A 114,816-nucleotide genomic window follows, 5' to 3' on the forward strand; every position below is an offset into this window, starting at 1 on the left:
GGTGAACCGCAGAGCGTCGATGACTGACCCAACGAGTGGGAGTGTCTGCAATTCCGACGCGCCTAGCGGCTCCCTTCCTACCTGCACAGAAGGATTGGGCGCCACGGCGACAGCCACTATCGAATTGTCTGGCTGCTGCCTTTTCGCCCCGTCGCAAGCGGCCAGCAACAGCGTGCTGATGGCGACCATGGCCGCGCAGCAAGCGGACGACCGCTCAACGCTCACTTTCCATACCAAACGCAACTGCGCCTCTAATCCGAAGGCGACGGACACTCGCCGTTTTTGTCATGCAGAGATTCGATATTTATTTTGACATCGTCCAATGAAGCGTGCGGGCCACAAAATCCTGCCACGGGATCGGAGAGATTAAAATCCTTGGTTTGGAAGACAAACTGCTTACGATCGATCGATAGTTCAATCTCCCCGCCAGACTCGTCCAGATAGACAAGACGGTCTCCGACCCCTGACATTTCTATGGAAAACGAGCACAGATGCTGATTCGCTTGCACCGATGTCAGATTTACTCGATATTTATTGGCCGACACCTCATGAAGAGATAAGCAGTCTTCTACTTGCCTAGCGCAGTTTCCATCACCATCTGAAGTAGTACAAAGTTCGCTCGGCTGTCGATAGGAGCCAATCAAGGAACCATAAGGATCCCTAGTTGACGATGAATGCTCGGAGCTTGAGTCGTGCGCCACGGATCGTGTTGATATAGCAACTTCCTTGGCGCATGCCCCCGTCATAATCACCGACAATCCAAGGATTATTAATGCGTGCATTTTCATATATTATTGGCTCCGGAGATAAGCAGCGCGCCGCCTGCCTTTTTCGTATTGAGAGAGTTCACTTGTAGTTTCAATATAAACTGCAAGGGACTCGCGGTCATTAGCCTTTATGTACCGCATCTGTCGGTTCCATACACTGCCTTGCTGGTAAGTAAGATCCACTGCAATATCGCGAATCTTTTGATCCAGACTATCCCAGGGTTGCGCGCCATCGTTATCCTTCACCGCCATTTCATATTTCTTCTTGGCGGCCTGCACATAAGATGGGTACACAATGTCTTCAAAGAGAATTTTTTGCGCCTCGCAGGAAATCTCACCGAGAGTAATCTTGTTGTCGGCGACAAATCGCTTTGCGTCAACTCCAGACAACCCGGCCCCTTTCGAAAATTTCCCGGCAACTTCACGAGCAACCCCTGCGCTCGTCAAGTGCTGGCGGACTGCACTCTCGGAGCGTTCCTTCATGTCATATCCGCGCCCGATCGTAACGCCCGACGCTCCGCCAGGCCAATGCAGCACCCTACTATAGTAGGCGTTACCAGGCGTGTTATTTCCTTCTGCATCAAAGGTGACTTGCCCCTGCGCGACAGTTAGACAGTCTCTCCCAGTCGTACTCAAAAAGTTGGCTACAAATCCAACTGGGTGAAGATGGATGATTGATGAGTTTTTCCGCAACTCATGAGTCCCTTTCAACTCATCCCACCAAAACAGCGACTCAATCCGCTTCTTCTCCTGCGTCCAGTCTGCCTTGCGCGCTTCCGGGATCAGCTCGTCGAGTGCATCCCACTTATCCATCGGGCCGGCCCATTCGCTGTCGTGACGGACAATCAGGCGGGAAAGGGCCTCGGCCAGCCAGGGCTGGCTGAGGGCTCTGCGGATTTCGGTAGCGACGAGCTTCTTGTCGCCGTCCCGATCGATCAGCTCATACAGCCTGGTGAACAGTTGAGAGCTTTCGGCGCTGGCACCTTGTGCGGCGAATTTTGATTGTTCGTCTTTCCGCGTTCGGGGATGTTTGGCCACGTGATTGGCGTAGAGAGCCGCCGGTGTAATGTCATCGGCTGTGACCAGCTCAAATCCCGGCCAATCCCACGGCGTGCACAGCCGCACCCGGGCTTGGCCCTTCTCCCTTGCCCATCCGCTGCGGCCTTTTCCATCGGCGCTACCAACCATTACCCGCCACCAGCGCGTGCCGTCGGGGTCCGTGGCGATCTCCTGCAGGGATTTGACCGCGAACACCCGCGGAACGGCAGCTTCCGGACCTTCGCTGTCACTCGTGCTCAGCGGAAACGCGCTCCAGGCCTCCAACGAGCGGCCGGTCATCAACGGACCTTCGCCAAGCATCCCCCGCTCTACCCAGACGGCATCCCCGCTGGGCACAAGGACTTCGCGCTGGGTATAGGCGGCCTTGCCTGCCGCCGGGAGCGCGTTGTAGGCGTCCACTTCAATCGCATTGCCCCTCGCATCGACCATACGCGAAAGCACATCGCCATTGCTGTAGGTGCGGGTTGCGGTGGTGTAGCCCGTCAAGCCGGCCTTGCCGACCACTTGCACGGAGCCTTTCCGGACCTTGGCCCACTGACCGGTTTTCGGCGAAGTCGCGTCCAAAACAACGCCGTCGCTTTCGGCAATCCGCTGATCGGCTTTGGTCGGAAGCGCAAGCTTCGCCCCGGCCTCAACAAGCAGCAGGATCTTGTGTCTCTCGTCCAGCTCGCCGGCGCGCTCGCGGCTCTGGGCGATGAACGCTTCTACATCGTCGCAGGTAAATACGTCCAGCTGCACCAGCGGTCGTTCGCTGCAACTCGACCCCAGCGGATTGGCATCGACATATCGCTGGTATTGGCCAAGGTGGCCCATCACGTCGCCGGCCTTGACCCCGATCGGTTTGTCGAGCACGACCACCCTGTCGGTAGCAGGGTCTGCGGGGGTCTCAGTCAGTTCCTTCTTGTACGCATACGCGCCGGTCAGCCCGGCAGGCAGCACTTCACCGCTCACGACCCCGGTAACCGCGTAGTAGCCCCTCTTCTTGCCCTCCTCGCCGAGCGTGAGCTTGACGCCGCGCGGGGCGTACCCGGCGATCTGGCCGTCGGCGTCGCGCAGGTTCAGCCCGATGCCATCTTCGGGGATATGCGGGTTCTTGCCGCGGTCGGCATCGTTGGCGAATTCGGCTACCGCGTATACCGCGTCACCCCAATAGGCCGGCCGCGCCTTCTTCGTACCGGCCCGGTAGTCCTCCCAGTGCTGAAGGTGCATGTACAGGCTGTGCAGAAGCAGCGACGGCTCCTCTTCTTTTTGGGTGTTATCGGTGCCGTTGACCGCAGCAGTTCCACTCTTCTCTGGCGCCGGCGGCAGCTGCAACCGGTGCCGGACCAGCACGAAGCCGGTCGAGTAGGTCGCCGGGCCATAGGAGTCATAAGCGACCGTGGGATAGTTGCTGTCGACCCGATAGGCGATCACCTCGCCATCGGCAATGCAGCGGATACCCGCATCCTGCGCCAGCGTTGCGCCGGTTTGGCTGCCGAAGTGGATCCCACCGTGCCATTGCCCGTTGGCGCCGATCGGGTAGAACCCGTCCTCGGCCTTGGCCAAGGCGCTGTAGTAGGTCTGCGGGTCGACGACGTCGACGTATTTACGAATTCCGTCTTCGGTCGTTTCCAGCTTTTGGAATGGATATACAAAAGCGGAAGATGCCGGCACCGGCATTGAGGACGGGCGGTTGTCCCACCATTGCTGCGGACTGACACGTTTTCCGGCTGCATCCTTCATCTGGTAATGGACGTGCTGTGCATATTGGCTGGCACCATTCGGTCCCCGTCCGCCCATGGTGCCTATTGGATCGCCTGCACTTACATCTGCACCAACACTGACGCTCTGGGTATTGGTATGCAGTATTTCGTGGCTGTATCCCTCGCTATCGAGAATTTTGATCGTGCCGTATTGTCCTCCAACAAACGTGACTTCACCGGCGATGGGGGCATGTACGGGTGGGTGGGTCAGATTGACCCCGGACTGGCCTCCCACATAATTGAAGTCAACGCCACCATGTAGACCACTGGCGCGAGCTTCACCGTACTCTCCAGTGATATGTGCGTCGACACCATTGTGCGCAGGTAGGACGCGAGCCATTGCTTCCGAAAAAGGCATATTCACTAATCCTTGTGAAACGGGAATACATCCGCCTACAGAGACCAGTCCTGTATCTCGGTCAGCTGCCAGCAGGCAGTTCGTTCGAAGATGTAGATGACCTGGTAGTCGGTATCAGGCTTGTACAACAGCACTTTTGCATCAGTTGCTTGCACACTTTCAGTCTCAAGCATCAACCCGTCGGCGTCGCGCTTTTTTTTGTCAGGCATCACGGGAAATACAACTTCCTCCTGTGACTGCCTTGTGGTATGAGGCCTCGGCTCTGGCTCTGCATCGATGACCTGCATCTTTACCAGCGGGTACACAACTGCTTGCCGCTGAAAGGAAACGTCTGTGGAGAAATGACTGAGGAACTCCGGGAAGCTCTGGCGTGAGCAATCAGGCGCCCCCCTTTTTGCTGGCGAAGTACAGCCCGCGAAAAGCAGCAGCAGGACGAGACTCGATATTTTCGGAATGTTCAAACCGACACCCTCTTATTTGTCTACGGCAATTCACTGTCGACTGTCAGCCGGAGAAGTCCGGCATCCGATCGGGCTTGAGTTCCAGCAGTCCATCCGGCAGGGACAGGCGGATATCACCACTCACCCCACCCTCGAACGGCACCTGTCCCGCCTTGACCCGGAACTCGCCCGGGCAGGCGAACGTGATATCGCCACCTTCCAGGGTGATCCGGGTCTGCCCGGCCTGCAGGACGATGCTGTCCTTGGCCAGCACGTCGATGCGCTCGTCACTGGCGGTGATCGTGACACTCTGGTCGGCCAGCACTTCCAGTTTCCCGGTGTGGGCCTGCAGGCTCACCGGACCGTCGGCGGCGATGGCCTTGATGGGGCCGCGCTGGGCGAACAGGGCGACCTGGCCACCCGCCACGCCGGCCACGGTCTGCCCGGCGCTCATCTGGGTGTCCTGCTGGCTGGTCAGGTGGAGGTTGCCGCCGGCGTGGGCGAGCGCGCTTTTGGGCGTGGCCAGGGCGATCGCGTCGGGGCTTTCGATAAACAGCAGGGGGGTGGCCAGGCGCTCAACCGGGACCGCTGCTGCGCTTCCAGCGCCCGCGGCGCCCGCACGTCCATGCGCGTCGTCATCGCGGCCGCCGCCGGACGGTTTGGTCGCGGATTGGCCGTTGACGGCGCCGTTGTAACGGCCGTCCTGCTCGGGGTCCACGTGGGCCAGCATCTCGGTTTGGCGCTCATTGGCCGACAGCGGGGCGACCTGCGCACTGGCTACCGCGTCATCCAGCGCTTGCGCGGTGCGCTGCGCACCCTTGAGCTGGGCGACCGCCTCGGCGACATCCATCTGGGTCGAGGCGCCTTCCTGGCGCGCGGTGGTCGACAGCAGCACGCCCTGGCCGGCGCGCACGTTGGCCCAGCCCAGCGTCGCCAGATCGAAGCCCGATCCACGCACCCCGCTGCGGCGGGCGTTGTCGTGGTCGATCAGGTACCCCAGCTCCAGCCGGCTGTCGGCCAGGCTGGTGTGCAGGCGCTGGCGCAGCTGGCCGGGAGCGTCATCCATCACCCATTGCTGGGTATCACTGCCGTCCAGGCTCTGCGTGTGCAGGCCGCTGAGGGTGCCGGGGTGGTTGCTGGCATCGGCCAGGGCGAAGGGCGGGGCGACGTTGCCGTTGTAGAGCTGGCCGGTGATGACCGGCTGGTCGATGTCGCCGTGCAGGAACTCGACCAGAACCTCGCTGCCGACGCGAGGCAGGGCGTGGCTGCCCCAGTTGGGTCCGGCCATCCACTCGGCCACGCGCACCCAGGTGCCGCTGGTGTCATCGCCGGGGGCGTGACCGTCGGGATTGGCGTGGGAACCTGTGTCGGTCAGGCCGCCGGTGTTGGGCGCGGTGCCGCGTTGCCAGGGGAACTGGATCCGCACCTGATGGTCTCGGGTGGAGGTAACCGCCGATTCGGGAAGGCCGACCACCATCGCGGTCTGCAGCCCCGGAGCCGACGGTTTGTAGCGGGCGACCGGCACCACCGGGGTTCCCGAGGTAACGGCGAGAAACCGGTTGCGGTAGTTGCCGCGCTCGATATCGCCGGCGTGGCCCAGCAGTTCAACGACACCGCTGTCCAGGTTGTTGGCGGCGCGATGCTCGATCACCAGCGGCAGGAACGTCTGCCCGGACAGGCCGGGGTGCTGGGTCAGGGTGAAGGCGAATCCTGCCGCCATGCTGCGCGCGCTGCCGGCGCCGGCATGCAGGCGCTGCGGCAGGCGCAGCGCGTCCAGTTGCAGGGCCGCGTGTTGATCGGCATCGCTGCGAGAGGCAAATCGACCGCTGCGCGGAGCCGAGAACGACTCCAGTGACGGGGCGTTCGGTCCGGCCGGTGCTCCGGTGGTGACGGCCGCCACTGCCTCAACCTGTGCGGGCTGCCAACTGGCGGTGCCAACGATGCTGGCGGTCGTCTGGCGCTGCTCGTTGAACCGTTGGATCGCATCACTGGCCTCGGTCGCGTCGCTGCGGTGGAAGCGCAGGGTGGGTTCCATCGCCTCGGGCACCGCCGCGTCGCGGTCGAACACCACCAGGGTGACCCCGCCCTCGCTGTCCTGGGCATGCTCGAAGCGCCACGCCAGTCCGGCATCGGCGAGCAGGCGGAACACAAAGGCGTGGTCGCTCTCGCGGTACTGGGTGGTGATCGGGTAGGTCGGCAGCGCCTGGGTGGCGTCCACGCGCAACGCGGCTTGCGGGTAGTCGTCCAGCACGCGCTCCAGCACGCCCAGTGCGTCCAGGTCCTGGAACACCAGCGCGTTGCGGCGCAGCTTCAAAAACGCGGTCCATGGCTCCATCACCAACCGGTAGCGGGCCAGTCCGCCGTCGCTGCCCAAGGGCAACATCCGTGTGCAGTGGCCGTGCCAGTGGCGCAGACGGCCGGCCGCTCCCGCGGTACTCGCGCGTGCTTGCGCGTCGTCGACCAGGCGCAACCGCAACGACATCGGCTGGCCGAGCAGGGCTCGCGCATCAAGAAAGGCGTCGGTGGACAGGCAGTCCACGGTGAAACGGAAATCGTCGCAGACCGCCTCGCGGCCTTCGAAGCGCTCGACCACCAGCGCGTCGGGCAGCGCGGTGGAGAGTTCGATCAGGCGCTCGTCCTGCGAGACCCTCGACAGCGCACGGGCGACAGACTGGATATCCATATCCATAGGTTTCTTCCACTTCCTGATGTGGGGCGCCCCGCTGATCCTGCGGGTGGTGTTGCGGGCGCTTCGAGGTCCATCCGGATCAGGGGCTCAGATTAGCACCACCGCCCGGGGATGGGATCGCGGCGGACCGCGCTCCCTCACAGTTCCGCCGCGCCGACTCAACTACGGTTTTCCCACCCATCCAGTGTTTCGAGGATTTCATGCAGCGGACTTCAGACATCCGCGCCTACGTCGCGCGCGTGGTGATAGCGCTGGCGCTCGTCGGTGTGGCAGTGGTGCTCTGGCGACTGTCGAGCCTGGTCATGGTCGTGTTTGGCGCGGTGGTGGTGGCAGTGATGTTGCACGCACTGGTCGCCAAGACCGTTCGCCACACGCCCTTGTCGCAAGGAGCGGCGCTGACGGTGGTGCTGCTGTTGCTGGTGATTATCTTCTCGCTGCTGATGTGGTTGTTCGGCGCCCAGTTGGCAGGCGAGATGGAGTCGCTGAAGGCATCGCTGCCGCAGGCATGGGAGCAGTTCCAGTCGTGGCTCGCTGCCAGTCCGCTGGGGCCAACGGTGCAACAGTTCAGCGAGCAGACGCAGTCGGATGCCGGCAACCTCGCCTCCAGGCTGGGCGCACTGGCGATGTCGGCCTCGGGTAACCTGACCCAACTGGTATTGATGGTGGCCGGCGGGATCTATCTGGCGGCCCAGCCCGACCTGTATCGCGTAGGGCTGCTGAAACTGTTCCCGGCCGACCGCCGGGCGCTGGTGGGTGATGCGTTGGATGCCAGCGGGCATGCGCTGAAGTCCTGGCTGATGGGCCAGGTGTTGGCGATGGTGGTGGTGGGGGTGTTGACCGGCCTGGGGCTGTGGATGTTGGGCGTGCCCGTCGCACTGGGACTGGGCATCATCACCGCGTTGCTGGATTTCGTCCCGATCGCGGGGCCGGTGCTGGCGGCCATCCCTGCGGTCCTGCTGGGTTTCACGGTCAGCCCCCAGGTCGGATTCGGTGCGCTGGCGCTGTTCATCGTCATCCAGCAACTGGAAAGCCACGTGCTGCAGCCCTTGATCCAGCAGCGGGTGGTGGATCTGCCGCCGGCGCTGCTGTTGATTTCGCTGTTTGCGATCGGCGCGCTTTTCGGCCTGCCCGGCGTGGTGCTGGCCGCGCCGTTGACGGTTGTGATCTTTGTGCTGGTCAAGCGCCTCTATGTGCGCGAAGCGCTGGAGACGGACACCCATATCCCCGGTGAGGGATAGTCATCCCGGATGGGTTCGGCACCGCCGGATGCGTGGAGGAAAAACGCCCGCCGGGAGAGAGGCCGGCGGGCGTTCGCCCTTGCTGCAGCGCTTTAGTTCTTTATCTGCACGTCATCGATGTAGACATTGACGTCGTACGCGGTATTGGCGTGGTACAGCCAGATCGCATCCATCGTGACCGTGCTGGCGCTGATCGCCCCGTTGCCGCCGACCCAGGCGTTCCAGTTCGACGAGGTGGGCAGCGACCACGACACGTAGGTCCACTGGTTGGCCGGAACCGACTTGCTCGTCGAGCGCTCGGTGCCGTCGCTGTCATCGATGCCCACGCCGACGCTGGTGCCGGTGCCGCCGGACCAGACCCAGAACCCGACGGTGCCGTTGGCGCGCGTCAGCGCCGTGTTGCTGCCTGGATTGCCGCTGCCCGAAAGCAGGCGTACCGCCCAGTTGGCCGAACTCGACTTGTTGTCCTTGAGCAGGACACGCAGCGAGCAGGAGCCGTTCTTGCGCGTGCTGCAGTCACGTGTCGCCGTGGAGGCGCTGGAGATGCCGGTGGTGCTGCCGGAGTAGGCAGGGCTGGTGTTGAAGTGGCCGACACTGCTCTCGAAGCGGTCCAGGTACTTGACCGTGCCGCCGCCACCGCTGCCTGGATTCAACAGGCCGTAGTACTTGCTCCAGTTCCAGTTGATGCCCGGATCGGTGTGGGTCTGGCCGCTGTAGTGCTGGTGGCCCTTGATCTTGACGCTGGTGGGCAACACGTTGATGCCGCTGCTGGGGGCGCCCTTGTAGGCACTGCTGCACGGGATGCTGCTGTATTTGGCGCAGAAGCTGCGAACCACGCCGGCGGAGGCGTTGTACATCGCGTTGGTATACCAGGAGCTGTTGTTGACGTAACCCTCGTGCTCGATACCCAGGGCGAAGCTGTTCTGGTTGCGCAGGTGCCAGGCGGTATGTGCGTTGCGGACCATCTGGGTGACCTGGCCGTCGGAGCTGCGGATAACGTAGTGCGCACTGACGTTCGAGCTGGAGTTCTTGAACCAGGAAATGGTGCCCGCGTAGCTGCCCTGTGCCGTATGGATCGCCACCGCGCTGACCGCCGCGGAGCGCGAGGCGTTGTAATTGGAGGAATGCGCGGCATTCCAGATCGCCGGGCCGTAGTCGGTGCTCTGGATGCCCGCATCCGGGCCCGCGCCAGACGTGCCCTTGACGGTGGGCCGGCCGTCAGCCGACTTGGCACGAAGGGTCTCGCTGATCGGGTCGATCTCGAAGTCGGCGGTCTCGATGCGGTCATTGGCCACGTCCAGGCGCACCATCGGCGCGCGCTGCGTGATCAACTGGTCCATGTCGAATGCGCGCTCCCATTCGATCGGGCGCTCCGGCACCACGATGCCGCGATCGTTGACGCCCCGGTCCTGCGCCAACAGCACGTCGTAGGCAAAGCTGGTTCGCGCGTAATCACCTACCGCGCTGGCGCGCGCCGCTTCCACCGGGGATGCCGAGAAGCCGGCGTAGCGCATCAGGGCCGGGCGGATCTCTTCAGGCGACGGCGTGTTGCCACCGCGCTTGAGCCGCGAACGCGAGTCGGCCGCGGAGTGGTCCTTGCGGATCTCCGCGTCCAGCAGCGCCGCGGCCGCGAGTACGTTGGTGCGGGCGTCGGTACGCACCAGCGCAGGCGAGACGCCGAGCAGCTGGGCGCCAGCGGTCACCTGGTCGGCGAAGCCCTGGCCGGCAAACAGGCCCATCACGCCGTAGGCGGCGGGCATGTGATGGTGCGCTTCGGTCTGCGATTCGTTCGCGTCGGGCTGGATGTTCAGCCAACGGCTCTGCACGTACGCGATCGACTCCAGGGTGCCTACCGGCACCGCCGGGTAGCGGGCGTAGGCTTCCTTGAAGTAGCGCTGGAACGCCAGCCGCTGTGGTCGCAGCGCGGCTTCCTCGACGTTCAGCTGTTCGACCAGCGCGGCCTCCTCCGGCAACGCGGTGGACTCCCCGGCGAAAGCGGTCGAGGCAAGAAGGCCGCTGATCGCGACCGACAGCAAAATCCGTGAATATCCCCTCATGATTCCCTGAACTCCGTGTGGTGTGCGTCCCCTGCCACCGCGTTATCGCGCGAGTCACTAAGCCAGGGTTCAGCAATTTTCGGATTCGGGCAGTGTGTCGCGTTCAGGTGGTCGGAATCCGCTGCAACGTTAGGGGAAACCCTTTGCTTGCTGCCCTGCTTTTGCCGCACCGCAACCATACCCTGCGGGAATAAACCGTATGGGTTGAGCCTTTGCCGGGATCGGGCCGAGCTACCCGGGGTGCTGCATCGCTTCAGGACGCAGCGCGCGCAACCGGCGTGTGCGCAGTTGCAACGGACTGGCCAGCCCGATCCCGCCCGGATCGTGAGCCGTGTAGAGCGTCACGTGAGGGGGCGGCACTGGCAGCTGGCGCCCCAGCAGGGCGCCCAACGTCTGGTGGAACCCGCGCATGGCGGGCAGGTCGATCAACTCGATGACCGACCGGCGAGAGGGCGCCTGGCAGTTCGTGATGCCTGCGGTGCAAGACGGGTACGCGAGTTCGACAAGCCGCCCCGTGCGCTCGCACCGCCACTCCCGCGCTGCCATCGCCCGGGTTATCTCCTCATGCAGGAAGGCCGTCGCGAATGTCGCATTGAGCTCGGATCCCAGGCGCGAGCCGATGAGGGTGACATGCAGCTCGCGCTTTGGCGCATAGACGGTGTCATCCACGCGGACCGGACCCGACGGCGGCGGCCACAGTCCCGGATCGATGGGCAGCAGCAGCGTGTGTGGAGGAATGGCCAGGTCCATCCGGGGATCATGCCCGAGTCGCGCGCCAGGCTCTGCCGCGCGCTGGACGCTGCGCAGCGAGCGGCGTCGCAGCCGACCGCGGTCATGACTGTGGCAGCGCGGAAGATGGTCCGTTTGGGTGCGGTCAAGCCTGACGCGGTCGCCGAGGCGGACAATGCAGGGTTGTTTCAAATGGATGCTCGCCGTGGCCCTTCGTATTTCGGCCGTTCCACAACGCCCCGCAGGTGAGAGCCGCTACGCCGTGATCGTGTTCGCACTGGCGCTGGGCGGCTTTGCCATAGGCACCAGTGAGTTCGCGATGATGGGTCTGATGCCCAACCTGGTGCAGGCCTTTGGCGTCAGCGAGCCACAGGTCGGCCACATGATCAGCGCCTATGCGCTCGGCGTGGTGGTGGGGGCGCCAGTGCTTGCCATCCTCGGTGCGCGGCTGCCGCGGCGCACCCTGTTGCTGGCGTTCATGGCGTTCTACGCGCTGGGCAACCTGGCCACCGCGCTTGCACCCACCTACGCCACGATGCTGGCGTTCCGCTTCATCGCCGGCCTGCCGCATGGGGCGTATTTCGGGGTCGCGATGCTGGTGGCGGCCGATATCGCCGGTCCGGCGCGACGTGGAGCCGCGGTGAGCCAGGTAATGCTGGGACTGTCGATCGCAATCCTGCTCGGCAATCCGCTCGCTACCTGGATGGGCCAGGTGCTGAGCTGGCGTTACACATTCGCGCTGGTAGCCCTGGTCGCGGTGATCACGGTGGCGATGATCGCCCGGCACCTGCGCAGCGTTCCAGTCGATCCCAACCAGTCCCCGCTGCGCGAGCTGCGCGCTTTCAACACCTCGCAGGTATGGCTGACCCTGCTGATCGGCGCCATCGGGTTTGCGGGTATGTTCTGCGTTTTCAGTTACCTCACCGCCACCTTGACCCATGTCACCGGCGTCAGCGACGGCTGGATACCGGTCGCCCTGGCGGTGTTCGGCGTGGGTTCGGTGATCGGCAACCTGGCCGGCGGTTGGCTGGTGGACCGCATGCAGTTCCGCGCCACTGCGGTGATCCTGATCTGGTCGGCGCTGGTGCTGGTGGTGTTCCCGCTCGCCGCCCACTCGCTGTGGACCATCCTCCCGGCGGTGCTGGCGATCGGGACCATGGGCGCACTGGGCCCGGCCCTGCAGACACGGTTGATGGACGTCGCCGGCGAGGCCCAGACCCTCGCCGCGGCGTCCAACCATGCCGCCTTCAACGCCGCCAACGCACTCGGTCCGTGGCTGGGCGGGCTGGCGATTACTGCCGGACTGGGTTGGACCTCCACCGGTTACGTCGGTGCCGCGACAGCCGTGGCCGGCCTGTTGATCTATCTCTGGGCGCGCCGGGACGACAACCGCAGCGGGAGCGTGTTGCTGGCGGACCAGGCCCAGCGCTGAGCAGTGGCGGCTCGCGGGATCGTCCATCATGGGGCGCTCCCCACCGATGCCAGTCCGCAGCCATGTCCGACAAGTCATTGCCCGAAAAGCCGTTCTCACCCGCCTCCGAGCGCAACCGCGGCCCGATTCTGGAAGTGCTGCGCAAGGCGTTCGCCAACCGGCAACGCGTGCTGGAGATTGGCAGCGGCACCGGCCAGCACGCCGTGCATTTCGCCGCCGCGATGCCCTGGTTGACGTGGCAATGCACCGACCGCGGCGAATACCTCCCGGGCATCCGCCAGTGGCTGGACGATGCCGGGCTGGCCAACACGCCGCAACCGCGTGCGCTCGACGTCGACGACGCCCCCTGGGACGTGGGTAGCGACGTGGGCAGCGATGTGGGCAGCGACGCGGCCGGCTTTGACGCGGCCTTCAGCGCCAACACCCTGCACATCATGGGCTGGCCGCAGGTGCAGCAGTTTTTCAGCGGACTGGACGGCGCGCTGACGCCGAAGGCGACGTTGGTCGTATATGGACCCTTCAACTACGCCGGCGAGTACACCAGCGACAGCAACCGTGAGTTCGACGGATGGCTGAAGGCGCGTGACCCGGCCTCTGGCATCCGCGATTTCGAGGCAGTCGATTCACTGGCCCGGTCCATCGGCATGCACCTTGTGGATGACGCGGCGATGCCGGCCAACAACCGCTGCATCATCTGGGAGCGCGGATAATGGTGCGATCTCCGAACGCTTGCAGGCACCCGTCGTGAAACCAGTCTTCCCGCCCGGCCCGGCCCCGATCTCCGGCCGCGGCCTGAGGCAAACCGGCTGGGGCCGCGTGCCCCTGCAAGCGGCCGCGCTCGCACTGGGCCTGGCCATCGCCGGCGGCGCGATGGCCCAGGAAGCGGTGTCTGCTGGCGCTGAGGTCGACGCCGAAGACGTTCCTGCGCTGCCTACCTCGACAGTTCGCCTGGAGGCTGGTGAATACCTCTGGATGCCGGAAATGGCGCCGTCGGGCCCGGTCGTGCTGGTGATCAGCCTTCCCGAGCAATTGCTGCACGTCTACCGCAACGGCGTTCGTATCGGCGTGTCCACCGTGAGCACCGGCAAGGCGGGCCACGAGACCCCGACCGGGGTCTTCTCGATCCTGCAGAAGCGCAAGGAGCATTACTCCAACCTCTACAACAACGCGCCGATGCCCTACATGCAGCGGCTGACCTGGGATGGGATTGCCCTGCACGCGGGCAGCCTGCCCGGCTATCCGGCGTCCCATGGCTGTGTGCGACTGCCGTTCGACTTCTCGCAGAAACTCTACGGCGTCACTGCCAACGGCATGACGGTGGTGGTGGCCAACGAGTCCTCGCACTCGCCCGCGGTCTCGTCACCTGGTTGGTTCGCACCGGTGGACGCCGGCACCGGCGAGGTCCGCGGCCAGCGCATCGAGTTCGGCGATATCGGGCCGGGCGAGTACAGCTGGAATCCCGAGCGCGCACCCGACGGTGCACTCACGCTCGTACTGAGCGTGGCCGACCAGCAACTGGTGGCGATGCGCAACGGGGTCGAGATCGGCCGCGCGAGCGTGACGACCCGGGATACGCAGATTCCCGGCACCCACGTGTACGTGATGCTGGACGGCGAGGAGCCGACGGCCAGCACCGTGGTCGCGGACCGGTCGGCGCTGCGCTGGCTGGAAGTGGCCAGCATCGGCGGCGATGAAACGCCCGATGCGCCCGGTGTGGCGACGCGCCTGGGCGATGGCGGCCTGCAGGTTCCCCCCGCGTTTGCCGCCAACATCTACAACGCCCTGGAACCGGGAGCCACGGTCGTGGTGACCGGCGAGTCCATCCGCGGTACCACCCCTGCCGACCTCACCGTGATCCGCGCCGACGAAGACCCGACTGCGCCACCGCCCAAGGGAAAGTGAACAAACCCCAACCGGGATCATCACCCGCTATTCAGGCGCGATCGGCTCCCGCCCCGTATCCTGCCAGCCATGCCTCGCCTCCCTGCCTCTTTCCTGCTGGCCTGCGCCGCAGCCGTCGCCGTGTGTTCAGCCGGCTCGCGTCCCGTGGTCGCCAGCCCCGCGCTTGCCGCGCACGCGCCTGCCTCCGCCTCGCATCCTTCGGCCTCGCCCCGGCTTGAGGCGTTGATGGCCAAGCCGGAAGCAGCAGCCGGGCCGGCGTCGGCATCGCGGCTGCTGGAAAGCCTGCACGCAGCCGCTCCGGAGATGGATCCTGGCGTGTTGGCACTCGCGCTGGAAGCGCGCTCGTGCGCGCTGGACAGCGGTACCGCCGCCGGCAACCGGCTGGCGGTGATCGACTACTCGCTGCCCTCCACCCAGAAGCGCATGTGGGTGTTCGACGTCGAGCAACCGGGACTGCTGTATGCCGAGCACGTGGCCCACGGGCAGGGCAGCGGCGAAAACATGTCCAACCGATTCAGCAACGTGGATGGCAGCCACCAGACCAGCCTTGGCCTGTTCCGGACCGCCGAGACCTACGTGGGGGGCAACGGCTACTCCCTGCGCATGGACGGTCTGGAGCCAGGCGTGAACGACAACGCCCGTGACCGTCTGATCGTCATTCATGGCGCACCGTACGTGAATCCCGAACAGGCCCAGCGGCAGGGCCGCCTGGGACGCAGTTACGGGTGCCCCGCGCTGCGCCCGCAGGTCGCGCGCGAAGTCATCGATACCATCAAGAACGATCAGCTCGTATTTGCCTACTACCCCGACGATCCGTGGTTGAAAGGCTCGCGCTACTTCGGCTGCGGTGGCCGCACTGCCCGCCAGATCCTGGCGGACGCGCGCAACGAGGCCTCGAGCGGCGATGCGGTGGCCAGCGCGGCCGCCGGCAGCCAGACGGCCTCGGCAACCCTCTGATCCGGGGTTCACCGCCCTTCGACCGGACGACAGCCACGATGGACGCATTGACGTTCATGGAGTGGCAGGATGAAAACCGACGGCCCGGTATTTGGTGAGAAGTCGCTGAGCAAGCTGGCAGCGGTGTTCGACTCCCGCGAGCAAGCCGAGGACGTCGCGGCGCGACTGCGTCAGCAATTCAACCTCGATGGCGCGCAACTGCAGGTCATCTCGCCGGAGGATCCCCACCCGGGGCGCAAGATCGAGCCGGAAAGCCGCGGCATCCGCCAGACCGCCATCAAGGCGCACATCACCTTTGCGATCCTCGGGATCGTCGCCGGGCTTGTCATCTTCGCCATCCTCCGCGGCATGCACATCACCGCGGTGACGTCGTCGCCGTTGGCAGTCGCCGGGGTGCTGGTGTTTTTCGGCGCGGTGTTCGGCCTGTTTGTCGGCGGCCTGATCACCCTGCGACCGGATCAGGACCATGTGGTGATGAAGGTACGCGAGGCGCTGGACAGCGGCCGCTTCGTGATTGTCGCCAGTCCGACCGATCACTCCCAGCGCGGACAGCTCTCGGACGCGCTGCGCACCGAATCCGGCGACGTGGCTGGCAGCCTGTGACACAGTCCCGACGTCCTCGGGAGTCCTGCTGATGGTGTTTCGTATCTCGGTGGCATTGCTGGCCCTGCTGGCGCTGGGAGGTGTGTTCGCGCCTGAGGCATTTGGCGAGTTCAGCTCACGCGCACAGGCGTTTACGCTCTCCGGCGCCGGCTGGTTCTATCTGGTGGTCGTGTTCGTTGCGCTGGTGTTCCTGCTCTACCTGGCCGTGAGTCCGATGGGCGCGCTGCGGATCGGTGGGGTGGATGCGGAGCCTGAATTCAGCCGCCGCTCCTGGTTTGCGATGCTGTTTTCCGCCGGCATGGGCATCGGGCTGGTGTTCTTCGGTGCCGCCGAACCGCTCTCGCATTTCCAGCGTCCGCCGGAAGGTATCGAGCCGCAGAGTCTCGAAGCCGCGCGCGCGTCGCTGCGCTACGTCTTCTTCCACTGGGGACTGCATCCGTGGGCGATCTATGCCCTGATGGGCCTGGCGATGGCGTGGTTCCAGTTCAACCGCAAGTCGCGCGGCCTGATCAGTGACCTGCTGGAACCCCTGATCGGCGAGCGCCACTCCCAGGGGGCGGTGGGCAAGGCGATCGACGTGCTGGCGGTGGTGGCCACCGCGATCGGCGTGGCGACCACGCTGGACTTCGGCGCCATGCAGATCAGCGCCGGCCTCAGCCACGTGACGACGGTGCCGGCCGGTTTCGCCACCCAGGCGGTGATCATCGCAGTGGCGTTCGTGCTGTACATGGCCTCCAGTGCCACCGGCCTGTCTCGCGGCATCAAGTGGTTGTCCAACTTCAACATGGCGGTGGCGGCGTTGTTGCTGGCCCTGGTGATCGTGCTCGGCCCCACCGCATTTATTTTCGAATCGCTCACCACCACTCTCGGCGCCTACCTCAACCAGCTGCCGGCGATGAGCCTGCACATGACGCCGTTCTCCCAGCGCGCCTGGGTCGGTGACTGGACCATCTTCTACTGGGCCTGGTGGATCGCCTGGGCGCCGTTCGTTGGGGCGTTCTTTGCGAAGATCTCCTACGGCCGCACGGTGCGCGAGTTCGTGTTCGGCGTGGTCTGCGGGCCGGCGCTGGTGAGCTTCCTCTGGTTCGCCGCGTTCGGTGCGACCGTGCTCTACCAGCAGATGTTCCAGGGCGCGGACCAGCTGGCCGCGCTCAGCCTGGGCATCGAGCACGTGCTGTTTGCGATGGCCGACCTGCTGCCGCTGTCGTCGGTCATCTCGTGGGTGGCGATCGTGCTGCTGCTGAGCTTCTTCGTTACCTCCGCCGACTCCGCCACGCTGGTGCTGGCGAGCATGTCCAGTGAGTCCGCCGGCGATCCGCCGCTGGCAAGGAAGGTGGTCTGGGGCGTGCTGCAGTCGGTAATCGCGGTGGCCCTGCTGGCGGCGGGCGGACTGGAAGCGCTGCAGGCCGTCATCATCGTCGCCGCGCTGCCCTTCGCGGTGCTGCTGGCGGCGATCATGGTCTCCTTGAACCGGACGCTGAGCGAGGAGAAGCGCATGCATGAGCGCCACGATCGGGAGGTCCGCCGCGCGGAAGTACGCTGGCTGAAGCAAGAGCGTGAGCGGTTGGAGAAGGCCCGGCAGGTGACCGGCGAGCCGTAGCGCGGCAGGAGCGACGGAAAACGCGGGCGCGCGGAATAATGCCCTCAGGAGCAGATGGGATGTAGCGGGAGGACCATGTGGGCGCGAGTGCAGGCCGCGCGGATCAGTAGTCCGGGTCGACGTTGGCTTCCAGCGGCACCTGGTGCGCTTTCAGCCAGGCCACGACCTCGCGGCGCTCAGCCAGCGCGCGCTCGTTGAGAGCGTTGCGCGGCGGGTAGGAGAAGTAATACGCCTGGAAGCTGGCGCCGCCCGAGTTGGTGGCCAGCGGGTCTGCACCCGCCTCCAGCAGCATCAGGATCGCCGCGCCGGCGTTGGTGCGGGCGGCGACGTGCAGGGGACGATCGCCATTGTTGTCACCCAGTTGCGGGTCGGCGCCGGCATCCAGCAGGATGCGGACGTTGTCCAGGTGGAGTCCGCGCAGGGCACGTGATAGCGGGGTGGACGCGGTGGCGGGATTGCGGACGTTGGGGTCCCCACCGTGGGCGAGCACGGCATTCAGGAAAGCCGGATCGCCGACAAACGCTGCGGCGTGCACCGGGGTTTCACCACCCCCGCCGGGCTGGTTGGGATCCGCGCCGCCGTCCAGCAGCGCCTGGGTCGCGGCGAGTTTCTGCGCACCAATGGCTGCCACCAGCAGCGTGGCACCGTCTGCACCCGGCGTGTTGGGGTCGACACTGGCGAGCTGGCGCTTGATCTCTGCGCTGTCGCCGCTGGCGACCGCCTGGGCAAGCGGCTCAAGGCTGGAGTTGGCGAAGGCTTCATTGCTCATGGACTGTGGATCGCACCCGATGGCGGAGAAGAGGAACGCGGCGAAAAGGGCGCCGCTGAGGCGCCCTGTGAGAAGCGAGTCTATCCGCGATCCTGCACGCATTTACCAGTTCCAGGGCATAACCCGCGAGTTGGATACGGCCTCGCCGATCGCGCGGCCGGTGTTGGTCACACCATCCCTGATCGCGGTGGCGCCTTCAACCACTTTATTGCCCGTCCACTTGGCGACATCGACGGCCTTCTCGCCGGTCCACCTGGCGGCATCGACCGTCTTGCCAGCCACCCACGTGGTGCTCTGGATCGCTTTTTCACCGGTCCACTGGATGCCTTCAATCGCCTTGTTACCGGCCCAGACGGCGCCGTCGAACGTGTTCTGCAGGATGGCGCCCTGGGCCCCGGCCATCTGCTCAATGCCGTCGCCCACCTTGTCGGCGGTGAACTGGGCCGCCTTGCCGCCGATCGAAATGGCACCTGCGAGCAAGTCACCGACCGGTCCTGCGACGCGCTCATCCACGCGGGCCGCAACGCCTTCGGCGGTGTGGTGGATCGTATTGCCGACCGAGTCGACGACGCCGTCAACCACATGCCCGGCGATCTTCACCGATCCCTGCAGGTAGTTGCCGTCCGCCATGTCGGACTTGAGCACGCCGTTGACTTCATCGGCCACCTCGTGGGTGTTGCGCGCAAAGTCGTCGCGCAGGGCCTCGGGAACCATGTCGTGGAGGGTTTTTCCGAAGTCGGACGGGTTCTGGTATCCGGCCTGCCACGGCTCGCGCGCGATCATGGTGTCGGTGAGCAGTTGGGGGCTGTGGCTGAGCGCGTTGTAGGCCAGCTGACCCACGTCGCTGATGACCGGGATGCCACTGTTGCGCATCGCTTCCACCAGACCATTGGCGCCTGCCTGCCCGAGCAGCGGCAGGTCGAATTCGTGTTTTGCCGCGCGCCCGGTCAAGGTGTGCTGGTCGATGCCCTTGGGCTCCACCACGATCTTGGTACCCAGCGCGTCGGGTGCCGCCAGCGACAGCGGACCGGATTCCTGCACCCGCGTCAGCAGGTCGGTCTTCATCGAGTAGGCACGGATCTGGCCGCCTTCGGCGATGTCACGCGCCTGCTGCGGGCTGGCCATTCCCAGCCGATCCAGGGTGTTGGGATGGATGCCCGAGGCGTCGAAGGTGACCGCCGGAATACCAGTGGCCAGGGATGCGACCGAGGCCAGGCCACCGCCCTGGGAGTGGCCGGTGATGGCCAGGTTGGTCGCGGCCCCGGAGTCTCCGTCGCCGAAGACCCGCGCAAACTCGATGGCGCTGTCGGCAGCTAGCCCGGTGAACTTGTCGACCGAACCCGTCTCGAAGCCCAGGCCCTGCTGGAAGTTGTCGCCCCAATCCGCGGCGCCTTCGGCGGTGCCGCGATAGGCGAGGACGAAGTTGCCCTCACCGTCGGTGTAGACCTCGGCCTTGAACTGGTTGGCGGTGGTCTGCTCGACCCCGCCAAGGAATTCCTGGCGCCAGGTGGCCGGGTTCTCGATACCGCGAGACTCCAGCATCGCGTCGCTGACCGCGCTCCAGCCATCGGGTGGCGCGCCGCGGGTCCCGTACACCGAGGTCGCCAACTGCGACATCGTCACGTCAAAGGGTTGCGCCCGGGTGCCGCTGGTGGCGTCCTTCAGCGTGCTGCCGGCGGGCAGGGCATACGGGCCGGGTGCGGACGGCGGCGCTTGCGGTGCCAGTCTCGCCGGGGCCAACGAACCCAGCTGCGGGTGGTAGCTGGGCTCGCGCAGACCGCTGACGCCAAGCGGCGATGGCGACAACGGCGAGAACGGCATTGGCCGCTGCAGGTTCTGCAACGGTGCCAACATCTGCAGGCGGTTGGTGAGTCCGCTGAGTCCACCCTGACCGATCAACATGTCCCGCCTCCTTTTCGGCGCCTGTACCGACCATAGGGCCGATGCAAGGCGCCGCGGTAGCTGGGGCGGACCCTAGTGCGGTCGATGCCGGCGCGCACCGCGGATCCTTCGCGGGGGTGCACTGTGCCGGGCGTGGCGGGCCGGGTCCGGACAGCCGTCAGGCGATCAGGCGCAGCTCCAGCCCCGACGCTGCTTCGCCGGACCACTGCTGCAACAGCTTCGCCTCGCGCGCCTTGGCCTTTTCCAGATGCGCTTCCTTGACGTGGCCGTAGCCGCGGATGTGCTCGGGAATGGAGGCGATCTCGGCCGCCAGGGCGACGTTGCCACGGTCCAGCCGGGGCAGCAAGGCGTCGATGGTCTGGAAGTAGTCGACGATCAGCTGGCGTTCGCCGCGGCGCTCGGCGGTGTAGCCGAAGATGTCCAGCCTGCCGCCGCGCAGCGTTCGCAGCTTGGCCAGCCATTTGAAGGCGGTGAACATCCACGGCCCGAACTCGCGCTTGATCAGCTGGCCGTTGTCGTCGCGCTTGGCGAACAGCGGCGGTGCCAGGTGGAACTTGATTTTGTAGTCGCCGTCGAACTGCTGTTCCACCTGGCGCAGGAACTCGCCGCTGGTGTAAAGCCGCGCCACCTCGTATTCGTCCTTGTAGGCCATCAGCTTGAACGCATAGCGTGCAACCGCCTCGGTCAGGTCGGTGCTGCCGGACACCTTGCCGGCCTCCGCGTCGCGTACCCGGTTGACCAGGCTGGCGTAGTGGCGCGCGTAGTCCGCGTCCTGGTACTCGGTGAGGAACTGCACCCGGCGGCCGATCAGCTCGTCCAGCGACCGCGACAGGCGCGAGTCGTCCATCGGCAGGAACGCGACCCTGTCACCCGGGTGGCTCTGCGGCACGTGGCGCAGTTCGTCCTCGTTGCGACCGCCCAGCGGCGCGGACGGACTGGCGAATTCGCTGCCTTCCCAATCGCCGGCGCCCAGCATCGGCAGGTCGTGCGGAGTGGCTTCCGCCGCGGTCGGCTGGTTGCGCACCAGTCCGGCGGCATCGGCCACCGCGTTGGGGTCGATTACCGCCAGCCGGCCCCAGGCGAAGGCGGTCTTGTTCATCTCGATCGCCGCGCCGTTGAGCTCGACCGCGCGCATGATCGCGTCCAGCGAGATCGGCACCAGCCCGCGCTGCCACGCATAGCCCAGCAGGAACAGGTTGCTGCCGATCGCGTTGCCCAGCAGGGCGGTGGCGATCTGGGTCGCGTCGACCACGAACGGCTTCTCGCCGCCGAGCGCGGTCTGCACCGCGCTGATGATGTCGGCGGCGGGGAACTGGATGTCCGGGCGGGTGGTGAAGCTCCCGGGCATCGCCTCGTAGCTGTTGAGCACGACCTGGCTGCGGCCGCCGCGGATCTTCGACAGCGCCCAGTAGTCGTTGACCACGACCATGTCGCAGCCCAGCACCAGGTCGGCCTCACCGGCAGCGATGCGCACCGCGTGGATCTCGGCCGGGCTGTTGGCGATGCGGATGTGGGTGGTGACCGCGCCGCCCTTCTGCGCGAGCCCGGTCTGGTCGAGCACGCTGGAACCCTTGCCCTCCAGATGCCCGGCCATGCCCAGCAACGCACCGATGGTAACCACGCCGGTGCCACCGACGCCGGTGATCAGGATGTTCCACGGCCGCTCCAGGGTCGGCAGCACCGGCATCGGCAGGTTCGCCAGGCGGTCACGCGCGTTGCTGGCGGACTTCTTCTTCAGCCCGCCGCCTTCGATGGTGACAAAGCTGGGGCAGAAGCCGGTGGTGCAGCTGTAATCCTTGTTGCAGTTGGACTGGTCGATCTCGCGCTTGCGGCCGAACTCGGTCTCCTTGGGCAACACCGACACGCAGAACGATTTCTTGCCGCAGTCGCCGCAGCCCTCGCAGACCAGCGAGTTGACCATGACGCGTTTGGCCGGATCGACGATCTTGCCGCGCTTGCGGCGCCGGCGCTTCTCGGTCGCGCAGGTCTGGTCGTAGATCAGGACCGAGGTGCCCTTCACGCCGCGCATGCGCTTCTGCACCGCGTCCAGTTCGGCGCGGTCGAAGAACTCGACGTCGCCCGGGAACAGGTCGCGGCGGCGCCACTTGCCGATGTCATCGGACACCACGACGATCGCGTGCACGCCCTCGCTGCGGACCTGGTGGGCAATCTGCGGCACGCTGAGCTGGCCGTCCACCGGCTGGCCGCCGGTCATCGCCACCGCATCGTTGTAGAGGATCTTGTAGGTGATGTTGACGCCGGCGGCGACTGCCTGGCGGATCGCCAGCGTGCCGGAGTGAAAATAGGTGCCGTCGCCGAGGTTCTGGAACACGTGCTCGGTGTCGGTGAACGCCGCCTGCCCGGCCCAGGTGACGCCTTCGCCGCCCATGTGGGTGTAGGTGTCGGTGCTGCGGTTCATCCAGGTCACCATGTAATGGCAACCGATGCCGCCCAGCGCGCGCGAGCCTTCCGGCACCGCGGTGGAGAGGTTGTGCGGGCAGCCGGAGCAGTAGTGCGGCACGCGTGGGAACTGCGCCCGCGGCAGCGCCAGCTCGGCTTCCTTCTCGGCCATCCAGCGCATGACGTCGCGCATGCGCTCGTTGTCATGGAACTTTTGTATGCGTCTTCCGATCACGCCGGCAATCGTCGCCGGGGTCAATTCGCCGGTGCTGGGCAGGATCCAGTGGCCCTGCTCGTCATACTTGCCGACGATGGAGGGACGCGTGGCGCCGCCCCAGTTGTACATCGCCTCCTTCATCTGGCTCTCGATGAAGGCGTGCTTCTCCTCGACCACCACGATGTCGGCCAGGCCATCGGCGAAGCGTTTCAGGCCGACCGGCTCCAGCGGCCAGGTCATGCCGACCTTGTACACGCGGATGCCCAGATCCTCGCAGGCGCGCTCGTCCAGACCGAGGTATTCCAGCGCGGTCAGCACGTCCAGGTAGGACTTGCCGGTGGTGATGATGCCCAGCCGCGGGTTGGGCGAATCGATCACGATGCGATCGATCCCGTTGGCGCGCGCGAACGCCTGCGCGGCCTTGACCGCGTAGCGGTGCAGGCGCATCTCCTGGTCCAGCGGCGGATCCGGCCAGCGGATGTTGAGGCCGCCGGCCGGCATCTCGAAATCGTCCGGGGTGACGATCTGCAGCGCCAGCGGATTGACGTCCACCGAGGCCGAGGACTCCACCGTCTCGGCGATCGTCTTGAAGCCGACCCAGCGCCCCGTGTAGCGCGACATCGCCCAGCCGATCGCGCCCATGTCGAGGATGTCCTGCACCCCGGCCGGGTTGAGGATCGGCATCATCGCGCTGGTGAACTCGCCCTCCGACCCGTGCGGAAGCGTCGAGCTGCGGCAGGCATGGTCGTCGGCGGCCAGCGCCAGCACGCCGCCCAGCGGGCTGGTGCCGGCGGCGTTGGCGTGTTTGAGCACATCGCCGCTGCGGTCCACGCCCGGGCCCTTGGCGTACCACATGCCGAACACGCCATCGACCTTCGCGCCTTCAAACAGGTTCGTCTGCTGGGTGCCCCAGACCATCGTCGCGCCGAGATCCTCATTGAGGCCGGGAATGAACTTCACGCCGGCCTTGGCCAGGTGTTGCTTGACCCGCCACAGCTCCAGGTCGAAACCGCCCAGCGGCGATCCCCGGTAGCCGGAAACAAAGCCGGCGGTGTTGAGGCCGGCAGCCTGGTCGCGCAGGCGCTGCATCAGCGGCAGCCGCACCAGCGCCTGCACGCCGGACAGGTAGATCCGGCCGCTCTCGCGGCTGTACTTGTGGTCCAGGCCGTAGTCGGGGTCGGCGAGCGTGGCGCTGTGGGCCGAGGCCGGCGAGGAGAGCTGGGCGGTACGGGTCATGCGGGGCTCCGACGCGGCGGCGGCCGCGCGATGGCTGCGGGGGTCGGGGTCGGATCGGGAAACGCTGCTGATGCACGGATCGGGTCCGGCGGAACCGGTGCGCGCGTCGTCGGCACAGCCGCGGGAGTCTAGCAGCCAATGCCTTTGTGCCGCGGCCGCACGGCTTTGTCCCGCGGTCCGCACGCGTTACCATGAGCGCGCAATCCAGGGGGGAATGTACATGTTCAATTTCAAGCGGCCGCTCAGCGGCCGGGTTCTGGCTGCGACGCTGGCAGGCTGTCTGCTGGTGACCGGCGCAGCAACGGCGCAAAGCCGGCTGGTGCCCGCATCCGAGTTCTATTTCGCGGAAGAAGCGCGTACGACGCGTCCGGTAGTGGCCATCCAGGGCGAAGGCGATGCACTGACCGACGCGTTGCTCAAGGCGATCGCGCGCAAGCCGCGTGCCCACGCCGAGAATGCCCAGCTTGCCCATGTGGCCATGACAGGCGGTCGGCCCGAGTTGGGCATCGAGCTGTACGACCGCGCCCTGCGCAATCTGGGCACGACCGACATCCTGTACCGGCCGGTGTTGTGGAACTACGGCTGGGACCTGCTGCGCAACGGCGACCCGGAAGCCGCGCTGGCGCGCTGGGAAACGCTGATCAAGGCGCGCAACGTCACCGCCGACTGGATGCCGACCACGTTCGCCTTGGCGTTATGGCAACTCGACCGCAAAGACGAGGCAGTGGAGTGGTATGCCGCCGCGGTACGTACCCATCCGGACCGCTGGACCTATCCCGACCGTTTCGACGAGCTGCTGCCCGATTGGGAGCCCGCCGAGCGCGCGACACTCGTGAAGGTGCAGCAGGCGTGGCAGGCTGATCCACCGCAATGGCGCTGATCCGCGTCTGAGCACAAGCCACGACCGGGGCAACGGAATGCTGCACAAACGACTGCTTCAGCAAACACTTGGCGCAGGTCTGCTCGGCGCGATGTCCGTGGCAGGGTTGGCGTACGCGGCGGGACAGGTTTCCGCGACCGACCGTACCGCGGCCGAGGCCTGCATCGCGCTGGGCGACGACGCCCGCATCGCGCAATGCATGCAGCAGATTGCGCCGGATCCGCCGGATCCGCCGGAGCAGCAGCGTGCTGATGCCGTGCTGGATGATCCCGCCACGCAGGCGGCCATGGAAACCTGGAGCCGCGCTTACGAGTCGGCGATGGCGGCGCACGCGCAGGCCCTGGCGCAGCGCGGCGATGTGCGCAGCCTGCTGGGCGCGATGACGGTCATGCCGGTCCAGGACGCTCCCACCGGCGATGCGCCCGGCGTGTTGGGGTCGCAGGCGCGCGGCTGGTTCGCGCGCGCCCGCCAGCTCGGTCCCACCGATCCGCTGGTCGCATGGGTGGAGGTGACCGACTGCCACGTGCTTGGCTGCGATCGCGACGCCGCGATTGCCGGCCTGCTGCAGGTGGACGGCGACAACGCCGCGGCCCGGCTGTGGGCGAACGGCGTGGCGATGGAATCCGGCGATCTGCGCGCGGCACGCGAGCATCTGCATGCGGCCGCTGTCGCCCCCCGCTACCAGCCCCCCACCGGCGAATTTCTCAGCCTTTTGCTGGACGCGCGCGCCGGAGCGCCCGTGCCGGCGATGGACGCGCGCACGTCCGCCGGCATGCAGGCCGCCACCGGTACCGGTACCGCGGCCGACTGGATGGCCATGCAGGCGCTTGGCCAATGGGCCGCCATCGCCCTGGCACCGATGCAGGGCGTGAGCCGTTTCTGCGGGGCGGGCCAGGCGCAGCTGGCGCGCGACCCCGGCCTGCGCGCCGACTGTGTCGCCCTGCTGTCCCGTCTGGCGGCGGATGATTCCACGCTCCCTTACGCGGAGATGGCGACGCGACTGCTGATCGGATTGGAACCGGGCCTGACCGGCCAGTGGACGCCACGTCTGCGCCAGCTGGCGTGGTGGCGGGAGCAATCACTCCCGTTGCTCGCCGGTCTGGGCGGGACCCCCGGCACCGGACAGTACGCGCGCTGGGTCGCAAGTGATGGCGAGCTGGGCGCGATGGCGAAACTGTTGCACCGCGCCGGCATCGCGGCGGCGCCGCCGGCGGATTGGCAGCTGCCGCGGCAGCCGCGTTGATCGCCGATACCGCGCCGCGCCGGCGGTGACGCGCGCTCCCGGTGTTGTACGCTGCAGCCTGATGCGCAGCGCAGGCTGCAAACCCGGGAGACGCGATGAAGACGGTGCTGGTGGCCACATCCAAGGGTGGTGCAGGCAAGACCACGATCGCCACCCACCTGGCCGCGAATGCCGCGCTGCAGGGTCGCCGGACCGCGCTGGTGGACGCGGACCCGCAGCGCTCGTCCCACGGCTGGGCGCAACGCCGGGCCGCGCTGGACTCCGCGGTGCTGCCGGTGGATGGCACCAATCGCTGGAAGTGGCAGCGCGGCGTGCCTTCCGATACCGAGCGGGTGATCATCGACGCCCCGGCCGGGGCCATGGCCGATGAGTTGGAAAGCTTCCTCGCCGTCGCCGACGCGGTGGTGGTGCCGATCCAGCCATCGCTGCTGGACATCGAGGCCAGTGTGCCCTTCCTGGATTCGCTGGCCCGCCATCGCCGGGTGCGCAACGGCGACCTCAAGGTCGGCCTGGTGGCCAACCGTCTTCGGCCGTGGACCAGCACCTCGCGCGAAACCCTTGCCATGCTCGACCAGTGGCCGTACCCGGTCGTCGCCCAGCTGCGCGACAGCCAGGCCTACGTAGTGCTGGCCGGTCTGGGCAAAAGCCTGTTTGACTATCATTCCGCGAACGTCCGCGATCACCAGTCCGATTGGCAGCCTTTGCTGAAATGGCTGGCCAAATGAGGAGACTCCACCATGCGTGAACTGATCCTGCTGCGCCATGCCCACGCCGAGCACGCCACCGCCGGCCAGGCGGACATCGATCGGCCGCTGTCCGCCGAGGGACTGGCGGAGGCGGAAGCCGCCGGGCGCTGGCTGGAAGAACGGAACATGGCGCCCGACCGCGTGCTCTGCTCGCCGGCGCGGCGCACGCGGGAGACGCTGGAAGCGGTGCTGGGCGTGATCGGCTACGTCGAGCAACGCATCCAGGAGGAGATCTACGAGGCCGAACCGGGCGCCCTCATCGCCCTGGCCGACAACAGCCCGGGAGTCGAGCGACTGATGCTGGTGGGACACAACCCCGGCCTGGAACTCCTGGCGGCACTGCTTTACAGCGGCCGCACCGGGGACTACCGCGGGATGCCTCCGGGCAGCGTCGCCGTGCTGTCGATCCCCGATGGCGCCCGTCTTGAGCCGGGTGTGGCCCGGCTCGACGCGTTCTGGTGGCCGTGACCACAGCCCGATTCCGCAACAAATGGTGCTTGCTGCTGTTGCTGACGCTGCCCATGGCCGCGCCGGCGCAGCAGCCTGCGCCCGCGGCGGCTGTTGCAGCCGACCAGGCATTCCGTGCTTTTGCTGCGCGAACCACGCAGCCGGGCGTGCGCACCCACGCCTTCGACCCCGCGCATACCCGATTCGGCTTCGAGCTGCGCACCCGCTGGGGCCAACGCGTGCAGGGCCGGTTTCCGGTGTATGACGGTACCGTGCTGTTCCTGCCCGACGGTCGGCGCCAGGTCCGGATCCGCTTGGCGGCTGGATCCATCGATGTGGCGGGCTCGGAGCGCTATGCCGCAATCGCCAGGTCCGACGCGTTCTTTGACGCCGAGCACCATCCCGATATCGAGTTCGTGTCCGACCCCCATGACGATATGCTGACCCGCCGGGGAGGGCTGCTGCAGGGCGTCCTGCGCATGCACGGAGTGAGTCGCCCGGAAACCTTCATGGTCGCACCGGCGATGTGTGAACGCGCCGGACAGGACTGCGACGCGTTTGCCAGCGGCAGCGTCGACCGCAGTGAGTACGGCATAGCCGGCATGCGGCTGGTCCTGTCGGACCGGGTGCGTTTCACCATGCAGGTGCGGCTGCTGGATCATGCTCCATGAGCTCGAAGCGCGCCCCGCGGGAGCTGCGGCGGGGGCGGTTTTCCCGTGCAGCGCTGCGGCTGTCCATCGCCGCCGCGATCCTGCTGCTGGCCGCCTGCGCCACGCTCAGCCCGCAACAGGCCGACCAGGCGTATGCCATTGCAGCGGCGGCGCGATCGGACGCTTCCACCTGCGACGCGCTTGATGCCTGCGCGCAGCCATCGCCGCTGCGCCAGATGGCCGACAAGGCACTGCAGGAGTCAACGCCGCAACAGCCGCGCCATTACACGGTGATCCTCGATCGCGGCACCGATGCGCTGCTGGCGCGCATCAACCTGATCCGCAGCGCTACCAGCAGCATCGACCTGCAGACCTACATCTACCAGGACGATGACGCCGGCCGTCTGGTGCTCCAGGAACTCCTCGACGCCGCGCGGCGCGGCGTGCGTGTACGCGTGCTGATGGACCAGCTGTCTGCGCTCCAGAGCGTGGAATCACTGGCCGCCCTCAGTGGCATGCATCGCAACTTCCACCTCAAGCTGTACAACCCCGTGATGCGGCGGGCGCGGATCACCTACCCGCAATATGCCATCGCCGCGGCGTGCTGCTGGCGCCAGTTGAACCAGCGCATGCACACCAAGCTGCTGGTGATCGACGATGCCGTGGCGATCACCGGCGGGCGCAACTACCAGGACGATTATTTCGACTGGAGCGACACCTACAATTTCCGCGACCGAGACCTGCTGGTGGCAGGCCCGGTCGCCCACGCCATGGCGGAAGACTTCCGCCTGTTCTGGGACGACCGCCGCGCAGTACCGCCCTCCCGTCTGGTGGACGTCGGGCGCCTGTTGCTGTCACGCGGCGTGCCGGCCCTCGCGCCCGTTGAGTACCGCCGCCCCGAACGTGCTGCATCGATGCGCGATGATGCCGGCGATGTGCTGCTGGTGTTCGAGCGCCTGGCCAGCGAGGCTCGCGAAGTGGGCAAGGTCGAGTACGTGTCCGATGGCCCGGGCAAGCACGAGGCGGAGACGCCGTCGGAATTCGCCGCGGCATCGCAGTCGCTGGGTGGGTTGATCGCCTCGGCCGATCGCGAGGTGATGCTGCAGACACCCTACCTGGTGCTGTCGCGTCCCGCGCAGGCGATGTTCGAGCGGCTGCATGATCGCCCCGATGCGCCCCGCGTGGTGGTGTCGACCAACTCGCTGGCGGCCACCGACGCCTTCATCGCCTACGCCCTCTCCTACAAGTACAAGCGCCGCTACCTGCGCGATTTCGGCTTCAACATCTACGAATACAAGCCGTTTCCCGAGGACGCACCGATCGACCTTCAGGCCACCGGGGCCTTCCTGCCCGAGTTCGTCGATGCGCCGCTGCCGCCGGCCCCGAGCACCCGCCCGGACCGCAGCAGCGTGTTGCGCTCCGCTCGCTACCGCAAACCGCTTGCGGCCGAGTACGGCGCCACCCGCCACCTGCGTCGCCAGTCCAACGAGCCGGTACCGCTGCGACGGGCCGGGGTGCGGATGGGCATGCACGCCAAGTCGCTGGTCATCGACCGCCGGATCGGGGTGGTGGGCACCCACAACTTCGACCCGCGCGGGGACAACTACAACACCGAGAGCGCGGTGATCGTCCACGATGCCGCGTTTGCGCGCGAGCTGGCGGCGAGCATCCGCCGTGACATCAGTCCGGCCAATTCCTGGGTCATCGCACCGCGCGACAAGCCACCAGTGCTGTCGGGGCTGGAGTACTCGATCGGAAAGATCTCCGAATGGCTGCCGGTGTTCGACCTTTGGCCGATGCGGTACGCGACCAGCTACGAGTTCGTGCCCGGCGAGGACTGCCCGCGGCCCGTACCCCCTGACGACCCCGGCTTCCGCCAGTGCTATCGCCCGGTAGGGGATTTCCCGGAGGTGAATCTCGCGCTGAAGGGATTGCCGACGCGCTTGTTCACCGCCTTCGGAGCGGGGCTGGCGCCGATTCTCTGAACGCAGACCTCCCCCGGCATTGCCCGGGAGGCTGAAACCTGCTGAATCCTGAATCCCGCGACGTCCATGACCTATGGCCTATGTACTGATCGATCTGGTGTTATACATTACCAGCACACCAATTCACTACAGCAGGAGATCGTCATGTCCATCCAGCAATCCGCCCAGTCTGCCCGTTCATCCTCCACCGCCGGCGGCGCGTCGCGCCGCGACTGCACCAGGTCCCATCCCAGCGCGGCTGGTGAGACGTCCCTGGCCGGATCCGCAGCACATCACGGCTACCCCGAGCGTCAGCCCGGCATCGGCTACGGCCACAGCAGTGGCTACGTCAGCCGTGACGCCTACAAGGCCGCCGGGCGCTACTCGCAGAGCGCCGGCCCGTCCCTGTTCAGGTTTCACTGATCCCCCTATTCATATTTCTCGGAACCTGCTACAATAGCGCTCGTAACCCATTGTAATCATTTAAAAAAGGAGACAGAAGTGAATCGCCATCCTGGTTCCGTCCAAACCGCTCCCATCGCGAGCAATCCGGTCGGGCACAGCACCACGCTTGCCACGGCCGAGCCGCTGGTCAAATCGATCGATGTCCAGGCCGCTGCGGCAGTCCGCAACGACCTGTATCGCGGAAGTTACGTTGGCAAGAGCTACCTGCGCCGTTCGCGCCGCAGCACCTCGGCCAGCCAGTCGATGTTCCGCATCAGCTAAGTCGCGTTCGCGATCCCCGTAACAACCGCTCAAGGCGCAGTCATCCGGGCAACGGGCCTGTCCCAACCCGGGACTGCGCACTGATGGAAGCCCGATCAGGGCTCCGCTATCGTGTCGGCATGAACACGCCCCCCGTTTTCCAAGCATTTTCCCCGGCCGACCCTCCGGCTGAAGCAGCGACTCCGCGGCGTCGGCTCTTCCGCCGCAGCGCCACCCTGGACGACCTCAACTCGCTCTCGCGCGATACGGCGATCGAAGCGTTGGGGATCGTGTTTACTGAAATCGGCGAGAGCCACCTCAAGGCGACGATGCCGGTCGATGGGCGCACCGTGCAGCCCTATGGGCTCCTTCACGGAGGTTCTTCCGTGCTGCTGGCAGAAACGCTGGGCAGCAGTGCCGGCAATCTGTGCGTCGAGCAGGACAGCATGTGCGTCGGTCTGGAGATCAACGCCAACCACCTGCGTGCCGTGCGCGACGGCAAGGTCACCGGTATTGCCACCGCGCTGCACGTGGGTGGTCGCACCCAGGTCTGGGAAATCCGTATCGAAGACGGCCGCGGCCGGCTGGCCTGCATCTCGCGCCTCACGCTCGCGGTGGTGCCGCGGCCCCCGGTCTAGTCGACATCCGCTCCGAGAACGCCGCCCTGCGCGTCGTGCCCGGTGAGGACGGCGGCACTGCTGGCGTCGGAATCCTCAACCGAAGCCTGCCGCGCGACGGGTCCGCCCTGTATCGTTCGCGGTCATGAATGCGCCGCAAACTCCTTTCGCCACCCCGGCGCGAACCTCGCCAGTGGCGCGCACCCTGCGCTACTTCTACCGGGTGCCGATGCTGCTTTGGCACCTGCTGGTCAACCTCCCGGTGGTGCTGGTGCTGATCAGCCCGCTGCTGGGCCGACTCCAGATCGGAAACGAGCGCATGGACCACCGCATGATCCGCCTGTGGTCGGCCGGGCTGATGCGGGTGTTCGGCTTCCGCCTCCACCGCATCGGCAGTCCCCTGCCTGGCGGCACGATGTTCGTCGCCAACCACGTTAGCTGGATCGACATCGCCGCGCTGCACAGCCAGCAGATGATGGGCATGGTGGCCAAGCGCGAGATCCGCAGCTGGCCGGTGGTGGGCTGGCTCGCCAGCCGCGCGCAGACGATCTTCCACTCCCGCGGCAGCACTGAATCGATGGGCGGCGTGCTGCAGGAGATGCTGTCACGCCTGCGCGATGGCCGCTCCGTGGGCGTGTTTCCCGAGGGCGGCACGCGCGGCGGTGGTGAAGTCGGCCCGTTCCATGCGCGCATCTTCCTGGCCGCGGTGGAGGCCGGCGCGCAGATCCAGCCGGTGGCGCTGCGTTACGGCGAGAAGGGCAGCGCGCAGCGGATCGTCGCATTCGCCCCTCGCGAACGCTTCGTCGGCAACTTCCTGCGCCTGCTCGGCGAGCCACCGCGGGTCGCGGAAATCCATTTCCTCGAGCCGATCCTGCCTGCGCAGATGGAGGGACGCCGTCGCATCGCCGACACCGCGCGCGCCCGTATCCTCGAGGCGATGAACAGCTGAGGGTTTCAGGGTGCTGACCGCTGCCGATTTCCGACCGCCGCGCTGGCTCCGCAACGCGCATCTGCAAACCGTGCTGGGCTCCAGCGGCATGCGCCAGTGGATGGGCGAGCACCAGCTGGCCGCCACCGGCGCGATCACGACCGCCCATCTGCTTGACGGCGGCGGCGGGGTGCGTCTGCAGGGCCTGCACAGCGCGATGCCTGGTGTGGAAGCGCGCGGTCTGGCGCTGCTGCTGCATGGCTGGGAAGGCAGCGCCGATTCGGGTTACATGCGCCTGACGGCGGCATCGCTGCTGGAAAAAGGCTTCGAGGTGTTCAGGCTCAATTTCCGCGACCACGGGGGCACCCACCACCTCAACTCCGGGCTGTTCCACTCCAACCGCATCGACGAGGTGGTCCATGCCACCTCCGACATCGCGCGCCGGTTCCCGCTGCGACCGCTGACCGTGGGCGGCTACTCGCTGGGCGGCAACTTCGCCCTCCGGCTGGCGCTGCGCGCACCCACCGCCGGGCTGGCGATCACCCAGGTGGCAGTGATCTGCCCGTTGCTGGACCCGGCGCGCACGATGGACGCAATGGAGACGGGGATGCCGGCCTATATGCGTCATTTCGAGGGCAAGTGGCGCCGCTCACTGCAGCGCAAACGCGAACTCTTCCCGCAGCAGTACGACTTCGATGATCGCGTGCTCGGACTGCGCATGCGCCCGCTGACGCGGTGGATGGTTGAGCGCAGCACCGATTACGACTCCCTGGAAAGCTATTTCGATGGCTACTCGCTGGCCGGCGACCGCCTGGCCAGACTCGAAGTGCCCGCCAGCATCCTGATGGCCGCCGACGACCCGGTGATCCCGGTCGAGGACTTCGCCAGCGCCTCGCTTTCGCCGTGCGTGGACCTGCAGATATCGCCCTGGGGCGGCCATTGTGGTTTCCTGGAAAACGGCCGACTGCAGGGCTTTGGCGAGCAGTGGCTCGCCCAGCGGCTCGCCGCGTGCGCCGATACAATGGCCGATTGACCGAACCCCGAGCAGCAGTCCATGTACGAACCGATCATCGACGCCCTGCGTCGCGGCGCCGCCGACGAAGCCCTCACCGCCGCGCGTGGCGCCGTTGCGGAACGCGGTGACGATCCGGCCGCACACCGCTGGCTCGCCTACGCGCTGCGCCTGGACGGTGATCGCGAGGCGGCCCTGGAGGCCATCGACGCAGCCATCCGCCTGGCCCCGGAAAACGCCGACCTGCATCTGGACCGCGCCGGCCTGCTGTTGCAGGAGCGCAAGCTCGACGAGGCCCAGGCGGCGCTGGCGCACAGCACCGGCCTGGATCCCAACCAGTTCCCGGCATACGTGATCCAGGCGCAACTCGCGCTGGGCCGCGGCGATCTGGAGGAGGCCCAGCGGCTGACCCGGACTGCCGCGCGCATTTCCGACCAGCACCCGCAGATCGCGGCGCTGGAAGGCAACCTGGCGCTGCGCCGGGGCGACGCCGACCAGGCACTCGCCGGGCTGTCGGCCGCCGCCAAGCTCTGGCCCGAGGAGCCGACGCTGCGCCATGCACTGGGCTTTGCGTATCTGGCCAAGGGTCATCTGGCGTTCGCCGAGCAGGCCTTCCGCGGCTTGCTGGAAGCCAGTCCGGATTCACTGCCGCTGCGCGCGCTGGTCGCCGACCTGCTCCGACGGCAGGGGCGGCCGGGCGATGCCGCCGATGAAATCGCGCCCTTGCTGACCGGCGATGAGGCCGCTCCGGCGCTGCGCCGCATGGTCGCCGAACTGGAGCTGGAAGCCGGTCGTGACGAGTCCGCCCGCGATAGCCTGCTCGAACTGGTCAAGGAGAATCCCGACGACCGCCGCAGCATCGTGGCGCTGGCGGAGGCCTGGCGCCGGCTGGGCGCGGCTGACGACGCGCGCACGACCTTGGATGCGTTGCTGGAAACTGCGCCGGGCAACATTGACCTGTGGCGCGCGCGCCTGCTGTTCGAAGAGTTCGCGTCCCCTGAAGCGCTGGCGGTCGTCGAGCGCTGGCAGCAGCTTGACCCCGACAGCGTGCCGGCGCTGGAAGCGCGCATCACCCTGCACGACGTGGCTGGCGAGACCGGGCATGGCGACGCCCTGGCCGCGCGCATCATCGAGCTGCAGCCCGGCCACGCCAAGGCGGAGACCCGGATCTTCGACCGGTTGCTGCAGACCGACCCGGACGCGGCCATCACCCACGTCGAAGGTCTGCTCGCGCGCGCACCCGACGAGGCGGTGCGCAGCAACCTGCGCCAGCTGCTGGGCCGCTGTTTCGATGCGGCCGGCCAACCTGCCGCCGCGGTGGCGACCTGGGCCGAGCTGCACAGTGAGGTTGCACCCCAGCGCCTGCCGCTGCTCGAGCCCAGCATCGCCCGCGATTGGCCGGCCGACGACAGCGAGGATGTCAGCCGCCACAGCGGACTGCTGCTGTGGGGCGCGCCGGGTTCGTTGATCGAGCGCGTCGCCGGTACCCTGCACGCCGCCGGCGCACCGCTGTTCGCCGACCGCTTCGGGCCGACGCCGCCCAACGACCTGTTCCAGCGCTTTGCCACGGTCAACGCCTTGGCCAGCGGCGCCGCCGACCCCGCCGCACTGATCGCCGAATGGCGGGCCGCGTTCCCCTCGCGCGGAATCAAGCCCGACCAGATCTGCGACTGGCTGCTGTGGTGGGACAACACCCTGGTGACCGCGCTGCGCGAGCACGCGCCCGAGGCCATGCTGCTAGTGGCGCTGCGCGATCCACGCGACATGCTGCTGGACTGGATCGCCCACGGCGCGCCGGCGCCGTTCGCGCTGGCCTCGCCGGAGGCCGGGGCGCGCTGGCTGGCGAAGGTGCTGGACCAGGTCGCCGAGCTGCACGAGCACAACCTCATTGCCCATCGCCTGCTGCGCATGGACGGGGTGGAGAACGACATGGCCGCCCTTGCCCAGATGCTGGCCAACGCGCTGGATGTCAGCCTGCCTGCGGTGGCGCAGGGTCGCTTCGGTCCCGACCGGATGGCCGCCGGCCGCTGGCGCGATTTCGTCGAGCCGCTGGGCGATGCGTTCGCCCTGCTGACGCCGGTGGCGGTGCGCCTGGGTTACCCGCAGGACTGATCCGACCCGATAAGGCCCGCGTGGGCGGCCATCTGGCAGACTGGTCCGGTAGCCACACGGAGTCCACGCATGCGCATCCACAGCGACAGTTTCCAGCGTCACCAGTCCCTGCCGGCGGAGTTCGCCGCCGGCCAGCCCACCGCCGACGGCTTCGGGTTCGCGCCAAACCGCAACCCGCACCTGGCCTGGGACGAGGTCCCGGACGGCGCGCGCTCGTTCGTCCTGATCTGCGTCGACCCCGACGTGCCAACGGTGGCCGAGATGGTCGGCAAGGAAGGCGTATCGATCCCGGTCGACCAGCCGCGCACCGATTTCATCCACTGGGTGATGGCCGACATTCCGGCCACGGTGACCGAAATCGCCGCCGGTGCCTGCAGCGACGGCGTGGTGCCGCACGGCAAGCAGAACCCCGGCGGGCCAGAAGGATCACGCCAGGGCTTGAACGACTACACCGGCTGGTTTGCCGACGACCCGGCCATGGCCGGCGACTGGCACGGCTACGACGGCCCGTTCCCGCCGCCCAATGACCTGCGCATGCACCGCTACTTCTTCCGCGTGTTCGCGCTGGATGTCGAGCGCCTGCCGCTGCCCGACCGCTTCACCGCCGCCAATGCACTGACCGCGATGCAAGGCCATGTGCTGGCCGAGGCGGACACCTACGCGACCTACAGCCTGCACCCGGATCTGTAACCGGTTGACTCAGCCGCCGGCCGGCAGCCACAGCAGCAGGGCGGCGCCCAGCGCGATGCGGTAGAACGCGAACGGGGCGTAGCTGTGTTGCTTGATGTAGCCCATCAGCCAGCGCACCGCGATGAATCCGGTCGCGCTGGCGGCGACGAATGCCAGCCCGAGCTCGCCCCAGGCCTCGCCGCCGGCCGCACCGCCGCTGCCCTTGATGAAGTACTCCAGCACCGCGTAGCCGCTGGCGGCGAACATGGTCGGGATGCCGACCAGGAACACGAATTCGGTCGCCGCCGAGCGCTGCCCGGTGCCGGCCAGCATCGCCATGAAGATCGCCGCGCCCGAGCGCGAGGTACCCGGGAAGATCCCGGCCAGCACCTGCGCCAGGCCGACCAGGATCGCCACCGTCCAGGTGACGCGCGTGGACGGCGGACGACCGGCGGCGATGCGCTCGGCGAAGAGGATCCAGATACCACCCAGGATCAGGGCGATGGCCACCGGCGAGACGGTTTCCGGCAACTCCCAGCCCAGCAGCCGCACCGGCAGGCCGACCAGTGCGGTGACCAGGAAGGCGGCGCCGATCTTGGCCAGGTACAGCCGGTTCTCACGCTCGCGCAGGCCGGTCGCCAGCGACCACAGCCGCTCGCGGAAGACCAGCGTGATCGCCAGGATCGCGCCGGCCTGGATGACGATGTTGAACAGGTCCGAGCGCGCACCCAGCCAGTGCTGGGCGATCAGCAGGTGACCGGTGCTGGACACCGGCAGGAATTCGGTCAGGCCTTCGAGGATGCCGAGCAGCAGCGCGGCGAGGGTATCGGACATGGAAACCACCGGAAGCGGAGCGGGTGCACGGCTGGTGGCGCCCACGAGGTGGGCAAGGATAGCGGCAACCGCCACCCGCGTCCCGTCGCCCCGCCCGGGCGCAAAAAAAATGACATGGGGAGTCCGGCCATCGAATAAAATCAGCCCTTGCTACTGTAGTCATCCCCCATCTCCAGGAACCCCGCATGTCCATCGAGAACGTCGAGAAACTGGTCCAGCAGCACAAGGTCGAGTTTGTCGATCTGCGTTTCACCGACATGCGTGGCGTGCAGCACCACGTCACCTTCCCCGGTTCGATCATCGACGAGGCGCTGTTCGAGGACGGCCGGATGTTCGACGGCTCCTCCATCGGCGGCTGGAAGGGCGTGCACGATTCGGACATGGTGCTGCTGCCCGATCCGTCCACGGCGTTCCTGGACCCGTTCACGGCCGACCCGACCCTGGTGCTGACCTGCGACATCCTCGATCCGGCGACCATGCAGGCCTACAACCGCGACCCGCGCGGCATCGCCAAGCGCGCCGAGGCGTTCCTGAAATCCAGCGGCATCGCCGACCAGGCGTTCTTCGGCCCGGAGCCGGAGTTCTTCATCTTCGACAGCGTCCGCTACGCAAATGACATGGGGCACACCTTCTTCCACGTCGACTCCGAAGAGGCGGCCTGGAACTCGGGCAAGGAGTACCCCGGCGGCAACAGCGGCTACCGGCCCGGCGTGAAGGGCGGCTATTTCCCGGTCGCGCCGCTGGATTCGCTGCACGACATCCGCGCGCAGATGTGCAAGACGCTGCAGGCGGTCGGCATCGAGGTCGAGGTCCACCACCGCGAGGTCGCCACCGCCGGCCAGTCGGAAATCGGCACCCGCTTCAACTCGCTGACCAAGAAGGCCGACGAACTGCAGACGATGAAGTACGTGATCAAGAACGTCGCCCACCGCCACGGCAAGACCGCGACCTTCATGCCCAAGCCGCTGGTCGGGGACAACGGCAGTGGCATGCACGTGCACCAGAGCCTGGCCAAGGCCGGGGTCAACCTGTTCAGCGGCGACGGCTACGGCGGCCTGAGCCAGATGGCGCTGTGGTACATCGGCGGCATCTTCAAACATGCGCGTGCGGTCAATGCCTTCGCCAACGCCACCACCAACTCCTACAAGCGGCTGGTGCCGGGCTTCGAGGCGCCGGTGATGCTGGCCTACTCGGCCTCCAACCGCTCCGCCAGCTGCCGCATCCCCTACGTGGCCAACCCCAAGGCGCGCCGCGTGGAGATGCGCTTCCCCGACCCGATGAACTCGGGTTACCTGATCTTCGCCGCGCTGATGATGGCCGGGCTGGACGGGATCAGGCACCAGATCGATCCGGGTCCGCCCAGCGACAAGGACCTCTACGACCTGCCACCGGAAGAGGAGAAGAATATCCCGACCGTCTGCCACAGCCTGGACCAGGCGCTGGAGGCGCTGGACGGAGACCGTGACTTTCTGAAAGCCGGCGGCGTGTTCAGCGACGACTTCATTGACGCCTACATCCGGCTGAAGATGAAGGAGGTCACCGCGTTCCGCGCGGCGACCCATCCCCTGGAATACCAGATGTATTACGCGATCTGATGGAGCCAGGCGCCGGCCGGGATTTCCGGCCGACGCGGCTGCGATGGATCAGGTCCGTCGGCGCAATACCGGCGGTAGCGCGGCCGCAGGGCGGTCAGCCGGCGCGTTGGGTGACCGTCAACGTACCGGGCAGGGCCACGCCCTTGCGGTCGCCGATGCTGCCGTCGGCCGCATCGGAGATGTTGAACAGCCGGTAGGCGCTCTGGTAGTCGTCACCGCCCAGGTTGCGGGCCAGGGCGATCGCGAAATCCCAGGTCTTGATCGTGTTGCCGTCGTAGTCCTTGATCAGGGCATTGAGCTTGAAGTCCATGCCATCGGAGGCTTCCAGCGCCTTCTCCGCGTGCCCCAGCAGCTGCGCCATCTCCGCTTCGGTGTAGCTCACGCTCACCGTATCGCCGTCGTTCACGGGGCCGGAATCCGCATGTTCGATGCCGCCGCCCTGGGCGACATTGAGGAAGGTGGCCACGCTGTCATCGGCCGTGTAGGTAAAGGTGTAGCGCCGGTCGGCAATGATCTCCGAGCCGTCGGCCCGGAAGCTCTGGGTGAGGGACAGGGGCACGTTGTCGCCGTAACGCAGATCCCAGGTCGCCGACGCGGAGCCGTCCGCGCGGGTGGTCAGCACGCTGTTGCCGGTGTTCCCGGCGCTGTTGAACGACGCCTTCAGCGGGCCCAGTTCCAGCTTGAGCTGGCTCTGCGAGGAGTAGTCGAGCTTCTGGATTGTCGCGACCTCCGACACCCCGTTGCCGTTGGCGGTCGGCATCGTGCCGGTGGCCACATAGTCGTTGAACGCCGCGCGACCGTCGGCGCTGGACAGGTTGAACTCGGCGGTCTTCAGCGTGGCGGCGTCGAGCTTGTCGTTGCGGCCGATCATCGCGCTGGCGACCGAGAAGTCCACACCCACGCCGTTGTAGGCTTCGATCGCCTCGGTCGGGCCACCGGTGACACGGACCTGGTCGGTGCCGATCTTCTCGACCAGCAGGCTGGCACCTTCAAAGTTGGTGATCTTCGATTCGGTGGCGATATGGCGGAAAGCGGCCTTGAACTCGGTGCCGCTGTACTGCGAGCCGTCGAGCTTGATCACGGTGCCGGTGGGCATGGAATCGGGGTCAAATGGATTGACCGTTTTAAGGTCGGTCTTTGCCGCGATCTGCTCGGGCATCGACACCTCGAATGACCCCTTGATGCCCTCGGTCCTGCCGACCTCCAGTCCGGCCTGCTTGGAGTCCACGCCGGCGTTGAGTGTTACCGACAGGTCAGCCGAGCTGCGGTAGGTGGTCACGCCGTTGTCGGTCTTCTTGCCGGAAGTGACCGTTGTCTGGGCATCGATGCCGAACGACACGCCGTAACCCTTGGCGTTCTTCAGTCCCTGGCTGAAACCGCCGCCGCCGCTGACGCTGACCGTGCCTTTCTCGCTGTCAAAGCCGATGCTGCCGTTGGCCGACGTGCCGGTGGTGCTGGCCGTGCCGCTGCTGTTGGTGGTGGTGGTCTTGTCGCTCTTGCTGCCGCTGACCGTCGCACCGCTGTCGTCGACCTTGACGCCGGTTTTGCTGGTCGAGGTCGTGCCGTTCGCTTTGTCGCCGGTGCGGGCGGTGCTCTCGGGCTTGACCTCCAGCGATCCGCTACCGCCGGCGTCCTTGGCCGGAGCAGCTTCGGGCAGGTTGATGCGGGCGCCCGGATACAGCACGTCGGGGTTGAGGACCTGCGGGTTGGCGGCGAGCAGCTTCTGCGCGCTGATGCCTTCGGCCTTCGCAATCGTGGCGATCGAGTCGCCATGCTTGACCACGTGTTGCCGCGGCGGCGGCGGGGGTGGCGGCGCGAAACGCTCGCGGACACCGTCAATGCGGGGGATGCTCATGGCCGACTCCGTCAGTTTCCTGAGTCGAACATAGAGCGCGCGGCGAGTGCCGACAGCTGGGGTTGTCCCTAGAGGACGGTGAATCGACCGTGTGCGGTTCAGGCAGCCAGCCGGCGCCGACCGCGGCGGATCGCCTCAGCCAACGGTGGGAAGCAGCAGCTCGGCCGAGCCGGCACGGTGGGTCGCGCCGACCGCGTCGACCACCCGGGCGCAGGCGTGGCGGGTGGCGTCCAGCAGTGGGGCTCCGGCGAGAAGTTCCACGTTGAGCATCGCGCTGAACAGGTCGCCGGTGCCCTTGGGCGCGGCGTCGACGCGCTCGTGTTCCACCACTTGAGCGTCGTCGCGGCTCACCAGCGCCACCCGCATGCGCCCGTCCGCCCACGACTCCGGCGCCGCGCTGGTCACCGCCACCCACTGCGTGTGGCCGACCAGCAATGTGCGCGCGGCCTCGATCGCGCCCTCGATGGTGTTGGTGGGCCGGCCGCTGAGCCGCTCCAGCTCGAATCCGTTGGGGGTCAGGCCGTGCGCCATCGGCAACAGCGCCTTCTGATACACCGGCAGCATTGCCGGGTCGACATACACGCCGGTGTCGTGGTCGCCGATCACCGGGTCAACCTGCACGTGCAGATCGGGGTGGCGCTCATGCATGCGGCCGATCCAGTCCGCCAGCGCCTGCGCCTGCGCAGGCCCGCCCAGGTAGCCCACCAGAATCGAGCGCAGCGACGCCAATGCGCCGCGCGCTTCGAGATCCTCCAGATAGCCGCTGAACCAGTCGATCGGGACGGCGCCGCCGTGCAGGGTGGGGTAATGCGGCGTGTTGCTCAGCAGCACGGTGGGCACCGCGGCGACGCTCAGGCCGGCGGACTGCAGGGTCGGCACCGCGACGTTGTTGCCGACCCGGCCGTAGATGACCTGCGACTGCACCGACACCACGTCGATCGCCAGCGGCGCCAGCAGGGTGGATGCCAGCAACTCGGGAGGCGCCGTTTCGCTCACGCGCCCGAATCCGTGGGCCAGTAGTGGCTGTCAGGCAGCGCACGCGCGCCGAAAATCGCCTGGCCGACGCGGACCACGGTCGCGCCTTCCTCGATCGCCATCTCGAAGTCGCCCGACATGCCCATCGACAGCTCGTCCATGCCGATGCCGTCCGGCGCGTCCTGGCGCAGGCGGTCGCGCAGTTCGCGCAGCAGGACAAAGCAGGCACGCACCCGCTCCGCATCCGGCGACAGCGCCGCCAGCGTCATCAGGCCGCGCACGCGCAGCGCGCTGAAGGCCGGCAATTCGCGCACGAACGCGGCCACGTCCTGCGGCGCCAGGCCGTACTTGCTCGCCTCGCCCGAGGAGTTCACCTGCACGAAGACGTCCAGCGAGCGACCTTCCTCTTGCAGGCGGCGGTCCAGCGTCCGCGCCAGGCGCAGGCTGTCGAGGGCCTGGAACTCGCTGGCGAAGCTGGCCACCAGCTTGGCCTTGTTGGTCTGCAGGTGGCCGATCACCGACCAGCGCAGGTCGGTGAGGTCGGCCATGGCCTCCCACTTGGCATGCGCTTCCTGGACCTTGTTCTCGCCCAGGAACGTGCAACCCGCCGCATGCACCAGGCGGATGCGCGCCTCATCGATGGTCTTGCTGACCGGCAACAGCCGCACCCCGGCCGGATCGCGGTCGACGCGCTGGCAAGCCGCCTGGATGCGTGCCCGCACGGCGTCCAGGTTGTGCCGGAAATCGGCCAGGGTGGTGGCCGGCGGATAGACTTCGGCGGCACTTGATGGCGGGATTGGGGTGTCCAATGCGCGGACCTCGAAGCAAGGGTGATCGATGGGCGGGCGTGGAGGGCCGCGCAACACGGGAGCAGCGCTGCAGGCGCAGCTTGGCGCCGCAGCCACTGCTGATTGTAACGCCGGGCACCGGAGGGCCAGCGTGGTTGTCCCGCCGTGACGGCTTCACCAGCCTGCGACCGCCCCCGGGATAACGTCGCGCTGCGATTCTTCACCCAAGGAGAGTTCCCATGAAGACCACCGTTTTGACCGGCGCCGCCGTTTTGGCGCTTGGCCTCGCCGCTTGCAGCAGCACCCCGGAGCAGACAGGCAAGGCGAAGTCACCAGCGTCAACGTCCCGCACCGCGATGGCGACCACCTCAACCGTCCAGCGCGCACACGTCAATCTGGCGAGCGCCTCGGGCAGCATTGTCAGCGGAAAGCTCACCGTCACCCCGATGGGCGATGGCGTGCACTTCAGGGGTGAAATCGGCGGCTTCAAGCCCAACAGCACCCATGCCATCCACATCCACGAGAAGGGCGATTGCAGCGCGGCCGACGCCAGCAGTGCCGGAGGCCACTTCAACCCTGCCGGAGTCAAGCATGGCCGGATGAGCACGCCCCCGCATCACGCCGGCGACATGGACAACATCGTTGCCGACGCCAAGGGCGTGGCCAAGGTGGACGCGCACGCCAGTGGCCCGGTGCTCGGCGGAGGTGCGCCCAACGACGCCATCGGACGCGCGGTGATCGTGCACGCCTCCGCTGACGACTACACCAGCCAGCCCGCCGGTGATGCCGGCGCACGCGTGGCCTGCGGAGTCATCCAGGCCGGGTGAGGTGTGACGCCGGCGTCGCCGGGTGCGATGCTGGCCGGATGCAGATAGACATCCGTGACGCGATGCCGGGCGACGCCGACCTGCTGGCGCAGTGGGCGGCGGCGATGGCGCTGGAGACCGAGTCCAAGGTGCTCGCCCCGGCCACGATCCTCGCCGGGGTGCACGCCGGTATCGCAGACCCCGCACGCGCGCGCTACTTCATCGCCACCGGCAGCGCCGTCTTCAGTGGCAGCGAAGTGGTGCGCCTGCCGGTCGGAACCCTGATGCTCACCCGGGAGTGGAGCGACTGGCGCAACGGCGACTGGTGGTGGATCCAGAGCGTGTATGTCGATCCAGGCTACCGTCGCCGCGGCGTACTGTCCGAGCTCTACCGGCATGTCGAGGACCTGGCGCGGCGGACCGAGGGCGTGATCGGCCTGCGGCTGTATGTCGAGCGCGACAATGCCGTCGCCCAGCGCACCTACGCAGCGCTGGGGATGGCCGACGCCGGCTACCGCATCTACGAAGCGGGTTTTGTCGACTGATCAGGACAGCGCGGCGCGGCAGTCATCGTCCAGGTCGCAGTGGACGAATTGGACCGCAATGCCGTGCGCGCCCAGCACTGCCGCAATCTGGCGCTGGCGACCCTGGAAAAACTGGAACAGGCGCTGCTGGCGCTCGCGTTGGTCATCGTCAGCGGTCGCGATGCCGTGGTCATAGTGCTGTTCCCAGCTCGCCGGTGACATCAGCGCGATCCGCGCCTCGCCATTGACGTAATGCACCAGTGGCTCGGGCGCAGCGTCCAGCCAGGCAGACTGCCCGGGGTGCAGCAAAGCCGTTTCCAGCAGCGGCCACAGCGGCGCCAGGCCGGCGTGTTCGTACTGGATGGAGGTCATTGCCGCCAGGTCGTGCACGGTCATGAAGCGGGCATGCTCGACCTGCAGGCCGAAGGCAGCCTGGGCGGCCAGCGCGGTGTCCGCGGCGGCCATCCCGACCTCGATCAGGTCGCGCTCGAACGCATCGCCCACACGCGCCACCACGTCCTCGGCACCCTTCAGCACGAACGGCACCAGCCGCAACGGACCGCCCAGGTAATCCGGTGACGGAGCCAACGTGCCCGGCAGCACCGAGCCACTGGCACCGAAGGCGATGATCCGGCCGCTGTCGCGCTCCAGCCCGCCGCGGGGCGCGCGGGCGGCCAGCTCGTCCAGCTCCCGGTGCAGCGGCCAGCCCGGTCGCAACAACTCGACCGGATCGTAGTGGGCACCGACGGTAATCAGCTCCAGCCGCGCCGCCTCCGGCGCAAAATCCGCCAGGTCGCGGGCGATCAACTGGGCCAGCGCACCGACTTCGGCCTGCGCCAGGCGGTCGCGGTCGACCGGGGCGTCGCCGACCACCTCGATGGCGAACGCACCCAGCACGCTCAGTGGGGCGGCAGCGACTGGGCGGGAGACGGGGTGGGAATTGCTGGCTGGGCTCATCGGGTGTCCGGGCGGGAATCTGGCGGTGGGCAGGTCGTCGGGCCGGCCTGGATACGCAGGCGTTTGGTTGCACGCAAGGGCCGGCGTTACACTGCCGTCATTATGCCCGCAAGCGACCGCGGGCCCTGCAATCCCCGTGCTGGCTGGGCCGTCGCGGGGCTCCAACGAGGTGACCACCGATGCGCCAAACCCGTCCCGTTGCCGTGCTCGGCGGCGTCCGGATTCCCTTCTGCCGCCAGAACACCGCGTATGCGGATGTCGGCAACCTGGGCATGTCGGTGCGCACGCTCGGCGCGCTGGTCGAGAAGTACGGCCTGCATGGACAGCAACTGGGCGAGGTGGCGATGGGTGCGGTGATCAAGCACTCCAGCGACTGGAACCTGGGGCGCGAGGCGGCCCTGTCCTCCGGCCTCTCGCCGTTGACGCCGGGGCTGACGCTGCAACGTGCGTGCGGCACTTCCCTGGACACGATCGTCGCCGTGGCAAACAAGATCGCGGTGGGCCAGATCGAGGCCGGCATCGGCGGTGGCTCCGACACCACCTCGGACGTGCCGATCGTCTACGGCAGCCAGCTCCGCCGGCGCCTGCTGGCCGCCGCTGCGGCGCGCGACACCAAGGGCAAGCTGGCCGCGTTCAAGGGCTTCTCGCTGCGCGAACTCAAGCCCGATTTCCCCGGCGTCGCCGAGCCGCGCACCGGCAAGTCGATGGGTGAGCACTGCGAGGAGATGGCCAAGGAATGGAACATCTCGCGCGACTCGCAGGACGAGTGGGCGCTGTCCTCGCACCAGAAGCTCGCCGCCGCCTACGAGCGCGGGTTCTTCGACGACCTGGTGGTGAGCTTCCGCGGCGTCTCGCGCGACAACAACCTGCGCGCCGACAGTTCGCTGGAAAAGCTGGCAACGCTGAAGCCGGCGTTTGACCGCACCTCCGGTCGCGGCACGCTCACCGCCGGCAATTCCACCCCGCTCACCGATGGCGCCGCTGCCTGCCTGTTGGCCTCGCCGGAGTGGGCCGCAGCGCACGGTCACGAGCCGCTGTGCCACCTGATCGACTCGCAGGTCGCGGCGGTCGATTTCACCCACGGCGAGGGACTGCTGATGGCGCCGACCATCGCCGTGCCGGAGATGCTCGCCCGCCAGGGCCTGAGCCTGCAGGACTTCGACTTCTATGAGATCCACGAGGCGTTCGCCGCCCAGGTGCTGTGCACCCTGCGCGCCTGGGAAAGCGAGGAGTACTGCAGGAACCGCCTCGGCCTGGACGCGCCGTTGGGCCGGATCGACCCGGCGAAGATCAACCCCAACGGTTCCTCGCTGGCGACCGGCCATCCGTTTGCGGCGACCGGCGCGCGGATCGTCGCCACCGCGGCCAAGGAGCTGGCACAGCGCGGCGGCGGCCGCTGCCTGGTGTCGATCTGCACCGCCGGCGGCATGGGCGTGGTGGCGATACTGGAACGCTGAGGCGCCACGTGCGGCGCGCGCGCATCACCCGCGGACTGACGCTGAACGCCTCAACCCGAAACGTCCAGCGCCGCGCGCCGCCTGTTTACTCGCGCAGACGCGGCATGCCGTGTTCGTCGCGCTCTTCCACCACCGCCATGTCATGCAACTGCTGGCGCATGTCGCGTCCCGGCAACTCGGTGACCGCCTCGCCGCGGCTGGCGCGCAAGGCGTTGGCGTAGGCCAGGCGGCTGCGTGGCTCGTCGCCGGACTCGGCGAAACCGTGGCCCAACTCCTCCCACGCATCGCCGCCCGCACCCTGGGCGATGGCGCGGTGCAGATACCCCTCCGCCTGCCCCCATTGCCCCTGCACGCGATTGATCCGGGCGAGTGCCAGGAGGAGTGCGGGGCTGCCCGGGTGCGCCTGCAACCAGCGCTCGGCGTTTTCCCGACGCCGTTCGAGCTGGCCAATGGGCAGCCGCCCGTACAGCGCGGCTAGCGATTCGTCCCAGCGCTCGTCCAGCGCCTTTTCCACGCTTTTGGCCGCGGCATCTTCCCAGCGCAGGGCGGCGGCGCGCTCGGCATACGCCGTTACCGCCTCGGGATCGGTACGGAACGCCTTGGGCAATGACTCCCAGCGGTCGGCAAGGATGTTCGCATCGCCCGCTTCGCGCAGCGCGGCGCTGGCCCATTGCGCCTCCAGCCGGTCCAGCTGTTGCACCGGCAACACCTTCTGCTGACGCATGGCGCCCAGCAGCCCGTACGCCTCGCCGACCTCGCCAGTCGCGGCCAGCGCATGCGCGCGCAGCAGCAATCCACGTGGCGGCAGTGGCTGCACGTCGGGGGTCTCCAGCAGCATCAGCGCCTCTGCGGGACGGCCGTCGGCGAGCGCGAGTTCGGCGCCGATCACCGCGCGGGTGACGGGGTGCGAGCCGGTCAGCGCGTCCAGATGCTGGCGTGCGAGCGGTGCGTCACCTGCGGCGGCAGCGGCGCGTGCGGCGCCTGCGTGAGCCAGATGGGCCACGCCCTGGCGCAACGCCATGGGCTGGCGCGCGGCGTCGTCGAGCAATTTCTCCGAGCGTCCCCACTGGCCAAGTTCCAATGCACCCAGGCCATCGACGAGTTTCATCCGCGCGGCGCGGTTGCGGCGTCGCCGCAGGGTGACGAAGGGCAGGGTGAGCATCTTCCAGATCAGCCACAGCGCGACCCACACGCCCAGCCCGACCAGGATGGCCGCGGCCAGCGTGGTCACGTAGCGGGTGCCGCGGAAGTCCAGCGTCAGCACGCCCGGATCCTGGACGAGCAACTGGGCCGCGAGCGCACCGACCAACGCCAGCACGATCCAGAACAACAGGTTGCGGAAAAGGTTCATGGCAGCTGCTCCCGATTATTCGCGCGCAGTTGGCGCAACTGGATCAATGTGGTGCCCAGGGTCGGAAGCGGGGGTGAAAGCGGCAGCGCAGCGATCTCCTGCAGCTCGGCGCGGGCGTCGGCGGCCGCGCCGGGCGTGGGGAATATCCGCGCCAGCCAGAACTCTGCACGACCAAGTGCGGCCCGGTAAGCGGCGATGTCGCGGCGTTCCGCGGCGGCCCGAGCGAGGGTGATTTCCAGCTGCAGACCTGCCTGTGCATCCGCCTGGTCGTCCGCATCGAGCGGTTGTGGCCCCTCCAGGGTTTGAACTTCGACGATCCCGATGAACGCCCGCTTCCACCACGGCAGCGGTGGTGCGGTGACGGCCGTCTTGGCCGGCGACACCGGCTCGGCGACACCCTTCGCCCACTGGTCCAGGCGCGCGAGCGCCCGCGCGCGCGGCTCGGCGTCCAGCGCATCGAGCGCGGCGCGCTCCTGACCCAGCGCCTGGCGCAGGTTGAGGTAGGCCGGGTCCTCGATCGACTCCAGCACGCCGGCGGCAAGTGCGTAGCTGCGGCGGGCGCCATCGAGGTCGCCGGCGATCTGCAGGCGCTGTTGCCCCAGACTCAGCAGGACTTCCGCCTCGTCCAGGCGCAGCGCTTGTGCGCTGTGTCGCGCCGGATCGCTGTAGCGCGCGAAGCTGTCCTCGATCAGGGCGGAACGCTCCGAAAGCCCGAGCAATTCATCGCGCAGGATGCGGTTGGTCGCGATCGCCTGTTGCAGGCGCTTGGCCTGGACTCCCTGATCCCCGCGCAGCGTTGCCAGGCGCTGGTCCAGGCTCGCCAGCCGCACGTCGATGTCACTGGCCTGGGCGACGTCCTGAGCTTGATGGCGCTGCCACCAGTAATAGCCGCCATAGGCAAGCGCACCGGCCACCAGCAGCAAGACCAGCAGCCACAGCCACAGCCAGGCTGATCGGCGATGGGGGGATGGGACGGGGGGAGTGCTGGACACGTCAGACACACGGTTGGCGGGGGTTCCAATGCTACCGGACCGGCGTGTGCGCGGGCGTCATGCCATCAGTTGCGCGGCCGCCTCGATCATGTCGGCCGGACGCGCACTGCGCGCCTGGCGGCAGGTCGAGAATCCGGAGTCGTGGGCCAGTTCCACCAGTCGTGCGCTGGCGGCAACCGCGGGCAGCGCGCGCAGACGCTCGACCACCGCCGCCGGCAGCCTCTGCAATGTGAGCTGCAGGGCCTCGCCGCTGGACACCGCAAGCACGCCCGGCACCTTGAGGTTGTGCACCGCCGCCAGCGCGCGCGGCGACGGCACTACCGGAACGCGTTGATAGACATTGGCGCGGATGAGCTTCGCGCCGCGTGCCGCCAGGGCTGGAGGCAAGGTGCCGCGTCCCCCCGGGGCGGTAACCAGGCCGATCGTGCTCCCATGCAGGTGGTGCAGTCCGGGCAGTGCCAACAAGCCCTCACTGTCCATGCGGGTGGGCGCGACAACATCGGCCACCCCGACCCGTCGCAGCGCGGCCGCAGTGCCCGAGCCGACGGCAAACCACGTCTGGCCCGGCATTGCACGAAGCTCGCGGAGCTTCGCGGCCGAGCGCGCGGCCTCCGGGCTGGTGAACATCAGCCGGTCGGCGGCGAGCGCCTGGTCCAGTGCGGCGCGGCTTTCCACGCTGTCGACGGTCTCCAGCTTCCACGGCGCCAATGCGAGCAGGCCGGCACCGTGGCGGGCGGCGGCGCGGCGCAGGCTCGCGTTGCCACCGCGTGGACGCAGCGAGATCACGTACCATGCGGGGGCTGGGTTGCGCGCGGTCATCGGCACAGCTTGGCACGCGCCACCAAGGACTGCATGCCTCGTCGTGCCGCCTGCGCACCCATCCCATTTACCGGTCGATCCGGCTCCAGCCAGGGTTTACATGCCGCAATCTGCGTCCTACAGCGAGGCCTTGCAGGGTCTCGAGCAGCGTTTCCAGTCGATGCCGCCGGTGGCGGCGATGGCGCCGGTGATCGAGAGCTTCGACGGCGACAGACTCTGCCTGACGGCGCCACTGGCGTTGCACGTCAACGACAAGGGCTGCGCCTTTGGCGGCAGCATGGTCTCGCTGATGACCCTGGCGTCCTGGGGGCTGGTGACGATGCAGGTCGAGGCTGCCGGAATCGATGCGGGGATCTACGTCGCCGACAGTCAGGTCCGTTATCTGCACCCCGTCTACGACGACCTGCGCATCACCGCCGGGCTGGCGCCTTCAGGCGGCTGGGACGCATTCATTGCGACCCTTCGCCAGCGCCGGCGCGCACGCGTCAGCCTGGTCGCCCGCCTGATGTTGGCCGACGGCCGGCTTGCCACCGATTTCAGCGCCCGCTACGTCGCGATCGCCCGCTGAGCCACCCTGTCCACAGCGCCCGTTACGATGGGACGCCTGCCACCCGGAGACTCCTCAACGTGCCTTGGCCTACCCGTCTTCTTCCGCGAAACCGTCGGCCCGGCCTGCGCGCGATGCTGTTCGCACTGGCCTCGCTGCTGGTGCTTGCCGGCTGCGGCAGTGCCAGTCCCGCCGCCAACGCGCTGGACTCCGCGCAATACGCCTGGTCGGGAGCGATCCGCTGGGGCGATTTTGGCGGCGCGCGGAACCTGGTCGATCCGGCGGTCCGCGATGCGAATCCGCTCAGCCCGCTGCAGATGGAACGCTACGAACAGGTCCAGGTCTCGTCCTACCGCGATGTCGGCGGCGCCGTGGATACCGCCAACGGCCGGGCGGTTCGCAACATCGAGATCGGCGTGATCAACCGCCACACCATGGCCGAGCGCACCGTCCGCTACCTCGAGCAGTGGCGCTGGGACGAGAACGCCAAGGGGTGGTGGCTGGTCAGCGACCTGCCGGATCTGTGGGCAGGCCAATGAGCGTGTTTTTGCACGCGCCCCGCTGCTGGGCGACAATCGCCGGCCCCAAGCCCGTGCGCGTGATTCCGTGACCTTTGAAGAACTGCTGGCGTTCGCCCAGCGTCACCCCCTGCTTTCGCTGGCGCTGGTCGGCATCACGGTGGCCCTGGTGTTCACCGAAATCGCCCAGCTGTTCCGCGGGTACGCCAGCCTGCGTCCTGCCGAACTGGTGGGATTGATGAACCGCGACAACGCACTGGTGATCGACCTGTCCCCCAGCAGCGACTTCGAGAAAGGCCACATTGCCGGCAGCAAATCGGTCCAGCCCAGCCAGTTCGATCCGGAAAGCAAACAGCTGGCCGCCGCCAAGGCGCTGCCGGTGATCGTCGTGTGCCGCACCGGCATGACGGCCGGCGCGTCGGCCAAGCGGCTGAAGAAGGCCGGCTTCGAGAAGGTCTACGTGCTCGAGGGCGGCATCCAGGCCTGGCGCCAGGCCGACCTGCCCCTGGTGAAGGGCCGCCGCGGCTGAACGGGTCAGCGGTAGCCGCGCAGCCTTGCGTCGCTGCCGGACGGCCCCAGTCTTGAGCCGGGCACGCGTTGATCGCATGCCATAATCGTTACTTTTCCGTCTTTACGCTGGAGTAATCCCGATGTCCGAAGAAACCCTCAACGGTGCCGCCGCGCCGGCTGAAGCCGCCACCGGCCCGTCTTTCACGGTCGAGAAGATCTACGCCAAGGACGTCTCCTTCGAAGTTCCAGGCGGACCGGGCGTGTTCAACGAGCAGGCCCAGCCGGAGTTGCAGATGAACCTCAGCCAGAGCGTGCAGCAGGTCAACGAAGGCCTGTACGAGGTCGTCCTGGGCATCACCCTGACCTGCAATGCCGACGACAAGCCGCTGTACCTGGCCGAGGTCAAGCAGGCCGGTGTGTTCAGCATGACCGGTTTCGAGCCGGCGCAGCTGGACGCGATGCTCGGTATCCATTGCCCCAACGTGCTCTACCCGTACTCGCGCGCCCTGATCAGCAGCCTGATCCAGTCCGGTGGCTTCCCGCCGTTCTTCCTGCAGCCGATCAATTTCGAGGCCCTCTACAGCGAGAGCCTGCGCCAGCGCGCGGCCAAGGAATCCGAGAACGCGGCCCCCGGGCTGGACGGCGTCGAGACCGCCGGCAACGCCTGATCTCGTCGGCATGAGCGACTCGGTGGAAAACAGCGCCCTGCGCGTGGCCGTGCTGGGCGCGGGCTCGTGGGGCACGGCACTGGCCGCACTGATCACGCGGCACGGACACGACACCGTACTGTGGGGTCGCGACGCGGAGGCCATCGCCGGCATCAAGCACGACCGGGAGAACGCCCGGTATCTGCCGGGAATCATGCTGCCGGACACGTTGCGCGCGACCGGTGATCTGGTCGAGGCGCTGACGGACGCCGACCTGGTCCTGGTGGTCGTACCGTCGCACGCCTTTGCCGACACCTTGCGGCTGCTTGCACCGCACCGCCCGGCGCATGCCGGCGTGGCCTGGGCCAGCAAGGGTTTCGAGCCGGGCAGCGGCCGCTTCCTGCACGAGGTTGCCGCCGAGGTGCTCGGAGGCGATGTGCCACTGGCAGTGGTCACCGGTCCTTCGTTTGCCAAGGAGGTCGCCATCGGCCTGCCCACCGCGTTGACGGTGCATTCGGCAAGCGCAGACTTTGCCAAACGCGTTGCCGACGTCCTGCACGGGCCGAGTTTCCGCGCCTACACCGGCGATGACATGCTCGGCGCCGAGCTGGGCGGGGCGATGAAGAACGTACTCGCGGTGGCCACCGGGGTCGCCGACGGCATGGAGCTGGGCCTGAACGCCCGCGCCGGCCTGATCACCCGCGGCCTCAACGAGATGCTGCGCCTCAACCGCGCCCTGGGCGGTCGTCCGGAGACGGTGATGGGCCTGGCCGGCCTGGGTGATCTGGTGTTGACCTGCACCGGGGACCTCTCACGCAATCGCCGTTTGGGGCTGGCATTGGGGCGCGGTCAATCCATCGAGGACGCGATCCGCGACATCGGCCAGGTGGTCGAGTCGGTGCAGACCGCCGACGAGGTGATGCGCCTGGCCCGCCGGCACGAGGTCGAACTGCCGATCGCCGAAGCCGTGTTCGCGGTCTTGCATGGCGATCTCACGCCGGCCCAGGGGTTGCGCCAGTTGATGGCGCGCGAGCAGAAGGCCGAGTATCCCGGTCCGTTGTTCGGCTGAGTCCTCCTCGAAACGCACCCTCCGCGAACACACTCCGCGGAGTACGCCCATAAAAAAGCCCGGCCGAGGCCGGGCTTTTTTTCCTGTATGACGATCGATATCAGAACGTGATGCGCGGACCGATGAACCACTGGGTGTCGCCGTCGACGAACTTGACGTCGCCGCTCAGGCCCCACATCGGGTTGAACTTCACCTGCGCGCCGAGGCGACCGTAGAAGTCACCGTCGTAGTCGCTGCCGTCTTCATAGCCGGCCATCGCGTAGCCTTCGAAGTTCGGCGCCAGCGCGCCGCGCACGCCGACTTCAACGCTGTAGCCGTTCAGGCTGTTGTTGAACTCGTCCTCGGAACGCTCGTAGGCGACGCGGGTCACCAGGTCGGCGGCCGGGGAGATCTCGTGGTTGTAGCCCACGCCCAGGCGCCACTGATCGATCTTGACGCCGCGGTAGCGCAGCGGACCAACGAAGAAATCGTCGGTCTTCTGGTTGGAGTAGTCACCGAACACGTGGAAGTTCGGCGCGATGGCGCCGGAACCGCGGACGGCAAACCCGTCGGCGTCGCTGTAGTCGGTGTCGGTGGCGATGTAGCCGGCTTCGACGTAGTTGTAGGAGATGCCATCGGCGGCCGAAGCAGCAAACGGGAGCGCGGCGATCAGGCTCAGGGCAAGCAGTGACTTCTTCATGATTTTTCGGCCTCTTGAAAGGGATAGCTCATTCCGGCTGCGGCCGCCTCAAACCAAGGTGGCATCCCAGCTGGACCCCGGCAGTATCCCCGCGGGGGTGTAATCCCAACTGAATTGTGTACTTGACCGTTCAATAACTACAGGTGCTGTTCAGGATGGAATATTGGAAGCCCGGTTGACCGGTGTCATGAAGCCGCAACGCCTCCTTCTGCAGACTGGGCGCCCGACGATGCGGTCGATTCCAGAGGAGTCCAACATGGCAATCCGTTTTCCATCCATCTCAAGCAGCATCCTGGATGCCGTTGGCGACACGCCGCTGGTGGAAGTCGAGGGGATTCTAGCCAAGCTGGAGTTCCTGAATCCTTCCGGATCGATCAAGGCCCGCATCGCCAAGTACATGATCGAGAAGGCCGAGGAGGCGGGCCTGTTGCAACCCGGCGACACCATCGTGGAAGCCACCAGCGGCAACACCGGCAACGCGCTGGCAATGGTCGCGGCGGTGAAGGGATACCGGATGCTGGTGGTGATGCCCGAAGGCCTGTCCGGCGAACGGGTCGCGATATCGCGCGCCTACGGGGCTGAGGTGCTGTTCTGCGGGGATTTCCACGTGAACTCGGCGCTTGAGAAGGCGCGCGAACTGGGTGCGCAGCCCCACCATTTCTGTCCCAGCCAGTTCGAGTCCGAGTGGAATGTGGAAGAAAACCGCCTCGTCCTCGGTCCGGAGATCCTCGCCCAGTTGCCGGAAGGCGTCGTGCCCGATGCGCTGGTGGCGGGCGTGGGAACCGGCGGCACCCTGATCGGCGTCGGCCAGGCATTCCGCGAGGTCAATCCCGATGTGCGGCTGTTCGCGATGGAGCCGTCCGAGTCGCAGACGCTGCTGTGCGGCGAGGTCGCCCTGCACAAGATCGAAGGCATTTCCGATGGCTTCGTGCCGGGGATCTTCCAGCGCCACGGCGCGCTGGTCGATGAGGTCACCAGTGTGGCCAGCGCGGACGCGGTCGGCGCAATGCGGCATCTGGCCCGCGCGCACGGGCTGTTCTGTGGTCCCAGTTCGGGAGCGCACCTGCTGGCCGCCAAGCGGGTCCGCGAGTTGCACCCGGAACTGAAAACCGTGGTGACGCTGTTCTGCGACAAGGGCGAGAAGTACCTGCAGGAGTATTTCGTCCAGGCCGACAGCCAGCCCGAGGAGCCGACGCCCTTCATCTGACGGCCCGGCAAGGGCCGATAGCATGGCGCCCGTCATCCTTCCGGGAGTCAGATCATGGGCTGGACCCTGCACACCCACGCCGATGCGCGGCAGCTGGCCGCTCATCTCGTTGATTCGCTGCAGGCCTCGTTGCGGGCCGGCCTGGACGAACACGGCGCCGCCATGCTGGCGCTCGCCGGTGGGAGCACACCGTGGCCGGTATACCGGCAGCTCGCGCAGGCACCCTTGGCGTGGCAGAACGTCACCCTGCTGCCCACCGATGACCGTTGCGTGCCGGTGGAGTCGCCGGCCTCCAACCTGCGCGGCCTGGCCGAGGCATTCGCGCCGGCCAATGGCGTGCAATTGGCGGCGCTGACCGCGCCCGACGGCGACCCGGACGCCTCCCTGGTCGAAGCCCGCGCCTGGCTGGCGCTGCATCGGCAGAACTTTGATGCCGTCGTGCTGGGGATGGGCAATGACGGCCATACCGCGTCGCTGTTCCCGGGGGCTCCCGAGCTGGCTTGCGGCTACGACCCGGTCCTGGAAGCGTGCCGGTTCGATCCCGACCCCTTGCCGCCTGAAGCACCCTACCCGCGCATCAGCCTCAGCGTGGGCCGTATCCTGCGCTCAGACGCGCTGCACCTGCTCATCACGGGCGACGCCAAGCGCAGCGTGCTGGAAGAAGCGATCGCGCTGAACGATCCACAGCGTCATCCGGTGATGGCGGTACTCGGCGCGCCCACGGTCGATGTGCAGATCCACTGGAGTCCGTAACCCGCTTCCCCCGGGGAATGGGGCGCTTCCCCGAGCGCCGAGCGCAGCGCTCAATCGGGCACGGCAGTACCAGCACCCGGATCGCCGGCAAAGCCCTGCTGCCGCCACGCTTCAAACACCACCACGGCCACCGCGTTGGAGAGGTTCACACTGCGGTTGCCCGGCTGCATCGGCAGGCGCAGCCGCTGATCGGCGGGCAACTTCGCCAGTACCTCCGCCGGAAGGCCCCGGGTCTCGCAGCCGAACAGGAAGACGTCGCCGCTGCGGTAGGCCGGCCGGTCGTAGCGCACGCTGCCGCGGGTGCTGAGCGCAAACACGCGTGGTCCGGTCTGGCGCGCCTCGGCGATGGACGTCAGGGCGCCGTCCAGATCGTCATGCACCTGCATGCCGGCGTACTCGTGGTAATCGAGCCCGGCGCGGCGCAGCTGGCGGTCCTCCAGGCTGAAGCCCAGCGGCCGCACGAGATGCAGGCGTGCGCCCGTATTGGCGCACAGGCGGATGGCGTTGCCGGTGTTGGGCGGGATCTCGGGCTGGTGGAGGATGACGTCGAACATGCCGCGATTATGCGGGCGGCGGCAGCGTCGCGGCGGCGCAAGTGTGGTGACTGCGCGTCGGCGCGACCGGCAACGGGAGCAGCGGCGTGACTTGTGACCCGGTCCCCATAACGCGCGCTGCCGTTACGATTGCGTATCCGTCCATATCGGGCGGGACCGTACAAGGAGTGTCGAATGTCCGCATCGTCCCGCGCAGCCGCGTTGCTTCCCGCCGTTCCTGCTGGTTCTCCCCGCCCGTCGCGCCGCAGCGTCGTTGCTGACGCCCGGCCGCGCACGCTGCGCCACGGCGCGCTCGCCCTCGGGGTCGCCGTTGCCATGGGCAGCCTGGCCTTCCTGCCGCAGCCCGCCCAGGCGCGCACGGCCGTCACGGCAGCGCCGGTGGACATCGCCTACGAGCAGTTCACCCTGCCCAACGGACTGCGGGTCATCGTCCACACCGACCGCAAGGCGCCGATCGTCGCGGTCAACGTCTGGTACCACGTCGGCAGCAAGGACGAGCCCCGGGGCCGCACCGGTTTCGCCCACCTGTTCGAGCACCTGATGTTCAACGGCTCGGAGAACCATCGCGGCGAGTACTTCGATCCGTTCGAGATGGTCGGCGCAACTGACATGAACGGCACCACCAATACCGACCGCACCAACTACTTCCAGAACGTGCCGACCACCGCGCTGGATACCGCGCTGTGGATGGAGTCCGACCGCATGGGCCACCTGCTGGGCGCGATCGACCAGGCCACCCTGGACGAGCAGCGCGGCGTGGTCCAGAACGAGAAGCGCCAGGGCGAGAACCAGCCCTACGGCCAGGTCTGGACCAAGTTGAACCAGGCGCTGTATCCGGTCGAGCATCCCTACCACCACAGCGTGATCGGCTCGATGGCCGACCTCGACGCGGCCTCGCTGGAGGACGTCAAGAACTGGTTCCGCGCGTGGTACGGCCCCAACAACGCGGTGCTGGTGCTGGCCGGCGACATCGACGTGGCGACGGCAAAGGAAAAGGTTGCCCGCTATTTCGGCGACATCCCGGCCGGCCCGGACATGGCGCAGCCGCCGGTCGATGTCGCCCGGCGGCCGGCCTCGACCCGCGAAGTGCTCGAGGATCGGGTGCCGCAGGCGCGCATCTACCGGGCCTGGAACGTCCCGCCGACCGCGACGGTGGAAGCCGACCAGCTCGGCGTGCTGGCCCAGGTCCTTGGCGGCAGCAGCACCTCGCGCCTGGCCAGGCGGCTGGTGCACGCCGACAAGCTGGTCGACAACGTGACCGCCGGTCTCAGCGAGTCGCAGCTGGGCTCCAATTTCCTCGTCTTCGCGACCGTCAAGGAAGGCGTGGACCCGAAGAAGGTCGAGGCGATCATCGACGAGGAGCTGCAGCGGCTGCTGGCCGAAGGTCCCAATGCCGCCGAGCTGGCGCAGGCGAAGACCGTGGTGCGGGCGGGCTTCATCCGCGGTGTCGAGCGAATCGGCGGCTTCGGCGGCAAAGCCGACGCGCTGGCCAGTTGCGCGATCTACACCGAAGACCCGGGCTGCTTCCGCCAGAGCATGGCCACGGTGGCCGCCGTGCAGCCGGCCACGTTGCAGGCGCTGGGGCGCCAGTGGCTGGGCAAGGGCGACCACACCCTGGTGGTGGTGCCCGGCGAGCGCACCCCGCTTGCCGAGGATCCGGCGGTGGAGCCGGCGCCGCTGACCCTGCCGGCGGTGGATTCGCGCTACAGCGTGTTGCCGTCCAGCGTGGACCGCAGCACGGGCGTGCCGCTGCCCGACGAGTTCCCCGAGCTGAAGTTCCCCGAGCTGCAGCGCGCCACCCTCAAGAACGGCACCCGCGTGATCCTCGCCCAGCGCCACGACATCCCGGTGGTCCAGTTCTCGCTGATGTTCGACGGCGGCTTCAAGGCCGATCCGGCGGACAAGCTTGGCAGCTCCAGCTTCACCATGGGCATGCTCGATGAGGGCGCCGGCGAGTACGACGCGCTGGGCTTTGCCGCGCGCGCCGAAGCGCTGGGCGCCAACCTGGGCGCCGCCGCCGGCCTGGACGGCGCAAGCGCATCGCTCTCGGCACTGAAGGAAAACCTCGACCCGTCGCTGGCCTTGTTCAGTCAGATGCTGCGCCAACCGCGCTTCGAGCAGAGCGAGATCGACCGTGTGCGGGCCACCTGGATCGCCGGCATCAAGCAGGAGAAGGCACGGCCCAATTCGGCCGCGCTGCGCGTGCTGCCACCGCTGCTGTACGGCGAGGGCCACCCGTATGCCATTCCGTTCAGCGGCTCGGGGACCGAGGACACGATCGCCGCGCTGACCCGTGACGACCTGCTGGCCTACCACCAGGGCTGGGTGCGGCCGGAGGCGGCCACGATGGTGGTGGTCGGTGACACCACACTGAAGGAGATCGTGCCGATGTTGAACCGGCACCTGGGCGACTGGAAGGGCAAGGGCGCCGCGCCCGCGCCGGTCAGCGTCCCGGACGTCGCGCTGCCGGGTGCGCCGCGCGTGTTCCTGATCGACCAGCCCGGCGCGGTGCAGGCGAACATCTACGTCGGCGAACTGGTGCCCTCGACCAAGTCCGAGGACGCCACCGAGTTCGGCTTCGCCAACACCGTGCTGGGCGGCCAGTTCAGCTCCCGGCTCAACATGAACCTGCGCGAGGACAAGCACTGGGCCTACGGGTCCTACAGCTTCGCCAGCAGCGCGATCGGCCAGCGGCCGTGGCTGGCGTACGCGCCGGTCCAGATCGACAAGACCGCCGAGTCGGTGGCCGAACTGAAGCGCGAGATCAACGACTTCGCCAGCGGCAAGTCGCCGGCGACCGCCGAGGAGGTTTCCAAGGTCAAGGCCAATGAAATCCGCAGCCTGCCCGGCGCCTACGAGACCGGCAGCGCGGTGATGGGCACGATCACCGGCATCGTCCGCTACGACCGCCCGGATGACTACGTCTTCCAGCACAAGGCCGAGATCGACGCGATGACCCCGGCTGTGGTGGCCAAGGCCGCCTCGACGATCGACCCGGCGGCGTTGACCTGGGTCGTGGTCGGTGACCTGGGCCAGATCGAGGCGCCGGTGCGCGCGCTCGAGCTGGGACCGGTGCAGGTACTGGACGAAGACGGCAAGCCGGTCGCGCGGGCCACCAGCGCCGCCAGCAAAGAGTAGAGCGTGGCATCTTCGCAAGCGCCCGCCGGCCTCGCGCGGCGGGCGCTTGCCAAGCGCGCGGGATGTCCGCTGCGCGGTTATGCCTGATTCACGCCGGGCGGCCGATAACATCGGCTGCCCGCACCACCCGCCTCGGGCTCCCGCTCCGGCGGCCCCATCCATCCAGGAGCTTCCATGATCCGCTCGTCGACCCTCGCCATCCCGCTTGCCCTTGCCACCGCAGTCCTCCTCGCCGGCGGGTGCACGTGGGTGAAAATGGCGCCGGGGGCCAGCGCCGTCCGGGTGATCGGCGCAGGTGGTCCGCCGGCGGGATGCACCCGCCAGGGCGAGATCGCGGTCTCGGTCAAGGACAGCGTCGCCTTCTACGAGCGCAACAACCTGCGCGTGCGCGAAGAGCTGGAAACCCTGGCCCGCAACGAGGCGCCGGGCCTGCAGGCCGACACCATCCAGCCGATGGGCCCGCCGACCGCCGGCGAGCAGCGGTTCTCGGCCTACCGCTGCGGCAGCGTGACGGCGGTGCCCGGACCGGCCGCGGCGGAGACTCCGAAAGGTGGCGTGCAGACGTATCCGGTCGGCAACTGACCGGTTTCGCGGCCAGTGTTAATGCAGGCGGGACGGTAACGCGTTAACCTGTCGTGATACCTGTCTTTCCTGGTTTGCCGCCCATGCAGTTCCAACATGTCGCCATCGCCGGCCTGGCCCACATCGACGCGCCACGCCGGTTGAGCTCGGAAGAGATCAATCTCCGGCTCAAGCCGACCCTGGACCGCCTGGGCATCCGCACCGACGTGCTCGGCGATATCGCCGGCATCCACGCGCGCCGACTGTGGGACGGCGATGTGCTCGCCTCCGACGCGGCGACGCTGGCGGCGGTGAAGGCGCTGGCCGATTCCGGGATCGATCCCGACCGCGTTGGCCTGCTGGTCAATACCTCGGTCAGCCGCGACTACCTGGAGCCTTCGACGGCCTCGATCGTCAGCGGCAACCTGGGGCTGCCCGACACCTGCCAGAACTTCGACGTCGCCAACGCGTGCCTTGCATTCATCAATGGCATGGACATCGCCAGCCGCATGATCGAATGCGGCGAGATCGACTACGCGCTGGTGGTGGACGGTGAAACGGCCGACCTGGCTTACGAGAAGACCCTGGAGCGCCTGAGCAGTGCCACCTGCACCGAGGCGGACTTCCGCAATGAACTGGCGACGCTGACCCTGGGGTCGGGCGCGGCGGCGATGGTCATGGCCCGCGCCGAGCTCGCTCCGGGTGCGCCCCGCTACAAGGGCGGCGTGACCCGGGCCGCGACGGAATGGAACAAGCTGTGCCGCGGCAACCTCGATGGCATGGTCACCGACACGCGGATGCTCCTCATCGAGGGCATCAAGCTGGCCCAGAAGACCTTCGCCGTTGCCCGCCACAAGCTGGGTTGGGTGGCCGAGGAACTGGACGAGTTCGTCATCCATCAGGTCAGCAAGGTGCACACCGCCGCCTTCACCAAGGCCATGGGCATCGATCCGAAGAAGGTCCTGACCATCTTTGGCGAGCACGGCAATATCGGCCCCGCGTCGGTGCCGATCGTGCTCAGCAAGCTGCGCGAGATGGGTCGGCTGAAAAAGGGCGACCGCGTGGCCCTGCTCGGTATCGGTTCGGGGCTGAACTGCTCCATGGCCGAGGTGGTCTGGTAACCGGACCGCAACGCGCCGCCGCTTGATCGATCCCGCGGCGACTCAGTCGGCCGGACACGCCGGGTCGCGCCCGGCGTAGACGGCGCAGATCTCCTGCCGGCACTTCAACCCCTTGGAGGTGTTGGCCGGGGGGCATTCGCGCAGGTTGGACTGGATCTGCTGCGATCGCGTCGGCTGAATGCCGGTCGACGCGTTCTGCCTGCCGGCGACGACGCTCGCCTCGTCGCTCTCCATTTTCCGGATCAGGGTATCCAGCCCGCTGGCCGGCGCCGCCTCCGCGGCCTGGATGTTGCCCAGCAACGTGGCCATCAGGTCCGGTTCGCCAGCGCGCGCACCCGGGTTCGTTCCACGGGCTCGCGCGGCCCGCGGCGGTGTCGCGACAGGCGGCCTGCTTCGGGCCGGTTCGCCGGGCGTAAACGGGTTCGCACCGTCCGGTCGAGCGGTCGCCACGACTGCCGCAGTCGGGGTTGACGCTGCAAACGGGGAGGCCAGCGGGTCGTCCGCGCCTTCGCCGAACGCTGAACCGTCCCCAGCATTGGGAGGTGCATTGGGGCCGCTGCCAGGCGAGGGCTCTTCGATGATGGTGGCCGCGCCGCGACCAGCATCGGCCGCGATCCCGGCGGTCCCGGATCCGGCGCGCATCGGCGCATCGGCCGGCGAAAAACCTATCCGGCGGTTTCCCGATTGCCACCACCACAGCAGCGCGAACACACTGACGGCCGCGGCCGCAAGAATCAGCAGTTTCCTTCGCGGAGCCGGGCCTGTGCTGACCGCGGCGGTCTTGCCACCGTCCATGTCTGCTAGGATCCGCGCCGGCGACGGGCCGATCGCAGGGCTTGGGACGCCGGCCATCAGGCTCGGGCGACGGGGTTTGGCATCTTGCCGATCCACGTGGACTCCTTTCCAGACCGCCAATCCGGCTGGTTACGGTCCGGGCCGGGCCGGACAATGTGCCCGGGCATTCTGCGTTGGGGTCGCAGTGGCGTCAATTGGATGGCCTGGTGGACGGTCAGGTGGGCAACAGGGACGGTGGCAACATGCTCGCGCTTGGGATGGCGGTGTTTTTTCTGGTGACGGTACTGCTGGCGTGGCTGGCGGTCTTTCCGGCTGCGCGCGACGGTGTGCTGGCCGGGGTCGGTCGCTGGCGCGCGCGGATGGCAGCCGCGGCGGGACGCTGGCAAGACGGCGCGGGCACGCGCGCCGGCAACTCCTCGCGCGCGCTGCGTGGAGGCAGCGCGCGACTGGGGCAGTTGCTGCACCGCCGACGCTGGCTGCTGGTCGCGACCGTAGCGGCCCTGGCGCTTCCACCGTTGCTGATCCTGCAATTCGGTCGCCAGGTGCTGTGGGACGACTTCGGCGGCGGCGCGGGCTTCAGCGCGGACAGCCATGTGGTGGAACTGCTGCGCGGTGAGCGCCTGGCGCCTCCGCCGGAACTTCCGCCCGCCGTGTTTATCGCCGCGGAGGCCGCGCAGATGCGGGGTGCAGCGGTCGTGGCCCCGCAAGAGATCTCCAGCGCCGATCGCAAGTGGGCGCGCATCGCGCCGGACTTCCAGCAGCGGGTGCTCGCGATCTACCGCGTCATGCGCGAAGTGCACGGTTACGAGATGGTGCTGGTGGAGGGCTATCGCAGCCCCGAACGGCAGGCGTCCCTGGCGGCCAAGGGCGGCGCAGTCACCCGTGCCGGCGCCGGCCAGAGCTGCCACCAGTACGGTCTCGCGGTCGACAGCGCGCTGTACCGCGACGGCAGGCTGCAGTGGGACATGGAGGATCCGTGGACCCGTCGCGGCTACTTCCTGTACGGCGAATTGGCGGTCGAGGCAGGCCTTGAATGGGGTGGCAACTGGCGCAGCATCAAGGACTACGTCCACCTGGAATTGAAGTCCGATTGCCGCCAGGCGCGTCGCGCGGCGGGTCGATGAGGGGCTCATCGGCTGGCGCGGCAGGTGAAAACCGGGGGCTGCACCTGCTATCTTGACCCGCGGCGCAGGAAAGCCGGATGCCCGAAGGGCAAAGCCAGGGAGCAGGGCGATGTGGAAACCCGTTGATGTTGCCTACGCGTGGATCACCCGCGGCGACGCCGTGGCCGGTCGTTAACGGGGGGCGGGACCGTGCGTCCGGATACGCGGCAATGAGGGTGGGTGCGCTCATCCGGGGACTGCTGGGAATCGCGCTGGCGTTCGGTGCGGTTTGGCTGGTCGCGATCCTCTATTGGCGGTCCAGCGGCGCGACGCCCGGCACGCCGCAGATCGTTGGCACTTTGTTGCTCCTGCCCCTGTTGCTGGTCGCTGGCTTTCTGCTGCTGCGGGCGCTTGCTCGCCGGCGCAAGGCGGGCCACGAACAGACGGCGACGGATTCGATTGCGGGCAGCGCTAGGGCTCAGGACGCAGCCGAGCAGGTCGAAGCCGACCGGATCCTCTACCTGCTGGACAGCGCCGCCCTCACACGCGTCGGCAGCGGCGGCGAAGTCCTGGCCGGAGCGCTGTTGCAGCCCCAGCGGCCCTCGCTGCATCCATCCCTGCGCGACCAGATGGGCCTGCCGATATTTGCCGCCCAGGTCGATGATCTGGACGTGGAGCCTGTCCGCGCTGCCGTCGAGGCCTTGCTGCCGGAATCGCGACCGCGCTCGCCGGGTCTTGCCGAGGACCAGCTGCGCGCGCTGGCGCTGCTGGAGACGGTCGTCGAAGACCTGCTGTACGCCGCGCTGCCGTTCGCGGACGTGGACCCGGTGGCTGCGCCGTCCGCGGACACGGCGATGCACCCTCATGCCATGCAGCACTCGCGTTCCTCGCGCGCGCTGGCGCCCGCGCCGCAGGCGCCGGTCCTGCACATCCGGCTGCTGCTGCCGGCCCACTGGCCCGAGCCGGTGCGTCGCGCTTGCCTGGGCTGGATCGCCGACAAGGCCGCCACGATCGGATTTGCCAGCGGCACGTTCCGCATCAGCGTCGAGCCGGTCGCCGGCGCCGCCGATGCGTGGCGGGTGATCGACCGGCTGGCCCAGCCCGACGCGCATGCCGACGCCGCGCCATCCGACACCCACCTGCTGCTGGCGGCGCACAGCCTGGTGGACGAGCTCGCGGTCAGCCGGCTGGATGCGACCCGCAGCCTGCTGGTCAGCGGGCATCCGGAGGGACTGATTCCCGGCGAGGGCGCGGCCGGCGTGTGGCTGTCGACGCAGACTCCCGGCGACGGGCGGGAAGTGCCGCCGTTGCGGCTGCATCGCGTCCTGCACGGACCGGCGGGACACGGACGTACGGCCGGGCGCGAGCTTGCGTCGCTGCTGCAGCGCGCGCTGGCGGTCGCCGCGCTGCCCGCCGACGAGGTCGCCGCCGTCTTCAGCGACGCCGACCACCGTCCCAGCCGCGCGATCGAGATCGCCGGCGCGATGACCGTCTGCCTGCCCGAGCTGGACCCGGTCGAGCAGGGTCGCCACCTGGGTCTGGTCTGCGGCGAGACCGGAGCGGTGGCGGTCCTCGCGTTGCTCGCCGCTGCGGCGGCGCAGGCCACGGCCGAAGACGCGCCGGTCGTGCTCGCGTCGGTCGCCGACGGCACGGTGCGTTTTGCCGCCGCGCTGTCGCCCGTGCCCCGCCCTGAACCCCCAGCCGCGCCCGCGGCGGAACCCGTTTGACGATCATGGATGCGTAGATGAGCAGCTTCTGGACCAACCTTCGTTTCTGGCTGAGGGACTACCGCGTGCTGGCCGCGCTGGGCATCGCCATCGCCGCCGCCGTTGCCTACTTCGGCAGGGACTTTCTGATGGCGGCGGGCGGCTGGCTGGTCGCGCTGCTCGTCCTCGCCGTTGTGGCCTGGCTGGCGTTCCTGCTCGTGCGCAAGCTCCGCACGGCGCGCGCCGCAAAGCGGCTTGACAGCATGGTAGCCGAGCACGCCGACAACGCGGTTACCGCCGCCAAGCCCGCCGCGCGCGCGGATGCCGAGGTCCTGCGCGAGCGCATGGCCGAGGCCGTCAAGGCGATCAAGACCTCGCGCCTGGGCCAGATGAAGGGCAACGCTGCCCTCTACGAGCTGCCCTGGTACGTGATCATCGGCAACCCCGCCGCCGGCAAGAGCACCGCGATCCTCAACTCGGGCCTGCGCTTTCCCTTCGAGGACAACCGCAGCAACGTGATCCATGGCCTGGGTGGCACCCGCAACTGCGACTGGTACTTCACCACCGAAGGCATCGTGCTGGACACCGCGGGTCGCTACACGGTCAGCGCCGAGGACCGGCTGGAATGGCTGACGTTCCTGGACCTGCTCAAGAAGCACCGGCCGCGCGCGCCGATCAACGGCATCATCATTGCCGCCTCGATCGCCGAGCTGTCGGGCAGCAAGCCCGAGTTCGCGATCGACCTGGCCAAGAACCTGCGCCAGCGCGTGCAGGAGCTGACCGAGCGGCTGGAGGTCCACGCCCCGGTCTACGTCGTATTCACCAAGGCCGACCTGATCAGCGGCTTCAGCGACTTCTTCCGCGGCCTGGATCCGGCCGAGCGCGAAAACGCCTGGGGCGCGACCCTCCCCTACGAGCTGGACAGGCAGGGCGCCGGCAGTGCTGAAGGCGACGCGCTGGAATCGTTTGACCGGCACTTCGACGTGCTCGCCGACGGACTGCGCGAGATGGGCCTGGCACAGATGGCGATGGCCCGCGGGCGCGATGTCAGCCCGGGCCTGCTGGCGATGCCGATGGAGTTCGCCGGGATCAAGCCGGCACTGCGGACCTTCATCGCCACGTTATTCGAGGAGAACCCCTACCAGTTCAAGCCGGTGTTCCGCGGCTTCTATTTCACCAGCGCCCTGCAGGAGGGCGTCACCGTGCAGCCCGCGTCGGAGCGCGTGGCCCGCCAGTTCGAACTGCACGGCGGCAGCCCCACCGGGGAGACCGTGGCCCCCGCCGACAGCAGCCACTTCCTGCTCGGCCTGTTCCGCAAGGTGATCTTCGCCGACCGCCAGCTGGTCCGGCAATACTCCAACCCCGGCCGGACGCGAGTGCGTTACGCGGCCTTTGCCGGTGCCGTCGCCGCGCTGGCGCTCGTGCTGGCGGGCTGGACCTGGTCCTACAGCGGCAACCAGCAACTGGTCGCCGACGCCACCGCGGACCTGGCCAAGGCGATCGCGGTGCAGGCGGAAAAGGTCGACCTGCAGTCGCGCATCGAAGCCCTGCTCGTGCTGCAGGACCGGCTGGAGCAGCTGCAGCGGCATCGCGATGACCACCCGCTCAGCCTTGGACTGGGCCTCTACCAGGGCGCCGCGGTGGAAGCCAAGCTGCGCGAGGAGTACTTCCACGGCATGCGCCAGCTGATGCTGGTGCCGGTGTCGAGCAAGCTGGAAAGCTACCTGGGCCAGGTCGTGGCCCGGCGCAGCGAACTGAAGCCGCCGTCGCTGACCGGCGCACCGTCCGACAGCGATGACGGCGCGGACGATCCCGCCGCCACCAGCGACACCCGCCTGTACGAGGACGCGGTCGCGACCGACTCGCAGGACGCCTACAACGCGCTCAAGACCTACCTGATGCTGGGCAACCACGAGCGCGTGGAGGCGACCCATCTGAGCGACCAGCTGACCCGGTTCTGGCGCGGCTGGCTGGAGGCCAACCGCGGCGCGATGACCCGCGAGGAACTGCTGCGCGCCGCCGGCCGCCTGATGACCTTCCACGTCCAGCAGTCCGCCGACCCAGGCTGGCCGCAACTGGAGCTCAAGTACAGCCTCGTGGACGACAGCCGCGAGGCGCTGCGCCAGGTGATGAAGGGCACGCCCGCGCGCGATCGCGTGTACGCCCAGATCAAGGCCCGTGCAGCAACGCGCTTCAGCCCGGTCACCGTGGCCAGCCTGCTGGGGGACAAGCAGGCGGGCGGCGCGGTCACCGGCAGCCACCAGATTCCCGGGACCTTTACCCGCAAGGCGTGGGAGGACTACGTCCAGGGCGCGATCAAGGAAGCGTCCAGCACCGAGTTGAGCAGCACCGACTGGGTGCTGGAGGCGACGGTGCAGAACGACCTGACCCTGGCCGGCAGCCCGCAGCACATCGCCCGCGAACTGGCGGCGATGTACAAGGCCGAATACGCGCGCGAGTGGAGCAAGTTCCTGCAGGGCATCAGCGTCACCCGCTTCGACAATTTTGAAGAAGCGGTGAGCCGGATGAACCGTCTCGGCGATCCGGTCAACTCGCCGCTGCGGCTGCTGCTGGAAGCCGTCAACCGGGAAACCGTGTGGGACAACCCGGCCGCCGCCAACGCCACCGCCGGCGCGGTCAAGGGCGGCATCGCCGGCTGGTTCAACCGGGTGGTCATGCGCCGCAACCCGACTTCGATCCCGGTCTCGGTGGACCCGCAAACCGGCGAGAAGGGTCCGGTGGAGGCCGGACCGCTGGGGCAGAAGTTTGCCGGACTGGCGCGGCTGCTGGTCGAGCACGACGGTGGGCCGGCCCTGCTGCCGCAGTACTTCGAGGCGCTGGGCAAGGTCCGCAGCCGCTTCAACCAGATCAAGACCCAGGGCGATCCGGGCCCGGGCGCACGCAAGCTGATGCAGGAGACGCTGGACGGCGGCTCCGAACTGGACCTGGCCTTGAAGCTGGTGGACGAGCAGATGCTCAACGGTCTGGCCGAGGACCAGCGCAACACCCTGCGCCCGCTGCTGCTGCGCCCGCTGGTGCAGGCCTTCGCCGCGCTGGTACGGCCGACCGAGGGCGAGATCAACCAGACCTGGACGGCGCAGGTGCTGCGCCCGTTCGAGGACGGCATCGGCCAGCGTTACCCGTATGCGCCGGAGGCGACGGTGGAAGCGGCGCGCGCGGACATCGAGCAGATCTTCGGCCCGCAGGGCGCGATCGCGAAATTCGGCGAATCCGCGTTGGGGTCGCTGGTCATCCGCCGCGGCACGATGCTGACTCCGCGCCAGTGGGCCGACATCGGCATCAATCTGCGCCCCGAACTGGTGGCCGGCTACGGGCGCTGGGTCGGCGCCACTGCTGCCGGCGAGGGACCGACGATGGTCTTCCAGGTCCTGCCGCTGGCGGCGCAGGGGCGCGAATACACGATGACCGTCGATGGCCAGCAGATGCGCTACCGCAACACCCCGCCGCAATGGCACACCTTCCAGCTGCCGGGCGAGGGCGTGCCCGGGGTGCAGATCCATGCCGTCACCGGTGACGGACGGACCGTGGAGGTGTTCAACGCGCCCGGTGACAACGCGACCTCGGCGATGTTCGACGCTGCCGAGAAGACCAGCCTCGGCCGCCAGCATTACCGGCTGGGCTGGACGCGCGACGGCGCTCGGGTCGAGGTGGAGCTGCGCATCGTCAGCACGGTGGAATCCAACGCCGGTGCCAATGATGCCCTGGGCCTGAAGCTGCCGGCGGTGGTGGCCGGCGCGGCGTTGGCGGCGCAACCCGCGCCCAGCGCGACCACTGCGGCGGCATCGCCCGGCGGTGCGCAGTAATGGTGGCGGTGGAGACGGCGCACCCGGTCAGCTACTTCGGCAAGCTGCCCAGTCGCGGGGACTTCGTGCGCACCCCGGAAAGCCACCAGCTGATGATGCTTCTGGACCGCTGGGCCGGGCAGGGACTGGAATTGCTTGCCAGCGATCCGGGCTGGAAGCAGCTCTACGACCAGGCATCGCCGCTGCATTTCGCCTTCGTCGGCTCGCGCAGCCGGCTGGCGATCGGCGGTCATTACCTGCCCAGTCGGGACAGTTCGCAGCGCCGCTTTCCCTTTCTCGCTGCGACGCGGTTCGAGGTGGCCCAGCCGCTGGCGTTCATCGGCCGCAGCCCGCTGGCGCTGTCGCGGCTGTGGTCCAGCCTGGCGCGCAGCGGGCAGCAGATCGTCGCCGCCGAGGATCCCGCCGAGCCGCTGCGCCAGCTCGCCGACGGGCGGGTTGCGATCAACACCGACCCGCGCGTCTACGACGCCGCCTTCGATGATTTCATCGAGTTGCAGGACATCGGCTCGTTGCAGGCACTGCTGCGCCAGTCCGGCTACCCGCAGCTGCAACTGCGCTGGTTGCTGCCCGCGCTGGGGATGCTGCTGCAGCCGGTCATCGCCGGCGGCGCGACCCAGGTCGACAAGGGCCTGTCGCTGCCCCTGCCGGTGGACGCGCTGTACCGGCCGTTGGTGGCCGCGTTCTGGCTCGACCTGTTGGCCGGCTTCCTGGGCCGGGCGGACTTCGAACTCACCGTGCTGGTATGTGATGCAGCGACGGCGTCGGCCGCGGGTCCGCGCCTGCTGATCGGCTTCAACGGCGCCGACGGCCGCCTGCTGCAGGCGACGCTCGACGGCCGCGTCGGCCAGGAGCAGCTGATCGCGGTCGATGACGCCGAATGGGTCGAGGACCACATCGCCGGCGACTACGCCCTCAACCGGCTGGTCAGTTATCTGGATCGCGACCAGCTCTCGCTGCGGGCCGCACGCAAGACGTTCAACGAGACCTTTCTTGGAATCTGACATGCGTACACACCCTGTTCTGGCGGCGACCGGCCCGCTCACCTCTTGGCTGCTGGCTATCGGCCTGCTGCTTTCGCCGGCGGCAGCGTTCGCGCAGACCGGAGGTCCAAGCGGCACCGCGGCGGAGAAGCCGGTGGTCGCCGCCGGCACCGTGCCCGACGAGGCGACCCGGGCGGCGATCCTGCAGCGGCTGCGCGAGCTCTACGGCGCCAACCGGGTGGTCGACCGGATCGACGTGGACGCGGTGATCGCCCCGCCCAACTGGAGCGACCGCGTGCTGGGCATGCTCGGTCCGGACCTCAAGCAAGTGTCCGGCGGCGAGCTGGCCATCGACGGCAACAGCGTGCGCATCAGCGGTCAGGTCGGCAACGAGGCGGCGCGGCAACAGGTCGCCAGCGCGATAGCGACGGGCGCGGGTCCAAGCTACGTGCTGAAGAACTCGCTGGTCGGCGGCGGTGGCAGCAAGCAGGACCTGCTGGACCAGACCCTGGCCGACCGCATCATCGAGTTCAAGAGTGGCAGCGCGACGCTGACCGACGGTGGTCGCGCGATCCTGGACGAGATGGCGGTGGCGCTGGAGAGTGTCGGCCAACAGCAGGTCCAGGTGATCGGCCACACCGACAGCGTCGGCTCGCGCGAGTCCAACATCGCCCTGAGTCTGCAGCGGGCGATCGCGGTGAAGGCCTACCTGGAGCAGCGTGGCGTCAGCGCCGACAACCTCAGCGTGCAGGGTTTCGGACCCGACCGGCCGGTGGCCGACAACGACAGCGATGACGGCCGCGCCCGCAACCGCCGGATCGAATTCCGGGTGATGTAGCCGGACGCCAGCGCCAAACGGCTGGCCATTGTCCGCCGGCGCACTAGACTGGTGCGATGAGCATTCGACCCTTTCTGGAACACACTCCCCGGCTCGGCGCGCGCGTCTACGTCGACCCGGCCGCCACGGTGATCGGCAACGTCGTCCTGGAAGACGACGTCTCCATCTGGCCCGGTTGCGTGGTCCGCGGCGACGTCAACTCGATCCACATCGGCGCGCGCACCAACATCCAGGACGGCGCGATCATCCACGTCACCCACGAAGGCCCGTTTACGCGACCGGGCGGGTTTCCCACCGTGATCGCCAACGACGTGACCGTTGGCCACTCTGCCGTGATCCACGCGTGCCGGCTGGAGGAGTTCTGCCTGGTCGGCATGGGCGCGGTGGTGCTGGACGGCGCGACGGTCTCGCGCTTCGGCTTTGTCGGTGCCGGCGCGGTGGTGGCGCCGGGCAAGACCGTGGGCGAGGGCGAGCTGTGGCTCGGTAGTCCGGCGCGCTTCGTGCGCAAACTGTCGGAGCGCGAGCTGGAACAGCTGCGCCACAGCGCGCAGCACTACGTGCAGCTGAAGGATGCCTACCTGCAGATGGCCGCCAGCGCCTAGATTCCCAGGTTACGCAGGATATAGAACACCACCACGCCGATCATGGTGGTCACGCCTGCCCACATCATCACCGGTCCGGAGCCCGATTCGCGCCGGGTGAAACCGACGATCAGCATCACCAGACCGACCAGGGTGATGATCAAACCGCTTTTCAGGATCGGGTCCACGGTTCGTGCAGCCTCTTATGCGACGGTCGTCGCGCCGCTCTCGGCGCGCAGCTCGGCGTAGATCTCGTCGGTGCTCGGGCGAACGCCGTGCCAGACCTTGAAGCTCTCGGCGGCCTGTTCCACCAGCATCCCCAGGCCGTCCATCATCTGGTCGGCGCCGCCGGCGCGCGCCCAGGCCAAAAAGCCGATCGAGGCCTCGCCGTAGCCCAGGTCGACCACGTCGCCGCGCGGCGCGATCAGCGACTGCGGCAGCGGCAGCTCGCCCCCGTCGGCCGCGTGGCCGATCGAGGTGGCGTTGATGATCAGGTCGAACACGCCCTGGGTGTGCAGGTCGGCGAAGTTGCGCGGATGCACCCGCGCAGGATCGCCCAGCAGGTCGGCCAGCGCGTCGGTCCGGCTGTCGGTGCGGTTGACGATCATCAGGCCCGCAATACCCGCATCCAGCAACGCCGGGGCGACCCCGTGGGCGACCCCGCCGGCACCGATCAGCAGCACCCGGCGGCCGCGCAGGTCCTGGCCATGGCGATCGGTGAGGTCACGCACCAGCCCGAGGCCGTCGGTGTTGTCGCCGGCCCAGCCGGTGGCGGTGCGGGTCAGGGTATTGACCACGCCGCAGCGGCGCGCGCGGTCGCTCAGGCTCTCGCAGGCCGCGGCGGCACGCGCCTTGTGCGGCAGGGTCACGTTGGCGCCCTTTCCGCCGGCGGCCGCGAACCCGGCCAGCGCGTCGTCGAATTCCTCGGCGGTCGCGTCGATCAGGCCGTAGTCCATCGCGATCCCGGTCTGGCGCGCGAACGCGGCGTGGATCCGCGGCGACAGCGAATGCGCGACAGGGTGGCCGATCAGGGCGAATCGGGGAGTGGACATGGGGACCTCGCTTGGACAGTGGATTGGTGGCCGGGGCAGGCAGCGGCGTGACGTGCGGTGGCGGGCCCCTTCTGCCGCCCAGTCTACGGGGAGTCAGCGACGCCCCGGGTGACCGCGCTCAGTCCTGCTCGCGCAGCCAGCGCGCGGCATCCAGCGCGAAGTAGGTCAGCACGCCATCGGCGCCGGCGCGCTTGATGCTGGTCAGCGCTTCCAGCACGCAGGCGCGCTCATCCAGCCAGCCATTGAGGATCGCCGCTTTCAGCATCGCGTACTCGCCGCTGACCTGGTAGGCGAAGGTCGGCACGCCGAACTCCTCCTTCACCCGCCGCACGATGTCCAGGTACGGCATGCCGGGCTTGACCATCACCATGTCGGCGCCCTCGGCCAGGTCCAGGCTGACCTCGTGCAGGGCCTCGTCGGTGTTGGCCGGGTCCATCTGGTAGGTCTTCTTGTCGGCCTTGCCCAGCGCGCTGGCGCTGCCGACCGCGTCGCGGAAGGGGCCATAGAACGCGCTGGCGTACTTGGCGCTGTAGGCCAGGATGCGGGTGTGCAGGTAGCCCTCGACCTCCAGCGCGCCGCGGATCTCGCCGATGCGGCCGTCCATCATGTCGCTGGGGGCGACGATGTCCACGCCGGCGGCCGCATGCGACAGCGCCTGCTTGACCAGCGCCTCCACGGTGAGGTCGTTGATGACGTAGCCGTAGTCATCCAGCAGGCCGTCCTGGCCGTGGCTGGTGTAGGGGTCAAGCGCCACGTCGGTGATCACACCGAGGTCCGGGAAGCGCCGCTTGAGCGCACGCACCGCGCGCTGGCACAGACCGTCCTCGTCCCAGGCGGCGGCCGCGTCGAGCGACTTCGCCTCCGGCGCGGTGACCGGGAACAGCGCGAGCGCGGGGATCCGCAACTCGCTGGCCTGCTCGGCGACACGCAGCAGTTCATCGATCGACAAACGCTCCACACCGGGCATGGACGGGATCGCCTCGCGGCCCTCCAGCTCGTGCACGAAGACCGGATAGATCAGGTCGTTGCTGGTGAGGACCGTCTCGCGCATCAGGCGACGGGAGAATTCATCGCGGCGCATCCGCCGCGGACGCACGTAGGGATAGCTGCTCATGCCGCCCATTCTACGACGGCCGGTCGCGCCGGGCTGTTCCGGAAGAGCGCTCCTGAACGGGCGCTCAGGAACGTGCGGGCCGCCGCGTGCCGCGGATCAGATGATGCCGCCGCCGATGCTGAGGCGGAACACCGCCACCGCGATCACGATGCCGTTGAGGATCAAGCCGGCCTTGGCCCGGCCGCGGCTTTCCGCCCGGGTCAGCATGATGCCAATGGCCGCGACGATCGCGCCGACGGCGGCGAACGGGATCAGGAACCAGTTGCCCCATCCCAGCAACGGGATCAGCGCGATCACCATCCAGATCATCGCCACGATGCCCCACAGCAGGCTGATCAGTCCCATCTTCGTGTCTCCTTCGGGCGGCCGGTGGCCGCGATGCCGCCAATATCACCCGGCCGGGTGCTCCGGTCGAGCCTCATAGGTCATGCGAGCCGTCGATCTCCAGGGCCAGCTCGCCGCGGCAGACCTGCGCGTGCAGGAGGATCCGCGCCACCGCCGGGTCCAGGCGCCGGTCCAGCAACCGGCTGACGTGGTCGAGCTCGGCGGCGTCGCGCACGTACACCTTCAGCCGCGAACCGGCACCGAAGCCCTCCGGCAAGCCGGGCCGGTGCTCGCGCGCGGCGCCGATCAGGCTGGCGAAATTGGCCAGCGTCTCGTCCAGCTGGGTGGCTACCGAGTCGGCGTGCAGCGAACGGTGGCCGACGATGGCCGCCGTGCCCGAGAGCAACAACGGCATCGCCGCGCTGGCTGGAAGCATCGCCCGCGCGAAACTGGGCGGTTGCGGGCCGTACTGGCGTGGGTAGCGCCAGGCGCTGATCTGGCGCGGATTCTCCAGCGGCCGCCCTGGCGTCTTGGACGCGAGCCAATAGATCTGCAGCTGGCGGCGGCCGTCAAGGCGTCCGATGGCGGTCGCGGCCGGCAACCGGCCCGGCTCGTAGTCGCCCAGGCCGGCGGCGCGGCCGATGCAGAAACGCCGGTAGCGCTCCTCGTCGCCGTCGCCATCGGTGATCGCGTCCAGATAGTTCCAGATCCGCAGCAGGTGCGGGTAGCCGCACCCGGCGGTGAAGGCGAGCAGGCGCTGGTAGGCGTCGCTCGCGGCCGCGCCGATGTCCTCGCCGTCCGGCTCGTCCAGCTGCAAGGCGCCGAACTGGAGATGACGGTCTTCGGCCCAGGCCACGCCGTCGGTGCGGCCACGGCTGACGGGGCCGTCGCTGCGCCAGACCTCCAGCGGGGCCGGTCCGTGCGGCTGCAGGTTGACCCGCAGGTAGCGCGGATCGTCACTGGACGGCGCGGCGTCGCCAAAGCCGAATACCGCCAATACATGGGCATCGGCCAGCACGGAATCCAGCGGGTCGTTGCTGTAGCTGATGTCCAGGCCAGCGGCGGCAGGGGCGGTCAGGGCGATGCCCGTCATGCCGCGGTGTGCCGCGGGCCGGGGAAGGCAAGCAAGCGGCTCGTGGTAATCCGGCCACACGTCAGCGCGGCCGGAAAGAGCGGATGGGGTGCAAAAAAGTTCATGCCGGCCATGATAACCGGAGCCCTTGCGAGGGCTGCGTGGTTGCGCCCGGCGGCGGCATGCCGGATCGTTGCCCGATCCCATCCAATGGAAGTCCTTCGATGTCCGCACAAAGCCCCGCCGAGGCCGCCCTGGCCCAACTGCTGGTCGACAGTCTCAACCTGGAAGACGTGGTGCCCGCCGAGATCGATCCCGAAGCGCCCCTGTTCGGCGAAGGCCTGGGCCTGGATTCGATCGACGCGCTCGAGCTGGCGCTGGCGATCAGCAAGGAACACGGGTTCCAGCTGCGCTCCGACAACGAGGACAACCGCCGGGTGTTCGCGTCCCTGCGCTCGCTGTCGGCGCATGTGGAGCAGAACAAGGCCAGCTGACGCACTGCCGCGCCAGCGCAGATGATGGGCATCGTGCTGCTGCGGGTCGTGCTCGCGGCGGCCTACCCGCTGCTGGCCCATCGCGCCAGCGTGGATGCCAACAACGCCCTGGCGATCGTGGCGCTGTTCGATCTGGTCCTGGTCGTGCTGCTGGAGCCGCTGCTGCGCGCCCGCAGCTGGGCCTGGTTGCTGCTGGCGCTGGCCTGCGCCGGCCTGTGGGCGATGCGCGGCAGCGATGTGCCGGTGGTGCTGCTGTTGGGTCCGCCGGCGTTGTTCGCCGCGCTGATCTCCTGGTTCTTCGGCCGCAGCCTGCGCGCTGGGCGCGTGCCGGTGATCACGCGGATCGCGGCGGCGATGGAAGGTTGCCCGCCTGATGCACTGGAGCCGCGCCTGCTGCGTTACACGACGCGGCTGACCCTGGCCTGGGCGGTGCTGCTGGCCGTGCTGGCGCTGGCGGACAGCGCACTGGCGGTGATCGCGGTGCCCGATGGCGTGCTGGCCCGGCTGGGCTACCCGCCGCTCATCAGCGTGAGCCAGCAGGCCTGGTCGTGGTTCGCCAACCTGCTCGACTACGGCATCCTGGCGGTCTTCTTTATCGGTGAGTACCTGCTGCGCAAGCGCTGGTTCCCGGATCCGCCGTATCGCAACTTCGTCGACTTCCTGCGCCGCATGGGCCAACTGGGGCCGGGTTTCTGGCGGGACATGTTCCGCTGACGCGGTTCATCGTGCTGGCTTATCCTTGCCGGTCCGCAAGCCGCAGCGTGAAAACCCCCGTGGTCCCCGTGCCGTTCCTGATCGCCGCCGACCATCCCAGCCTGCCGGGCCACTTCCCCGGCCGCCCGGTGGTGCCCGGCGTGGTGATCCTGGACCGCGTACTGGAGTTGATCGAGTCCCTGCACCCGGAAGTGGCCGGCGCGCCGCTGCGCCTGCCGCAGGTCAAGTTCCTGCACCCGCTGCTGCCGGAGCAGACCGCGTCGATCGAGCTGGAGCTGCTGGGCGAAGCGGCACCGCTGCGCTGGCGCTTCCGCATCCTCCGCGGCGACAGCCTGCTGGCCAGCGGCGAAGTGGCCGCGGGGTCGCCTTCGTGAGCGACAGCTGGGTTGAACGGCCCGAGGGCGGCAGCCAGTTTGCGTTCGGATTGATACGCACGATCGCCGAAGTGGTCGGGCGCGGGCCGACCCGGTTGCTGCTCTGGCCGATCACCGCGTACTACGTGCTCGCCCGCGGTCCGGAACGCCGGGCCTCGCGCGCTTACCTCAGCCGCGTACTGGGGCGGCCGGCGCGGTGGCGCGACGTGTTCCGCCACGTGCACGTGTTTTCCGCGACCATCCTGGACCGCGTGTTCCTGCTGGGTGGCCAGCTCCCGCGCTTCGACCTGCGCGTGGAAGGCGTGGAGAAGCTGCTGGAGCAGGTCGACCGCGGCCAGGGCGTGCTGATGTTCGGCTCCCACCTGGGCAGTTTCGAGGTGCTGAGGATGCTCGCCACCGAGCGCCCGCAGGTGCAGCTTCGGGTGGTGCTGGACGTCGGCCACAATCCGGCGTTGACCCAATTGCTGGATGCGCTGAATCCGGGCGTTGCAAAGACCGTGATCGACGCCGGCCAGGACGGCCCTTCGCTGCTGCTGGCGATCAAGGACGCGACCGACGCCGGCGCGCTGGTGGCGATGCTGGTCGACCGGGTCCAGCCCGGTAAACCGTCGTGCCCGGCGAATTTCCTGGGCGGGGTCGCACACTTCCCCACCGCGCCCTGGCTGGTGGCCAGCGTGCTGAAAGTGCCGGTGCTGCTGGGTTTTGGCCTGTACCGCGGCGGTCGCCGCTACGATCTGCTGTTCGAGATGTTCGACCGGTGCATCCGCATCGAGCGCCGGCAGCGCCAGCAGGCCCTGCAGGGAATCATTCAGCGTTACGCCGACCGCTTGCAGCACCATGCCCGCAACGCCCCTTACAACTGGTTCAATTTCTATGACTTCTGGCAACCCGAAGATGAAGCGATCGACCTGGCTCGCGCGCCTGACCCGGCTGGACCTGCGTTGGCTGGCGGCACCGCTGTTGCTGGCGAGCGCGCTGGGGGCGAGCGCGGCTGAGCCAGCGTCCGGCGAAGCGGCCAGCCCGGGCTGGATCCTCGGCAAGCTGGCCCAGCCGGCGCCGATGGCCACCCCGTTCGTGGAAGTGCGCGAGTCGCGGATGCTGAAAAACGCGCTGCGCCTGAGCGGCGAGTACCGCCGCCCGCAGGACGGCGTGCTGGTGCGCGCGGTGCGCGACCCCTACGTGGAGACCACCACCATCCACGCCGGGCAGGCGACCATCGAGCGCGCCGGCCGTGCGCCGCGGACGTTCTCGCTGGCTCGGGCCCCTGAGCTCGCCGGCCTGCAGGACAGTTTCGGTGCCCTGCTGTCGGGCGATCGCGCGGCGCTGGAAGCGCTGTACCGCCTGCGCAGTGAAGGCACCCGCCAGCAGTGGAGCCTGGAGTTGACCCCGACCGCGGCGGAGCTCGCGCGCCGCCTGCAGGCCATCACCCTGTACGGCCAGGACGCCGAGCTGCGCTGCATCGAGACCCGCATGGTCGATGAGCCCAAGCCGCAGCGCACCCTGCTGGCCAGCGCCGCCGAGGCCGCGCCGGCCGTGGTCGATGCCGACGGCCTGGCCCGCCTTTGCCATCAGGGCGTCGCCTCCCGATGAGTCCGCGTCGGCGCCTCTCGCTGGCCCTGGTGTGGCTGGCGCTGTTGCTGGTGGGCGGCTGGTGGATCAGCCAGCAGCTGCAGCTCACCGGCGACCTGCGCAAGTTCATGCCCGAGGCGCGCACGCCGGCGCAGAAGCTGCTGATCGACGAACTCGGCGAGGGCCCCGGCTCGCGTCTGCTGCTACTGGCGATCTCCGGCGACCGGCCCGAGGTGCTGGCCCGGCAGTCGGCGGCGATGGTCACCGCGCTGGCCGGCGATCCGGCCTTCAGCCTCGCCGCCAACGGCGGGGTGGCCGGCCTGGAGTCGATACCCGAAGCGCTGCGTCCGTACCGCTACCTGCTCTCCACCACGCTGGATCACCAGCCGCTGGACGCCGCCTACCTGTCGGATCAGCTGGAGGCGCGGCTGCAGGACCTGGGCTCGCCGATGGCCGCGCTGGTCGAGCCGCTGCTGCCGGCCGATCCGACCCTGGAGGTGCTGGCGCTGGCCGACACCTGGCAGCCCGCCACGGCGCCGCAGCAACTGCACGGGGTGTGGTTCGACCGCGAGGGCAGGCGCGCCCTGCTCGCGGTGCAGACCACCGCGGCCGGCTTCGATCCCGGCGGCCAGGAGGCGGCGCTGGCGAAACTGCATGCGGCGTTCGACGCGGCCCGCGGCGACAGCAGCTCGCAATTGCTGGTCAGCGGTCCGGGCGCGTTCGCGGTCGAGGTCGGCGGACGCACCCAGCGCGAGGCCAGTTTCATCGGCAGCCTGGACGGCGTCATCTTCTCCCTGCTGCTGCTGATCGCCTACCGCAGCTGGCGGGTTCCGCTGCTGGCGGCGCTGCCGCTGGCCAGCGGCGGTTTGGCCGGCATGGCCGCCGTTGCGCTCGGGTTTGACGGTATCCACGGCATCACCGTGGCCTTCGGCTTCACCCTGATCGGGGTGGCGCAGGACTACCCGATCCACCTGATCAGCCACCAGCGCCCGGGGCTGTCGCCGTGGGACAACGCGCGCGCGCTGTGGCCGACGCTGGGCACCGGCGTGGTCGCGACCTGCATCGCCTACCTGACCTTCCTGATCTCCGGCGTGGACGGTTTGAAGCAGCTCGCGGTGTTCACCATCGCCGGCCTGGGCGTTGCCGCGCTGACCACGCGCTACCTGTTGCCGGGCCTGATCGACACCACCGAGAACGGCGGCAAACCCTACGACGCGGCGTCCTCCTCGGCGATGGCCAAGGTGTGGGGCCATTTTTCGCGCTGGCCGCGGATGGGCGTGACCACCGGCGCCCTGCTGGGCGCGGCCGGCCTGGCAGTGATCTGGTTCGTGCCCGGGCCGTTCTGGCAGAACGACCTGTCCCGCCTGACCCCGGTGCCGGAGCACCTGCTGGTGCAGGACGGCCAGTTGCGCGCCGAGCTGGGCGCGCCGGACGTGCGCTACCTGATGGTCATCCAGGGCGCCGACGCCGAGGCCGCGCTGCAGGCGTCCGAAGCGCTGCAGCCGGTGCTTGTGCAGATGCAATCGGAGGGGCTGCTGAAGGCGTTCGACCTCGCCTCGCGCTACCTGCCCAGCGCGGCCACCCAGCGCGCGCGCCAGGCGCGTTTGCCGGATGCGCCGACCTTGCAGGCGGCACTGGATGCGGCGGTGGCCGAAAGTCCGTTCCGTAGCGATGTGTTCGCCCCGTTCCTGAGCGATGTCGCGGCCGCGCGGGCTGCGCCGCCACTGACCGCGGCAGACCTTGCGGGCACGCCGCTGGCGGCGCGTGTTGACGGCCTGCTGTTGCGCAGCGACTCGCACGCCACCGCGCTGGTCGCGCTCAGCGGGCTGGAGGATCCGGTCGCCGTGGCGTCTTTGCTGGCGCCGCACGGAGCGCAGTTGCTCGACCTCAAGGACGCCTCCGAGTCGCTGGTGGCCGAGTACCGCACGCGCCTGCTGTGGGCACTCGCGCTGGCGGCGGTGCTGCTGGTGGCGACGATCTGGGTGGCCCTGCGCGACGTGCGCCGCACCCTGCGGGTGCTCGCGCCGATGGCGCTGGCGATCATCGTGCTGCTGGCGGTGCTGCGCGGTTTCGGCGTCGAGCTGAACCTGTTCCATCTCGTTGCGCTGATCCTGGCCTGCGGCCTGGGGCTGGACTACGGCCTGTTTTTCGACCACGCCGGCGACAGCCGCGAGGGCCAGCTGCGCGCCCTGCACGCGATCATCGTCTGCAGCCTGGCGACGCTGCTGGTGTTCGCGCTGCTGGCCACTTCCAGCATCCCGGTGCTGCAGGCAATCGGCAGCACCGTGGCCTTGGGGGTTGTCTTCAACTTCGTGCTGGCGCTGCTGATCGTGCGTCAGCCGGCCGCGGAGTCCGGCGAAGGCGCGACGCCGGGGCCGATTGCCGAACACGGTGGCGCGGAGCTGCTCCAATGAGCGCGGACCTCCAGGCCATCGATGCCCAAGCCATTGCCAGCCTGATCCCGCACGCCGGCTCCATGAGTCTGTGGGACCGGGTACTGGAGTGGGACGATGCCAGCATCCGGCTGAGCGCCGAGCGCCACCGCGATCCCGCGCACCCGCTGCGCAGCGGTGAGCGGCTGCGCGCGGTGCACCTGTGCGAATACGGGGCGCAGGCGATGGGGGTGCACGGCGGCCTGCGCGCCAGCCGTGCCGGCGGCGTCGCCCGGCCGGGGCTGCTGGTGGCCCTGCGCGGGGTGGCGTTGCATGTGGCCCGCATCGACGACCTGCCCGGCGCCCTGGAAGGCGAGGCACGGCTGCTGATCGACGGCGACAATGGCTGGCAATACGAATTCCGCGTCCTGCACGCCGGCGCACTGCTGGCCGAGGGTCGCGCGGCGGTGATGCCCGCGCCGGCCACGCAGGCCGACTAGCCCGACCCCGCGCCCGCGCCCGCGCCGGCGCGATCGGCGACAATCGCCCGCTACAGGAGGTACGCCATGAGTTCATCCATTCCCCGGCGCGCGCTGGTGACCGGCGGCAGCGGCGACATCGGTGGCGCGATCTGCGCCCGCCTCGCCACCGACGGCATGCACGTGATCGTCCACGCCAACGCCAACCTGGCCCGCGCCGAGCAGGTGGTGGCCGCAATCCATCACGAAGGCGGCAGCGCGCAGGCGGTCGCGTTCGACGTCGTCGATGGCGCGGCGACCCGCGCTGCGCTCGAAGGCCTTCTGGTGGACGGCCCGATCGCGGTGCTCGTAAACAACGCCGGCATCCATGAGGACGGCCCGATGGCCGGGATGAGCGAGGAGCAGTGGCGGCGTGTGATCGATGTCTCCGTGCACGGCTTCTTCAACGTCACCCAGCCGCTGCTGCTGCCGATGGCGCGCGGGCGCTGGGGACGCATCGTCAGCGTGTCCTCGGTCGCCGCGGTGCTGGGCAACCGCGGCCAGGTCAACTACGCGGCGGCGAAGTCGGCCCTGCACGGCGCCAGCAAGTCGCTGGCCCGGGAGATGGCCAGTCGCGGCATCAGCGTCAACGTGGTCGCGCCGGGCGTGATCGAGGGACGCATGGCCGCCGACGCCTTCCCCGCCGACATGCTCAAGCAGATGGTCCCGGCAGGCCGTGCGGGGCGTCCGGACGAGGTCGCCGCGCTGGTGGGATTCCTGTGCTCGGACGCGGCGGGCTACATCAACGGGCAGGTGATCGGCATCAACGGCGGCATGGGCTGAGCCGGCTTCACCCCGCGTGCCGGCTGCCGGCGACATAATCGCAGCGCTGAACACCGGTTCCGGACGGTCCGGGCCGTATCGCAGGAGGAATGCCATCGTGCACGTCAAGACCGCATTGATCGTCTGTCTGGCCGTCGCGGCCAGTGGTTGCGCGACCACGTCGCGAACGATGCTCGGTCCCGCCCGGCCGGCCGTGGCGCCCGAGCAGGTACGCATCTATTACACCCCGCCGCCGGGCCGCTACGAGGAAATCGCGATGCTGAGCACGGCCAGCGGCGCACTGACCTACGGCGAGCAGAACAAGACCAACGAGGTCATGGGCAAGCTGCGCGCGTCCGCCGCCCAGGTCGGTGCCAACGGCGTGCTGTTCCAGGGCGCCGCGCAGGGTTACGGCGGCAGCAACGTCGGTATCGGCGTGGGCAGCAGCAGTTTCGGCCGGCGCAGCTCGGTCGGCGGGGGCATCGGTGTCAACGTCACCCCGTCGCCCACCCACGCTGCCGGTATCGCGATCTACGTCTTCGATCCGCCGCCGATGCAGTATCGACCGACGGTGACGCCAGGCAGCCAGCGGCCGCGCAACTAGGTCGCAAGCGCCGCGCCGGGTGTCGGTGACGCCACCTCGCCGGCGACCGCCAGGTCGTCGGCCAGGCCGTACCAGACCGGCGGCAGCAGGCCGATCGTGCCATCGGCGACGGTGAAATCCGCGGGGCTGATCGCGGCCAAAGTCGGGTGCTGGCGGATGGCCTGCCCCGTCATTTCAGCGGCGAGCACTTCCATGCGCGTGACGTTGGCGCCGATCCGCTCGTACAGTTCCGCGTCATCCGGACTGTCCAGCAACGCCCCGTTTAGATCGCGGAACCAGCCGATCGCCGACTGGTCCAGCTCGCGCCCGTCCGGCGGGACATAGCCGGCGGCGGCATTGGCCTGACCCCACGCGCGCAGCAGCGGCTGCATCGTCTTGTTGAGCGCGGTCGCGCGCTCCAGCGGCTTGCGCAGCCGGCCCAGCAGGGACAGGTCGGCGATCCTGCCCGCGGTGTACAGCGGCGCCAGCACCGACCAGTAATACGTGTAGTCCCAGACCACCTTGAGCGGCATCACCAGCGCATCGCCGAACAGCGGGTACTGGTCCTGGTACAGGCTCATGGTGTTGTCGAAGAAGGAGAACAGCAGCTGCTGGTAGAGCTCGGCATGGGCGCCGATGCGCGCGGCGGCGCGGTCCTTTTCGATCAGCTCGCAGATGTAGCCGTTGCTGATCGCGATGAAGTCGCTGCCCGGCGAGTAGAACGGATCCAGGAACAGCCCCGCCTCGCCGGTGATCGCCCAGCGATCGGCCGAGAACACCTGCTCGCAGTCGTGGCTGAAATGGCGCAGGAAGCGGAAGTCGCGCACCGCGTGCTCCGGCGCGTCGAGTGCCTGGGCAACCCGAGGCTGGTGCTCGCGCAGCCAGGCCATTGCCTTGTCGTGGCTGTTGATGGTGTCCAGCGGGTGCATCTGCGCGTCGCAGACGATGCCCAGCGAGTGCACGTCCGACGCCAGCGGAATCATCCAGAACCAGTAGCCGGGGCCGCACAGGTGGTTGGTCGAGCGCCAGCGCTCGGGCGGCTGGCAGCGCTGCATCCAGTCGTGATCGGATGACCAGCTGCCAGGGTCCAGACGCCCTTCCACCCGCCACCACGCCGCGTTGGCATCGTGCGGGTGGGTCTTGGCCAGGCCGAGCTTGCGCTTGAGCAGGGCGGCGCGGCCGCTGGCGTCGACCACCCAGCGGGCGGTGGACACCGACTCCACACCGTCCTGCGTGTGGCGGACCTGATGCGCGTCGTCGCTATCGGGTTTCGCCAGCTCCACGCCCAGGATCTTGCAGCCGTGCCGGAAGTCGACCCCCAGCGAGGCCGCGTGCTCGCCGAGGAAATTCTCGAAGCGCCCGCGATCGAGTTGCCAGGACATCATCGGCAGCGCCTCGCGCACGCCGACCTCGGTGGTCGCGTCCACATCCTCGCGCCCGTCGCTGAAGAAGAAGCGGAAACCGAACTTGCGGACCTGGCGGCTGTCGAGGTGCTCGCGCAGGCCGAGCACGGTGCTGAAGTAGTGCGCGCCGATCTCGACGGTCGACTCGCCGACCTTGAACGCTGCCTCCGGCGCCGGGTGCGTGTTGCGCTCCAGCACGGTGACCGCGATCGCCGGGTCGCGCCGCTTCAGCTCGATCGCCAGGCTCAGTCCTGCCAGTCCGCCGCCGAGGATCAGTACATCGATGTTCGCGTGCGGGTCTGGCATGGGCTCAGCTCTTGGAGACGTGGGGTCGGGCGACGCGCAGGGAGTCGAAGTCGCCGCTCGGATCGTGGATCAGCGCCGGGTTGGCGCGGATCTGGCGGAGGATCGCCGGCATGCGGCGGGTGTCCCAGCACTGGCCGACGACATGGCTGGTGATGCGGGTGAAATCGCGCAGCGGACGGAAGTGGCTGCGCCGGAACTGCAAAGCGGTGTCATCTGCCGCGCCCGACGCGGATGCAGCGGCCGCGTAGCGCGACTCGATCGGCACCGACACGCAGCGGGTGCCCAGCATGCGCGCCGCCGAGATCAGGATCTGCGCCTCGAACACAAAGTCCTCGCCGGGCACGTCGTCCAGCGCGGCGACCTCGGCCGGATACAGGCGCTGGCCGCTCTGGGTATCGGCGATCTGGTAGCCGGTGCCCCAGGCGATGCCCCAGTCGGCAAAGGCGTTGGCTGCGCGCCGGTAGCGGGGCTGTTGCGAGCGCCGGCGCAGGCGCGCACCGATGACGATGTGGCCGGGGTAGAGATTGCCGGCCTCGAGCAGGCGCGGGATGTCGTCGGCCAGGTGCTGGCCGTCGCCGTCCATGGTCAGCACTGCGCTGGCACCGGCGGCAAGCGCGGCCTGGAACCCGCGGCGCAGGCTGGCGCCCTTGCCCAGCCGCTGCCGGTTGCGCAGCACGGTCACCGGCAGCGCGGCGATCCGCGCCACCGTGTCGTCGTCGGAGCCATCGTCCACCACGATCACGTTGCTGCATTGGCGCAGCGCGCCCGCCACGACGTCGCGGATACGCAGCGCTTCGTTGAGCGCCGGAATCACGACCACGATGTTGTCCCGATGGAGGCGATCAGCCACGGCGTTGCGCTCCGGTTTCCTGCAGCGACGGCTCATGCAGCGACAGCTGGAGTATCCGCCCGGCGCCGGCGGAAAGGGTGGCGTTCCGGCCGCCCGACGCGAGCGCGTCGAACAGCCCCAGCATAGGTCCCATCGCGTTGCCCGGATCGCGCGCCGCGAGCGGACCGGCGGCGGCCGGCGCATCGCCATCGGCCAGCGCCGCCGAAAGTAGCGTCGCGCCGGCACGCTCGCTGCGTGACAGCACCAGCGCGCCGCCGAGCAGGCCCGCGCTGGGGGAGATTTTCGCCAGCGGGCCGACCGACGATCCGTCGTAGGCGACCAGCAATACCGCCGGCACGCCGGTTGCCAGCTGCACCAGCGCCTCCAGCAGGCCTTGCGCAAACGTCGCCTGGTAGGCGCTGATCGCGGTGGTGGCCGCGGTCGCGCCCGTGCCGATGCTCCAGTAGCCGGCGGCGGCGTTGTGGACCGAGTTGTGGAAGCGGGTCGGCGAGATTGTCTCCGGCTGGTCGGCCAGGGTCGCGCACATGTAGTCGGTGATCGCCAGCTCGCCGTGGGTGGAGGCGAACACCGACGGCAGCGAGGCCGGGTCGCGACCGGCGGCGTCGCACGCGGCCAGCGCGACTTCCAGCGCGACGGCGACGGTGCCTGGCGCACGGCGGCGCTCGTTGGGCGCCAGCAACTGCGGCGAGGGACGCGCTGGCGGCGCTTCCGGCAAGCGGCCATCGCGGACAAAGTTGCGCGCGCTGTCCCAGCCCGGCAGGCCCGTGGTCCAGAAACCCACGCCCTCAATGGTGGCGACCAGCGCGCTCACGCAGACACCCCGAACACCAGCGAGGCGTTGTTGCCACCGAAGCCGAAGGAGTTGGTCATCGCGACCTGGATCGCCGCCTGCGCGTTATCGAAACGGATCTGCGGCCCGCAGGCGGGATCCGGCGTGGCGCTGTTGAGGATGCCCGGAAGCGTGCCGTGCTGGAGCGCGATCAGGCAGAACACCGCCTCCACGATCCCGGCCGCGCCCAGGGTGTGCCCGGTCCACCCCTTGGTCGAACTGGCGTGCAGCCCGGCCGGGAACAGGCTGGCCACCGCGGCCGCCTCGATGCGGTCGTTGGCGGGGGTGGAGGTGCCGTGCAGGTTGAGGTAATCGACGTCTTCCGGTGCGATCCCTGCACGTGCCAGTGCCTCGTTCATCGCCTGCAACGCGCCCAGGCCCTGTGGATGCGGCGAGGACATGTGGTGGGCGTCGCTGGACTCGCCGTAGCCGAGCAGGCGCAGCGACCGGGTATCCGCCGGCACACGCTCCAGCAGGGCGAATCCGCCGGCCTCGCCCAGCGACAGGCCGTCGCGGTCGGCATCGAAGGGTCGACACGGCTGCGCCGAGACCAGTTGCAGCGAGTTGAAGCCGTACAGGACGCTGCCGCACAGGGTATCCACGCCGCCGACCAGCGCGGCATCGACCACGCCGGCCTCGATCAGCCGCGCCGCCTGGGCGAAGACCTTGGCGCTGGAAGAGCAGGCCGTGGCCACGGTGATGCACGGGCCGCGCGCACCGCTGACCTGCTGCACGAAGTCGCCCAGCGAATGCACGGTGTGCACGATCGGACGCGCCAGTTCGGGCGGAAACGCGGGGGTGCCGTCGGCGTCGGGCTGCAGGCCGCGATAGGCTTCCTCGCTGGCACCGATGCTGGAGGTCGAGGTGCCGATCACCAGCGCGACGCGATCCGCGCCGAGCCGATCGACCGCGTCACGAACCGCCTCCAGCAGGCCGTCCTGCTGCAGCGCCAGCCAGGCCAAGCGGTTGTTGCGGCACTCCCAGCGCGCGAATTCCTCCGGCAGCGGGGCGCCCTCGAGCTCGTCGACGCGGCCGATCCAGCACGGCAGCGGCACGCCATCGGCGTTGTCGGGGCCGAAATCGTTGGGTCGCAGGCCGCTGCGGCGCTCCAGCAACGCCGCATGCTGGGCCTGCACGCCGCGACCGAGCGCCGTGGTCGCGCTCCACGCGCGCACGGCAAGCGGCGGCATGGGCGAGGGCTTGGGAATGGGGCGCGCGTCTGGCAAGCGGCTGTCCTGTGCGGGTAGGAAGGAAACGCGTGTTGACGCGGAGTATAGCCAGCGCGGTGTGCAGCCAACGGCGGTCGCGCTGCGACGGGACTAGACTGGCCGTCCTCCCGCTGTGCAGCCCGAAGCTGATGGCCGACGGCGGCGAGACGCGCGCGCGGCTGGTGGCCGACATCGATGCCGCGACCGAGCAGGTCCACGTGCTGTATTACATCTGGCTGGGCGACCACACCGGCACCGACATTGCCGAGGCGCTGATCCGCGCCGCCCGCCGCGGCGTTACCTGCCGGGCCATGGCCGACGGGCTGGGCTCACGCGCGATGATCAGGTCCGCGCTGTGGAAGCGAATGGGCGAGGCCGGCGTCCAGCTCGCTGTCGCACTCTCGTTCCGCAACGTGCTGCGCGTGTTCCTGACCAGCCGCATCGACCTGCGCAACCACCGCAAGATCACCGTCATCGACGGCCGCATCACCTACTGCGGCAGCCGCAACTCGGCCGATCCGGAGTTCCTCGTCAAGGCCAGGTACGCCCCGTGGGTGGACATCATGTTGCGGTTCACCGGGCCGGTGGTGGCGCAGAACCAGCTGCTGTTCGCCAGTGACTGGATGCAGGCCACCGGCGAATCGCTCGACGGGATCATGCTGCTCGCCGAGCCGGTCGCGGGTGGATTCCCGGCCCAGGTGATGGGGGTCGGCCCGACCGAGCGCCGGGGCGCCACGCCGCAACTGTTCTCCAACCTGATTGCCTGCGCCGACCGCAGCCTGACCATTTCCACCCCGTACTTCGTCCCCGACGCTACGCTCATGGACGCCCTGTGCGGCGCCGCCTACCGCGGTGTGGCCGTCACGCTGATCTTTCCGGAGAAGAACGACAGCTGGATCGTCGCGGCCGTCAGCCACAGCTACTACCACCGCCTGCTGGATGCCGGCTGCAGGATCCACGAATTCAAGGACGGCCTGCTGCACGCCAAGACCCTGACCATCGACGGCAGGATCACCGTGGTCGGGTCCTCCAACCTGGACCTGCGCAGCTTCGACCTCAACTACGAGAACAACCTCCTGCTCCAGGACGAGACCGTGACGCGCGCCGTCATCGAACGGCAGCAGGACTACATCGACCGTTCCGTACCCGTGCGCCTGCCCGACGTGCTGATCTGGCCGTGGCACCGGCGGATCTGGAACAACGTGGTCGCCACGATCGGGCCGCTGCTGTAGCGCGCTGATGCAGCGCAGGGGTCAGCTGGCGGACGGAGCGTCGAGCGCCCCAGTGACGAAATCGCTCCACGCATGCATCAGTCATCCGTCCTCCCCTCAAGCATCTGTCGCGTCACCGAATCCGGCTGGCCTCCAAAGTAGTGCGCCAATGCCACGTCGAACAGCGGCTCCGATGGAACGGCCGCACTGAACAGCGTAAGGCACGACCGGAACTTCATCGCGTCCAGCTCGCCAAGGATCTCGGCCGCCGGGAGGGGACCGTTGGCGAGCATGGCGCGCAGCGCGTCAACCAGGCGTCGGCCCAGGACAGGGTGCTTGACGTAGGCCGACGCTTCCGCAACGCCTGAAAGCCCGAACCGCCGCGACGTAGCGCTGTGCCCAAGTCCCGCCAGCTGCGGAAACACGTACCAGATCCAGTGCGACCGCTTCCGTCCCACGCGCAGCTCTGCGATCGCGGCATCGTAGGTGTCGCGTTGGGCCTCGATGAAGCGCGATAACTCGAATGGATCGGGTTGCGTGGGCATGGGTGGACGGTATCACCAGTGGTTTCGCGGCGACCTTCTGCACACACCCAAATTAAGGCAGGTCAGACATGACAACTGCCTAGATAAACGGACCAAGTCTGGCCAGCCACGACTGCCTGGATCGAATGGCTGACCAGATCGTCTCGGCACCCAGAGCCGTAATGAGTAGCCCCAGCCCAACCCGAATCAGCGGCTCCGCCACACCGAAGAAGACAACGTAGATACCTACCGCCGTCAGGAACACCCCGAACAGGCCAGATAGAATCCGGTAGATGATGCCGCTGAAGTAACGATTGATGTTTTGCTCATCCGTCATGGCGTTGACCAACGCCTGAGTTAAGCCGGCCAGCCCGAGGCGAACCGAGTGGCGCCGAGACCGAGAAGCGGGCTCGGCTTGAACGAATTGTTAGGCTTCGCCCTTCTTCCGTTTATTCTTGAGGATGTTAGCCAGATAGTCCACGGTAGACCGCTTGTAGATAATCGGCGTAGCTACGGGAACCTTTCCTGAGTCTCTGTAATGGTCTTCTTGCTGCTTGTTGCGGAAGTTGTATGCAGCGTAATCAAGATTACTCTTAACGCCGTTTTCCGTCAGGCACTTCCAGACTTCGTTGCGCCCGATGCCAGGGACCTTTGCCTTGACCAAGTCTGCTAGCTGCGTGGCGGAGAGCGGGTATGTCTTTGTCAGGTTCTCCTTGATGTGCTGTATCACTTCCACCTGATCCACGGGACTCACGTCACCGATCAGCTTCAGCGCAGGCGCCCCGTCCTTTTCAACAAACTGGCCTTCCTTTACGAACTTGAGCTTTGACGCAAGCGACTGATCAAGGACTAGAATCTGAGCCTTGTCCTTAGAAATCACGCCGCTTTCGGTGTCCAATATCGCTGCGTTCTGGGGGCCAGCACGACCGATCTTGCCGAGTAGATCCAACCATTGCTCGTTGTTCCGCTCAAGGCGATGATTGATAATCGCCTGCAGCTCGGCACCCTGAATCTTCTGAGTCCGCCCGCCATAGCGATAGTAGATTTCACCGCTCTTGATCAGATTGTCCTTTCCCTCATCCTTGGTTGCGATAACCGGCTTCTCGGCGGCTGGCTCAATGTAGAACACGCCAAAATTTTTGCCGTCTACCTCGAAGCATGCTTGGTGCCAACAGATGCTGCAGGAGTACAACTGGAGCAAGTGGCCAGAAATTATTTGCGGATCAATCTTATCGAATTGATCTATCGATTTCTCTGACATGCCAGTGAGAATCCGCGGCTTGTCCTTTACGCCAAATATTAGAAAGCCGCCCCGGTTATTGGCGAAAGCCGCGAAGTCCTTGAAGTAGTCTGCCAATGCCGCAAGGTTGAATTGCTCCTTGAACTCTAGCTCTTGCCCTTCGCGGTGGTGTAGTCGGCCGTCATCATTGACTCTCAAGTAAGCCAGAACACGATCTTCTTGCAGCACAGTAAACCTTCCTAGTGGAGCCTAACGCTGAAATTAAGCCGAGCCGCGAAGCGGCTTCGGCTTGAATGAATTGTTATACCTCTCGCGACCTGCTGCCAAACGACTTTCCAGAGTCCGCCGCCTGTGCATTTTGCGCAATGATAGAAGTTATCCCACGCCGAGGTTCCCTCCAGTTTCTCAACCCCTTTCTTTGCCTTGTCCGCGCTACTCGCGCCTTGCCACTTGTTATGTCCGCAGTCCTTAACTCTCACAAGTACGTCATGAGTTGGGGTGTTTCGAGTCTTCTTGTAGTAACGGATCTGGCCGCTTTCGGGATTGCTGCTGTCGGAAAGATCCTCGCCTTGCGACTCGTCTATTTCGCCACTCTCTTTGATGCGGCTCAACGCGTACTCGGCGGCCTCGGCCTTGCTAGCCTGCCTAGCAGCCTCTCGATTCGCCTCATCCAGCGACTCTTTGAGCTCTTCGTTCTCTTGAATGAACAAGCGCGCAAGCTCAATCTCTTCTGAATTGGAGTTGGCGCGTTGCTCTAACTCGGAAAGCTTCGCTCTTGCGGCCTGGTTTTGAATCTCACGAATGGCAGCAGGAGGTTCGATTGTAAGTGACGCAACGCCCATGACGCTGCGCCTCAAGAGGGATCGGATTCGCTGCATCCCCTTACCGTCACTGTCTTGAGAAAGCATATAGCTCGCTGTCCAAACCGAGCTCCTTGGAGCTTGGGGGCCATCCAATTCCTTTCCACGTGGCCAGTAGAGCCGTACGGCTCCGAGATAACAGGAGTTGAGTTTTCCAAGCTCATCGGATAGCGCCCATGAGGCGTCTTCGTCAATACGGACTACATGCGCCAAGCCCGCCAGGTCCGCTGCTACGAACTGCTCCAGATCGTCCCAGATAGGTTCGTTCTCGACCTCCGAAACGACCACAATGGGTAATGTCCTACCTGGATCTTGGATTGCAGACGCAAGAGTGTCGCCCCCTTCAAAGCCCGAGATCTGCTCTGCAATTGGGCGCGGCAAGGTAACGCCTCCTAGCTGCCAGTCTTGGCGAAGATCGAGCAACCTTTTGACAATGGCCGGGCACCGCGGATCTGTGAACACGGGGGCAACGACAACGGTGACGTTTTGTACAGTCAAGGTTGTGTAAACGACCACTCGGTCAGCGAGTGCAAGCAGGGCGATTGTGGTAATGAATCTCTGCCCGGATGAAGTCGGCTCATGAAGCGCGATTTCATCAAAAGTCCCGATCACGGATCTGGCGCTTCTTCGTTGGAACGTTCCAACAGGCGATCCCTTTGTCTTTGACGTGAAAGTGCCTGCGGTGGCTGTCGGATTCAATGCCCCTTTTTCAACTAACCACTCTTTCAGAGCTGCCTCAATTTGCGCGGACGACGAAACTACTTCCTCCTTTGAAAGGGGAGCGGCTTCAAGAAGGTAAGAGGAAAGAATTTGCATGCAAGGGAGTTTCCGTATGTTTCAAAGAGGTATAACGCCTGAATTAAGCCGACGCGCAACCTGCGAGTCGGTGAGTTGGTGCAATGGAACAGCGACACATTTGAGCCAAGCAACGAAGCGGGTTCGGCTTGAATGAATTGTTAGCGCGCCCTGTCAAAGCGCAGGATAAACCGACCAAGCAATGATTGCTCGTACGTGACCAAGACCGGCTCCCCCGGTTTGAGCCGATGCCCGTCGAGGCCCGCTCGACAGAAGCCACCAAATGGCGGATTGAACTCGCGGAGCACCAACCGGTAGCGGCACGTACGAGTGCTCCGGTAGTGCTCAGAGGCATGGACTGTTGCTTGGTGAGTTGAGCCAGCGAACCGAGTGAAGAGGGCTGGAACCGTTTGAGCGAAGAAAAGCCACGACCAAAGAGAGAGCATCGCGACAACGCCGAGCTTGACCAAGCGGCGCTTCTCTAATGCAGCCATAGGTGATGCACGCATGACCCAATAGGCGAGTGCCACTGAAACCCCGACGGCGAACCACGAAACGAACCTACTTGGAATAAACCAATCGCTGTAGAACAGAATTGCCCACCCAAAGCCTGCGAAGCCCAAGCCAAAAAGAGCAGCGAACAGTTTGGCTTTCAGCGGGATGCTCATAGCGCTAACGCTGGAATTAAGCCGACCCGCACCGTGCAGACCGGGAGCAGATGCAACACCGCCAACGACACACTTGAACGAGGCGATGAAGCGGGTTCGGCTTGAATGACTTGTTAGGCCGCACCGCCGATAGCTAAGCACGAACTAACTTGAGTTGTATCCATGGCTGCCAGCCGGCCTTCTTGCCCTTAAGTTCCCACAGGCCGGTCAACTGATTGTTATCTGGGTTGAATCTACCGCTGAAGCGTACGGCTTCTCCGGTGATGCTCCATTTCTTCCCCTTCAGCGCCACCTCAAATTGCTCAGATGATCCCTGATCATCATATGACCGCGCCAAGTACTTCTTGCTTGTACGGTCGTAGCCAATGACCTCCATGGACCGAGTCGGTATTTCACCAAAGCGGGCGTCGACGTCATGCGCGATGAAGTGTCTGCCAGGAAGCCAACGATAGATATCCGTCGCCGACAGAGTCGTAGCCGGTCCAGCTTCCGTTTCCAAGACCTCACCGGTCGTGTTCCAAGTGCCAATGAACACTTCCAAGCGGGACATTCGATTTACGGGCATACAGATCTCCAAGTAGCAGAGGGTTACTTGTGCGGCCTAACGCCTATTCGGCACCAAAGTGGTGCCTATTCCCTGTGTGTAATCCGGATAGTCCGGTCCGAGCTTTCAGCGTAAGTCCTGCAGAAATCAACGACCCCCGCTGAGCGAAGGTGCCTAATCCTTGTGTCTAATCTGGAATGTGGTCCGGCGGCGCTCCCCAAGTCCCGGATCGTCCCACTCCGCACCAATGGGCGCAACTCGCGTTTCCCATCGCAGTGATATTGAACTCCACCCCCTTCCCCCCGTTGCTGCATGACCCACCAATGCATCCGTGTTCCAATCACTGCGTTTGGGATCACTGGCAGGAGTCAGGTCGATGGGTGTGGGCAAAGGCAGTTCGCGGGTTCTGGGCGCCGTGATGGGCGGGGTATTGGCAGCGACGGCTCCGACGGCGGGGGCGCAGGACGCGATGCCGTCCGTCACGGCGGCGGACTACGCCCGGGCGGAGGCTTTCATGGGCTACAACACCACGCCGCTGCTTGACCACGCGGTCAACACGGTGATCTGGCAGGACGACGGCCACTTCTGGTTCCGGGACCACGACGCCGACGGTGACCACTTCCGCCGCGTCGATGCGGCCACGGGGACCATCAGCGATGCCTTCGACCGCGAGTTGCTGGCCAAGGCGCTGGCCGACGCGACCGGCAAGCCGGCGAACGCGACCAAGCTGGCCGTCACCGCGTTCAAGGTCGCCGAGGACGGGCGCTTCGATCTCACTGTCGCCAAGCAGCGCTACCTGTGCGACCTGCAGGACAAGAGCGTCTGCGTCGCCGTCGATGCCGACGCCCGCAAGCCGTCCGCGCAGGACGCGGATGCCGATGCCAAGGCGCCAATGGTGCTGTCGCCCGATGAGAAGCTCGGCGCCTTCATCCGCGACTGGAACCTGTGGGTGCGCGATATCGACACGGGCGCGGAGACCCGGCTGACCACGGACGGCCGCACCGACTACGGCTACGCCACCGACAACGCCGGCTGGACCCACAGCGACCGCGCGATCCTGGTCTGGTCGCCCGACTCCAGCAAAATCGCCACCTTCCAGCAGGACCAGCGCGAGGTCGGCGAGATGGTCCTGGTCGGGACCAACGTCGGCCTGCCCAAGGTCGAGCGCTGGAAGTACCCGCTGGCCGGGGCCGACAAGGTGACCATGATCGAGCGCGTCATCATCGACGTGCCGACGCGCAAGGTCGTGCGGCTGGACATGCCGCCCGACCACCACCGGTCCACCCTGTGCGACGACGTCAGTTGCGATGGCGGCTGGGAGGACGTGCGTTGGTCGCCCGATGGCGCGACACTGGCGTTCGCCTCCACCTCGCGCGACCACAAGGACACCTGGCTGCGGGTCGCCGACGCCGCCACCGGCAAGGTGCGCGAGGTGTACCACGAGCACGCCCCGACCTACTTCGAGAGCGGCAACGGCAAGGTCAACTGGCAGTACCTGCCCGAGAGCGGCGAGTTCATCTGGTTCAGCGAGAAGAGCGACTGGGGCCACCTGTACCTGCACGACCTGGCGACCGGCAAGCTAAAGCGCGCGATCACCGGCGGCGAGGGCAACGTCACCCAGGTGCTGCGGGTGGATCCGGGCAGCCGCACGATCTGGTTCCGCGGCGTCGGCATGGAGCCCGGGCGCGATCCGTACTACCAGCACTTCTACAAGGTCGGTTTCGATGGCGGCCAGCCGCAGTTGCTGACCCCGGAGGACGCGGACCACACGATCACCCTGTCGCCAGACGGCACTTACTTCGTCGATGCGTATTCCACCCCACAGACGCCGCCGGTCACCCGCCTGCGCCGCAGCGAGGATGGCAGCGACATCACGGTGATCGCCCGCGCAGACGACAGCCGCCTGCGTGCCACCGGTTGGGTGCCGCCCACGGCCATCACCGTCAAGGCCCGCGACGGCAAGACCACCCTGTATGGAATGCTGTTCACCCCCACCGGCCTGGACGAGTCGCGCAAATACCCGGTGGTGAACTACATCTACCCCGGCCCGCAGACCGGCTCGGTGCGCGGTCGCAGCTTCAACGTCGCCCGCGCCGACCACCAGGCGCTGGCCGAGCTGGGTTTCATCGTGGTCGCCATCGACGGCATGGGCACGCCGTGGCGCTCCAAGTCGTTCCACGACGCCTTCGATGGCGACATCGGCGATAACACGCTGCCCGACCAGGTCGCCGGCCTGCGCGAACTGGGCAAGCGCTTCCCGTGGATGGACCTGGAGCGGGTCGGCGTGTGGGGCCATTCCGGCGGTGGCTACGCGACGGTGGATGCGATGTTCACCTACCCGGAGTTCTACAAGGTCGGCGTCGCCCAGGCCGGCAACCACGACAACCGCAACTACGAGGACGACTGGGCGGAGAAGTGGATGGGGCTGGAGGTCACCAAGGACGGCAGCAGCAACTACGACGCCCAGGCCAACCAGAACCGCGCCGCCAACCTGCGCGGCAAGCTGCTGCTGGCGCACGGGATGATGGACAACAACGTGCATCCATCCAACACGCTGCTGGTGGTGGACGCGCTGATCAAGGCCAACAAGGATTTCGACCTGCTGCTGTTTCCCAACGCGCGGCACGCGTTCGGCAAGGACACCGGCTACATGACCCGGCGGCGCTGGGACTACTTCGTCCGCCACCTGATGGGCGCGCAGCCGCCGGTGGAATACAAGATGCAGGCCGACAAGCCCTGACCCGGCCCGACCCGCGTTAGGTGCGGGTGCAGCCGGCCGCTACACTGCGTCGCCCGCCGGCTGGCCCAGCCGCCGGCCCCGACGCCAGAGTTGAATGTCCTTGAGCGCTGTCTCCCCTTTCCGCCGCGAATGGTTCGGCAATATCCGCGGCGATGTGCTGGCCGGCCTGGTCGTCGCGCTCGCGCTGATTCCGGAGGCCATCGCGTTCTCGATCATCGCCGGGGTCGATCCCAAGGTCGGCCTGTACGCGTCGTTTTCCATCGCCGTTGTAATCGCCTTCACCGGCGGCCGGCCGGGGATGATTTCCGCGGCCACCGGGGCGATGGCGCTGGTGATGGTCACCCTGGTCAAGGACCACGGCCTGCAGTACCTGCTCGCCGCGACGGTGCTGACCGGCGTGCTGCAGATGCTGGCCGGGGTGTTCAAGCTCGGCGGCCTGATGCGGTTCGTCTCACGCTCGGTGATCACCGGCTTCGTCAACGCGCTGGCGATCCTGATTTTCATGGCCCAGCTGCCCGAGCTGACCAACGTGCCCTCGACGGTGTACGTGATGACCGCGGCCGGTCTGGGCATCATCTATCTGTTCCCGTACCTGACCCGCGCGGTGCCCTCGCCGCTGGTGGCAATCGTGGTGCTGACCATCGTCGCGGTGGTGCTCAAGCTCGATATCCGCAGCGTTGGCGACATGGGCGAGTTGCCCGACAGCCTGCCGGTGTTCCTGCTGCCCGACGTGCCGCTGAACCTGGGGACGCTGCGGATCATCCTGCCGGTTTCGCTGACCCTGGCCGTGGTCGGCCTGCTGGAGTCGCTGCTGACCGCGCAGATCGTCGATGAGCTGACCGACACGCCCAGCAACAAGAACCGCGAATGCGTCGGCCAGGGCGTGGCCAACGTCGCCACCGGCTTCATCGGCGGCATGGCCGGCTGCGCGATGATCGGCCAGTCGGTGATCAACGTGAACTCCGGCGGGCGCGGTCGGCTGTCGACCTTTGTCGCCGGCGCGGTGCTGCTGGTGATGGTCGTGTTCGCCGGCCCGTGGGTGAAGCAGATCCCGATGGCGGTGCTGGTGGCGGTGATGATCATGGTCTCCATCGGCACCTTCAACTGGTCCTCGATCAAAAACCTGCGCCACTACCCGGCCACCTCCAGCATCGTGATGCTGGGCACCGTGATCGTGACCGTGCTGACCAGCGACCTGGCCCGCGGCGTGCTCACCGGCGTGCTGCTGTCGGCGCTGTTCTTCGCCCGCAAGGTCGGCCAGGTGTTGCGGATCGACTCGCAGCTGGACGCCGATGGCAACGCGCGCCGGTACACGGTGACCGGGCAGGTATTCTTTGCCTCCAGCAGCGCGTTCGCCGCCGGCTTTGATTTCCGCGAGGTCCTGCAGCACGTCACCATCGATGTCTCGGGGGCGCGCTTCTGGGACCTCAGCGCGGTCGGCGCGTTGGACAAGGCGGTGATGCGCTTCCGCCGCGAAGGCGCCACAGTGGAGGTGGTCGGCCTGGACGAGGCGAGCACCGCGCTGGTCGCGCAGTTGGGCGTGTACGACAAGCCCGGCGCCGCCGGCTGATCGATGGCCATTGAGGAGAACGTCGTGATGAGCGCTGAGGCCACTTTTCCCGAACGCTGCGTGCTGGGCGCGATCGACGTGTCCGGTTATGCGGCCAGTGTCGCCGCGCATGCGGGCTGGGCGGCGGCGCGCCTGTCCGCGCCGCTGGAGCTGATGCACGCGATCGACCGGGACGCCGCGCCAGTGCCCATCGACCTGACCGGCAACCTCAACCTGGGCGCCCAGGAAGGTCTTCTGCAGCAGATGGCCCTGCTCGACGAGCAGCGCGGCAAGCTGGCCCAGGAGCGCGGGCGCGCCTTGCTCGAAGAAGCCGGAAACGTGGCCGCCGCCCATGGCGCCAAGGCGAGCATCCGCCAGCGCCAGGGCCGTCTGGTGGAAACCCTGCTGGACCTGCAGGACGACGTGCGCCTGTTCGTGCTCGGCAAACGCGGCGAGCACGCGGACTTCGCCCGCGGCCATCTGGGCAGCAATCTGGAACGGGTGATCCGCGCCGTCGAGCGACCGGTGCTCGTTGCACCGCGCGCCTGGCGGCCGGTGCAGCGTTTCATGATCGCCTTCGACGGCAGCGCCACCACCCGCCGCTGCATCGAACTGGTCGCCGCCAGCCCGCTGCTGAAGGGGCTGCACTGCGAGGTGCTGATGGTGGCCGACGCAGACAGGGTGGACGCCGAACCGATGCAGTGGGCGCAGGCGCAACTGCAATCGGCGGGTTTCGCGCCGGTCATGCGTGCCGTGCCCGGCGCCGCGGAGGACGTCATCGCCGCGCAGGTTGCCGACCGGTCCATCGACCTGCTGGTGATGGGTGCCTACGGCCATTCCCGCATCCGCAACCTGGTGGTCGGCAGCACCACCAGCCATATCGTGCGCACCTGCCCGATCGCCGTGCTGCTGCTGCGCTGAGCGGCCTGCGGAACCCGTGTCGTATGGTGACCCCATCAACGCAAACCCCATCGGCCAGTGAGACGACCCCGCGATGAGTGAAACCCTCCCGCCCGTGACCGATCCCGCGCAGGACTGCCTGACCGCGCCGATCCACACCACCGGGGCGATCCAGCCGCACGGCTACCTGGTCAGCTGCGGCCTGGTCGATGAGCGGATCCGTCACGTGTCGGCCAACATCGCCGAGCTGCTCGGCCTGGAGCCGGCCGAGGTGCTGGGCCTGGAGATGACCCACTTCCTCGAGGAGGACATGCTGCTGCAGGTCCGCGATGCGGTGGCCGCGGCAGTCCCCGACGACGGCACCGCGCAGCGTGTGGGCGTGGGCAACGTCGGTGCCTTGATGATGCCGTGCGACATCAGCGCGCATGCGTCCCGTGGCCTCCTGCACATCGAGTTTGAACCGCAATCCTCGCGGCAGGAGACCCGCGCGCCGACCCGGGTCGCGCAGCGCATGGTCAGCCGCCTGGGCAGCGATGCGGTGGGTGCGGCGTTCTTCCAGCACGTGGCGGCGGAGATCCACGGGCTGACCGGCTACGACCGGGTCATGGTGTACCGATTCCGCGCCGACGATACCGGCGAGGTGGTGGCCGAGGTGGCCGCCGAGGGCATGCAGCCCTACCTGGGTCTGCGCTATCCGGCCAGCGACATCCCGCCGCCGGCGCGGCAGCTGTACCTGCGCAACCGGGTCCGGGTCATCCCCGACGCGCGGTATGAGCCGATCAGCATCGTGCCGCCCACCGGTCCGGCCGGGGAACCGGTGGACCTGAGCCAGCACGTCCTGCGCAGCGTCTCCCCGGTGCACCTGGAGTACCTGCGCAACATGGGCGTCGCCGCGTCGATGTCGATCTCCCTCATCAGCGAAGGCCGCCTGTGGGGGCTGATCGCCTGCCACCACCGCGAGGCGAGGCGCTTGAGTGCGAGCGCCCGCTCGGCGGCCGACCTGTTTGGCATGTTCGTCTCGGTACGCATCGCCGCGCTCGAGCAAGAACAGGCCATGCAGCGCTTCGAGGCCACCCAGCACCTGCGCGATGCCGTGGTGATGCGGCTGGCGGCCGCCGGCGATTTCGACGCCGCGCTGCTGGCCGAGCTGGACGGTGTGCGCGAGGTCCTGGACGGCGACGGTGCCGGTCTGGCGATCAACGGACGCTGGAACGTGATGGGCCGTGCGCCGGCCGGCGACGACCCCGGCGCGCTGGTCGACTGGGCCAACGCCCAGGAGCGCGGCGGGATCGCCATGAGCGACGTCGCCAGCGAGTGGAATGCGCCCCCATTGCAGGCGCCCGGGCTGGCGGGCGTGCTGGCGATCAACCTGGGCTCGCCGCAGGACTGGGTGTTCCTGTTCCGCGCCGAGCAGGTCGAGGACGTGCACTGGGCCGGCGACCCGCACTCCGGCCGGGTCGCCACCGACGACGGCGTGCGCCTGGCGCCGCGACGCAGCTTTGCCACCTGGCGTGAACTGGTGAAGGGGCGCAGCCGCGAATGGACCGCCGCCGACCGCAGTGGTGCCGAACGCCTGCAACGGATGTTGCGCGAGCAGCGTCGTCGTTCCAGGGCCGCCCACAACGCCGATCCCGCGGAAAGCCCGTTCCGCACCCAGTACCTGCGCGACCAGAAGCTTCGCCTGGACGGATTGGCGCAGTTGCTGGACGGCCTGGGATACCTGGACACCACCGCCACCGCCGGCATCGGCCTGCGCATCGAAGAGTTGGAAGCGGAGTTGCGCCGGCTGATGCTGGACCCGCAGGGAGAAGCCGCTACGACGGAAGTGTCCACGGGCGAGGGCGGAGACCACCGGTAGAATGGGCGCATGGATGTCTCCCACCTGCTTGACGCGCTCAACACCGCCCAGCGCGACGCGGTCAGCGCGCCGCCCGGCCACTACCTGATCCTTGCCGGCGCCGGTTCCGGCAAGACCCGGGTGTTGACCCACCGCATCGCCTGGCTCAATGAAGTCTTCGGCGTGCCGACCCACGGCATCCTCGCGGTCACCTTTACCAACAAGGCCGCCGCCGAGATGCGCCACCGCGTCGATGCGCAGCTGCCCAGCGGCGTGCGCGGGATGTGGATCGGCACCTTCCACGGCATCGCCCACCGCCTGCTGCGCCTGCACTGGCAGGAAGCCAGGTTGCCCGAGGCCTTCCAGGTCATCGATTCGGACGACCAGCTGCGGCTGGTCAAGCGCGTGGTGCAGGCGCTGGAGCTGGACGACACCCGCTTCCCGCCGCGCCAGATCGTCTGGTGGATCAACGCGCAAAAGGACGAGGGCCGGCGGCCACAGCATCTGCAACCAGACCCTGGCGATCAGTGGACCGACGTGATGCGGCGCTGCTACGAGGCCTACCAGGAACGCTGCGACCGCGCCGGACTGGTGGATTTCGCCGAGCTGCTGCTGCGCGCCCACGAGCTGCTGCGCGACAACCCGGCTTTGCTGGCGCATTACCGGCACCGCTTCGGCGAGATCCTGGTCGACGAGTTCCAGGACACCAACGCCATCCAGTACGGCTTCATCCGCCTGCTCGCCGGTGACACCGGCAAGGTCTTCGCCGTCGGTGACGATGACCAGTCGATCTACGGCTGGCGCGGCGCCAAGGTGGAGAACATGCAGAAGTTCCTCAACGACTTCGGCGTCGATGGCAAGACCGGGAGCGCGGGCGCGCAGACCATCCGGCTGGAACAGAACTACCGCTCCAGCGCTAACATCCTTGATGCGGCGAACGCGGTGATCGCGCACAACCCCGACCGGCTGGGGAAGAAGCTGTGGACCGACAGCGGCGGCGGCGATCCGATCGACGTCTACCAGGCCTACAACGAGACCGACGAGGCGCGCTTCGTGGTCGAGCGGCTCGCCCAGTGGGTGCGCGACGGCGGCAGCCACGGCGACGTGGCGATCCTGTACCGCAGCAACGCCCAGTCGCGCGCGTTTGAAGAGCAGCTGCTGGCGGAAAAGGTGCCCTACCGCGTCTACGGCGGCCAGCGCTTCTTCGAACGCGCCGAGATCAAGGACACCCTGGCCTACCTGCGCCTGGTCGCCAACCGCAATGACGACGCCGCCTTCGAGCGTGCGGTCAATACGCCCACCCGCGGCATCGGCGAGCGCACCCTGGACGAGGTCCGCCGGCGCGCACGCCAGGACGCCACCCCGCTGTGGGACGCGGCGCGCACGCTGACCGGCGACACGGTGCTGGCCGCGCGTGCGCGCAATGCGCTGGCCGGCTTCATCACCCTGATCGGGGCGACCGAGGCCGACATCGCGGAGATGCCGCTGCAGGAGAAGATCGACCACGTCCTGCTGCGCTCCGGACTGCGCGAGCATTACGCGCGCGAATCCAGGGGCACGCTGGACTCGCGCACCGACAACCTGGACGAACTCGTATCGGTCGCCTCGCGCTTCGTGCACGCCGACGAGGAGGACGCGCAGGCGATGCCCGAGCTGGTTGCCTTCCTCGCCTACGCGTCGCTGGAATCGGGCGAGGGCCAGGCCCAGGCGGGCGAGGACGGCGTGCAGCTGATGACCCTGCACAGCGCCAAGGGGCTGGAATTCCCGCTGGTGTTCCTGGCCGGGCTGGAGGAGGGCCTGTTCCCCAACCACCGCTCCATCGAGGAGGCCGGGCGGCTGGAGGAGGAGCGCCGGCTGGCCTATGTCGGCATCACCCGCGCGCGCGAGAAGCTCGTGCTCAGCCACGCCGAGGCGCGGCGCATCCACGGCCAGGAGATGTACGGCATCCCGTCGCGCTTCCTGCGCGAGATCCCGCCGGCGCTGCTGCATGAGGTGCGGCCCAAGCTGCAGGTCTCGCGCCCGATGTACAACAGCGCCCCGCGGCGAGACCTTGGCCACGCCGCTATCGAAGCTCCGCCGCTGCCGCTGGGCGCCAACGTCAGCCATCCCAAGTTCGGCACCGGCGTGGTGACCGACTTCGAAGGCGCCGGCGCGCACGCGCGGGTACAGGTGAACTTCGCTGATGCCGGCAGCAAATGGCTGGTGCTGTCCTACGCCAACCTGAGTCCCGCCTAGACATGGCTGCCACACCGGCGCGGCACCCACCCACGCCCGGAAAGGGCCGCAAGCCGGTGCGGCTGTCGATGATCCTGCCAAGCGCGGTGTTTCTGGTCGGACTGGTCGCCGCGGGCGCGCTGGGCATCCGCCAGCACGACGCGAAGATCGAGGCAATGGGGGCGGCGGTCGACGCCGTTGCCGACAGTGCCAGCAGTGAACTGCAGCGACGGATGAAGCTCTACGAGTACGGCTTGCGCGGAACGCGGGGCGCCGTCCCAGATGACGGCCGGGCGACCCCGGAAGCGCGCCAGCGTTATCGCAACTATGTGATGTCGCGCGATATCGACGCCGAGTTCCCCGGTGCCCGTGGCTTTGCCTATGTGCAACGCGTTACGCCCGCCCGGGAAGCGGCGTTTCTTGCCGGGCAGCGCGAAGGGGGCACCCGGGATTTCGCCATCCAATCGCTGAGTCCCAACGACGGTGACCGCTTCGTCGTCACCTATATCGAGCCCCTGGAGCGTAACCATCCCGCATTGGGGCTGGACATCGCGTCCGAGCCGACGCGACGCGAGGCCGCGCTGGCCGCGTTGGCCAGCGGCCAGCCCACGCTGACCGGGCCGATCACCCTGGTCCAGTCGCGCGGGGAGGCCGGCTACAGCATGTTGCTGCTGTTGCCCGTGTACCGCGGCGGGGTGACACCGCCGCCGGAGCAACGCGCTGCGCTGGCCACCGGCTGGGTGTTTGCGCCGCTGGTTACCGGTGAGTTCCTTGGCGGGAGCACCGATCGCAGTTATTCGGTGGAGTTGCGCGATGTCACCGATCCCGAAGCTCCGGTTGTGCTCAATGCGCTGCCGGCGCAAGGCGCAACGGCCGCGGTCGCCTTCGACCGACACCGCCAGTTGCCGATGTACGGCCGTCGCTGGGAACTGGTGATCCACCCCAGCCGGGAATTGCTCGCCCGCCAGAACATCACCTCGCCGTTGACCGTTGCTTCCACCACACTGGGCGCGGCATCGCTGCTGGCACTGATCCTGCTGCTGGGCTTGTCTGCGCGCGAGCGTCGCCTGCGGGTCTTCAACCGCCGCGCGCGCATGGCGGCGATCGCCGAGAGCTCGCATGACGCCATCATCGCCACCGATGCCGACGGCCGCGTGACCGAGTGGAATGCAGCGGCGACCCAGTTGTTCGGCTACGAGTCCGAGCAGGCACTGAGCGTTGCCCTGGTCGAACTGATCGTGCCGTTCGAGCAGATCCGCGAGGACGCCCGGATCATGGACTCGGCACTGGCAGGCGAGCCGGTGGTGGCGCTGGAGACGGTTCGCCGCCACCAGGACGGCCACCTGATCGAGGTGGAGCTGACGACGGCGCCCATACGCAGCGCAAGGCGCGGCGTGGCCGGGGTGGCGATGACCATCCGCGATATCCGCGAACGCAATCGCAGCGCCCGTGAAGTGCAGGAACTCAATGCCAACCTGGAGCGGCAGGTCCAGGTCCGTACCGCGCAGCTGGAAGCGTCCTCGGCCCTGCGCCGCGCGGTGCTGGACAACGCCGGCTACGGGATCATTGCCACCGACCCCGACGGTGCGATCACCCTGTTCAACCCCGCCGCCGAGCAGATGCTGGGCGTGGCGTCGGATGCCGCACTGGGCAGCAGCGTCGAGCGCTTCCACGACCCGCACGAGATGGCGATCCGCGCGATGCATTGCGAGGCCGAACTCGGCCGGCCGGTCAAAGCAGGTTTCGATGCACTGATTGCACGTGCGCATGAGGCGCCCGAAGCCGGCGAATGGACGTACGTGGCCGCCAGCGGTCGCCGCATCCCGGCCCTGGTCACCATCAGCGCACTGCGCCGCGACGACGGCGGCCTGCTCGGCTATCTCGGCATCGCGGTCGACCTCACCGCGCGCAAGGCACGCGAGGCCGCGCTGAAGTTCAGCGAAGCCAAATTGCGTGGCCTGTTCGAACTGTCCCCGCTGGGCATCGTGCTGACCGACAGCAGCGGCGCGTTCGTGGAATTCAACCCGGCCTTCCAGGAACTGCTCGGCTATCCGCCCGCCGAGCTTCGCAACCTCCACCACAGCGCCATTACACCGAAGGAATACGCGGCCCAGGAACGTCGCGTCCAGGCAACGCTGGATCGCACTGGCAGTTACGGTCCCTACGAGAAGCATTTCCTGCGCAAGGACGGCACCCACGTGCCGGTGCGCCTGAATGGCATGACGCTGGACATCGAGGACGAGCGCTACGTGTGGTCGATCGTGGAGGACATCACCGTGCAGCGCACGGCGGAGACGGCGATGGTGAGCGCCGTGGCCGACGCCGAAGCCGCCAGCCGCGCCAAGAGCGACTTCCTGGCCAACATGAGCCACGAGATCCGCACTCCCATGCACGCCATTCTTGGCATGCTGAAGCTGTTGCAACGCACGCCGCTCAATGCACGCCAGCGCGATTACGCCGCCAATACCGAGCAGGCCGCAAGCACCCTGCTGGCGATCCTCAACGACATCCTCGACTTCTCCAAGATCGAGGCCGGCCACCAGTTGCTGGAATCGCAGGAATTCTCGCTCGACCCGCTGCTGCGCAACCTCGCCACCATCCTGGGCAGCAATGTCGGCGACAAGGACATGGAGATCGTCTACGACCTCGACCCGGCGATTCCGTCCCAGCTGATGGGCGACTCGCTGCGCCTGCAGCAGGTGCTGATCAACCTGGCCGGCAACGCGGTCAAGTTCACCCACTATGGCGAGGTGGTGGTGAGCGCCAGGGTGGCCTCGTGGGACGGGCAGCAGGTCAGCATCCGGTTCGAGGTGCGCGACACCGGCATCGGCATCGCCAGCGACAAGCTGGAGAGCATCTTCGAGGGCTTCACCCAGGCCGAGGCTTCCACGACCCGACGCTTCGGTGGCACCGGGCTGGGCCTGGCGATCAGTCGCAAGCTGGTTCGCCTGATGGGCGGCGAGCTGGGCGTGGACAGCGAGCGCGGCATGGGCAGCCGTTTTCATTTCACCCTCGGCTTCCAGGTCCCCGAAGGCGCGTCGACGCACGCAGACGGGGCCGCGGCCGCCGTCCGGGCAGGCGTGCGGGAACCCATGAAGGCGCTCGTGGTGGACGACAACGACAGTGCGCGCGAGTCGATCCGCGAGATGCTGCTGTCGCTGGGCTGGCAGGTGGACGTCGCCGCCGGCGGCCAGGAAGGTCTGGACAATATCGAGACCGCGCGCGCCGCCGGCCAGCCATATGGCGTGGTGTTCATCGACTGGCGGATGCCCGGCATGGATGGCTGGGAGACCAGCCAGCGCATCCGCGCCGGGCGCAGCAATGGCGCCGAGCCGCTGATCGTGATGGTCACCGCGCACGGCCGCGAGTTGCTCAGCGAGCGCAGCGCGGCGGAGACCTCAGCGCTTGACGGCTTCCTGATGAAACCGGTGACGGTATCGATGCTGCTGGATGCGGTGGCCGGAGTGAATGCGCACGACGGGGCAACGGGTGGCGAAGCCGCGCTGCCTGAGGTGCACCGCCTGCAAGGAATGCGGATCCTCGTGGTCGAGGACAACCCGGCCAACCAGCAGGTGGTCGATGAGCTGCTCTCGGCGGAGGGCGCGGACGTTTCCATCGCCAGTGCCGGTGCGATCGCGCTGCAGTTGCTGGCGGGTGAGCCGACCCGCTACGACGTCGTCCTGATGGACATCCAGATGCCGGACATGGACGGTTACACCGTCACCCGGCGGATCCGGGCGATGCCGGGCTTTGACGCGCTTCCGATCGTGGCGATGACCGCCAACGTCCAGGCCAGTGACCGTGAAGCGAGTTTCGCCGCCGGGATGAACGATCACATCGGCAAGCCCTTCGATCTGGATGACCTGATCGCACGCCTGCGCCACTGGACACACAGCGTCGCGCACGATGAGTCCGCGGGCGGCTACAAACCGGGGCTCCCGACCGCGCCTTCCGCGCCGGGCACCTCCGCCAGCCATCGCGCGGATTCCCGCCAACAGGTCGCTGCAGTCCTCAACGTGGCGGCGACGCTGCAGCGCTTTGCCGGAAACCAGACCGCGCTGGACGGCAATCTGGACCGCTTCGCCAGTGCCGCCCGAAACGTGCACCTGTCGCTGCTCTCGGCTCACGCCGCGGGTGATCGCGAAGCCGTGTTGCGCCACCTGCACACACTTTATGGGTTGGCCGGCATTGCCGGCGCCGAGCAACTGGCCTTGCTGGCGCGCGACGTGTCCAACCGCGCGGTCGCCGCACAAGCTACGGCGGGCGAACTGCCAGACGAGGCGAGCCTGGCCGCGATCGGCAGCGCCATCGACGCGGTCATCGCCGAGATCACTCGCATCCGTCCCGGCGCCGGGAACCCCACGCCAACGCAGGCCGATCCGCAGGCGCCTGCGCGGGACGGTCCGCTGCCGGCAGAACTGACAGCCGGCCTGAGCGAGTTGCGCAAGCTGCTGGCGGCCTCCAGCCTGACGGCATTGGACACCTTCACCGGGCTTCGCCAGGCGCTTGCGCATCATGACCCGCCCGCCGCCGCCGAGATCGATGACGCGCTCGCCAACCTGGCGTTCGCATCGGCGCTGGAGCGGGTCGACACATTGCTGCAGAAGGACCGCCCATGAGCTCAGCCGAGCGAATTCCATCGACGCCGCTGGTCACCGGCCGGCGTGCCCGGATCCTGGTGGTGGATGACCAGCCCACGAACATCCTCACCCTGCACCGCCTGTTCGAGGACGAGCACGACATGTTCATGGCGACGGGTGGCGAACAGGCGCTGGCGTTCTGCCGGCGCACGCCGCCGGACCTGGTGCTGCTGGACGTGGTGATGCCGGAGCCGGGCGGCCTGGCGGTCTGTCGTGCCCTGGCGGCCGATCCGGCCACCCGCGACATCCCGGTGATCTTCGTCACCGGCGTGGACGACCCGGACGGCGAGGCCGCGTGCTGGGATGCCGGCGGGGTGGACTTCATCACCAAGCCGTTCAACGCGCGCACCGTGAGTCACCGCGTGCGCGCCCACCTCACGCTCAAACAGCAGGCGGACCTGTTGCGACGCCTGGCGTGGGTCGACGGCCTGACCGGTATTGCCAACCGCCGCCATTTCGACGACTGCCTGCAGGACGAGTGGAGCCGCTGCGCGCGCCTCGGTTCGCCGCTGTCGCTGGTCAGTTTCGATATCGACCATTTCAAGCGCTTCAATGACAGCAAGGGCCACCTGGCCGGCGACGATGCGTTGCGCGCGGTCGCGGCGGCGGCGGCAGCTTGCGTCTCCCGACCCGGCGACCTGGTGGCGCGCACCGGCGGCGAGGAGTTCGCAGCCCTGCTCTCGCATGTCGACGCGCCCGGTGCGGCGATCGTCGCCGAGCACATCCGCCAGGCGGTGGCCGAGCTGGCGATCGCGCATCCGGACAGTGACCTTGGCAGGATCAGCGTCAGTGTCGGCGTGGCCACCGTCGTTCCCGTGCCCGGCGGCGAGCCGGAGGTTTTGCTGGCGGCCGCGGACCGGGCGCTGTACGCCGCCAAGGCAGCCGGCCGCAACTGCGTGCGGGTCGAGCCGGTCGCGGGCGAGCCCGCGCTGGCACCCTGACCGCAAGGCTGGCGGGATGGGCGCCGACCTCTTCGCCGCGCTGGATGCCGGGACCCGGCTGCGGATGGGCGGGCAGGCGTGGTTGTTGCACGGTTTCGCCCTGGCCGCGATCGACGATCTGCTGCCGGCATTGAAGGACGTCATCCACGCGGCTCCCTTCCGCCACATGACCACGCCGGGCGGTTTGGCGATGTCGGTGGCGACCACCAGCTGCGGTGCGCTGGGCTGGGTCAGTGATCGTCGGGGATATCGCTACGCCCCAAGCGACCCCGCCAGCGGTCGCGAATGGCCAGCGCTACCGGCGCCGATGCTGCACATGGCGATGGCGGCCGCCGCTGCCGCCGGCTTCCCCGACTTCCACCCGGATGCCTGCCTGATCAACCGCTACCGGCCCGGCACCCGGCTCAGCCTGCATCAGGACCGCGACGAGCACGACATGGCCGAGCCGATCGTTTCGGTATCGCTGGGACTGCCGGCCACCTTCCTGTTCGGTGGACTGGCGCGCAGCGACCGTCCGGTGCGCGTGCCGCTGGCCCATGGGGACGTGGTGGTCTGGGGCGGGGTGGACCGGCTGCGCTTCCACGGCGTTTTGCCGGTCGCCCCGGGCGTGCACCCGCAACTGGGCGCGCAGCGGATCAACCTGACGTTTCGCAAGGCCGGTCCCGGTAGCGGAGCGGCCTAGGTCAGTTCGATGCCGAAATGCAGCGCCTCGATCCGCAGGCGTTCGCGCAGGTAGAAAGCATGCGCATCCTGGCGCTGGGTGCCCGAATCCAGCTGCAGGCGCACACAGCCCAGCCGCTTCGCCTCCCCCTTCAGCCAGTCCAGCATCGCCTTGCCGTAGCCGCGGCTGCGCGAATCGGCATCGGTGATCAGGTCATCCACGTACACGTGCTTTCCGACCGCGAGCATCTCCATCACCCGCCACGCCGCGAACGCGCGCGGCACTCCCTGGTCGTCATAGAGGACGCTGGCGCGGCAGCCGTCGTCGGCGATCTGGCGCTGCATCTGGGTCACGAAGCGCTGCTCGTCCAGCTCCGGACGCAACTGGGCGACCACCGGCCACGCCGCGCGCAGCTCGTCGCTGGTGACGACGGTGCGGATGACCGGCATCAGACCCTCAGTTCCACTCGAACAGTTTCCAGTACACCTTGGCATCCTCGGACGCCTCATCCGGGAACCCGTCGCCATCGTCGTCCATCAGGTAATAGGTCGGCCCGCGGCGGGGGGTGACCTTGACCACTTTCAGCTGGCCGTTGACCCGGTATTCCTGGATCACGTCGCCGTTGTCCTGCACGCTCTCGATCACCTCCGCATTGCGCAGGTCCGCAGTCGGGTCGTTCGGGTCGGGCTGGCCGCCGGTGGTGGTGCAGCCGGCCAGCGCGAGGGAAAGCGCGATCAACAGGGTCGGGACGATACGCATGGCGCACTCTCCATTCGATTGAGACAAGGGTGGCGGCGCGAGGGCCGGACACGGTTCAGGATACCGCGCGTGCATGTGGGCGGGACGGCAAAGCTCCGCAGGAGCGCGCTGCGCAGCTGGTGAGCCGCCGTTACCGGCATGGCAAGTAGAATCAACGCATGAAAAGACTCGTTCTGATCGACGGTTCCAGCTACCTCTACCGCGCCTTCCACGCGCTGCCGCCACTGACCAACGCCGACGGCGAGCCGACCGGCGCGCTGTTCGGGGTGGTCAACATGCTGCGCGCCACCTTGAAGGAGAACCCGGACTACATCGCGTTCGTGGTCGATGCGCCCGGCAGGACCTTCCGCGACGACCTGGATCCCGACTACAAGGCCAACCGCCCGCCGATGCCCGATGACCTGCGCCCGCAGGTGCAGCCGATGTGCGACATCGTGCACGCACTGGGTATCGACATCATCCGCATCGACGGCGTCGAGGCCGATGATGTGATCGGGACGCTCGCGGTGCAGGCGGCCGATGCCGGCATCGACGTGACCATCTCCACCAGCGACAAGGACTTCGCCCAGCTGGTGCGCAGTGGCCAGGATGACAACGGGGCGCCGCGCGCGGGTATCGCGCTGGTCAACACCATGAGCGGCACCCGCATGGACAGCGACGCGGCGGTGATCGAAAAGCACGGCGTGCGCGCGGACCAGATCGTCGATTACCTGGCGCTGATGGGCGACAAGATCGACAACATCCCCGGCGTGGACAAGTGCGGCCCGAAAACCGCGGCCAAATGGCTGGCCGAGCACGGCACCCTGGATGGCGTGATCGCCAACGCCGACAGCATCAAGGGCAAGATCGGCGAGAACCTGCGCGCCGCGCTGCACCGCCTGCCGCTCAACCGCACCCTGACCACGATCAAGCTGGATGTCGACGTGGGTCTCAGCCCCACCGAACTGGTCCTGCGCGAGCAGCACGTGGAGGAGCTGCGCGGCCTGTACGCGCGCTATGGCTTCAAGCAGGCCCTGCGTGACCTGGGCGGGGATCCCGGGGATGCCGGCGATGGCCGGGGCGATGCGGCGACCGATGCCGGCAGCGTGCGCAACACGGCCGCCGGCTACGCGCGCAACAACACGGCCGTGTCCGAGGCGCCGGATCCCGCGCTGTCCGCCCCCGGCGAGTACGAGTGCGTGGACACCCGCGCAAAGCTCGATGCGTGGATTGCCCGCCTGCAGGACGCCGACGAGTTTGCCTTCGACACCGAGACCGACTCGCTCGACGCGATGCGCGCCAACCTGGTCGGCCTGAGCTTCGCGGTCGAGCCGGGCCGTGCCTGCTATATCCCGCTCGGCCACGACTACCCGGGCGCGCCGGCGCAGCTGGACCGCGCCGAGGTGCTCGACGCCCTGCGCCCGCTGCTGACCGACCCGGCCAGGCGCAAGATCGGCCAGCACGGCAAATACGAGATGCACGTGCTGCGGCGCCACGGCGTACCGATCGGCGGCTACGCCGACGACACCATGCTGCAGAGCTTCGTCCTCAACGCCACCGCCACCCGCCACGACATGGACTCGCTCGCCCTGCGTTACCTGGGCTACGAGACCACCAAGTACACCGACATCGCCGGCAAGGGCGCCAAGCAGATCACCTTCAACCAGGTGGCGGTCGACGATGCCGTCAACTACGGCGCCGAGGACGCCGACATCACCCTGCGCCTGCACCGCGTGCTGTCGGCGAAGCTGGCCGAAGAGCCCGCACTGGAGAAGGTCTACCGGGAGATCGAGATGCCGCTGGTGCCGGTGCTGGAACGCATCGAGGCCAACGGCGTGCTGGTCGACGCCGACGAACTGCGAAAACAGTCGGCCGACCTGGGCAAGCGCATGCTGGAGGCACAGCAGAAGGCGACCGAGCTGGCCGGTCGCAGCTTCAACCTGGATTCGCCCAAGCAGGTGTGCGCGCTGCTGTTCGAGGAGCTCAAGCTGCCGGCGATGGTGAAAACGCCCAAGGGCCAGCCCTCGGCGAACGAGGAGGCGCTGGAGGCGATCGCCGACCTGCATGAGCTGCCGCGCGTGATCCTGGATTACCGCAGCCTGGCCAAGCTGCGCGGCACCTACACCGACAAGCTGCCGCAGATGATCAACCCCGACACCGGTCGGCTCCATACCAGTTACCACCAGGCGGGAGCTGCCACCGGACGTCTGGCCTCCAGCGACCCCAACCTGCAGAACATCCCGATCCGCACCGTCGATGGCCGCCACATCCGCACCGCGTTCGTCGCCCCGCCGGGCCGGCGCATCGTCGCCTGCGACTATTCGCAGATCGAGCTGCGGATCATGGCCCACCTGTCGGGCGACGAGGGCCTGCTGCGTGCATTCGCGGCCGGCGCCGACATCCACAAGGCGACCGCCGCCGAGGTGTTCGGCAAGACGCTGGAGACCGTCAGCAGCGACGACCGCCGCGCCGCCAAGGCGATCAACTTCGGCCTGATGTACGGCATGAGCGCGTTCGGGTTGGCCAAGCAGCTGGGCGTGTCCCGTGGCGATGCGCAGGACTACATCGGCCTGTACTTCGCCCGCTACCCGGGCGTGCGCGAGTTCATGGACCGCACCCGCGAGCAGGCCCGCGAGCGCGGCTATGTGGAGACCGTGTTCGGCCGCCGCCTGTATCTGGACAACATCCACGCCCGCAACCAGGGCCTGCGTGCCGGCGCCGAGCGCGCGGCGATCAACGCGCCGATGCAGGGCACCGCGGCGGACATCATCAAGCGCGCCATGATCGAGATCCACTCATGGCTTGCCGATCACGCCGGGCGCGCCCTGATGATCCTGCAGGTGCACGATGAGCTGGTGTTCGAGGTCGATGCCGATTTTGTCGACACGCTGCTCGAGGAGGTGGTCGCGCGCATGGTCGGTGCCGCGCAATTGCGGGTGCCCCTGTTGGTGGAAAGCGGCGTGGGCGCCAACTGGGATGAAGCGCACTGAGGATGAACCGGCTTGCGACCCCTGGAAGCTGAGTTGGCCGAATCGGGCGGAAGCCCCACCCCGGGGTGCTAAACCCCCGCTTCCGGGCCCTTGGGGAATGGCTGCCGGACCGTTTTGGCAAAGTTCGCCCCAGCTCATTCGAATAACGTTATTTTAACAGCACGTTCGAAGACATTCGGGCAATGAATCGCTCCTGAATCTTATCGGTCACCGGCATCGATCTTCACGAACTGTCAATGTGGAAAGTGGTCATATGCTCGCGACAGGTGCAACGCCTGTCGCAGATCTCTCCCTCCCCTGGAGTGATCCCGGAGCCAAAGCCCCTCCCCAGGCCTGGCTCCACCAGCCCCGCCGGCCCCCCCTGCCTGCGGGGCTTTTTATTGCCCGCGGTTCCAACTCAAGCCAACTCGTTCAACCAGTCGCGCGGCCGCAGGTAGTCGGCCAGCCTCGCTTCCGCGCTGCCGGCTTCCGGCGTGTAGCCGTATTCCCAGCGCACCAAGGGCGGCAGGCTCATCAGGATCGATTCGCTGCGCCCGCCCGACTGCAGGCCGAACAGGGTGCCGCGGTCCAGCACCAGGTTGAACTCGACGTAGCGGCCGCGCCGGTAGAGCTGGAACTGGCGCTCGTGATCGCCGTAGGGAACGTCCTTGCGCCGCTCCACGATCGGCAGGTAGGCATCCAGGAAGCCGTCGCCGACCGCGCGCATGTAGCCGAACTCGCGCTCGAAGTCCTCGCTCAGGTCATCGAAGAACAGCCCGCCGACGCCGCGCGTCTCGTTGCGGTGCTTGACGAAAAAGTACTCGTCGCACCAGCGCTTGTGCGCCTCGTAGCGGGCGTCACCGCCGAAGGGCGCGCACAGCTCGCGCGCGGTGCGGTGCCAGTGCAGCACGTCTTCATCGAAGGGATAGAACGGGGTCAGGTCGAAGCCGCCGCCGAACCAGGAAGCAACAGTTTCGCCGTCACGCATGGCGCGGAAATGGCGCACGTTGGCATGGGTGGTCGGCAGGAAAGGATTGCGTGGGTGGAACACCAGCGATACGCCGATCGCCCGCCACGCCGCTCCGGCCAGCTCCGGACGATTGGCGCTTGCCGACGGCGGCAGCGTGCTGCCGGAGACATCCGAGAAGCCGATGCCGGCCTGCTCGAACACCGCGCCGTCGCGCAGGATGCGGGTACGACCGCCGCCGCCTTCGGCGCGGACCCAGTTGTCCTCGCCGAAGCGGGCGCTGCCGTCAGCCTGCTCGATCGCGGCGCAGATGCGGTCCTGCAGGTCGGTGAGGTAGCTGCGGACACGCGCGAAGTCGTGGTCGGATTCTTTGTGAGATGTGGACAGGTTCATCCGTCCATTCTAGTGGACACCCGCCACCGCATCGGTCCACTCAAGGCAGGGTGATGGTCACGTGCGCGGTCTTGCCCGGCATCTGCACGACCTGCTGATACCCGGCCAGCTGTTTGCCGGTATCCCGCGCCAGCATCGCGCTCAGGGTGAAATACGCCCCCAGGCCAAGCACCGCGAACAACGCCAGCGGCGCCCACAGCGGCATGACCCGGCGCAGCGCGTGGGTGACCCGGTCCGGCGGCGCCCAGTGCGGCGCGAAGCCGGTGCGCTTGCCCTTCAGGTAGACGATCTCGTCGCCCAGACGGGCGACCAGATAGCCGAGCTTTTCCGGGCCTTCCAGACGGTACTTGCCCTCGAAGCCGAGCAGCAGGCAGTAGTGGTAGACCTCCAGCGACGGGAGCCGCGGCGCGCCCTGCGCGCGCAACTCCTCCAGGCGGTCGAAGAAGTGCTCGCCGGCGAGGTGCTCGCCGAACAGGCGCAACTGCAAGGGGTTGCGTTCCCATTCCTCGCGCAGCGACGAGGGCTGGCCGAGCATTGCCTCGTCCACCGCCGCGCAGAAGGCGTATTTCGCCGCATAGATGTCCTCGGCGGCGATGTCGAGCTTGGCCGCGCCGCGTTCCACACCTTCCAGGAAGCGCTGGATTGAGGCCACGAAGCCGCTCTCGCTGGACGGCAACTGGCCGCGCTTGAGCAGCATCAACAGGTAGAAGCCGTCGGCCATCAGCTCCAGCAGGCTGCGCGGAGTGGCGGCGCCGGACTGCGGCAGCCCGGCATGGGCCGGGCCCAGCGAGGGCATGCGGTGGGGAACCGGCGGGTTGGGGTAGTTCATGGCGTCCTGCCTGGCGTGGGTGGTGTTGTGGTGGGTAGCTGCGTTACGGCGCCACGGCGATCAGCTCGAGCTTCAGCTCGCGCACGCCCGAGGGCACGTAGATCATCAGCGACTGGGCCTTGAGCATGCGCTCGTACAACGGGCCGCGTGCCTCGATGGCGAAGTACTGCGCGCCGGTACGCACCGGGATGGCGCCGGGAACCTGCGCGGCGTGGACCAGCTTCACGCCCGGCAACGCCGACAGCACGCACTTGTCCACGTCGTCCGGCGCGCCGACCTTGAAGCGCACCGGCACCGTCTGGACCAGCTCGTTGGCCGGCATGTCCGCGCTGACCCCGAGGTAGAACGCGGAATCCTCGTCGATGCGCTGGGAATCCAGGCGGCCGAGATGGAAAGACGGCTTGACCTCGCTGAGCGCGATCTTGAAGTAGCGCGCGGAAATCACGGTATCCAGCAGGGCGCGGATGATCTCGAACAGGCGCTCGAACCCGGCCTCGGGTTGCGCGTGCTGGTAGTTGGGCAGGTCGGCCAGGGTGTGGCTGCGCGAGAACGTCAGCAGCCCGCCGGCCAGGCGCAGCAGCTCCTGATGCAACCGCTCCGGGTGCAGGCCCGGATGGCGGAACAGGTGCGAGAGCGCGGCAAAGGCGCCATTGACGGTGTGCAGCAACCAGAACGAGGCGATGTCGCCGGACCGGAACTCGACCACCGATTGGGACGCCTCGCGGTGCAGGCCGTGCAGGGCGTCCGCCTTGGCCTGCAGGCTGTCCAGCAGGCGCCGCAACTGCAGCTGCAGCTGCGGCGCCGATCCCAGACTGAGGCTGGGCGCGACAAAGCCCTGGTCGATCTCGAAGCCGCCGGTCGCGCTGCGGCGGATGCGCGCGACCGGCACGCTGACATACGGGTCGCGCGGCTCATCATCGCGCAGCAGGCGCACGTTCTTGCCCAGGTAGGCCAGCTCGGCCTCGCCCGCATCCGTGTACAGATCGGTCGTCGCCCGGTTGGCCTGCATGTAGCGGCTGTTGCCGCCGCTGTCGGGCGCACCGGCGCAGTTGCCGCCATGCTCTTTCAGCAGCGGCAGCGCCAGATGCACGGTGGTCGTCTGCACCCCATCGGGCAGGCTTTCCAGTGACATTGCCTCGGGCAGCAGGTCATCGCCGGGCGCGCTGTAGAACTCGCCGTCGGGGAATATCACCGAGAGTTGCTGCGGGCGCAGTGTCCCGGCGGCCAGGGCCTGGCCATCGAATTCGGCGTGGCGCAACCCCCAGGAATAGGGCGCGATGGTGGTGGCCATGCGCTGCACGCGGGCCTCGTGGTACGCGTCCTGACGCTGGAAGTGCTGCGGGCGCAGGAACAGGCCCTCGCCCCAGAAAACCTTTGACATCCCGGTCATGCGTCACTCGATCCTTTGATAAATCCCGGCGTTCCATGCGTTCGCCGGCAGGTTACACCATGTGTGGAAGAACTCTCCCGGCCGTCCGGATCACCTTCCGAGCGGTCCACAGCGGCTGGACGACAGGCTGTGCGGGGGCGTCGAAAGTTTCGTGATCAGTCCTGCGGAGGCGGTGGTCATCGCGCAGCCGTGCAGGCCGACGGTAATGCCTTCGGCGTTGGTCTGGCCGGTGTCGAAGGTGAACCGCCAGCGGGTGGGTGCGGGGGCACGGAACAGTGCGACAACGCCGACGCGGTTGCCATCGTCGGCCAGCGCTTCCAGCACTTCATGTCGCTTGCCGGGCGTGAGCAGGAATTCGGTGACCGAAACGAGGTCATCGCCGAGCACGTCGTGCTCGCGCCGCTCGTCCAGGAACACGTCGAAGGCGGCTTCGTTGAAGCGCTTGGCATTGCGCAACTGGTACACACGAACGACCAGCGCGGCCGCTCGCCCATCGTCTCCGGTGTTG

99 protein-coding genes and 2 pseudogenes (2 of these 101 running past the window's edge) are annotated in these 114,816 nt (G+C 67.7%); 59 read left to right on the plus strand and 42 right to left on the minus strand.

Translation table 11 applies throughout. The annotated features are described in order from the left end of the window. From INQ43_RS00270 to INQ43_RS00290, 5 genes are all read right to left on the minus strand, one after another. On the minus strand, nucleotides 1-189 hold the 5' portion of the coding sequence (locus tag INQ43_RS00270; protein ID WP_228062548.1) for a hypothetical protein. It extends 498 nt beyond the left edge of the window; 189 of the gene's 687 nt are visible here — the first part of the coding sequence; it begins with the start codon at nucleotides 187-189; the stop codon falls past the left edge of the window. Nucleotides 190-251: 62 nt separating this feature from the next. Further along, nucleotides 252-788: a hypothetical protein gene (locus INQ43_RS00275; protein WP_194036743.1), complete on the minus strand. Its 537-nt coding sequence runs from the start codon at nucleotides 786-788 to the stop codon at nucleotides 252-254. Nucleotides 789-791: 3 nt separating this feature from the next. After that, on the minus strand, nucleotides 792-3,926 hold the full coding sequence (locus INQ43_RS00280; protein ID WP_194036744.1) for a pesticin C-terminus-like muramidase: 3,135 nt from the start codon (nucleotides 3,924-3,926) through the stop codon (nucleotides 792-794). Nucleotides 3,927-3,961: 35 nt separating this feature from the next. Continuing rightward, on the minus strand, nucleotides 3,962-4,387 hold the full coding sequence (locus INQ43_RS00285; RefSeq protein WP_194036745.1) for a hypothetical protein: 426 nt from the start codon (nucleotides 4,385-4,387) through the stop codon (nucleotides 3,962-3,964). Nucleotides 4,388-4,430: 43 nt separating this feature from the next. Continuing rightward, nucleotides 4,431-7,055, minus strand: a complete 2,625-nt coding sequence (locus tag INQ43_RS00290; RefSeq protein WP_228062549.1) for a type VI secretion system Vgr family protein — start codon at nucleotides 7,053-7,055, stop codon at nucleotides 4,431-4,433. Between the two features lie 200 nt (nucleotides 7,056-7,255). On the opposite strand from INQ43_RS00290, the gene INQ43_RS00295 reads away from it, so the two are divergent. Beyond that, nucleotides 7,256-8,293, plus strand: coding sequence for an AI-2E family transporter (locus INQ43_RS00295; protein WP_194036746.1), 1,038 nt, complete (start codon nucleotides 7,256-7,258; stop codon nucleotides 8,291-8,293). 92 nt (nucleotides 8,294-8,385) lie between these two features. Here the strand turns inward: INQ43_RS00295 and INQ43_RS00300 are convergent, their stop codons facing one another. Further along, a complete protein-coding gene (locus INQ43_RS00300) occupies nucleotides 8,386-10,350 on the minus strand; it encodes a peptidoglycan recognition family protein (RefSeq protein ID WP_228062550.1) in 1,965 nt (654 codons plus the stop codon). Nucleotides 10,351-10,581: 231 nt separating this feature from the next. Next, a complete protein-coding gene (locus INQ43_RS00305) occupies nucleotides 10,582-11,100 on the minus strand; it encodes a hypothetical protein (protein WP_194036747.1) in 519 nt (172 codons plus the stop codon). A 184-nt stretch (nucleotides 11,101-11,284) separates the two neighbouring features. Here INQ43_RS00305 and INQ43_RS00310 point away from each other — a divergent pair, with 184 nt between their 5' ends. The 6 genes and pseudogenes from INQ43_RS00310 to INQ43_RS00335 all read left to right on the plus strand — a co-directional run bounded on the left by INQ43_RS00310 (nucleotide 11,285) and on the right by INQ43_RS00335 (nucleotide 17,573). After that, complete coding sequence (locus INQ43_RS00310) at nucleotides 11,285-12,511, plus strand: MFS transporter (protein WP_228062551.1); 1,227 nt, start codon at nucleotides 11,285-11,287, stop codon at nucleotides 12,509-12,511. Nucleotides 12,512-12,573: 62 nt separating this feature from the next. Continuing rightward, a complete protein-coding gene (locus INQ43_RS00315) occupies nucleotides 12,574-13,221 on the plus strand; it encodes a DUF938 domain-containing protein (protein WP_194036748.1) in 648 nt (215 codons plus the stop codon). A 34-nt stretch (nucleotides 13,222-13,255) separates the two neighbouring features. Then, entirely contained in the window at nucleotides 13,256-14,413 is a 1,158-nt protein-coding gene (locus INQ43_RS00320) for a L,D-transpeptidase (RefSeq protein ID WP_194036749.1), read from the plus strand. 69 nt (nucleotides 14,414-14,482) lie between these two features. Beyond that, a pseudogene (locus INQ43_RS00325) lies at nucleotides 14,483-15,283 on the plus strand (murein L,D-transpeptidase catalytic domain family protein); the annotation flags it as partial. 156 nt (nucleotides 15,284-15,439) lie between these two features. After that, nucleotides 15,440-15,973, plus strand: coding sequence for a riboflavin biosynthesis protein RibA (locus tag INQ43_RS00330; protein WP_194036750.1), 534 nt, complete (start codon nucleotides 15,440-15,442; stop codon nucleotides 15,971-15,973). Between the two features lie 31 nt (nucleotides 15,974-16,004). Continuing rightward, nucleotides 16,005-17,573: a BCCT family transporter gene (locus INQ43_RS00335; RefSeq protein ID WP_194036751.1), complete on the plus strand. Its 1,569-nt coding sequence runs from the start codon at nucleotides 16,005-16,007 to the stop codon at nucleotides 17,571-17,573. Nucleotides 17,574-17,676: 103 nt separating this feature from the next. Here INQ43_RS00335 and INQ43_RS00340 read toward each other — a convergent pair whose 3' ends face one another. From INQ43_RS00340 to INQ43_RS00350, 3 genes are all read right to left on the minus strand, one after another. Next, nucleotides 17,677-18,342, minus strand: coding sequence for an ankyrin repeat domain-containing protein (locus INQ43_RS00340; RefSeq protein ID WP_194036752.1), 666 nt, complete (start codon nucleotides 18,340-18,342; stop codon nucleotides 17,677-17,679). A gap of 102 nt (nucleotides 18,343-18,444) precedes the next feature. Continuing rightward, the gene (locus tag INQ43_RS00345; RefSeq protein WP_194036753.1) at nucleotides 18,445-20,244 is read right to left on the minus strand and encodes an Mbeg1-like protein; all 1,800 of its coding nucleotides are present in this window, start codon (nucleotides 20,242-20,244) and stop codon (nucleotides 18,445-18,447) included. A gap of 157 nt (nucleotides 20,245-20,401) precedes the next feature. Beyond that, nucleotides 20,402-24,097 (minus strand): indolepyruvate ferredoxin oxidoreductase family protein, encoded by a 3,696-nt coding sequence (locus INQ43_RS00350; RefSeq protein ID WP_194036754.1) that lies wholly within the window; start codon nucleotides 24,095-24,097, stop codon nucleotides 20,402-20,404. A 220-nt stretch (nucleotides 24,098-24,317) separates the two neighbouring features. Here INQ43_RS00350 and INQ43_RS00355 point away from each other — a divergent pair, with 220 nt between their 5' ends. The 13 genes from INQ43_RS00355 to INQ43_RS00415 all read left to right on the plus strand — a co-directional run bounded on the left by INQ43_RS00355 (nucleotide 24,318) and on the right by INQ43_RS00415 (nucleotide 36,091). Continuing rightward, a complete protein-coding gene (locus INQ43_RS00355) occupies nucleotides 24,318-24,977 on the plus strand; it encodes a tetratricopeptide repeat protein (RefSeq protein ID WP_228062553.1) in 660 nt (219 codons plus the stop codon). Between the two features lie 37 nt (nucleotides 24,978-25,014). After that, on the plus strand, nucleotides 25,015-26,220 hold the full coding sequence (locus INQ43_RS00360; RefSeq protein ID WP_194036755.1) for a hypothetical protein: 1,206 nt from the start codon (nucleotides 25,015-25,017) through the stop codon (nucleotides 26,218-26,220). Between the two features lie 95 nt (nucleotides 26,221-26,315). Next, complete coding sequence (locus INQ43_RS00365; protein WP_194034667.1) at nucleotides 26,316-26,945, plus strand: ParA family protein; 630 nt, start codon at nucleotides 26,316-26,318, stop codon at nucleotides 26,943-26,945. Between the two features lie 12 nt (nucleotides 26,946-26,957). Further along, nucleotides 26,958-27,434: a histidine phosphatase family protein gene (locus tag INQ43_RS00370; RefSeq protein ID WP_194034668.1), complete on the plus strand. Its 477-nt coding sequence runs from the start codon at nucleotides 26,958-26,960 to the stop codon at nucleotides 27,432-27,434. Then, nucleotides 27,431-28,084 carry a YceI family protein gene (locus INQ43_RS00375; protein ID WP_194036756.1) on the plus strand — a complete coding sequence of 218 codons (654 nt, stop codon included), beginning with the start codon at nucleotides 27,431-27,433 and terminating at the stop codon, nucleotides 28,082-28,084. The genes INQ43_RS00370 and INQ43_RS00375 overlap by 4 nt, the downstream gene beginning before the upstream one ends. Continuing rightward, a complete protein-coding gene (locus INQ43_RS00380) occupies nucleotides 28,081-30,048 on the plus strand; it encodes a phospholipase D family protein (protein WP_194036757.1) in 1,968 nt (655 codons plus the stop codon). The genes INQ43_RS00375 and INQ43_RS00380 overlap by 4 nt, the downstream gene beginning before the upstream one ends. Before the next feature lie 144 nt (nucleotides 30,049-30,192). Beyond that, a complete protein-coding gene (locus tag INQ43_RS00385) occupies nucleotides 30,193-30,450 on the plus strand; it encodes a hypothetical protein (RefSeq protein ID WP_194034671.1) in 258 nt (85 codons plus the stop codon). 78 nt (nucleotides 30,451-30,528) lie between these two features. Continuing rightward, on the plus strand, nucleotides 30,529-30,753 hold the full coding sequence (locus tag INQ43_RS00390; protein WP_194034672.1) for a hypothetical protein: 225 nt from the start codon (nucleotides 30,529-30,531) through the stop codon (nucleotides 30,751-30,753). Nucleotides 30,754-30,836: 83 nt separating this feature from the next. Next, nucleotides 30,837-31,370 carry a hotdog fold thioesterase gene (locus INQ43_RS00395; protein WP_228062554.1) on the plus strand — a complete coding sequence of 178 codons (534 nt, stop codon included), beginning with the start codon at nucleotides 30,837-30,839 and terminating at the stop codon, nucleotides 31,368-31,370. A gap of 208 nt (nucleotides 31,371-31,578) precedes the next feature. Continuing rightward, nucleotides 31,579-32,298: a lysophospholipid acyltransferase family protein gene (locus INQ43_RS00400; protein ID WP_228062705.1), complete on the plus strand. Its 720-nt coding sequence runs from the start codon at nucleotides 31,579-31,581 to the stop codon at nucleotides 32,296-32,298. A 13-nt stretch (nucleotides 32,299-32,311) separates the two neighbouring features. Continuing rightward, nucleotides 32,312-33,310 carry an alpha/beta fold hydrolase gene (locus INQ43_RS00405; protein WP_228062706.1) on the plus strand — a complete coding sequence of 333 codons (999 nt, stop codon included), beginning with the start codon at nucleotides 32,312-32,314 and terminating at the stop codon, nucleotides 33,308-33,310. Nucleotides 33,311-33,331: 21 nt separating this feature from the next. Beyond that, a complete protein-coding gene (locus tag INQ43_RS00410) occupies nucleotides 33,332-35,401 on the plus strand; it encodes a tetratricopeptide repeat protein (RefSeq protein ID WP_194036759.1) in 2,070 nt (689 codons plus the stop codon). A gap of 69 nt (nucleotides 35,402-35,470) precedes the next feature. Then, nucleotides 35,471-36,091: a YbhB/YbcL family Raf kinase inhibitor-like protein gene (locus INQ43_RS00415; RefSeq protein WP_194036760.1), complete on the plus strand. Its 621-nt coding sequence runs from the start codon at nucleotides 35,471-35,473 to the stop codon at nucleotides 36,089-36,091. Nucleotides 36,092-36,100: 9 nt separating this feature from the next. Here INQ43_RS00415 and INQ43_RS00420 read toward each other — a convergent pair whose 3' ends face one another. Beyond that, on the minus strand, nucleotides 36,101-36,904 hold the full coding sequence (locus INQ43_RS00420) for an undecaprenyl-diphosphate phosphatase (protein WP_194034677.1): 804 nt from the start codon (nucleotides 36,902-36,904) through the stop codon (nucleotides 36,101-36,103). A 185-nt stretch (nucleotides 36,905-37,089) separates the two neighbouring features. Between INQ43_RS00420 and glnA the strand changes: the two genes are divergently transcribed. Beyond that, nucleotides 37,090-38,499 (plus strand): type I glutamate--ammonia ligase, encoded by a 1,410-nt coding sequence (glnA, locus tag INQ43_RS00425; RefSeq protein ID WP_194036761.1) that lies wholly within the window; start codon nucleotides 37,090-37,092, stop codon nucleotides 38,497-38,499. A gap of 94 nt (nucleotides 38,500-38,593) precedes the next feature. Here glnA and INQ43_RS00430 read toward each other — a convergent pair whose 3' ends face one another. The 3 genes from INQ43_RS00430 to INQ43_RS00440 all read right to left on the minus strand — a co-directional run bounded on the left by INQ43_RS00430 (nucleotide 38,594) and on the right by INQ43_RS00440 (nucleotide 42,126). Beyond that, nucleotides 38,594-40,354 carry a LysM peptidoglycan-binding domain-containing protein gene (locus INQ43_RS00430; RefSeq protein ID WP_194036762.1) on the minus strand — a complete coding sequence of 587 codons (1,761 nt, stop codon included), beginning with the start codon at nucleotides 40,352-40,354 and terminating at the stop codon, nucleotides 38,594-38,596. Between the two features lie 135 nt (nucleotides 40,355-40,489). Next, entirely contained in the window at nucleotides 40,490-41,350 is an 861-nt protein-coding gene (gene pdxK / locus INQ43_RS00435) for a pyridoxine/pyridoxal/pyridoxamine kinase (protein ID WP_228062555.1), read from the minus strand. Continuing rightward, complete coding sequence (locus tag INQ43_RS00440; protein ID WP_228062707.1) at nucleotides 41,347-42,126, minus strand: YggS family pyridoxal phosphate-dependent enzyme; 780 nt, start codon at nucleotides 42,124-42,126, stop codon at nucleotides 41,347-41,349. Before INQ43_RS00440 ends, pdxK begins: the two co-directional genes overlap by 4 nt. A gap of 230 nt (nucleotides 42,127-42,356) precedes the next feature. On the opposite strand from INQ43_RS00440, the gene INQ43_RS00445 reads away from it, so the two are divergent. Together INQ43_RS00445 and INQ43_RS00450 are read left to right on the plus strand one after the other, a co-directional pair. Next, the gene (locus INQ43_RS00445) at nucleotides 42,357-42,944 is read left to right on the plus strand and encodes a superoxide dismutase family protein (RefSeq protein ID WP_194034681.1); all 588 of its coding nucleotides are present in this window, start codon (nucleotides 42,357-42,359) and stop codon (nucleotides 42,942-42,944) included. A gap of 38 nt (nucleotides 42,945-42,982) precedes the next feature. Continuing rightward, nucleotides 42,983-43,468 (plus strand): GNAT family N-acetyltransferase, encoded by a 486-nt coding sequence (locus tag INQ43_RS00450; RefSeq protein WP_194036764.1) that lies wholly within the window; start codon nucleotides 42,983-42,985, stop codon nucleotides 43,466-43,468. Here INQ43_RS00450 and INQ43_RS00455 read toward each other — a convergent pair whose 3' ends face one another. Then, nucleotides 43,469-44,404: a hypothetical protein gene (locus INQ43_RS00455; protein WP_194036765.1), complete on the minus strand. Its 936-nt coding sequence runs from the start codon at nucleotides 44,402-44,404 to the stop codon at nucleotides 43,469-43,471. Nucleotides 44,405-44,583: 179 nt separating this feature from the next. Between INQ43_RS00455 and INQ43_RS00460 the strand changes: the two genes are divergently transcribed. Beyond that, on the plus strand, nucleotides 44,584-45,861 hold the full coding sequence (locus INQ43_RS00460) for an acetyl-CoA C-acetyltransferase (protein WP_193985278.1): 1,278 nt from the start codon (nucleotides 44,584-44,586) through the stop codon (nucleotides 45,859-45,861). Between the two features lie 85 nt (nucleotides 45,862-45,946). Here the strand turns inward: INQ43_RS00460 and INQ43_RS00465 are convergent, their stop codons facing one another. Genes INQ43_RS00465 through INQ43_RS00475 form a run of 3 tightly spaced genes read right to left on the minus strand, consistent with a single transcriptional unit; the run spans nucleotide 45,947 to nucleotide 49,023 of the window. Beyond that, complete coding sequence (locus INQ43_RS00465) at nucleotides 45,947-47,212, minus strand: heme biosynthesis HemY N-terminal domain-containing protein (RefSeq protein WP_194034685.1); 1,266 nt, start codon at nucleotides 47,210-47,212, stop codon at nucleotides 45,947-45,949. Continuing rightward, a complete protein-coding gene (locus INQ43_RS00470) occupies nucleotides 47,209-48,204 on the minus strand; it encodes a uroporphyrinogen-III C-methyltransferase (RefSeq protein WP_194034686.1) in 996 nt (331 codons plus the stop codon). Before INQ43_RS00470 ends, INQ43_RS00465 begins: the two co-directional genes overlap by 4 nt. Nucleotides 48,205-48,261: 57 nt before the next feature. After that, nucleotides 48,262-49,023, minus strand: a complete 762-nt coding sequence (locus tag INQ43_RS00475) for a uroporphyrinogen-III synthase (protein ID WP_194034687.1) — start codon at nucleotides 49,021-49,023, stop codon at nucleotides 48,262-48,264. 100 nt (nucleotides 49,024-49,123) lie between these two features. Between INQ43_RS00475 and INQ43_RS00480 the strand changes: the two genes are divergently transcribed. From INQ43_RS00480 to INQ43_RS00500, 5 genes are all read left to right on the plus strand, one after another. Beyond that, nucleotides 49,124-49,591: a YiiD C-terminal domain-containing protein gene (locus tag INQ43_RS00480; protein ID WP_194034688.1), complete on the plus strand. Its 468-nt coding sequence runs from the start codon at nucleotides 49,124-49,126 to the stop codon at nucleotides 49,589-49,591. A 113-nt stretch (nucleotides 49,592-49,704) separates the two neighbouring features. Then, entirely contained in the window at nucleotides 49,705-50,109 is a 405-nt protein-coding gene (locus tag INQ43_RS00485) for a hypothetical protein (RefSeq protein WP_194034689.1), read from the plus strand. 67 nt (nucleotides 50,110-50,176) lie between these two features. Beyond that, nucleotides 50,177-50,617 (plus strand): rhodanese-like domain-containing protein, encoded by a 441-nt coding sequence (locus INQ43_RS00490; RefSeq protein ID WP_194034690.1) that lies wholly within the window; start codon nucleotides 50,177-50,179, stop codon nucleotides 50,615-50,617. A 121-nt stretch (nucleotides 50,618-50,738) separates the two neighbouring features. Further along, nucleotides 50,739-51,266, plus strand: a complete 528-nt coding sequence (secB, locus tag INQ43_RS00495; protein WP_194034691.1) for a protein-export chaperone SecB — start codon at nucleotides 50,739-50,741, stop codon at nucleotides 51,264-51,266. Between the two features lie 10 nt (nucleotides 51,267-51,276). Beyond that, nucleotides 51,277-52,314, plus strand: a complete 1,038-nt coding sequence (locus INQ43_RS00500) for an NAD(P)H-dependent glycerol-3-phosphate dehydrogenase (protein WP_194036766.1) — start codon at nucleotides 51,277-51,279, stop codon at nucleotides 52,312-52,314. A gap of 100 nt (nucleotides 52,315-52,414) precedes the next feature. Here the strand turns inward: INQ43_RS00500 and INQ43_RS00505 are convergent, their stop codons facing one another. Then, a complete protein-coding gene (locus INQ43_RS00505; RefSeq protein ID WP_193985291.1) occupies nucleotides 52,415-52,993 on the minus strand; it encodes an Ax21 family protein in 579 nt (192 codons plus the stop codon). Between the two features lie 256 nt (nucleotides 52,994-53,249). On the opposite strand from INQ43_RS00505, the gene INQ43_RS00510 reads away from it, so the two are divergent. Continuing rightward, nucleotides 53,250-54,200: a cysteine synthase family protein gene (locus INQ43_RS00510; protein ID WP_194036767.1), complete on the plus strand. Its 951-nt coding sequence runs from the start codon at nucleotides 53,250-53,252 to the stop codon at nucleotides 54,198-54,200. A gap of 54 nt (nucleotides 54,201-54,254) precedes the next feature. Further along, complete coding sequence (gene pgl, locus INQ43_RS00515; RefSeq protein WP_194036768.1) at nucleotides 54,255-54,953, plus strand: 6-phosphogluconolactonase; 699 nt, start codon at nucleotides 54,255-54,257, stop codon at nucleotides 54,951-54,953. 50 nt (nucleotides 54,954-55,003) lie between these two features. Here pgl and INQ43_RS00520 read toward each other — a convergent pair whose 3' ends face one another. Next, nucleotides 55,004-55,507 carry a tRNA (cytidine(34)-2'-O)-methyltransferase gene (locus tag INQ43_RS00520; RefSeq protein ID WP_194036769.1) on the minus strand — a complete coding sequence of 168 codons (504 nt, stop codon included), beginning with the start codon at nucleotides 55,505-55,507 and terminating at the stop codon, nucleotides 55,004-55,006. 315 nt (nucleotides 55,508-55,822) lie between these two features. On the opposite strand from INQ43_RS00520, the gene INQ43_RS00525 reads away from it, so the two are divergent. From INQ43_RS00525 to INQ43_RS00535, 3 genes and pseudogenes are all read left to right on the plus strand, one after another. After that, entirely contained in the window at nucleotides 55,823-58,645 is a 2,823-nt protein-coding gene (locus tag INQ43_RS00525; protein ID WP_228062708.1) for a pitrilysin family protein, read from the plus strand. A 255-nt stretch (nucleotides 58,646-58,900) separates the two neighbouring features. Beyond that, nucleotides 58,901-59,146, plus strand: a pseudogene (locus tag INQ43_RS00530) (DUF4156 domain-containing protein); the annotation flags it as partial. Between the two features lie 164 nt (nucleotides 59,147-59,310). Continuing rightward, complete coding sequence (locus tag INQ43_RS00535) at nucleotides 59,311-60,327, plus strand: 3-oxoacyl-ACP synthase III (protein ID WP_193985300.1); 1,017 nt, start codon at nucleotides 59,311-59,313, stop codon at nucleotides 60,325-60,327. 42 nt (nucleotides 60,328-60,369) lie between these two features. Here the strand turns inward: INQ43_RS00535 and INQ43_RS12835 are convergent, their stop codons facing one another. Continuing rightward, entirely contained in the window at nucleotides 60,370-61,122 is a 753-nt protein-coding gene (locus INQ43_RS12835) for a hypothetical protein (protein WP_228062556.1), read from the minus strand. A gap of 206 nt (nucleotides 61,123-61,328) precedes the next feature. Between INQ43_RS12835 and INQ43_RS00545 the strand changes: the two genes are divergently transcribed. From INQ43_RS00545 to INQ43_RS00570, 6 genes are all read left to right on the plus strand, one after another. Further along, nucleotides 61,329-62,246 carry a M15 family metallopeptidase gene (locus tag INQ43_RS00545; protein WP_228062557.1) on the plus strand — a complete coding sequence of 306 codons (918 nt, stop codon included), beginning with the start codon at nucleotides 61,329-61,331 and terminating at the stop codon, nucleotides 62,244-62,246. Between the two features lie 209 nt (nucleotides 62,247-62,455). Continuing rightward, nucleotides 62,456-63,952, plus strand: coding sequence for a hypothetical protein (locus tag INQ43_RS00550; protein ID WP_194036772.1), 1,497 nt, complete (start codon nucleotides 62,456-62,458; stop codon nucleotides 63,950-63,952). Nucleotides 63,953-63,969: 17 nt separating this feature from the next. Continuing rightward, a complete protein-coding gene (gene tssM, locus INQ43_RS00555) occupies nucleotides 63,970-67,755 on the plus strand; it encodes a type VI secretion system membrane subunit TssM (protein ID WP_194036773.1) in 3,786 nt (1,261 codons plus the stop codon). After that, the gene (gene tagF, locus INQ43_RS00560; protein ID WP_228062558.1) at nucleotides 67,755-68,756 is read left to right on the plus strand and encodes a type VI secretion system-associated protein TagF; all 1,002 of its coding nucleotides are present in this window, start codon (nucleotides 67,755-67,757) and stop codon (nucleotides 68,754-68,756) included. Before tssM ends, tagF begins: the two co-directional genes overlap by 1 nt. A 1-nt stretch (nucleotide 68,757) precedes the next feature. Then, entirely contained in the window at nucleotides 68,758-69,573 is an 816-nt protein-coding gene (locus INQ43_RS00565; RefSeq protein WP_194036775.1) for an OmpA family protein, read from the plus strand. A 56-nt stretch (nucleotides 69,574-69,629) separates the two neighbouring features. Then, nucleotides 69,630-70,175 carry a gamma carbonic anhydrase family protein gene (locus INQ43_RS00570; protein ID WP_193985308.1) on the plus strand — a complete coding sequence of 182 codons (546 nt, stop codon included), beginning with the start codon at nucleotides 69,630-69,632 and terminating at the stop codon, nucleotides 70,173-70,175. On the opposite strand, the gene INQ43_RS00575 is transcribed toward INQ43_RS00570, so the two are convergent. From INQ43_RS00575 to INQ43_RS00595, 5 genes are all read right to left on the minus strand, one after another. Further along, nucleotides 70,172-70,342 carry a hypothetical protein gene (locus INQ43_RS00575; protein WP_194034703.1) on the minus strand — a complete coding sequence of 57 codons (171 nt, stop codon included), beginning with the start codon at nucleotides 70,340-70,342 and terminating at the stop codon, nucleotides 70,172-70,174. The two genes, INQ43_RS00570 and INQ43_RS00575, sit on opposite strands and share 4 nt — an antisense overlap. 15 nt (nucleotides 70,343-70,357) lie before the next feature. After that, nucleotides 70,358-71,206: a shikimate dehydrogenase gene (aroE, locus tag INQ43_RS00580; RefSeq protein WP_194034704.1), complete on the minus strand. Its 849-nt coding sequence runs from the start codon at nucleotides 71,204-71,206 to the stop codon at nucleotides 70,358-70,360. Between the two features lie 118 nt (nucleotides 71,207-71,324). Further along, on the minus strand, nucleotides 71,325-72,320 hold the full coding sequence (gene hemB, locus INQ43_RS00585; RefSeq protein ID WP_194036776.1) for a porphobilinogen synthase: 996 nt from the start codon (nucleotides 72,318-72,320) through the stop codon (nucleotides 71,325-71,327). A gap of 96 nt (nucleotides 72,321-72,416) precedes the next feature. Further along, nucleotides 72,417-72,665, minus strand: coding sequence for a hypothetical protein (locus INQ43_RS00590; RefSeq protein ID WP_193985316.1), 249 nt, complete (start codon nucleotides 72,663-72,665; stop codon nucleotides 72,417-72,419). A 73-nt stretch (nucleotides 72,666-72,738) separates the two neighbouring features. Then, the gene (locus INQ43_RS00595; protein WP_343221391.1) at nucleotides 72,739-73,737 is read right to left on the minus strand and encodes a pteridine-dependent deoxygenase; all 999 of its coding nucleotides are present in this window, start codon (nucleotides 73,735-73,737) and stop codon (nucleotides 72,739-72,741) included. Nucleotides 73,738-73,940: 203 nt separating this feature from the next. Between INQ43_RS00595 and INQ43_RS00600 the strand changes: the two genes are divergently transcribed. From INQ43_RS00600 to INQ43_RS00640, 9 genes are all read left to right on the plus strand, one after another. After that, the gene (locus tag INQ43_RS00600; protein WP_193985318.1) at nucleotides 73,941-74,210 is read left to right on the plus strand and encodes a phosphopantetheine-binding protein; all 270 of its coding nucleotides are present in this window, start codon (nucleotides 73,941-73,943) and stop codon (nucleotides 74,208-74,210) included. 21 nt (nucleotides 74,211-74,231) lie between these two features. Continuing rightward, the gene (locus tag INQ43_RS00605; protein WP_194036777.1) at nucleotides 74,232-74,924 is read left to right on the plus strand and encodes a ketosynthase; all 693 of its coding nucleotides are present in this window, start codon (nucleotides 74,232-74,234) and stop codon (nucleotides 74,922-74,924) included. Nucleotides 74,925-74,992: 68 nt separating this feature from the next. Next, nucleotides 74,993-75,298 carry a hypothetical protein gene (locus INQ43_RS00610; protein ID WP_194037495.1) on the plus strand — a complete coding sequence of 102 codons (306 nt, stop codon included), beginning with the start codon at nucleotides 74,993-74,995 and terminating at the stop codon, nucleotides 75,296-75,298. Next, nucleotides 75,295-76,293 (plus strand): acyltransferase, encoded by a 999-nt coding sequence (locus tag INQ43_RS00615; protein ID WP_194036778.1) that lies wholly within the window; start codon nucleotides 75,295-75,297, stop codon nucleotides 76,291-76,293. The genes INQ43_RS00610 and INQ43_RS00615 overlap by 4 nt, the downstream gene beginning before the upstream one ends. Further along, nucleotides 76,193-76,888 carry a LolA-related protein gene (locus INQ43_RS00620; RefSeq protein ID WP_228062560.1) on the plus strand — a complete coding sequence of 232 codons (696 nt, stop codon included), beginning with the start codon at nucleotides 76,193-76,195 and terminating at the stop codon, nucleotides 76,886-76,888. The genes INQ43_RS00615 and INQ43_RS00620 overlap by 101 nt, the downstream gene beginning before the upstream one ends. Beyond that, a complete protein-coding gene (locus tag INQ43_RS00625) occupies nucleotides 76,885-79,281 on the plus strand; it encodes an MMPL family transporter (protein WP_194036779.1) in 2,397 nt (798 codons plus the stop codon). The genes INQ43_RS00620 and INQ43_RS00625 overlap by 4 nt, the downstream gene beginning before the upstream one ends. Beyond that, nucleotides 79,278-79,739, plus strand: coding sequence for a phosphotransferase (locus tag INQ43_RS00630; RefSeq protein WP_194036780.1), 462 nt, complete (start codon nucleotides 79,278-79,280; stop codon nucleotides 79,737-79,739). The genes INQ43_RS00625 and INQ43_RS00630 overlap by 4 nt, the downstream gene beginning before the upstream one ends. Before the next feature lie 66 nt (nucleotides 79,740-79,805). Next, a complete protein-coding gene (gene fabG / locus INQ43_RS00635; RefSeq protein ID WP_194036781.1) occupies nucleotides 79,806-80,540 on the plus strand; it encodes a 3-oxoacyl-ACP reductase FabG in 735 nt (244 codons plus the stop codon). Between the two features lie 97 nt (nucleotides 80,541-80,637). Next, nucleotides 80,638-81,123, plus strand: coding sequence for a hypothetical protein (locus INQ43_RS00640; protein ID WP_194034712.1), 486 nt, complete (start codon nucleotides 80,638-80,640; stop codon nucleotides 81,121-81,123). On the opposite strand, the gene INQ43_RS00645 is transcribed toward INQ43_RS00640, so the two are convergent. Genes INQ43_RS00645 through INQ43_RS00660 form a run of 4 tightly spaced genes read right to left on the minus strand, consistent with a single transcriptional unit; the run spans nucleotide 81,120 to nucleotide 85,680 of the window. Then, nucleotides 81,120-82,811: a tryptophan 7-halogenase gene (locus INQ43_RS00645; RefSeq protein ID WP_194036782.1), complete on the minus strand. Its 1,692-nt coding sequence runs from the start codon at nucleotides 82,809-82,811 to the stop codon at nucleotides 81,120-81,122. The genes INQ43_RS00640 and INQ43_RS00645 overlap by 4 nt on opposite strands. A gap of 4 nt (nucleotides 82,812-82,815) precedes the next feature. Continuing rightward, nucleotides 82,816-83,661 carry a glycosyltransferase family 2 protein gene (locus tag INQ43_RS00650; RefSeq protein WP_228062561.1) on the minus strand — a complete coding sequence of 282 codons (846 nt, stop codon included), beginning with the start codon at nucleotides 83,659-83,661 and terminating at the stop codon, nucleotides 82,816-82,818. After that, entirely contained in the window at nucleotides 83,654-84,472 is an 819-nt protein-coding gene (locus INQ43_RS00655; RefSeq protein ID WP_228062562.1) for a beta-ketoacyl synthase chain length factor, read from the minus strand. The genes INQ43_RS00650 and INQ43_RS00655 overlap by 8 nt, the downstream gene beginning before the upstream one ends. Next, a complete protein-coding gene (locus INQ43_RS00660; RefSeq protein WP_194037497.1) occupies nucleotides 84,469-85,680 on the minus strand; it encodes a beta-ketoacyl-[acyl-carrier-protein] synthase family protein in 1,212 nt (403 codons plus the stop codon). The genes INQ43_RS00655 and INQ43_RS00660 overlap by 4 nt, the downstream gene beginning before the upstream one ends. A gap of 167 nt (nucleotides 85,681-85,847) precedes the next feature. Between INQ43_RS00660 and INQ43_RS00665 the strand changes: the two genes are divergently transcribed. Beyond that, complete coding sequence (locus INQ43_RS00665) at nucleotides 85,848-86,930, plus strand: phospholipase D-like domain-containing protein (RefSeq protein ID WP_194036784.1); 1,083 nt, start codon at nucleotides 85,848-85,850, stop codon at nucleotides 86,928-86,930. A 77-nt stretch (nucleotides 86,931-87,007) separates the two neighbouring features. On the opposite strand, the gene INQ43_RS00670 is transcribed toward INQ43_RS00665, so the two are convergent. The 6 genes from INQ43_RS00670 to INQ43_RS00695 all read right to left on the minus strand — a co-directional run bounded on the left by INQ43_RS00670 (nucleotide 87,008) and on the right by INQ43_RS00695 (nucleotide 91,531). After that, nucleotides 87,008-87,454, minus strand: a complete 447-nt coding sequence (locus tag INQ43_RS00670; protein ID WP_194036785.1) for a DUF1810 domain-containing protein — start codon at nucleotides 87,452-87,454, stop codon at nucleotides 87,008-87,010. A 79-nt stretch (nucleotides 87,455-87,533) separates the two neighbouring features. Beyond that, on the minus strand, nucleotides 87,534-87,770 hold the full coding sequence (locus INQ43_RS00675) for a hypothetical protein (protein WP_194036786.1): 237 nt from the start codon (nucleotides 87,768-87,770) through the stop codon (nucleotides 87,534-87,536). Between the two features lie 90 nt (nucleotides 87,771-87,860). Further along, complete coding sequence (locus INQ43_RS00680) at nucleotides 87,861-88,901, minus strand: ATP-binding protein (RefSeq protein ID WP_194036787.1); 1,041 nt, start codon at nucleotides 88,899-88,901, stop codon at nucleotides 87,861-87,863. Between the two features lie 11 nt (nucleotides 88,902-88,912). Next, a complete protein-coding gene (locus INQ43_RS00685) occupies nucleotides 88,913-90,349 on the minus strand; it encodes a hypothetical protein (protein WP_194036788.1) in 1,437 nt (478 codons plus the stop codon). 140 nt (nucleotides 90,350-90,489) lie between these two features. Further along, entirely contained in the window at nucleotides 90,490-90,996 is a 507-nt protein-coding gene (locus tag INQ43_RS00690; RefSeq protein ID WP_194036789.1) for a hypothetical protein, read from the minus strand. A gap of 133 nt (nucleotides 90,997-91,129) precedes the next feature. After that, nucleotides 91,130-91,531, minus strand: coding sequence for a DUF1579 family protein (locus tag INQ43_RS00695; protein ID WP_255518504.1), 402 nt, complete (start codon nucleotides 91,529-91,531; stop codon nucleotides 91,130-91,132). Nucleotides 91,532-91,916: 385 nt separating this feature from the next. On the opposite strand from INQ43_RS00695, the gene INQ43_RS00700 reads away from it, so the two are divergent. The 8 genes from INQ43_RS00700 to alkB all read left to right on the plus strand — a co-directional run bounded on the left by INQ43_RS00700 (nucleotide 91,917) and on the right by alkB (nucleotide 107,043). Continuing rightward, entirely contained in the window at nucleotides 91,917-94,280 is a 2,364-nt protein-coding gene (locus INQ43_RS00700; protein ID WP_194036791.1) for a S9 family peptidase, read from the plus strand. Between the two features lie 100 nt (nucleotides 94,281-94,380). Further along, the gene (locus INQ43_RS00705; protein WP_228062563.1) at nucleotides 94,381-95,850 is read left to right on the plus strand and encodes a SulP family inorganic anion transporter; all 1,470 of its coding nucleotides are present in this window, start codon (nucleotides 94,381-94,383) and stop codon (nucleotides 95,848-95,850) included. A gap of 27 nt (nucleotides 95,851-95,877) precedes the next feature. Then, entirely contained in the window at nucleotides 95,878-96,750 is an 873-nt protein-coding gene (locus tag INQ43_RS00710; protein WP_194036793.1) for a universal stress protein, read from the plus strand. A gap of 73 nt (nucleotides 96,751-96,823) precedes the next feature. Next, entirely contained in the window at nucleotides 96,824-98,587 is a 1,764-nt protein-coding gene (locus INQ43_RS00715; RefSeq protein ID WP_194036794.1) for a GAF domain-containing protein, read from the plus strand. 9 nt (nucleotides 98,588-98,596) lie between these two features. Further along, nucleotides 98,597-100,801 (plus strand): DNA helicase II, encoded by a 2,205-nt coding sequence (gene uvrD / locus INQ43_RS00720; protein ID WP_194036795.1) that lies wholly within the window; start codon nucleotides 98,597-98,599, stop codon nucleotides 100,799-100,801. Between the two features lie 68 nt (nucleotides 100,802-100,869). Then, the gene (locus tag INQ43_RS00725) at nucleotides 100,870-105,399 is read left to right on the plus strand and encodes a PAS domain S-box protein (RefSeq protein WP_228062564.1); all 4,530 of its coding nucleotides are present in this window, start codon (nucleotides 100,870-100,872) and stop codon (nucleotides 105,397-105,399) included. Beyond that, nucleotides 105,396-106,361 (plus strand): diguanylate cyclase, encoded by a 966-nt coding sequence (locus INQ43_RS00730; RefSeq protein ID WP_194036797.1) that lies wholly within the window; start codon nucleotides 105,396-105,398, stop codon nucleotides 106,359-106,361. Before INQ43_RS00725 ends, INQ43_RS00730 begins: the two co-directional genes overlap by 4 nt. Nucleotides 106,362-106,377: 16 nt before the next feature. Next, on the plus strand, nucleotides 106,378-107,043 hold the full coding sequence (gene alkB, locus INQ43_RS00735) for a DNA oxidative demethylase AlkB (protein WP_194036798.1): 666 nt from the start codon (nucleotides 106,378-106,380) through the stop codon (nucleotides 107,041-107,043). Here alkB and INQ43_RS00740 read toward each other — a convergent pair. Continuing rightward, on the minus strand, nucleotides 107,040-107,471 hold the full coding sequence (locus tag INQ43_RS00740; protein ID WP_194036799.1) for a GNAT family N-acetyltransferase: 432 nt from the start codon (nucleotides 107,469-107,471) through the stop codon (nucleotides 107,040-107,042). The genes alkB and INQ43_RS00740 overlap by 4 nt on opposite strands. 7 nt (nucleotides 107,472-107,478) lie before the next feature. Continuing rightward, nucleotides 107,479-107,781, minus strand: a complete 303-nt coding sequence (locus tag INQ43_RS00745) for a DUF2782 domain-containing protein (RefSeq protein ID WP_194034732.1) — start codon at nucleotides 107,779-107,781, stop codon at nucleotides 107,479-107,481. Between the two features lie 158 nt (nucleotides 107,782-107,939). On the opposite strand from INQ43_RS00745, the gene polA reads away from it, so the two are divergent. Further along, nucleotides 107,940-110,750: a DNA polymerase I gene (gene polA / locus INQ43_RS00750; protein ID WP_194036800.1), complete on the plus strand. Its 2,811-nt coding sequence runs from the start codon at nucleotides 107,940-107,942 to the stop codon at nucleotides 110,748-110,750. Nucleotides 110,751-111,147: 397 nt separating this feature from the next. On the opposite strand, the gene hemF is transcribed toward polA, so the two are convergent. The 4 genes from hemF to tssJ form a co-directional block, all read right to left on the minus strand. Beyond that, a complete protein-coding gene (gene hemF / locus INQ43_RS00755; RefSeq protein WP_194036801.1) occupies nucleotides 111,148-112,089 on the minus strand; it encodes an oxygen-dependent coproporphyrinogen oxidase in 942 nt (313 codons plus the stop codon). 40 nt (nucleotides 112,090-112,129) lie between these two features. Next, nucleotides 112,130-112,918 carry a type IVB secretion system protein IcmH/DotU gene (gene icmH / locus INQ43_RS00760; RefSeq protein WP_194036802.1) on the minus strand — a complete coding sequence of 263 codons (789 nt, stop codon included), beginning with the start codon at nucleotides 112,916-112,918 and terminating at the stop codon, nucleotides 112,130-112,132. Nucleotides 112,919-112,961: 43 nt separating this feature from the next. Then, nucleotides 112,962-114,299 (minus strand): type VI secretion system baseplate subunit TssK, encoded by a 1,338-nt coding sequence (tssK, locus tag INQ43_RS00765; protein WP_343221412.1) that lies wholly within the window; start codon nucleotides 114,297-114,299, stop codon nucleotides 112,962-112,964. Nucleotides 114,300-114,398: 99 nt separating this feature from the next. Further along, a protein-coding gene (gene tssJ, locus INQ43_RS00770) for a type VI secretion system lipoprotein TssJ (protein WP_228062565.1) crosses the window boundary here: on the minus strand, nucleotides 114,399-114,816 show its 3' portion. 161 nt of this gene lie beyond the right edge of the window; 418 of the gene's 579 nt are visible here — the last part of the coding sequence; its start codon lies off the right edge, out of view; it ends in the stop codon at nucleotides 114,399-114,401.

Source organism: Lysobacter sp. H23M47 (assembly GCF_015209765.1).
Taxonomy (GTDB): Bacteria; Pseudomonadota; Gammaproteobacteria; order Xanthomonadales; family Xanthomonadaceae; genus Novilysobacter; species Novilysobacter avium.

Bases quoted from the DNA above. Each gene is read 5' to 3' on its own strand.
- INQ43_RS00275 (WP_194036743.1), bottom strand. From the start codon at position 788: ATGAAAATGCACGCATTAATAATCCTTGGATTGTCGGTGATTATGACG.
- INQ43_RS00280 (WP_194036744.1), bottom strand. From the start codon at position 3,926: ATGCCTTTTTCGGAAGCAATGGCTCGCGTCCTACCTGCGCACAATGGT.
- INQ43_RS00290 (WP_228062549.1), bottom strand. From the start codon at position 7,055: ATGGATATGGATATCCAGTCTGTCGCCCGTGCGCTGTCGAGGGTCTCG.
- INQ43_RS00295 (WP_194036746.1), top strand. From the start codon at position 7,256: ATGCAGCGGACTTCAGACATCCGCGCCTACGTCGCGCGCGTGGTGATA.
- INQ43_RS00300 (WP_228062550.1), bottom strand. From the start codon at position 10,350: ATGAGGGGATATTCACGGATTTTGCTGTCGGTCGCGATCAGCGGCCTT.
- INQ43_RS00305 (WP_194036747.1), bottom strand. From the start codon at position 11,100: ATGGACCTGGCCATTCCTCCACACACGCTGCTGCTGCCCATCGATCCG.
- INQ43_RS00315 (WP_194036748.1), top strand. From the start codon at position 12,574: ATGTCCGACAAGTCATTGCCCGAAAAGCCGTTCTCACCCGCCTCCGAG.
- INQ43_RS00330 (WP_194036750.1), top strand. From the start codon at position 15,440: ATGAAAACCGACGGCCCGGTATTTGGTGAGAAGTCGCTGAGCAAGCTG.
- INQ43_RS00335 (WP_194036751.1), top strand. From the start codon at position 16,005: ATGGTGTTTCGTATCTCGGTGGCATTGCTGGCCCTGCTGGCGCTGGGA.
- INQ43_RS00340 (WP_194036752.1), bottom strand. From the start codon at position 18,342: ATGAGCAATGAAGCCTTCGCCAACTCCAGCCTTGAGCCGCTTGCCCAG.
- INQ43_RS00345 (WP_194036753.1), bottom strand. From the start codon at position 20,244: ATGTTGATCGGTCAGGGTGGACTCAGCGGACTCACCAACCGCCTGCAG.
- INQ43_RS00350 (WP_194036754.1), bottom strand. From the start codon at position 24,097: ATGACCCGTACCGCCCAGCTCTCCTCGCCGGCCTCGGCCCACAGCGCC.
- INQ43_RS00355 (WP_228062553.1), top strand. From the start codon at position 24,318: ATGTTCAATTTCAAGCGGCCGCTCAGCGGCCGGGTTCTGGCTGCGACG.
- INQ43_RS00360 (WP_194036755.1), top strand. From the start codon at position 25,015: ATGCTGCACAAACGACTGCTTCAGCAAACACTTGGCGCAGGTCTGCTC.
- INQ43_RS00365 (WP_194034667.1), top strand. From the start codon at position 26,316: ATGAAGACGGTGCTGGTGGCCACATCCAAGGGTGGTGCAGGCAAGACC.
- INQ43_RS00370 (WP_194034668.1), top strand. From the start codon at position 26,958: ATGCGTGAACTGATCCTGCTGCGCCATGCCCACGCCGAGCACGCCACC.
- INQ43_RS00380 (WP_194036757.1), top strand. From the start codon at position 28,081: ATGAGCTCGAAGCGCGCCCCGCGGGAGCTGCGGCGGGGGCGGTTTTCC.
- INQ43_RS00385 (WP_194034671.1), top strand. From the start codon at position 30,193: ATGTCCATCCAGCAATCCGCCCAGTCTGCCCGTTCATCCTCCACCGCC.
- INQ43_RS00395 (WP_228062554.1), top strand. From the start codon at position 30,837: ATGGAAGCCCGATCAGGGCTCCGCTATCGTGTCGGCATGAACACGCCC.
- INQ43_RS00400 (WP_228062705.1), top strand. From the start codon at position 31,579: ATGCTGCTTTGGCACCTGCTGGTCAACCTCCCGGTGGTGCTGGTGCTG.
- INQ43_RS00410 (WP_194036759.1), top strand. From the start codon at position 33,332: ATGTACGAACCGATCATCGACGCCCTGCGTCGCGGCGCCGCCGACGAA.
- INQ43_RS00415 (WP_194036760.1), top strand. From the start codon at position 35,471: ATGCGCATCCACAGCGACAGTTTCCAGCGTCACCAGTCCCTGCCGGCG.
- INQ43_RS00420 (WP_194034677.1), bottom strand. From the start codon at position 36,904: ATGTCCGATACCCTCGCCGCGCTGCTGCTCGGCATCCTCGAAGGCCTG.
- glnA (WP_194036761.1), top strand. From the start codon at position 37,090: ATGTCCATCGAGAACGTCGAGAAACTGGTCCAGCAGCACAAGGTCGAG.
- INQ43_RS00430 (WP_194036762.1), bottom strand. From the start codon at position 40,354: ATGAGCATCCCCCGCATTGACGGTGTCCGCGAGCGTTTCGCGCCGCCA.
- INQ43_RS00445 (WP_194034681.1), top strand. From the start codon at position 42,357: ATGAAGACCACCGTTTTGACCGGCGCCGCCGTTTTGGCGCTTGGCCTC.
- INQ43_RS00450 (WP_194036764.1), top strand. From the start codon at position 42,983: ATGCAGATAGACATCCGTGACGCGATGCCGGGCGACGCCGACCTGCTG.
- INQ43_RS00455 (WP_194036765.1), bottom strand. From the start codon at position 44,404: ATGAGCCCAGCCAGCAATTCCCACCCCGTCTCCCGCCCAGTCGCTGCC.
- INQ43_RS00460 (WP_193985278.1), top strand. From the start codon at position 44,584: ATGCGCCAAACCCGTCCCGTTGCCGTGCTCGGCGGCGTCCGGATTCCC.
- INQ43_RS00465 (WP_194034685.1), bottom strand. From the start codon at position 47,212: ATGAACCTTTTCCGCAACCTGTTGTTCTGGATCGTGCTGGCGTTGGTC.
- INQ43_RS00475 (WP_194034687.1), bottom strand. From the start codon at position 49,023: ATGACCGCGCGCAACCCAGCCCCCGCATGGTACGTGATCTCGCTGCGT.
- INQ43_RS00480 (WP_194034688.1), top strand. From the start codon at position 49,124: ATGCCGCAATCTGCGTCCTACAGCGAGGCCTTGCAGGGTCTCGAGCAG.
- INQ43_RS00485 (WP_194034689.1), top strand. From the start codon at position 49,705: ATGCTGTTCGCACTGGCCTCGCTGCTGGTGCTTGCCGGCTGCGGCAGT.
- secB (WP_194034691.1), top strand. From the start codon at position 50,739: ATGTCCGAAGAAACCCTCAACGGTGCCGCCGCGCCGGCTGAAGCCGCC.
- INQ43_RS00500 (WP_194036766.1), top strand. From the start codon at position 51,277: ATGAGCGACTCGGTGGAAAACAGCGCCCTGCGCGTGGCCGTGCTGGGC.
- INQ43_RS00505 (WP_193985291.1), bottom strand. From the start codon at position 52,993: ATGAAGAAGTCACTGCTTGCCCTGAGCCTGATCGCCGCGCTCCCGTTT.
- INQ43_RS00510 (WP_194036767.1), top strand. From the start codon at position 53,250: ATGGCAATCCGTTTTCCATCCATCTCAAGCAGCATCCTGGATGCCGTT.
- pgl (WP_194036768.1), top strand. From the start codon at position 54,255: ATGGGCTGGACCCTGCACACCCACGCCGATGCGCGGCAGCTGGCCGCT.
- INQ43_RS00520 (WP_194036769.1), bottom strand. From the start codon at position 55,507: ATGTTCGACGTCATCCTCCACCAGCCCGAGATCCCGCCCAACACCGGC.
- INQ43_RS00525 (WP_228062708.1), top strand. From the start codon at position 55,823: ATGGGCAGCCTGGCCTTCCTGCCGCAGCCCGCCCAGGCGCGCACGGCC.
- INQ43_RS00535 (WP_193985300.1), top strand. From the start codon at position 59,311: ATGCAGTTCCAACATGTCGCCATCGCCGGCCTGGCCCACATCGACGCG.
- INQ43_RS12835 (WP_228062556.1), bottom strand. From the start codon at position 61,122: ATGGACGGTGGCAAGACCGCCGCGGTCAGCACAGGCCCGGCTCCGCGA.
- INQ43_RS00550 (WP_194036772.1), top strand. From the start codon at position 62,456: ATGAGGGTGGGTGCGCTCATCCGGGGACTGCTGGGAATCGCGCTGGCG.
- tssM (WP_194036773.1), top strand. From the start codon at position 63,970: ATGAGCAGCTTCTGGACCAACCTTCGTTTCTGGCTGAGGGACTACCGC.
- tagF (WP_228062558.1), top strand. From the start codon at position 67,755: ATGGTGGCGGTGGAGACGGCGCACCCGGTCAGCTACTTCGGCAAGCTG.
- INQ43_RS00565 (WP_194036775.1), top strand. From the start codon at position 68,758: ATGCGTACACACCCTGTTCTGGCGGCGACCGGCCCGCTCACCTCTTGG.
- INQ43_RS00570 (WP_193985308.1), top strand. From the start codon at position 69,630: ATGAGCATTCGACCCTTTCTGGAACACACTCCCCGGCTCGGCGCGCGC.
- aroE (WP_194034704.1), bottom strand. From the start codon at position 71,206: ATGTCCACTCCCCGATTCGCCCTGATCGGCCACCCTGTCGCGCATTCG.
- hemB (WP_194036776.1), bottom strand. From the start codon at position 72,320: ATGAGCAGCTATCCCTACGTGCGTCCGCGGCGGATGCGCCGCGATGAA.
- INQ43_RS00590 (WP_193985316.1), bottom strand. From the start codon at position 72,665: ATGGGACTGATCAGCCTGCTGTGGGGCATCGTGGCGATGATCTGGATG.
- INQ43_RS00595 (WP_343221391.1), bottom strand. From the start codon at position 73,737: ATGACGGGCATCGCCCTGACCGCCCCTGCCGCCGCTGGCCTGGACATC.
- INQ43_RS00600 (WP_193985318.1), top strand. From the start codon at position 73,941: ATGTCCGCACAAAGCCCCGCCGAGGCCGCCCTGGCCCAACTGCTGGTC.
- INQ43_RS00605 (WP_194036777.1), top strand. From the start codon at position 74,232: ATGATGGGCATCGTGCTGCTGCGGGTCGTGCTCGCGGCGGCCTACCCG.
- INQ43_RS00620 (WP_228062560.1), top strand. From the start codon at position 76,193: ATGAAGCGATCGACCTGGCTCGCGCGCCTGACCCGGCTGGACCTGCGT.
- INQ43_RS00625 (WP_194036779.1), top strand. From the start codon at position 76,885: ATGAGTCCGCGTCGGCGCCTCTCGCTGGCCCTGGTGTGGCTGGCGCTG.
- INQ43_RS00630 (WP_194036780.1), top strand. From the start codon at position 79,278: ATGAGCGCGGACCTCCAGGCCATCGATGCCCAAGCCATTGCCAGCCTG.
- fabG (WP_194036781.1), top strand. From the start codon at position 79,806: ATGAGTTCATCCATTCCCCGGCGCGCGCTGGTGACCGGCGGCAGCGGC.
- INQ43_RS00645 (WP_194036782.1), bottom strand. From the start codon at position 82,811: ATGCCAGACCCGCACGCGAACATCGATGTACTGATCCTCGGCGGCGGA.
- INQ43_RS00660 (WP_194037497.1), bottom strand. From the start codon at position 85,680: ATGCCGCCGCTTGCCGTGCGCGCGTGGAGCGCGACCACGGCGCTCGGT.
- INQ43_RS00665 (WP_194036784.1), top strand. From the start codon at position 85,848: ATGGCCGACGGCGGCGAGACGCGCGCGCGGCTGGTGGCCGACATCGAT.
- INQ43_RS00670 (WP_194036785.1), bottom strand. From the start codon at position 87,454: ATGCCCACGCAACCCGATCCATTCGAGTTATCGCGCTTCATCGAGGCC.
- INQ43_RS00675 (WP_194036786.1), bottom strand. From the start codon at position 87,770: ATGACGGATGAGCAAAACATCAATCGTTACTTCAGCGGCATCATCTAC.
- INQ43_RS00685 (WP_194036788.1), bottom strand. From the start codon at position 90,349: ATGCAAATTCTTTCCTCTTACCTTCTTGAAGCCGCTCCCCTTTCAAAG.
- INQ43_RS00690 (WP_194036789.1), bottom strand. From the start codon at position 90,996: ATGAGCATCCCGCTGAAAGCCAAACTGTTCGCTGCTCTTTTTGGCTTG.
- INQ43_RS00700 (WP_194036791.1), top strand. From the start codon at position 91,917: ATGGGTGTGGGCAAAGGCAGTTCGCGGGTTCTGGGCGCCGTGATGGGC.
- INQ43_RS00710 (WP_194036793.1), top strand. From the start codon at position 95,878: ATGAGCGCTGAGGCCACTTTTCCCGAACGCTGCGTGCTGGGCGCGATC.
- INQ43_RS00715 (WP_194036794.1), top strand. From the start codon at position 96,824: ATGAGTGAAACCCTCCCGCCCGTGACCGATCCCGCGCAGGACTGCCTG.
- uvrD (WP_194036795.1), top strand. From the start codon at position 98,597: ATGGATGTCTCCCACCTGCTTGACGCGCTCAACACCGCCCAGCGCGAC.
- INQ43_RS00725 (WP_228062564.1), top strand. From the start codon at position 100,870: ATGATCCTGCCAAGCGCGGTGTTTCTGGTCGGACTGGTCGCCGCGGGC.
- INQ43_RS00730 (WP_194036797.1), top strand. From the start codon at position 105,396: ATGAGCTCAGCCGAGCGAATTCCATCGACGCCGCTGGTCACCGGCCGG.
- alkB (WP_194036798.1), top strand. From the start codon at position 106,378: ATGGGCGCCGACCTCTTCGCCGCGCTGGATGCCGGGACCCGGCTGCGG.
- INQ43_RS00740 (WP_194036799.1), bottom strand. From the start codon at position 107,471: ATGCCGGTCATCCGCACCGTCGTCACCAGCGACGAGCTGCGCGCGGCG.
- INQ43_RS00745 (WP_194034732.1), bottom strand. From the start codon at position 107,781: ATGCGTATCGTCCCGACCCTGTTGATCGCGCTTTCCCTCGCGCTGGCC.
- polA (WP_194036800.1), top strand. From the start codon at position 107,940: ATGAAAAGACTCGTTCTGATCGACGGTTCCAGCTACCTCTACCGCGCC.
- hemF (WP_194036801.1), bottom strand. From the start codon at position 112,089: ATGAACCTGTCCACATCTCACAAAGAATCCGACCACGACTTCGCGCGT.
- icmH (WP_194036802.1), bottom strand. From the start codon at position 112,918: ATGAACTACCCCAACCCGCCGGTTCCCCACCGCATGCCCTCGCTGGGC.
- tssK (WP_343221412.1), bottom strand. From the start codon at position 114,299: ATGTCAAAGGTTTTCTGGGGCGAGGGCCTGTTCCTGCGCCCGCAGCAC.